This is a genomic window from Pseudomonas sp. IT-P218 (assembly GCF_949767605.1).
GTDB classification, from domain to species: domain Bacteria; phylum Pseudomonadota; class Gammaproteobacteria; order Pseudomonadales; family Pseudomonadaceae; genus Aquipseudomonas; species Aquipseudomonas putida_AE.
On the sequence record NZ_CATKQQ010000003.1, the window covers coordinates 1 to 112,725 of the forward strand.

Annotated in this window: 101 protein-coding genes and 3 pseudogenes (1 of these 104 only partly in view); 43 read left to right on the top strand and 61 right to left on the bottom strand. The window is 62.3% G+C overall.

Going from position 1 to position 112,725, the window contains the following annotated elements:
* Positions 1-16: 16 nt before the first annotated feature.
* The 4 genes from ACM6I6_RS01945 to ACM6I6_RS01960 all read left to right on the top strand — a co-directional run bounded on the left by ACM6I6_RS01945 (position 17) and on the right by ACM6I6_RS01960 (position 3,062).
* Entirely contained in the window at positions 17-418 is a 402-nt protein-coding gene (locus ACM6I6_RS01945) for a hypothetical protein (protein WP_414919283.1), read from the top strand.
* 177 nt (positions 419-595) lie between these two features.
* Entirely contained in the window at positions 596-874 is a 279-nt protein-coding gene (locus ACM6I6_RS01950; RefSeq protein ID WP_274076923.1) for a DUF3303 domain-containing protein, read from the top strand.
* A gap of 198 nt (positions 875-1,072) precedes the next feature.
* Positions 1,073-2,341 (top strand): OmpP1/FadL family transporter, encoded by a 1,269-nt coding sequence (locus ACM6I6_RS01955; protein WP_274076922.1) that lies wholly within the window; start codon positions 1,073-1,075, stop codon positions 2,339-2,341.
* Between the two features lie 43 nt (positions 2,342-2,384).
* Entirely contained in the window at positions 2,385-3,062 is a 678-nt protein-coding gene (locus ACM6I6_RS01960; protein WP_274076921.1) for a DUF3313 domain-containing protein, read from the top strand.
* A 118-nt stretch (positions 3,063-3,180) separates the two neighbouring features.
* Here the strand turns inward: ACM6I6_RS01960 and ligD are convergent, their stop codons facing one another.
* Positions 3,181-5,796 carry a DNA ligase D gene (gene ligD / locus ACM6I6_RS01965; protein WP_414919284.1) on the bottom strand — a complete coding sequence of 872 codons (2,616 nt, stop codon included), beginning with the start codon at positions 5,794-5,796 and terminating at the stop codon, positions 3,181-3,183.
* Positions 5,797-5,895: 99 nt separating this feature from the next.
* On the opposite strand from ligD, the gene ACM6I6_RS01970 reads away from it, so the two are divergent.
* A complete protein-coding gene (locus tag ACM6I6_RS01970; protein WP_274076918.1) occupies positions 5,896-6,321 on the top strand; it encodes a potassium channel family protein in 426 nt (141 codons plus the stop codon).
* Positions 6,322-6,363: 42 nt separating this feature from the next.
* Positions 6,364-6,807, top strand: a complete 444-nt coding sequence (locus ACM6I6_RS01975; protein WP_414919285.1) for a cupin domain-containing protein — start codon at positions 6,364-6,366, stop codon at positions 6,805-6,807.
* A 99-nt stretch (positions 6,808-6,906) separates the two neighbouring features.
* Here the strand turns inward: ACM6I6_RS01975 and ACM6I6_RS01980 are convergent, their stop codons facing one another.
* Positions 6,907-7,650, bottom strand: coding sequence for a tellurite resistance TerB family protein (locus tag ACM6I6_RS01980; RefSeq protein WP_323607971.1), 744 nt, complete (start codon positions 7,648-7,650; stop codon positions 6,907-6,909).
* Between the two features lie 248 nt (positions 7,651-7,898).
* Between ACM6I6_RS01980 and pcsA the strand changes: the two genes are divergently transcribed.
* Entirely contained in the window at positions 7,899-8,621 is a 723-nt protein-coding gene (gene pcsA, locus ACM6I6_RS01985) for a phosphatidylcholine synthase (protein ID WP_274076913.1), read from the top strand.
* Between the two features lie 324 nt (positions 8,622-8,945).
* Here the strand turns inward: pcsA and ACM6I6_RS01990 are convergent, their stop codons facing one another.
* Both ACM6I6_RS01990 and ACM6I6_RS01995 read right to left on the bottom strand, forming a co-directional pair.
* On the bottom strand, positions 8,946-9,758 hold the full coding sequence (locus ACM6I6_RS01990; protein ID WP_414919286.1) for a class I SAM-dependent methyltransferase: 813 nt from the start codon (positions 9,756-9,758) through the stop codon (positions 8,946-8,948).
* Between the two features lie 39 nt (positions 9,759-9,797).
* Positions 9,798-10,067 (bottom strand): DUF4242 domain-containing protein, encoded by a 270-nt coding sequence (locus ACM6I6_RS01995; protein ID WP_008063076.1) that lies wholly within the window; start codon positions 10,065-10,067, stop codon positions 9,798-9,800.
* Positions 10,068-10,245: 178 nt separating this feature from the next.
* On the opposite strand from ACM6I6_RS01995, the gene ACM6I6_RS02000 reads away from it, so the two are divergent.
* Complete coding sequence (locus ACM6I6_RS02000; RefSeq protein ID WP_274076911.1) at positions 10,246-11,232, top strand: AraC family transcriptional regulator; 987 nt, start codon at positions 10,246-10,248, stop codon at positions 11,230-11,232.
* Between the two features lie 15 nt (positions 11,233-11,247).
* Here the strand turns inward: ACM6I6_RS02000 and ACM6I6_RS02005 are convergent, their stop codons facing one another.
* The 3 genes from ACM6I6_RS02005 to ACM6I6_RS02015 all read right to left on the bottom strand — a co-directional run bounded on the left by ACM6I6_RS02005 (position 11,248) and on the right by ACM6I6_RS02015 (position 13,143).
* The gene (locus tag ACM6I6_RS02005) at positions 11,248-12,462 is read right to left on the bottom strand and encodes a cytochrome c biogenesis protein DipZ (protein WP_274076910.1); all 1,215 of its coding nucleotides are present in this window, start codon (positions 12,460-12,462) and stop codon (positions 11,248-11,250) included.
* Between the two features lie 156 nt (positions 12,463-12,618).
* Complete coding sequence (locus tag ACM6I6_RS02010) at positions 12,619-12,831, bottom strand: hypothetical protein (RefSeq protein WP_406592304.1); 213 nt, start codon at positions 12,829-12,831, stop codon at positions 12,619-12,621.
* A gap of 48 nt (positions 12,832-12,879) precedes the next feature.
* Entirely contained in the window at positions 12,880-13,143 is a 264-nt protein-coding gene (locus tag ACM6I6_RS02015; RefSeq protein WP_180206203.1) for a DUF2790 domain-containing protein, read from the bottom strand.
* Positions 13,144-13,445: 302 nt separating this feature from the next.
* Between ACM6I6_RS02015 and ACM6I6_RS02020 the strand changes: the two genes are divergently transcribed.
* Positions 13,446-14,186, top strand: coding sequence for a response regulator (locus tag ACM6I6_RS02020; RefSeq protein ID WP_046816306.1), 741 nt, complete (start codon positions 13,446-13,448; stop codon positions 14,184-14,186).
* Entirely contained in the window at positions 14,183-15,493 is a 1,311-nt protein-coding gene (locus ACM6I6_RS02025) for an ATP-binding protein (RefSeq protein WP_274076907.1), read from the top strand. The genes ACM6I6_RS02020 and ACM6I6_RS02025 overlap by 4 nt, the downstream gene beginning before the upstream one ends.
* Before the next feature lie 44 nt (positions 15,494-15,537).
* Here the strand turns inward: ACM6I6_RS02025 and ACM6I6_RS02030 are convergent, their stop codons facing one another.
* From ACM6I6_RS02030 to ACM6I6_RS02040, 3 genes are all read right to left on the bottom strand, one after another.
* Positions 15,538-16,287 carry a DUF2063 domain-containing protein gene (locus ACM6I6_RS02030; protein ID WP_414919287.1) on the bottom strand — a complete coding sequence of 250 codons (750 nt, stop codon included), beginning with the start codon at positions 16,285-16,287 and terminating at the stop codon, positions 15,538-15,540.
* Positions 16,280-17,119, bottom strand: a complete 840-nt coding sequence (locus ACM6I6_RS02035) for a DUF692 domain-containing protein (protein ID WP_274076905.1) — start codon at positions 17,117-17,119, stop codon at positions 16,280-16,282. The genes ACM6I6_RS02030 and ACM6I6_RS02035 overlap by 8 nt, the downstream gene beginning before the upstream one ends.
* Positions 17,120-17,262: 143 nt before the next feature.
* The gene (locus ACM6I6_RS02040; RefSeq protein ID WP_323607978.1) at positions 17,263-18,597 is read right to left on the bottom strand and encodes an acetamidase/formamidase family protein; all 1,335 of its coding nucleotides are present in this window, start codon (positions 18,595-18,597) and stop codon (positions 17,263-17,265) included.
* A gap of 415 nt (positions 18,598-19,012) precedes the next feature.
* On the opposite strand from ACM6I6_RS02040, the gene ACM6I6_RS02045 reads away from it, so the two are divergent.
* Both ACM6I6_RS02045 and ACM6I6_RS02050 read left to right on the top strand, forming a co-directional pair.
* Positions 19,013-20,059, top strand: a complete 1,047-nt coding sequence (locus ACM6I6_RS02045) for a class I SAM-dependent methyltransferase (RefSeq protein ID WP_274076903.1) — start codon at positions 19,013-19,015, stop codon at positions 20,057-20,059.
* A gap of 130 nt (positions 20,060-20,189) precedes the next feature.
* Positions 20,190-21,032, top strand: a complete 843-nt coding sequence (locus tag ACM6I6_RS02050; RefSeq protein ID WP_414919288.1) for an NAD-dependent protein deacetylase — start codon at positions 20,190-20,192, stop codon at positions 21,030-21,032.
* A 120-nt stretch (positions 21,033-21,152) separates the two neighbouring features.
* Here the strand turns inward: ACM6I6_RS02050 and ACM6I6_RS02055 are convergent, their stop codons facing one another.
* Entirely contained in the window at positions 21,153-22,055 is a 903-nt protein-coding gene (locus ACM6I6_RS02055) for a LysR family transcriptional regulator (RefSeq protein ID WP_274076902.1), read from the bottom strand.
* A gap of 175 nt (positions 22,056-22,230) precedes the next feature.
* Between ACM6I6_RS02055 and ACM6I6_RS02060 the strand changes: the two genes are divergently transcribed.
* The 7 genes and pseudogenes from ACM6I6_RS02060 to ACM6I6_RS02090 all read left to right on the top strand — a co-directional run bounded on the left by ACM6I6_RS02060 (position 22,231) and on the right by ACM6I6_RS02090 (position 27,130).
* Positions 22,231-22,929 (top strand): CoA transferase subunit A, encoded by a 699-nt coding sequence (locus ACM6I6_RS02060; RefSeq protein ID WP_274076901.1) that lies wholly within the window; start codon positions 22,231-22,233, stop codon positions 22,927-22,929.
* A 36-nt stretch (positions 22,930-22,965) separates the two neighbouring features.
* Positions 22,966-23,631, top strand: coding sequence for a CoA transferase subunit B (locus ACM6I6_RS02065; RefSeq protein WP_406592307.1), 666 nt, complete (start codon positions 22,966-22,968; stop codon positions 23,629-23,631).
* Between the two features lie 11 nt (positions 23,632-23,642).
* Positions 23,643-24,824 (top strand): acetyl-CoA C-acetyltransferase, encoded by a 1,182-nt coding sequence (locus ACM6I6_RS02070; protein ID WP_414919289.1) that lies wholly within the window; start codon positions 23,643-23,645, stop codon positions 24,822-24,824.
* A 336-nt stretch (positions 24,825-25,160) separates the two neighbouring features.
* Positions 25,161-25,949, top strand: a complete 789-nt coding sequence (locus ACM6I6_RS02075) for a hypothetical protein (protein WP_323607980.1) — start codon at positions 25,161-25,163, stop codon at positions 25,947-25,949.
* A gap of 73 nt (positions 25,950-26,022) precedes the next feature.
* Positions 26,023-26,199, top strand: a complete 177-nt coding sequence (locus ACM6I6_RS02080; protein WP_406592310.1) for a hypothetical protein — start codon at positions 26,023-26,025, stop codon at positions 26,197-26,199.
* Positions 26,189-26,457: pseudogene (locus tag ACM6I6_RS02085) on the top strand (type II toxin-antitoxin system RelE/ParE family toxin). The gene ACM6I6_RS02080 and the pseudogene ACM6I6_RS02085 overlap by 11 nt, the downstream one beginning before the upstream one ends.
* A 100-nt stretch (positions 26,458-26,557) precedes the next feature.
* On the top strand, positions 26,558-27,130 hold the full coding sequence (locus ACM6I6_RS02090; protein ID WP_274076898.1) for a hypothetical protein: 573 nt from the start codon (positions 26,558-26,560) through the stop codon (positions 27,128-27,130).
* A 3-nt stretch (positions 27,131-27,133) separates the two neighbouring features.
* Here ACM6I6_RS02090 and ACM6I6_RS02095 read toward each other — a convergent pair whose 3' ends face one another.
* Positions 27,134-27,850: an alpha/beta hydrolase gene (locus ACM6I6_RS02095; RefSeq protein ID WP_274076897.1), complete on the bottom strand. Its 717-nt coding sequence runs from the start codon at positions 27,848-27,850 to the stop codon at positions 27,134-27,136.
* A 195-nt stretch (positions 27,851-28,045) separates the two neighbouring features.
* Between ACM6I6_RS02095 and ACM6I6_RS02100 the strand changes: the two are divergent.
* A pseudogene (locus tag ACM6I6_RS02100) lies at positions 28,046-28,228 on the top strand (PAAR domain-containing protein); the annotation flags it as partial.
* Complete coding sequence (locus tag ACM6I6_RS02105; protein ID WP_323607982.1) at positions 28,225-28,842, top strand: hypothetical protein; 618 nt, start codon at positions 28,225-28,227, stop codon at positions 28,840-28,842. The pseudogene ACM6I6_RS02100 and the gene ACM6I6_RS02105, both read left to right, overlap by 4 nt.
* 12 nt (positions 28,843-28,854) lie before the next feature.
* On the opposite strand, the gene ACM6I6_RS02110 is transcribed toward ACM6I6_RS02105, so the two are convergent.
* From ACM6I6_RS02110 to ACM6I6_RS02120, 3 genes are all read right to left on the bottom strand, one after another.
* Positions 28,855-29,967, bottom strand: coding sequence for a M14 family metallopeptidase (locus ACM6I6_RS02110; RefSeq protein WP_414919290.1), 1,113 nt, complete (start codon positions 29,965-29,967; stop codon positions 28,855-28,857).
* Positions 29,968-30,156: 189 nt separating this feature from the next.
* Complete coding sequence (locus tag ACM6I6_RS02115; protein ID WP_414919291.1) at positions 30,157-30,936, bottom strand: ABC transporter substrate-binding protein; 780 nt, start codon at positions 30,934-30,936, stop codon at positions 30,157-30,159.
* Positions 30,937-31,295: 359 nt separating this feature from the next.
* Positions 31,296-31,715 (bottom strand): rhodanese-like domain-containing protein, encoded by a 420-nt coding sequence (locus ACM6I6_RS02120; RefSeq protein ID WP_274076892.1) that lies wholly within the window; start codon positions 31,713-31,715, stop codon positions 31,296-31,298.
* Positions 31,716-31,816: 101 nt separating this feature from the next.
* On the opposite strand from ACM6I6_RS02120, the gene ftrA reads away from it, so the two are divergent.
* Positions 31,817-32,797, top strand: a complete 981-nt coding sequence (gene ftrA, locus ACM6I6_RS02125) for a transcriptional regulator FtrA (protein WP_414919292.1) — start codon at positions 31,817-31,819, stop codon at positions 32,795-32,797.
* Here ftrA and cobF read toward each other — a convergent pair.
* A complete protein-coding gene (cobF, locus tag ACM6I6_RS02130; protein WP_414919293.1) occupies positions 32,780-33,535 on the bottom strand; it encodes a precorrin-6A synthase (deacetylating) in 756 nt (251 codons plus the stop codon). The two genes, ftrA and cobF, sit on opposite strands and share 18 nt — an antisense overlap.
* Positions 33,535-34,107, bottom strand: coding sequence for a histidine phosphatase family protein (locus ACM6I6_RS02135; RefSeq protein ID WP_323607991.1), 573 nt, complete (start codon positions 34,105-34,107; stop codon positions 33,535-33,537). The genes cobF and ACM6I6_RS02135 overlap by 1 nt, the downstream gene beginning before the upstream one ends.
* Positions 34,108-34,451: 344 nt before the next feature.
* Here ACM6I6_RS02135 and ACM6I6_RS02140 point away from each other — a divergent pair, with 344 nt between their 5' ends.
* The 3 genes from ACM6I6_RS02140 to ACM6I6_RS02150 all read left to right on the top strand — a co-directional run bounded on the left by ACM6I6_RS02140 (position 34,452) and on the right by ACM6I6_RS02150 (position 37,580).
* Positions 34,452-35,468: an arginine N-succinyltransferase gene (locus ACM6I6_RS02140; RefSeq protein WP_414919294.1), complete on the top strand. Its 1,017-nt coding sequence runs from the start codon at positions 34,452-34,454 to the stop codon at positions 35,466-35,468.
* A 61-nt stretch (positions 35,469-35,529) separates the two neighbouring features.
* The gene (astA, locus tag ACM6I6_RS02145; protein ID WP_274076887.1) at positions 35,530-36,561 is read left to right on the top strand and encodes an arginine N-succinyltransferase; all 1,032 of its coding nucleotides are present in this window, start codon (positions 35,530-35,532) and stop codon (positions 36,559-36,561) included.
* A 149-nt stretch (positions 36,562-36,710) separates the two neighbouring features.
* Entirely contained in the window at positions 36,711-37,580 is an 870-nt protein-coding gene (locus ACM6I6_RS02150) for an isocitrate lyase/PEP mutase family protein (RefSeq protein WP_274076886.1), read from the top strand.
* 388 nt (positions 37,581-37,968) lie between these two features.
* On the opposite strand, the gene ACM6I6_RS02155 is transcribed toward ACM6I6_RS02150, so the two are convergent.
* Both ACM6I6_RS02155 and ACM6I6_RS02160 read right to left on the bottom strand, forming a co-directional pair.
* Positions 37,969-39,204 (bottom strand): M20/M25/M40 family metallo-hydrolase, encoded by a 1,236-nt coding sequence (locus tag ACM6I6_RS02155; protein WP_323609250.1) that lies wholly within the window; start codon positions 39,202-39,204, stop codon positions 37,969-37,971.
* A 153-nt stretch (positions 39,205-39,357) separates the two neighbouring features.
* The gene (locus ACM6I6_RS02160) at positions 39,358-40,431 is read right to left on the bottom strand and encodes a diguanylate cyclase (protein WP_274076883.1); all 1,074 of its coding nucleotides are present in this window, start codon (positions 40,429-40,431) and stop codon (positions 39,358-39,360) included.
* A gap of 192 nt (positions 40,432-40,623) precedes the next feature.
* Between ACM6I6_RS02160 and ACM6I6_RS02165 the strand changes: the two genes are divergently transcribed.
* The 3 genes from ACM6I6_RS02165 (at position 40,624) to ACM6I6_RS02175 (ending at position 44,545) form a co-directional block, all read left to right on the top strand.
* Entirely contained in the window at positions 40,624-42,075 is a 1,452-nt protein-coding gene (locus ACM6I6_RS02165) for an NAD(P)/FAD-dependent oxidoreductase (protein WP_323609249.1), read from the top strand.
* A 22-nt stretch (positions 42,076-42,097) separates the two neighbouring features.
* Positions 42,098-43,054 (top strand): alpha/beta fold hydrolase, encoded by a 957-nt coding sequence (locus ACM6I6_RS02170; protein WP_274076880.1) that lies wholly within the window; start codon positions 42,098-42,100, stop codon positions 43,052-43,054.
* Positions 43,055-43,165: 111 nt separating this feature from the next.
* Positions 43,166-44,545: a VOC family protein gene (locus ACM6I6_RS02175; RefSeq protein ID WP_414919295.1), complete on the top strand. Its 1,380-nt coding sequence runs from the start codon at positions 43,166-43,168 to the stop codon at positions 44,543-44,545.
* A gap of 103 nt (positions 44,546-44,648) precedes the next feature.
* On the opposite strand, the gene ACM6I6_RS02180 is transcribed toward ACM6I6_RS02175, so the two are convergent.
* The 7 genes from ACM6I6_RS02180 to ACM6I6_RS02210 all read right to left on the bottom strand — a co-directional run bounded on the left by ACM6I6_RS02180 (position 44,649) and on the right by ACM6I6_RS02210 (position 51,121).
* Complete coding sequence (locus tag ACM6I6_RS02180; RefSeq protein ID WP_274076878.1) at positions 44,649-45,326, bottom strand: type 1 glutamine amidotransferase domain-containing protein; 678 nt, start codon at positions 45,324-45,326, stop codon at positions 44,649-44,651.
* A 386-nt stretch (positions 45,327-45,712) separates the two neighbouring features.
* Positions 45,713-46,294: a hypothetical protein gene (locus ACM6I6_RS02185; RefSeq protein WP_274076877.1), complete on the bottom strand. Its 582-nt coding sequence runs from the start codon at positions 46,292-46,294 to the stop codon at positions 45,713-45,715.
* Positions 46,295-46,380: 86 nt separating this feature from the next.
* Positions 46,381-46,548, bottom strand: coding sequence for a hypothetical protein (locus ACM6I6_RS02190; RefSeq protein WP_274076876.1), 168 nt, complete (start codon positions 46,546-46,548; stop codon positions 46,381-46,383).
* 10 nt (positions 46,549-46,558) lie between these two features.
* The gene (locus tag ACM6I6_RS02195; protein WP_274076875.1) at positions 46,559-46,801 is read right to left on the bottom strand and encodes a hypothetical protein; all 243 of its coding nucleotides are present in this window, start codon (positions 46,799-46,801) and stop codon (positions 46,559-46,561) included.
* Positions 46,802-46,916: 115 nt separating this feature from the next.
* Positions 46,917-47,990, bottom strand: a complete 1,074-nt coding sequence (locus tag ACM6I6_RS02200) for a lipocalin-like domain-containing protein (RefSeq protein ID WP_414919296.1) — start codon at positions 47,988-47,990, stop codon at positions 46,917-46,919.
* Complete coding sequence (locus ACM6I6_RS02205; protein WP_414919297.1) at positions 47,980-50,451, bottom strand: ABC transporter permease; 2,472 nt, start codon at positions 50,449-50,451, stop codon at positions 47,980-47,982. The genes ACM6I6_RS02200 and ACM6I6_RS02205 overlap by 11 nt, the downstream gene beginning before the upstream one ends.
* A 1-nt stretch (position 50,452) precedes the next feature.
* Positions 50,453-51,121: an ABC transporter ATP-binding protein gene (locus ACM6I6_RS02210; RefSeq protein WP_414919298.1), complete on the bottom strand. Its 669-nt coding sequence runs from the start codon at positions 51,119-51,121 to the stop codon at positions 50,453-50,455.
* A gap of 137 nt (positions 51,122-51,258) precedes the next feature.
* Between ACM6I6_RS02210 and ACM6I6_RS02215 the strand changes: the two genes are divergently transcribed.
* Positions 51,259-53,232, top strand: coding sequence for an alkyl/aryl-sulfatase (locus ACM6I6_RS02215; protein WP_274076871.1), 1,974 nt, complete (start codon positions 51,259-51,261; stop codon positions 53,230-53,232).
* 104 nt (positions 53,233-53,336) lie between these two features.
* Here ACM6I6_RS02215 and ACM6I6_RS02220 read toward each other — a convergent pair whose 3' ends face one another.
* The 5 genes from ACM6I6_RS02220 to ACM6I6_RS02240 form a co-directional block, all read right to left on the bottom strand.
* Positions 53,337-54,722, bottom strand: coding sequence for a DUF1254 domain-containing protein (locus tag ACM6I6_RS02220; protein ID WP_414919299.1), 1,386 nt, complete (start codon positions 54,720-54,722; stop codon positions 53,337-53,339).
* Positions 54,719-56,068, bottom strand: coding sequence for a DUF1254 domain-containing protein (locus tag ACM6I6_RS02225; RefSeq protein ID WP_414919300.1), 1,350 nt, complete (start codon positions 56,066-56,068; stop codon positions 54,719-54,721). Before ACM6I6_RS02225 ends, ACM6I6_RS02220 begins: the two co-directional genes overlap by 4 nt.
* A gap of 155 nt (positions 56,069-56,223) precedes the next feature.
* Positions 56,224-57,561 (bottom strand): DUF1329 domain-containing protein, encoded by a 1,338-nt coding sequence (locus ACM6I6_RS02230; RefSeq protein ID WP_414919301.1) that lies wholly within the window; start codon positions 57,559-57,561, stop codon positions 56,224-56,226.
* An 11-nt stretch (positions 57,562-57,572) separates the two neighbouring features.
* Positions 57,573-59,399 (bottom strand): DUF1302 domain-containing protein, encoded by a 1,827-nt coding sequence (locus tag ACM6I6_RS02235; protein ID WP_414919302.1) that lies wholly within the window; start codon positions 59,397-59,399, stop codon positions 57,573-57,575.
* 253 nt (positions 59,400-59,652) lie between these two features.
* Positions 59,653-60,492, bottom strand: a complete 840-nt coding sequence (locus tag ACM6I6_RS02240) for a helix-turn-helix domain-containing protein (RefSeq protein WP_414919303.1) — start codon at positions 60,490-60,492, stop codon at positions 59,653-59,655.
* A gap of 97 nt (positions 60,493-60,589) precedes the next feature.
* Between ACM6I6_RS02240 and ACM6I6_RS02245 the strand changes: the two genes are divergently transcribed.
* On the top strand, positions 60,590-61,513 hold the full coding sequence (locus ACM6I6_RS02245) for a LysR family transcriptional regulator (protein ID WP_414919304.1): 924 nt from the start codon (positions 60,590-60,592) through the stop codon (positions 61,511-61,513).
* A 6-nt stretch (positions 61,514-61,519) separates the two neighbouring features.
* On the opposite strand, the gene ACM6I6_RS02250 is transcribed toward ACM6I6_RS02245, so the two are convergent.
* Positions 61,520-62,443 (bottom strand): LysR family transcriptional regulator, encoded by a 924-nt coding sequence (locus ACM6I6_RS02250; protein ID WP_274076862.1) that lies wholly within the window; start codon positions 62,441-62,443, stop codon positions 61,520-61,522.
* Between the two features lie 71 nt (positions 62,444-62,514).
* Between ACM6I6_RS02250 and ACM6I6_RS02255 the strand changes: the two genes are divergently transcribed.
* The 4 genes from ACM6I6_RS02255 (at position 62,515) to ACM6I6_RS02270 (ending at position 65,352) form a co-directional block, all read left to right on the top strand.
* The gene (locus ACM6I6_RS02255) at positions 62,515-63,567 is read left to right on the top strand and encodes an AraC family transcriptional regulator ligand-binding domain-containing protein (protein ID WP_323609234.1); all 1,053 of its coding nucleotides are present in this window, start codon (positions 62,515-62,517) and stop codon (positions 63,565-63,567) included.
* An 83-nt stretch (positions 63,568-63,650) separates the two neighbouring features.
* Complete coding sequence (locus tag ACM6I6_RS02260) at positions 63,651-64,055, top strand: hypothetical protein (RefSeq protein ID WP_414919305.1); 405 nt, start codon at positions 63,651-63,653, stop codon at positions 64,053-64,055.
* A 114-nt stretch (positions 64,056-64,169) separates the two neighbouring features.
* Positions 64,170-64,751, top strand: a complete 582-nt coding sequence (locus ACM6I6_RS02265; RefSeq protein WP_414919306.1) for a hypothetical protein — start codon at positions 64,170-64,172, stop codon at positions 64,749-64,751.
* Positions 64,752-64,971: 220 nt separating this feature from the next.
* A complete protein-coding gene (locus ACM6I6_RS02270) occupies positions 64,972-65,352 on the top strand; it encodes a hypothetical protein (protein ID WP_323609233.1) in 381 nt (126 codons plus the stop codon).
* 39 nt (positions 65,353-65,391) lie between these two features.
* On the opposite strand, the gene ACM6I6_RS02275 is transcribed toward ACM6I6_RS02270, so the two are convergent.
* From ACM6I6_RS02275 to ACM6I6_RS02290, 4 genes are all read right to left on the bottom strand, one after another.
* Positions 65,392-66,822, bottom strand: coding sequence for a sigma-54-dependent transcriptional regulator (locus ACM6I6_RS02275; RefSeq protein ID WP_274076857.1), 1,431 nt, complete (start codon positions 66,820-66,822; stop codon positions 65,392-65,394).
* On the bottom strand, positions 66,791-68,272 hold the full coding sequence (locus ACM6I6_RS02280; RefSeq protein WP_414919307.1) for a sensor histidine kinase: 1,482 nt from the start codon (positions 68,270-68,272) through the stop codon (positions 66,791-66,793). Before ACM6I6_RS02280 ends, ACM6I6_RS02275 begins: the two co-directional genes overlap by 32 nt.
* Positions 68,273-68,372: 100 nt before the next feature.
* On the bottom strand, positions 68,373-69,449 hold the full coding sequence (locus tag ACM6I6_RS02285; protein WP_414919308.1) for an SCO family protein: 1,077 nt from the start codon (positions 69,447-69,449) through the stop codon (positions 68,373-68,375).
* Between the two features lie 185 nt (positions 69,450-69,634).
* Positions 69,635-71,083: a HAMP domain-containing sensor histidine kinase gene (locus tag ACM6I6_RS02290; RefSeq protein WP_323628037.1), complete on the bottom strand. Its 1,449-nt coding sequence runs from the start codon at positions 71,081-71,083 to the stop codon at positions 69,635-69,637.
* Positions 71,084-71,373: 290 nt separating this feature from the next.
* Between ACM6I6_RS02290 and ACM6I6_RS02295 the strand changes: the two genes are divergently transcribed.
* From ACM6I6_RS02295 to ACM6I6_RS02310, 4 genes are read left to right on the top strand one after another with little or no spacing between them, the layout of a single operon-like run.
* Positions 71,374-72,720 carry a hypothetical protein gene (locus tag ACM6I6_RS02295; protein WP_414919309.1) on the top strand — a complete coding sequence of 449 codons (1,347 nt, stop codon included), beginning with the start codon at positions 71,374-71,376 and terminating at the stop codon, positions 72,718-72,720.
* Between the two features lie 35 nt (positions 72,721-72,755).
* The gene (locus ACM6I6_RS02300) at positions 72,756-75,005 is read left to right on the top strand and encodes an Ig-like domain-containing protein (protein WP_414919310.1); all 2,250 of its coding nucleotides are present in this window, start codon (positions 72,756-72,758) and stop codon (positions 75,003-75,005) included.
* Positions 75,006-75,065: 60 nt separating this feature from the next.
* Entirely contained in the window at positions 75,066-75,527 is a 462-nt protein-coding gene (locus tag ACM6I6_RS02305) for a curlin (protein WP_323609469.1), read from the top strand.
* Positions 75,528-75,554: 27 nt separating this feature from the next.
* Positions 75,555-77,009, top strand: coding sequence for a curlin (locus ACM6I6_RS02310; RefSeq protein WP_414919311.1), 1,455 nt, complete (start codon positions 75,555-75,557; stop codon positions 77,007-77,009).
* Positions 77,010-79,332: 2,323 nt separating this feature from the next.
* Here ACM6I6_RS02310 and ACM6I6_RS02315 read toward each other — a convergent pair.
* The 20 genes from ACM6I6_RS02315 to ACM6I6_RS02410 form a co-directional block, all read right to left on the bottom strand.
* Positions 79,333-80,205, bottom strand: a complete 873-nt coding sequence (locus ACM6I6_RS02315; protein ID WP_414919312.1) for a CsgG/HfaB family protein — start codon at positions 80,203-80,205, stop codon at positions 79,333-79,335.
* 30 nt (positions 80,206-80,235) lie between these two features.
* Positions 80,236-80,655: a curli assembly protein CsgF gene (locus tag ACM6I6_RS02320; RefSeq protein WP_274076679.1), complete on the bottom strand. Its 420-nt coding sequence runs from the start codon at positions 80,653-80,655 to the stop codon at positions 80,236-80,238.
* Positions 80,652-81,041, bottom strand: a complete 390-nt coding sequence (gene csgE / locus ACM6I6_RS02325; protein WP_274076678.1) for a curli production assembly/transport protein CsgE — start codon at positions 81,039-81,041, stop codon at positions 80,652-80,654. The genes ACM6I6_RS02320 and csgE overlap by 4 nt, the downstream gene beginning before the upstream one ends.
* Positions 81,038-81,577: a type II secretion system protein gene (locus ACM6I6_RS02330; RefSeq protein WP_323608251.1), complete on the bottom strand. Its 540-nt coding sequence runs from the start codon at positions 81,575-81,577 to the stop codon at positions 81,038-81,040. Before ACM6I6_RS02330 ends, csgE begins: the two co-directional genes overlap by 4 nt.
* Positions 81,552-81,926: a type II secretion system protein gene (locus ACM6I6_RS02335; protein ID WP_323608250.1), complete on the bottom strand. Its 375-nt coding sequence runs from the start codon at positions 81,924-81,926 to the stop codon at positions 81,552-81,554. Before ACM6I6_RS02335 ends, ACM6I6_RS02330 begins: the two co-directional genes overlap by 26 nt.
* Before the next feature lie 4 nt (positions 81,927-81,930).
* A complete protein-coding gene (locus ACM6I6_RS02340; RefSeq protein WP_046815448.1) occupies positions 81,931-82,404 on the bottom strand; it encodes a type II secretion system protein in 474 nt (157 codons plus the stop codon).
* 2 nt (positions 82,405-82,406) lie between these two features.
* Positions 82,407-84,239, bottom strand: coding sequence for a secretin N-terminal domain-containing protein (locus tag ACM6I6_RS02345; RefSeq protein WP_274076674.1), 1,833 nt, complete (start codon positions 84,237-84,239; stop codon positions 82,407-82,409).
* Complete coding sequence (locus tag ACM6I6_RS02350) at positions 84,236-84,754, bottom strand: hypothetical protein (RefSeq protein WP_414919313.1); 519 nt, start codon at positions 84,752-84,754, stop codon at positions 84,236-84,238. Before ACM6I6_RS02350 ends, ACM6I6_RS02345 begins: the two co-directional genes overlap by 4 nt.
* A complete protein-coding gene (locus ACM6I6_RS02355) occupies positions 84,754-85,302 on the bottom strand; it encodes a GspMb/PilO family protein (RefSeq protein ID WP_414919314.1) in 549 nt (182 codons plus the stop codon). The genes ACM6I6_RS02350 and ACM6I6_RS02355 overlap by 1 nt, the downstream gene beginning before the upstream one ends.
* Positions 85,289-85,834 carry a PilN domain-containing protein gene (locus ACM6I6_RS02360; protein WP_274076671.1) on the bottom strand — a complete coding sequence of 182 codons (546 nt, stop codon included), beginning with the start codon at positions 85,832-85,834 and terminating at the stop codon, positions 85,289-85,291. The genes ACM6I6_RS02355 and ACM6I6_RS02360 overlap by 14 nt, the downstream gene beginning before the upstream one ends.
* Before the next feature lies 1 nt (position 85,835).
* Positions 85,836-86,639: a hypothetical protein gene (locus ACM6I6_RS02365; protein WP_414919315.1), complete on the bottom strand. Its 804-nt coding sequence runs from the start codon at positions 86,637-86,639 to the stop codon at positions 85,836-85,838.
* Positions 86,620-88,326, bottom strand: coding sequence for a GspE/PulE family protein (locus ACM6I6_RS02370; protein WP_274076669.1), 1,707 nt, complete (start codon positions 88,324-88,326; stop codon positions 86,620-86,622). Before ACM6I6_RS02370 ends, ACM6I6_RS02365 begins: the two co-directional genes overlap by 20 nt.
* A gap of 84 nt (positions 88,327-88,410) precedes the next feature.
* Positions 88,411-88,944 carry a response regulator gene (locus ACM6I6_RS02375; protein ID WP_274076668.1) on the bottom strand — a complete coding sequence of 178 codons (534 nt, stop codon included), beginning with the start codon at positions 88,942-88,944 and terminating at the stop codon, positions 88,411-88,413.
* Between the two features lie 220 nt (positions 88,945-89,164).
* A complete protein-coding gene (locus ACM6I6_RS02380) occupies positions 89,165-90,118 on the bottom strand; it encodes a peptidylprolyl isomerase (RefSeq protein WP_274076667.1) in 954 nt (317 codons plus the stop codon).
* 14 nt (positions 90,119-90,132) lie between these two features.
* Positions 90,133-91,683, bottom strand: a complete 1,551-nt coding sequence (locus tag ACM6I6_RS02385; protein ID WP_323608240.1) for an ABC transporter substrate-binding protein — start codon at positions 91,681-91,683, stop codon at positions 90,133-90,135.
* A 9-nt stretch (positions 91,684-91,692) separates the two neighbouring features.
* Positions 91,693-92,325 (bottom strand): SCO family protein, encoded by a 633-nt coding sequence (locus tag ACM6I6_RS02390; protein ID WP_414919316.1) that lies wholly within the window; start codon positions 92,323-92,325, stop codon positions 91,693-91,695.
* Positions 92,322-92,990 (bottom strand): SCO family protein, encoded by a 669-nt coding sequence (locus ACM6I6_RS02395; RefSeq protein WP_274076664.1) that lies wholly within the window; start codon positions 92,988-92,990, stop codon positions 92,322-92,324. The genes ACM6I6_RS02390 and ACM6I6_RS02395 overlap by 4 nt, the downstream gene beginning before the upstream one ends.
* Positions 92,991-93,003: 13 nt before the next feature.
* Complete coding sequence (locus ACM6I6_RS02400; protein ID WP_414919317.1) at positions 93,004-94,956, bottom strand: cytochrome D1 domain-containing protein; 1,953 nt, start codon at positions 94,954-94,956, stop codon at positions 93,004-93,006.
* 151 nt (positions 94,957-95,107) lie between these two features.
* Positions 95,108-100,948, bottom strand: coding sequence for a manganese-oxidizing multicopper oxidase MnxG (mnxG, locus tag ACM6I6_RS02405; protein ID WP_414919318.1), 5,841 nt, complete (start codon positions 100,946-100,948; stop codon positions 95,108-95,110).
* 205 nt (positions 100,949-101,153) lie between these two features.
* Positions 101,154-101,762, bottom strand: a complete 609-nt coding sequence (locus ACM6I6_RS02410; RefSeq protein ID WP_414919319.1) for a lytic transglycosylase domain-containing protein — start codon at positions 101,760-101,762, stop codon at positions 101,154-101,156.
* Positions 101,763-101,968: 206 nt separating this feature from the next.
* Between ACM6I6_RS02410 and gspG the strand changes: the two genes are divergently transcribed.
* The 3 genes from gspG to ACM6I6_RS02425 all read left to right on the top strand — a co-directional run bounded on the left by gspG (position 101,969) and on the right by ACM6I6_RS02425 (position 104,352).
* Positions 101,969-102,418 (top strand): type II secretion system major pseudopilin GspG, encoded by a 450-nt coding sequence (gene gspG / locus ACM6I6_RS02415; protein ID WP_046815462.1) that lies wholly within the window; start codon positions 101,969-101,971, stop codon positions 102,416-102,418.
* A gap of 14 nt (positions 102,419-102,432) precedes the next feature.
* Positions 102,433-103,620 (top strand): type II secretion system F family protein, encoded by a 1,188-nt coding sequence (locus ACM6I6_RS02420; protein WP_274076659.1) that lies wholly within the window; start codon positions 102,433-102,435, stop codon positions 103,618-103,620.
* A gap of 150 nt (positions 103,621-103,770) precedes the next feature.
* A complete protein-coding gene (locus tag ACM6I6_RS02425) occupies positions 103,771-104,352 on the top strand; it encodes a hypothetical protein (protein ID WP_414919320.1) in 582 nt (193 codons plus the stop codon).
* A 126-nt stretch (positions 104,353-104,478) separates the two neighbouring features.
* On the opposite strand, the gene ACM6I6_RS02430 is transcribed toward ACM6I6_RS02425, so the two are convergent.
* The 5 genes from ACM6I6_RS02430 to ACM6I6_RS02450 all read right to left on the bottom strand — a co-directional run bounded on the left by ACM6I6_RS02430 (position 104,479) and on the right by ACM6I6_RS02450 (position 109,786).
* Entirely contained in the window at positions 104,479-105,375 is an 897-nt protein-coding gene (locus ACM6I6_RS02430; RefSeq protein ID WP_414919321.1) for a LysR family transcriptional regulator, read from the bottom strand.
* 135 nt (positions 105,376-105,510) lie between these two features.
* A complete protein-coding gene (ycaC, locus tag ACM6I6_RS02435) occupies positions 105,511-106,137 on the bottom strand; it encodes an isochorismate family cysteine hydrolase YcaC (RefSeq protein WP_414919322.1) in 627 nt (208 codons plus the stop codon).
* A 37-nt stretch (positions 106,138-106,174) separates the two neighbouring features.
* Entirely contained in the window at positions 106,175-108,013 is a 1,839-nt protein-coding gene (locus tag ACM6I6_RS02440; protein WP_274076655.1) for an amidohydrolase, read from the bottom strand.
* Positions 108,010-108,612, bottom strand: coding sequence for an antibiotic biosynthesis monooxygenase (locus ACM6I6_RS02445; protein WP_274076654.1), 603 nt, complete (start codon positions 108,610-108,612; stop codon positions 108,010-108,012). The genes ACM6I6_RS02440 and ACM6I6_RS02445 overlap by 4 nt, the downstream gene beginning before the upstream one ends.
* 253 nt (positions 108,613-108,865) lie before the next feature.
* A complete protein-coding gene (locus ACM6I6_RS02450) occupies positions 108,866-109,786 on the bottom strand; it encodes a LysR family transcriptional regulator (RefSeq protein ID WP_274076653.1) in 921 nt (306 codons plus the stop codon).
* 157 nt (positions 109,787-109,943) lie between these two features.
* On the opposite strand from ACM6I6_RS02450, the pseudogene ACM6I6_RS02455 reads away from it, so the two are divergent.
* Positions 109,944-110,357, top strand: a pseudogene (locus ACM6I6_RS02455) (helix-turn-helix domain-containing protein); the annotation flags it as partial.
* Between the two features lie 130 nt (positions 110,358-110,487).
* Positions 110,488-112,725 carry the 5' portion of an ATP-binding protein gene (locus tag ACM6I6_RS02460; protein WP_414919323.1) on the top strand. The gene runs 567 nt beyond the window's last position, so only the first 2,238 of its 2,805 coding nucleotides appear in the window; it begins with the start codon at positions 110,488-110,490; its stop codon lies beyond the right edge, outside the window.

Consider the following 112,725-nt stretch of genomic DNA (forward strand, 5'->3'; position numbering starts at 1 on the left):
TCTATGATTGAACCCCATGACCACCTCCGCTCCGATCCGCCAACCCTGCCCGCCCGGTGCCTGCGACTGCGGGCGTGACCCGCTGCTGGAAACACCCGGCGCGGACCTGCGCATCCTGTTTTTGACCCGCACCGAAGAAAAACGCCTGGTCGACCGCCTGGAAAACCTGCAAAGCCTCCAGGACCTCGAGCACCTGCAACGGCGGATGTTCGAGCAGTTGGGCATCCGCGTGGACATCGTGCCCAGCTTCAACGAAGTGCGGACCATGCGTGGCATCGGCATCCAGGTCGGCGAACTGCCGGGGCTGTGCCGCAAGACCCGCGCCTCGATCCCGGCCGCGATTCGTCGCGCCATGGAAAAACGCCCGGAAATCGCCTACGACCTGCTCAACGCCAACGACCTGTTGCGCGATAGCTGACACCCCGAACAAGATCGACGGTCGTACGTGAAGTGCGCGGCGCTGCTATGCCTTCTCAAGGGAGCAAGCGTTTCAGGCCAGGCAGGATGACCCTGGCAAGGCAAACGTGACCGTGGTCCCGGCGCCAACCCGGTGCGCGCAGACACACAGGTGCCAATCCCTGGAAGGAGGTGGCAGATGTTATTCATCGTCAGCTGGAAAATCAGTACGGCCAATCGCAACAGTACGATCGAACGCTTTCTCAAGACCGGCGGCGCGCCACCGGACGGCGTCAAGATGCTCGGGCGCTGGCACGCCGTCGGCGGCGCGGCCGGTTTTGGCATTGCAGAGGCCAACGACGCGGTACCGATCCAGCAGTGGGTACTGCAATGGAGCGACCTGATGACCATGAAGGTCCAGGCGGCACTGACCGACGAACAGGTGGCGCCTCTACTGGCAGCCACTGCCGGCAGGTAAGGGCATCTAGGCGGCGAGGCAATCTCGCCGCCTTGACTCGGGGAGGCTGGAGCTGGCGGTTTAACTTACCCAATGACTGGATTTTTCAGCATAAATACCTACGCTCTTTCGCGAGTGATCCAAAATCCTGGGGCCGTCACGGGACTTCTTCCAGGGGATTAACGCCAGTACATCATGGTCATTTGCGCAGGTGATCCCATGCAGGTAAAAACATCCGCCCTGCCCGCCGTCACCCTGTTAGCACTGTGCTGCCAGCAGGCCCACGCCGGCGGCATCATGCTTTACGAAATCGGCACCGATAACGCAGGCCTGGCCAACGCCGGTGCCGCTGCCCGAGCCCAGGGTCCCTCGACGATCGCCAGCAATCCGGCGGGCATGAGCTATCTGCCGGGCACGCAAATCACCGGTGGCTTGCAGGTGCTCTACGGTAACCTGGAGTTCAATCGCGACGGCGACACCAATGTCCCGGGCAGTGGCAGTGGCAACGCCCTCGATCCGATTCCCGGCGGCAGCTTCTTCATCACCCATGAACTGGACGACCACTGGAGCATCGGCTTTGGCCAGTACGCCGACTTTGGCCTGGCGGTCAATTACGACAACGATTGGTCCGGGCGCTACTTCTCGCAGAACGCCAGCCTCGGCGGTCTGTCTCTGGTGCCGAGCGTGGCTTACCGGTTCAACGAGCAATGGTCGGTAGGCGTCGGCGTCAAGGCCATGTACGGCATGCTGCAGGCCCAGACCGCCATCGACCGCTCGCCATTCGGCTTCACCGATCGCGGCGACGGCCAGTTCAAGTACAAGGACGAGGATTGGGGTTTTGGCGCGAACGTGGGGGTGATCTACGCCCCGCAAACCGGCACGCGAATTGGCCTGACCTACACCAGCAAGGTCGATCTGGACTTCGAAGACGGGCTGGACATCAAAGGCAATGGCCCGGCATTGGACAGGCTCAATGGCCTGAACACCCAGCTCGATCTGACGGTGCCACAAACCGTGACCCTGAGCCTTTTCCAGCAACTGGATCGGCAGTGGGCCCTGCTCGCCTCGGTCAACTGGCAGGACTGGTCGGAGTTCGGCGAGGTCGGCGTGCAGGTCGACACCACGTCCATCGATGCGCGCTCGACTACAATCGATGCCAACTACAAGGACACCTGGCAACTGGCGCTCGGCGCGCAGTACCAGGCCACGCCGCAACTGCTGTGGAACGTCGGCGTGGCATACGACAGCAGTCCCGTTTCGGACAGCGACCGCACGTTGACCGTGCCAATGGCCGAATCCTGGCGCATTGCCACAGGAGCCACCTATGCTGTGAACAAGGACACCGACGTCAACGTCAGTTGGGCCATGGTCTATCTTGGGGATATGCCGGTAGACCAGACCAAATCCACGTCGGGCAATCGAGTTTCCGGTCAGTTCGACACTGCCTGGATTTCGGCCCTGACCGGCAACATGACCTGGCGTTTCTGATAGTTAAAAAAAAAACGATTTTAACCAAGGAGTAAACAGCACTATGAACCTGACCCGCAAATTGCTTGTCGGCACTGCCCTGGCCGGGCTCATGCTCGGCGGTTGTACGTCGAAAGTCACCGAGAAGGAGCAGTACTCCGGCTACCTGTCCACCTACAACAACCTGCAGGAAGTCGAGACGCCCAGCGGCGGTACAGCGATGCGTTGGGTGAGTCCGTCATTCAACCCGAATGCCTATGACACCGTGGCCTTCACCCGTCTGGAAATGTACCCGGCGCCCAAGCCCAATGAGCGGGTCAACCAGCAGACGCTGAGCGAAATCCAGAACTACATGACCAACAAGGCCAAGACCACGCTGGGGCAGAAGTACCGGGTCGTTTCCAGCCCGGCCGCCGCGCCGGCCGGTTCGAAGACCCTGGTCATGCGTGCAGCGATCACCGGGGTCAGTGCCTCTCCCGAAGGCATGCACTGGTATGAAGTGGTGCCTATCGCAGCGGTCGTGGGCGGTGTGTCCGCAGCGACCGGTATCCGTGATGAAAACACCGAATTGTATATAGAGGCCGAGTTCATCGACGCCAAGAACAATCAGTCCGTAGGCCGGGTCGTGCGCAAGGTCTTTGGCACCACGCTGGAAAATGACAAACAGAAAATCACCGCCCAGGATTTCAAGACGGCGATCGACAAGTTGGGTAGCGACTTCCAGGCGTTCATCAACAAATAACCCGCGGCCTTTGTAGGAGCTGCCGCAGGCTGCGATCTTTTGATTTTGATTTTGATTTTTAAGATCAAGATCAAAAGATCGCAGCCTGCGGCAGCTCCTACAGGGGTGTACAGGGGTATCAGTTTTTTTTCATCCCCACCCGCCGGCGCATCTCCGCAGTAATCGTCTGCCGGGTTTTCTTCAGGTCCGCCCAAGGCTCATCGCCCACTTCGGCCAGGCGTTCATGCGCGTTGTGAATGTTCCACTGGTTGCCGCCCTTGAGCTCTTCCACCTCTTCACGAAAGATCGGCATCGACACCGGCAACCCTTCGCGGGTACGCACGGCGTAGGCGCAGATGGTGGTCGCGCCCAACCCGTTGCGCAGGTAATCGATGAAGATCCGCCCCACCCGGTTCTTCGGCCCCGACACCGCGGAAAAACGCTCCGGCAGCATTTTGGCCATGTGGCTGACAATCGCATGGCTGAAGTCCTTGACCTCATCCCAGCCGAGCTTGCGGGTCAGTGGCACCACCAGGTGAATGCCCTTGCCGCCGCTGGTCTTGAGGAACGCCTTGAGCCCCAGTTCATCGAGCACCGTCAGGGTCAACTGGGTGGCCTCGACCATGCGTTTCCACGGCAGCGCCGGGTCCGGGTCGAGGTCGAGGACGAAGCGGTCTGGTTTGTCGAGGTGGTCCGAGGTGGCGTTCCAGGTGTGGAGCTCGACGGTGCTCATCTGCACCGCGCCGATCAAGGCTTCGGCGTTGTTGATGACCATCATCGGCTGGCCTGTGAGTTTCTGGTCGAGGGTGGTGATGCCGGGGATGGCCAGGCGCTCGGCGTTTTTCTGGAAAAACAGTTCGCCGCCGATGCCATCCGGCGCCCGCACCAACGCCACGGGGCGATCCTTGAGCTGCGGCAGAATCCACTCGGCGACGCTGGCGTAATACTCCGCCAGTTGCACTTTGGTCGCGCCACTGCTGGCGTCGATGACCCGGTCCGGGTGGGTGATGCGCACCTTGCCCTGGTCAAGGCCGATCTGCGACGGCGCGGGTTCGGCTTTCTTCTTCGCGGCGGATGCCTTGTCGGGGGAAGGCTTGGCGGCGGCAGTTTTTTTCCCAGGGGCAGTTTTCACGGCAGTTGGACGCTCCTCGGTGATGTCTTTGGCAGGTTTGTCGTTACGCAGGCCATGGAACACCGCATGGCGCACCGAACCGTCCTTGGTCATTTCGGCAAAGGCCACTTCCGCCAGCAGGCTGGGTTTGAGCCAGTGCACGGCCTTGAACTCGGCACCGCTGGACGGGTTGACCACAGCGGGTTTCTTTGTCTTCAGGGGTTTGAGTTGTTCATGGATGCTGTTGAGGGTCGCCTCGGTAAACCCGGTGCCGACCTTGCCGGCGTAGCGCAACTCACCGCTGTCCTTGTCATGCAACCCCAGGAGCAGTGCACCGAAGGCACTGCGTGAACCTTTGGGGTCGGTGAAGCCGACGATGACGAATTCCTGCCGATGCTTGCACTTGAGCTTGACCCAGTCACTGCTGCGCCTTGAGACATAGGGTGAACCCAGGCGTTTGCCGATCAGGCCTTCCATTTGCATCTGGCAGGCGCTGTTGAGCAAGGCCTCCGGGTCTTCACCGAAGGACTCGGAGAAGCGCAACAACGGGTCCTTGCTGGTCTTGAGCACCGTCGAAAGCGCAGCCCGGCGTTCCTCGACGGGCACCTCGCGCAGGTCCACGCCATTGAGATAGGGCATATCGAACAGGTAGTAGAGAATGTTGCCACTGCGCCCGGCCTCAAAGGCGTTTTGCAAGGCCTGGAAGTCCGGCACGCCCTGCTCGTCGGCCACCACCATTTCGCCGTCGAGCCAGGCCGATTCCAGGCCCAGGCCGGCCAGCGCCTTGGCCTGGCCGGGCAGTTTGTGGGTCCAGTCGTGGCCGTTGCGGGTTAAGAGCTTGACCTCGTCGTGGTCGATGCGCGCCATGATCCGGTAGCCGTCGAACTTGACCTCATAACTCCACTGGCCACCCGGGGCCTTTTCCACCAGCGTCGCCAGTTCCGGTTTGATCTGGTCCGGCAGCTTGGCCTTGTGTGCGCCGGTCAGGGGTGCGGATTTTTCCTTGCGCGGCTCTTTATGCTTTGGCGCAGCGGGCTGCTTGACGGCCTTGGGTTTGGCCGCCTTGGGTGTTTTGGCAATGAGGGTCCGTTCGCTGAGCACGCTGTCGGGCTCGGCGGCCACCACGTCGTAATCGCTTTGCGGCCGGGCGGCACCGTCCTGATGCTTGATCAGGAACCACTGCTCCTGCTTGCCCGGCATGTGCGTGCGCACCAGGTTCCACAATCCGGCGAGCTTCTCGCCTTGCAGTTCGAACTTGAGCCGGCCCTTGGCGTAGGCCTTGGCCGGATCCTCCTGGGGAATCCACACGCCTCGGTCCCAGACGATGACATCACCGGCACCGTAGTGGCCTTCGGGGATGCTACCTTCAAAGGTAGCGTAATCCAGCGGATGGTCTTCGACATGCACCGCCAGGCGCTTGACCTTGGGGTCCAGCGACGGTCCCTTGGGCACCGCCCAGCTTTTGAGCGTACCGTCGAGCTCCAGCCTGAAGTCGTAATGCAGCCGGGTTGCATCGTGCTTCTGGATGCAGAAAAGCAGCGCATGGGCCTTGCCCTTTCGACCGCGAGACCTGGAAACACCGGAAGGCTCGGGGCTTTTGTCGAAGTCCCGCATGTCGTTGTATTTTTCGAGCGGCTTGTCCATGGCGCCTCCGCCGGGTTCATGACTTGAGTCAAACCGTTATTGTCATAAGACCCCGGATGAGTGCGCGAAGGTTCAGTCCTTTTTCGCTGGAGATTTGCCATGTTGGCAGTCACGCTGATCAATACGCTGGTGGTCATCATCACCGTGGTGATCCATTACGAATGTTTGCTGCGCATGAATGACTGGCTGCCACGGCTCAAGTTGTGGAGCCGCTTCAGAATTGTCGTCGGGGTATTCGGCGCCCTCCTGGCCCACGCGATAGAGGTCTGGTGCTTTGCCCTGGTCTATTACCTGATGGTGCATTCCGGCAAATGGGGCAGCCTGACAGGCAACTTCGACGGCTCGCTGATGGACTGCGTCTACTTCTCCTTCACCACGTACACGACGATCGGCTTCGGCGATATTTCGCCTGTCGGCGACCTCAAGTACTTGACCGGTCTGCAAGCCCTTACCGGGCTGGTGCTCATCTCATGGACCGCGTCCTTTCTGTTCCTGGAAATGCAGAAGTACTGGAAGGGCAAATAAGCCTACAATCGGCAGGTGCCGTCTCATCTGCGGAGAGTAATCATGCGCACGGTCCATGTCCTCCAGGCCCCACCGGCATCGGTCAATGTCGTGGGCGAAACGATCACTGTCCTGGCCGGCGGCGATCTGAGCAAACCCTTTGAAATGCATATCCAGGAAGGCGTGCAAGGTGGCGGCCCGCCCCCGCACTTTCACCCGTGGGACGAGGCGTTCTATGTGGTGGAGGGGCAGGTCGAAGTGACCGTCGAAGGCACATCCAGCATCGTCTCGGCCGGGGGCTATGTGCACATTCCTGCGGGGTCGATCCATGCCTACAAGAACGTCAGCCCCACCGCGAAGATGATCGGCGTGGTATCCGATCCCCGGGGCGGGCAGTTTTTCACGGCGATGGATCAGTTCAAGGTACCCGAGGACCTGCCGCGGATATTCGAGGTGGCCGAGCGCTTTGGCGTGACGTTCCTGGTGCCAAACCCCCCGAATTCGTGATCGTCGCCCCTGTAGGAGCTGCCGAAGGCTGCGATCTTTTGATTTTAAAGAATCAAGATCAAAAGATCGCAGCCTTCGGCAGCTCCTACAGGGTTCTCGTCAGGCGGTACCGTGGGCCTGCTGTTCCAGATGCACTTGCAGATCCGGCTCGATGCCCAGTGCCGCTGCCAGTTCATCCAGGTAACTACGTTCGGCATCCTGCTGATCATCCACCAGCATCACGCTGGCCAGGTACATCTCCGCAGCCATGCCGGAATCCGTTGCCGACTGTGCCACTTCGCAAGGGTCAAGCGGTTTGGCGACTTCGTCATCCAGCCATTGCTGAAGCTCTGGGTCGTCGGTGTGACGGCCGATTTCCTTGCTGATCATCAGCGTTTCGGCCTCGTCGATCCGGCCATCGGCCTTGGCCGCCGCTATCAATGCCCGCAGGATCGCATGGCTGTGTTCCTCGACTTCCGGCCCGGCCAGCATGTCCACCGTGCGCATCGCCTGTTGCGGCGCCTGCTGTTGCTGCGTGGCCTGGCTGCGTTGCCAGGCCTGGTAAGCCTGGAAGGCCATCATCCCCAGTGAGGCCAGCGCTGCATAATTGGCACCACCCCCGGAGCGCGATTGCGGCGCACCGCCCATTCGCGAGCCTCCAGCCAGCAAGCCGCCGAGCAACCCGCCCAGGCCGCCCATGCCGCCTGCCCCGGCGCTGCTGGCGCCACCACCGCCCAACAGGCCGCCGAGCAGTCCGCCCAGGTCACCCAGGCCACCTTGAGCCGACGCCCCACCGCCGCCCTGTTGCGCCCTCGAGCCCTGGCCGGCCCGCAGTAATTGTTCGAGCAGATCGCTGGTGTTCATGACGACGTCCTCATCGAAGGGAGTGATCCAGTCAGACAACGATAGCCTTCGCGGGTGAATGTGCTACCACCGTCTGGCTGACACAGCGCCGTTTTATCCGCAGTGTTTTCTTGTGGCGCAGCTAAGATTCATAGGGGGTGAACCTTATTCCCGGATACCCGGTCGATACCTGCAACCCCACCCGGTTTGCCGCCGCCCGCCAGAAGAGGGCGATGACTGGCTTGCTGCACTTTCTGGAGAGCGCCCCCGTGATATCAACCCTACACATCGCCAGGCTCAAAGCCTGGGGTGCCCATGGTTTTACCGCTACCGGCGTGGTCACCGCCTTCCTCGCCACCCTCGCCCTGCTCGAAAACCAGCCGACCCGTTGCCTGCTATGGCTGGGCGTGGCCCTGATCGTCGATGGCCTGGACGGCGCACTGGCGCGCAAGGTCAATGTGCAGACGGTACTGCCGAGTTTCGACGGCTCGATTCTCGACCTGGTGATCGATTACCTGACCTACGTGTTCATCCCGGCACTGTTCATCTATCGCTATATCCCGCTGCCGGACTACACGCTGCTGCTGACCGTGTCGCTGATCCTGGTGTCGTCGCTGTTCTGCTTCTGCAACGTCAATATGAAAAGCAAGGATAACTACTTCCAGGGCTTCCCCGCGGCGTGGAACGTGGTTGCCCTGTGCCTGTACATCATTGCGCCGTCGCCCTGGATCACCTTCCTCACCGTGATCGGCCTGGCGCTGTTGACGCTGACCCGCATGAAATTCCTGCATCCGTTCCGGGTGCGCCGCTTCATGCCGATCAACATTGCCGTGACCGCGATCTGGCTGCTGTGCAGCCTGTCCCTGGTGATCAACCACCCGGTGATCAATCCCCTGGTCATGGGGCTTTGGCTGCTGATGTCGGCGTATTTTCTGGGGATCTGTTTCTGGCGCACGGCGCTTGAGTGGTTCGGCGAGTCGCGGCTCAAATAACGCCATGCCTATCCATATCGTACGACTCGGCTCCCCGCGCAAACCGGGGCGGAGGTTGTCCACGTAGCTCACGACCGTACCCGATTTACTGTAGGAGCTGGCTTGTCGGGTCGCCGCATCGCAGCGAAGGCGTCCTGCCAGACGACCCATCTACCGCGGCCGTACCCGATCTACTGTGTGCGAGCCTGCTCGCGATGGAGATCAACGATGACGCGGGCCCCCTGATACACCGCGGTGCTCTCAGGTTTTTCGCGAGCAACCGAGCGTCGACCGGCTGCTCCTACAGGGGGCCCGTCGCCATCGGCCATCCATGGCCGAGAGGGCTCAACGTATCGTAATCACCACCTCAAGGTATTCACTGGGCACCACCATCGACTTGTCCCCCGCCCGATTCAATCGGTTGAGCAGCTCGGTCAGGTCGTCTTCCAGGGCCTTGGCGCCATCGGGGGGCAGTGCCGCGAAGGCCTTGTGGATCGGACCGTACCAGCTGCGGAAGGTGTCGATGAAATGCTCGGCCGAGCGATAGCGGAAGTTGAAGGTCCGGCGAGTGACCTGCAGCAGGAAGTCGTGCTCGTCGAAGTGCTTGCGCAGCCAGGCTTCGGTACCCCACAGCGACGGCGGTTGCGCGCCGGGTGGTGGCGGCATGTGCTGCCCCAGGGTCTTGAAAATCTGGCCGACGAAACCTTCCGGCGTCCAGTTGGCCAGGCCGATCCGCCCTCCCGGGCGACACACCCGCGCCAGCTCCGCGGCGGCCTTGGCCTGGTCGGGGGCAAACATCACGCCGAAGGTTGAAAGCACGGCGTCGAAACTGCCATCGGCGAAAGGCAGCGCCTCGGCGTCAGCCACCTGGAAGGTCACGTTCAGGCGTTCCGCACGGGCGCGGTCTTCGCCGCGTTCGAGCAGTGCGGCGACATAGTCGGTGGACGTAACCCGGCAACCGCGACGCGCAGCGGCCAGGGTCGCATTGCCGTTGCCGGCGGCGACGTCCAGCACCTGCTCATCGCACAGCAGGTCGCAGGCCTCGGCCAGTTGCTCGCCGACGATCTGCAGGGTGGTGCCGATCACGGCGTAGTCGCCACTGGCCCACGCGGCCATTTGACGGGTTTTCAAGGCAGCAAGATCAATAGGTGTACTCATGGAGACAATCTCTGGTTTGGAACAGGATCGGGCGCACGCTCACTCAGCCGTGGTCGGATCGATGATGTTCATGACCTGGGAAATGCGATTGGCCGGGAAGCCGCCCTGCCTGGCGTGCTCCCTGATGAGCTCTTCGTTAGGCGCGATGTACACGCAATAGAGCTTGTCGCCCGTGACATAACTCTGCAGCCATTGCACCTCTGGCAACTCGCGCAACACCCTGCAGGATTTTTGCGAGACGGCTTTCAAATCCCTTTCTGACAGTGCTCCGGCGCCTGGAATCTCGCGTTCAATGACGAACTTGGGCATGGCAACCTCACTTTATTGTTATTGATGACAGGACCCGGTGGCCCTGTGTGCGAACTATCTCTCTGCCGCTGACTGGCGTCCTGTCCGATCGTCGGCCAACACTGCCCGATCGTCCGGAGAATTCACGTTAAGCCGTGACGCGTTCACAATCGGAAACCCCCACACGGGAAAAACGCCCATGGACGCCCTGTCACAGACCCTGCGTGTCGTCCGCCTGGTCGGCGCGATCTTCATCAACGCCAGGTTCACCGCGCCCTGGTGCTATCAGTCGCCCAGCGCAGACACGGCGGCGCCGTTCCTGGAGCCTGGCGCCGAACGGGTGGTGATCTTTCACCTCATCACCGAGGGCGAGTGCTACGTCGAACTGGGGGATGATCCACCGCTGCTGCTCAACCCCGGCGACGTGGTGATATTCCCCCAGGGGCACGCCCATCGCATGAGTTCGCGCCCCGGGTTGACGCCCGCCAGCGGTGCGCGGCTCGACGAGGTACTGGCGCGGCGCCCGCGGCAGTTGAGTTATGGCGGTGGCGGCGCGGTGACGCGCCTGGTGTGCGGCTACCTGGCCTGCGACACGCGTCTGGCCGGCATGTTGCTGGCAGGGCTGCCGCCCGTGGTCAGGGTCAATGTGCGTGGCTCGAACGCCGGCATCTGGCTGGAATCTTCGGTGCGTTATGCCTTGGCCGAAGCGCGCTCGCCAAGGCCTGGCGGCGAAGGCGTGCTGGCGAAACTGGCCGAGGTACTGTTCATCGAAGTGCTGCGCCTGTACATGCACGAACACGGCGAGGGTCGTACCGGTTGGCTGGCCGGCGTGAGCGACCGGATCGTCGGTGCGGCCCTCAACGCCCTGCACAAGAAACCCTGCCACGCCTGGACCCTGGATGAACTGGCGCGCACGGCCGGCACCTCGAGATCGGTCCTGGCAGAACGCTTTGCGCAACTGGTGGGGGTTTCGCCGATGCAGTACCTGACGCAATGGCGCATGTTGCTGGCCGCCAACCTGTTACGCAGCAGTAACAGTTCGTTGATACGCATCGCCGAAGAGGTGGGTTACCAGACCGACACGGCGTTCAGTCGGGCCTTCCGTCGTGAGTATGGTGCGCCGCCAGCCGCGTGGCGGCGCAGTCAGGAGAAACGCACAATGGCCCACGGTGAGGTGAGCCATTGATGCGGTCCTTTGATCTCAAGCCGCTGGAGCAGCGGCCTTCGCCTCTTCCAGCAACTGCTGGATCACCTTCTCCTGAGTCTCATAGCTGCCCTCGCCAAAGTGGGTATAACGCACCTGCCCCTTGGCATCGATCAGGTAGTGAGCCGGCCAGTACTGGTTGTCGAAGTTGCGCCAGATCGCATAGTTGTTGTCGATCGCGACCGGGTAGGTGATGCCGTATTCCTTCACCTTGTCCTTGACGTTGTCGATGATGCGCTCGAACCCGTACTCGGGGGTGTGTACGCCGATCACCACCAGGCCGTCCTTCTCGTACTTCTTCGCCCAGTCCTTGACGTACGGCAGGGTGTGCTTGCAGTTGATGCAGTCGAAGGTCCAGAAGTCCACCAGCACCACTTTGCCCTTGAGCGATTCGTTGGTCAGCGCTGGCGAGTTGATCCACTCCACCGCACCGGTCAGGGACGGCATGGCGCCCTGGGCGTTGTCCATGGACTCGGCCTTGACCTTGCTGACGAAGTAATCGACGACCTTCGGCACGTTTTCCAGCAAGCCTTTCTCGACACTGCTGACCCCTTGCGACGAGGTATTGGCCAGCAGTACATCGTTGGTGCCGGTGGCAATCACCGCCGCCCCGGCCAACACCGCCACACCGGCCCCCCGACGCAACCAGCCAGTGACCGGGATCGACGGCTTCAGGCGATTGACCAGGCCACGACCGGCGAAGATCAAGGTGCCCAGGGACAATGCGCTACCCAGGCCGTAGGCCACCAGCAACAGACTGGTCCCGGCGTTGGCGCCTTGCAGCATGGCGCTGGTCAGAATCACCCCGAGGATCGGCCCGGCGCACGGCGCCCAGAGCAGCCCGGTCGCCACGCCGATCATCACCGAACTCAGCGGGCCGGACATCTTGCGGCTGTTGGGGTCGATGCGATTACCCAGGGCAACGAACGGACGCGCCAACCAGTCGCCGACCCGTGCGGAAATCAGCGACAGGGCGAACAGCACCATCACGATCAGGGCCACATGGCGCCCGGTGTTGCTGGCTTGGATCACCCATTCACTGCTGACCACGGCCAGGCTGGAGATCAGGGCAAACGTCAGGACCATGCCGCCGAGGGTCAGCATGATCGACGAGCGCGTACGGTCGGCACCGGCGAACAGGAAGGGTACGACCGGGAGGATACAGGGGCTGAGGACGGTCAATATGCCGCCCAGGAAAGCGATGAGTAACATGGGGGTCACCATTGAAAATTTTGGGTGGCATGGACCGCCCCCTGTAGGAGCTGGCTTGCCAGCGAAAGCGGTCTAACGGCCACAACCCGGGTTGTATGGGCTACCGCCTTCGCTGGCAAGCCAGCTCCTACAGGGGATCGGCGTGGTATTCGGAAATCAGGCCGTCTGGCCATCCAGCAACTTGCCTTGCGGTGTACGGCTGGAACCGTTCTCGGCGAGTAAGGCATCACCGCCCTTCTCGGCCACCGGCTTCAGCTGAAAGCAGGTGCTGCTGCCACAAGCGTTCTGTTCTACAGCGGCGTTGGCATGGGCCGCGGCGCCGGCAACGGAGAAAGCAAAAGCGGTCAAAAAGCGGGTAACGTTGTTCATGATGTTCTTCCTGGCGTGAGTGGAATGCGCTAAGCGTGATCGCTGGACTCAGTTGTCCGAGCTGCAGTTGTCAGCCAATTTGCGGTAGTCCAGGACCTGGGTCTTGCTCTGGGAATCCAGGTAGGTCAGCTGTGCATTCACCACGCCGCAGGAGGGCGAGGCATCCTGTTTCAACGACACCACTTTCTTGATGTCCAGGTGCGTGCCGTAGCTGTAGCTCATCGGGGTCACATCCGCTTCGGCGCGGGCCGACAAGGTGCAGATGTTCAGGGCGGCAAACAGGCAAGCGGCGTAGATGGCTTTGGTGTTCATGGTGGTTTCCTCAAGGTTCGACAGGTAGATCGTTGGTTGGGTAGAGGCGCTGTGGTCTGCCTCGATGGAACCTATTAGAAGCCCGCGAGGTATCCCGCATGTGTCGGGAACCGGCGCGGGTAAATCGGAAAGTATCTGGACCGGGCCGGGATACAGAGGGATACAAAACCCCGGGAAATGCCTGTTTTTGCGTCGGTGTGTATCCACCCACAGGCCAGATACACTGCAATACAAAGGGCGACGGGCGAGCGGGCCAAGGCTCGATAGACTGTGCGACATCCCCCACTGACAGAGGCAAATCCATGGAGCACGTCGATCACATTCTCATCGTTGACGATGACCGCGAGATACGAGAGTTGGTGGGCAACTACCTGAAGAAAAATGGCCTGCGCACCACAGTCGTGGCCGATGGCCGGCAGATGCGCAGCTTCCTCGAATCCACGCCGGTGGACCTGATCGTGCTGGACATCATGATGCCCGGCGACGATGGCCTGATGCTCTGCCGCGAGCTGCGCACGGGCAAACACAAGGCCACCCCGGTATTGATGCTCACCGCGCGCAACGATGAAACCGACCGCATCATCGGCCTGGAAATGGGTGCCGACGACTACCTGGTCAAGCCCTTCGCCGCCCGCGAACTGTTGGCCCGGATTAACGCCGTGCTGCGCCGCACACGCATGCTGCCACCGAACCTGGTGGTGACCGAATCCAGCCGCCTGCTGGCCTTCGGTCGTTGGCGCCTGGACACTTCCGCCCGACACCTGCTCGATGGCGACGGCACCATGGTCGCCCTCAGCGGCGCCGAGTACCGGTTGCTGCGGGTGTTCCTCGATCACCCGCAACGAGTGCTCAATCGCGACCAGTTGCTCAACCTGACCCAGGGCCGCGACGCCGACCTGTTCGATCGCTCCATCGACCTGCTGGTCAGTCGCCTGCGCCAGCGCCTGCTGGACGATGCCCGCGAACCGGCCTACATCAAGACCGTGCGCAGCGAGGGCTATGTGTTTTCCCTGCCGGTGGAAATCGTCGGTGCGCCAGCATGAACCGCACGCTTCGCTGGCCCCGCACCCTGGCGTCAAGGCTGTCGCTGATCTTCCTGGTCGGCCTGATCCTCGCCCAGGCGCTGTCCTTCGGTGCGCAGTACTACGAGCGCTATGAAATCTCGAAAAACACCATGCTCGGCAACCTGGAAACCGACGTCTCGACCTCCATCGCCATCCTCGATCGCCTGCCGGCCGAAGAACGCGCCAGTTGGCTGCAACAACTGGACCGGCGCAATTATCGCTATCTGTTGAGTGAAGGCTCGCCCGGTACCTCCATGGACACGGACATGCCCGAAGCACCGATTGCCATGACCTCGATCAAGAATTCCATCGGCAAGGACTACCCGATGACCTTCACCGATATTCCCGGGCCGGTGAAACATTTCCAGGTGCACCTGAAACTGGCGGACGGTAGCCCGCTGACCATCGACGTGCGGCCTTCGATGGTGCCGCTGTCGCCCTGGCTGCCCTTCATGCTGCTCGGGCAACTGGCGCTGATGATTGCCTGCACCTGGCTGGCCGTGCGAATCGCCATCCGCCCCCTGACCCGCCTCGCCGAAGCCGTGGACAGCCTCGACCCCAACACCCACCCGGTGCTGCTGGACGAAAAAGGCCCGACCGAAGTGGCCCACGCCGCCAAGGCCTTCAACGCCATGCAGGCGCGCATCGCCGCCTACCTGAAGGAACGCATGCAACTGCTGGCGGCGATCTCCCATGACCTGCAAACGCCGATCACGCGGATGAAACTGCGCGCCGAATTCATGGACGACTCGGTGGAGAAAGACAAGCTGTGGAACGACCTCGGCGAGATGGAACACCTGGTGCGCGAAGGCGTGGCGTATGCCCGCAGCGTCCATGGCGCCACTGAAGAAAGCCGGCGCACCGACCTGGACTCGTTCCTCGACAGCCTGGTGTTCGATTATCAGGACATGGGCAAGCAAGTGCAGCTGAGCGGCAAAAGCACCACCGTCATCGACACCCGCCCCCACGCCTTGCGGCGAGTGCTGGTGAACCTGACGGACAACGCCCTCAAGTTCGCCGGAGCAGCGGAACTGCTGGTGGAAAAGCAAACCGATGGCAGCGTGTCGGTGAAGGTCATGGACCGCGGCCCGGGGATTGCCGAAGCGGAACTGAGCCAGGTCATGCAACCGTTCTACCGCGTGGAAAATTCGCGTAACCGCAGCACGGGTGGCACCGGGTTGGGACTGGCGATTGCGCAGCAGCTGGCGTTGGCGATCGGGGGATCGTTGACATTGAGCAATCGTGAGGGTGGTGGGTTGTGTGCGGAGCTGAAATTGCGCGGGTGATACTGTTGATCGTTCCCACGCATGTGGGAACGATCCATGTTCGTTCAAGCAATGACGCCCTCCCCCTGCATCTGCCGCAACAACCCCAGACCGCTTTCAATAAACTCCACAGACTCCGTCATCCCCGCCTCCGCCGCCAACCCCTGCAGATGTGCACGTCCGGTCTGCCCGGGAAATTCCTCGATGCGCTGCAACAAACGAAACGCCAACGGGCTCAACTCGGAAAACTTCACGCTAAAATCCAGGTCCCGGCGCACCAGCAACAGCGTCGGCTGATCCGGCGGTGTATCAGGCTGATAATCCGGCCCGACCAGGTGCACTGGCCAGGCATACGCCAAGGGCCAGGCCAATGGCGAAACCTGTAAAGGTCGATCCAGCAAGCCATCGGCATCGCCGCCGGACAAAGGTTCGGCCTCGGATTGTTGCAGGGCCATTTCCACCCATTCGTAATGCGCCAGCTCGACCATGAACGGCGGCCAGGGTCCATCGATCAACGCCTCAGGCCCGGAAGCCAGAAACTCGAGAAACTCCTCGGCGATTTCACCGAATTTCGGAGTATGGGCGCGGTAGTCGCGCAGGAAGATTCGCACCAATGTCCGCCAGTGCTCATCACCGAGAATCTTCACCAGTACCGGAAAGGTGCCGCTGATCAACGACGACAGGTTGGCGAACACCAGGTCGCGATACACCCCGGCCCGCGCCGGGTCCATTTCCGCCGGCGGCGCGTAGCGCTCGGGATCGCGCAAGTACAGGCCCATGCTGTTTTGCTGGTCGTGCAGCGTGCGCTTAGCCACGGTTCACCTCCTCGGTCTGCAAGCGGCGAATGGTCTGCAACTCGACAACCAGCTCGGAAAACGCCGGAAAGTTGAAATCCCTTTCCAGCAAGGTCGGTTGCGCGCCGAATCGGCCGTAGGCGTCGGCCAGCAGCGACCAAACCGCGGGTTTGACCGAGGCGCCATGGGTGTCGATTTTCAGGGTATCGGACTCATCGAAGTGCCCGGCGATGTGCATGGCCACCACCCGGTTCGCGTCGATCCCGGCCAGGAAGGTACGCGGATCGAACCCGTGGTTGATCGAGTTGACGTACACGTTGTTGACGTCCAGCAACAGGTCGCAATCGGCTTCGCGCAGCACGGCGTTGGTGAACGTCACCTCGTCCATGTCCTGCTGCGGGGCGGCGTAGTAAGAGACGTTTTCCACCGCCAGGCGACGGCCGAGAATGTCCTGGGCCTGGCGGATGCGCGCGGCGACGTGATGCACCGCTTCTTCGGTGAAGGGCAATGGCAACAGGTCATACAGGTGGCCGTCATCGCTGCAGTAACTGAGGTGCTCGCTGTACAGGGGCACCTGGTGGTGATCGAGGAAGACCCGCACCTCCCGCAGGAATTCGACGTCCAGTGGCGAGGGGCCGCCCAGGGACAGGGACAAGCCATGACAGGACAACGGATAGCGCTCGGCCAGGGTCCGCAGCGCCGCGCCGTGGGCGCCGCCGATGCCGATCCAGTTCTCCGGTGCGACTTCGAGAAAGTCGAAATGGCCGGCCGGGGCGGCCAGCAGGTCCTTGATCAAGCCGCGACGCAGGCCGAGCCCGGCGCTGGCCCTGGTTGATGTGATGGAGGTATGCATGATGTCGATTCCAAGGTTGTCAGAACGTCATCACAGTTAATCGAAGGGATGTATCGGGTCTGTGTGGCGTGCTGACAGAAAACCGCAAAGCGTGTATCGGCAGCGGGTCTGTATACACTCTGATACAGACCCGCTGCCCGGCTTTACGCCAGGTCGTATTTCTCGCGCACCAGATCACCGATGCCCATGGAGTCGAGCACGTCCATCGGGCACAGGAAGGTCACGCGCACGGTACCGGGCAGGCGACTGATGTCGATGGAGCCGGTGATGGTGGCGCGATTGAGCACTTCGTCATAGGGCAGGCCGGTGACCGCGGCGGCGCGGGTCAAGCCGTTCTCCACCGCCAGGTTGAGGTTCTCGCCGCTGCCGATGAAGGTGATCGGGCCGCTCTGTTCGATCTCGTGCTGCCCCCAACGCTCGCCCAGCTCACGGACTTTCGCGCGCTGTCCGGCATTCATCGGCCGCGCCATCGGTGGCAGGTCATCGAGGTTTTGCAGGAGGATCGGCCCTTCCAGCGTCAGGTTTTTCACCACTTGCACCACCACCTCGGTTTCCCCGGAGCAATCGGTGGCGTGGCCAGCGATCTCGCCGTTGCCTTGCTGCGCATGCATGTCACCCATGTACACCCCGGCCCCCGGCACTTTCACCGGGCAGATCAGCACACAGCCTTCGCGGATCGAATTGGTGTCCATGTGGCCGTCGGTCTTGGCCGCGTGCAACTCCTCGCGGCTCATGCCGAAACGGTGCGGGGCGTTGATCAGGTACTGGCCGAAGTCGGCGCAGTTGTGCGAGTCGGGAATATCCCGGGACGGCAGGGTGCCGATGTTGCCGAGGAACGGGCGCATGTGCGCGGCGACGCCGGGGATGTCGGCGCGGGCCAGGGACAGGATCGAATGCTGCGCGGCGAACTCCGGCAGCGCCGACATCTCGGAGGCCTTGCCGGCCAGTTGATTGGCGATGTCCTGGTTGACCGTCAGGCTGACCTGATTCTGCGCGTCGAACACAATCACATAGCCGTGGCTGAAGCGAAAGGCGCTGACCTCGGCGCCGCAGTGGTTACAGCGGATCGCGTCCTCGCCAATGCCTTCGACATGGCTGGCCGGATGCTCGGTGCCGCACTTGGAGCAGAATTTGGCGACGAACGGATCGCCGTTGTAGCGCCCCTCGACGAAGCTCATGACCCCGGACGAAGTGGCCAGCGACGTGACGCGCATGCTTTTGATGGTGATCGCCACGGCATCGCCGATCTGCGCCCCGGCGATGGCCACCGGCTGCGTCACTTCATGGCCGCCCTCGAAAGCTGGCGTGATCATCGGCCCCCAGCAACCTGGCGGCGTCCCGGTGATCAGCGTGCCGCCGTCGGCCAGCGGGCCGAGCATCGGCTGGCTCGGGCCGATGATACCGTTGGTGTAGCGATCGACCCGCAGGCGATTGACCGGCGTGGCGTTGAGAGTGGGTTGAGGCACAAGCGTTGTCATGGTGATCCTCTACGGTGTCAGGCGCGAATAGTCCTCACAGTTCAGCGCAGGTTTGTATCTGGTCTGTGTTCGGCAATAAGCAGCAATAGAGCGGGACTGTATCGAGGGGCCAGTTAGATACAGTGGGATACACACACAGGCACTGCTGACCAATACCCTGTAGGAGCTGGCTTGCCAGCGAAGAGGCCGGCAGATCCAGCCTATTTGTAGACTGACACACCGCTATCGCGAGCAAGCCCGCTCCCACAGGGGGTCGGTATCGGTCAGGGGACTTTCGTCGCTCCAGGCCACTCTGCACGGTATGCAAACTAAACTTAATGCACACAGGAGCTGCTCAGCGTCCTGTTCATTCCCACGACCACCGCCCGGACAGACAAAGCCTCCGGACCGTGATCCTTGCAAAGGAGCACACGTGATGGACGAGGCCAGACTCAACGATTTCATGGGCAAACTGGTGGGCGACATGGGCGGCGCGGCGATGCTGGCCAACGTCATCCTCGGCGAAGAACTCGGCCTGTACCGGGCCATGGCCGACAGCCAGCCGATCAGCCCCCAAGCGCTCGCCGACAAGACCGGCTGCAACCCCCGCCTGGTGCGCGAATGGCTGAGCGCCCACGCCGCCTCCGGCTACATGGAACACCGCGACGGCCAGTTCCGCCTGCCCGAAGAGCAAGCCCTGGCGCTGGCCATCGAAGACTCTCCGGTCTACATCGCCGGTGGCATCGGTGTGGTTGCATCGTTTTTCCATGACAAGGACAAACTGGTCAAGGCCATGCGCGGCGACGGCGCCCTGGCGTGGGGCGATCACCATCCGTGCATGTTCAGCGGCACCGAACGCTTCTTCCGGCCCGGCTACAAGGCGCACCTGATCGCCGAATGGTTGCCGGCCCTGGACGGCGTGGTGGCCAAGCTGGAGGAAGGCGCCAAGGTCGCCGACATCGGCTGCGGCCATGGCGCGTCGACGGTGATCATGGCCCAGGCGTACCCGAACTCGCGGTTCGTCGGCTTCGACTACCACGCGCCGTCCGTCACGGTCGCCACCCAGCGCGCCGAAGAAGGTGGCGTGTCCAGCCGCGCGCAGTTCTTCCAGGGCACGGCCAAGAACTACCCCGGCGACGACTATGACCTGGTCTGCTATTTCGACTGCCTGCACGACATGGGCGACCCGGTGGGCGCGGCCAAACACGCCTACGAGTCGTTGAAGCCGGACGGCACGGTATTGCTGGTGGAACCTTTCGCCAACGACTCGCTGGACGACAACATCACCCCGGTCGGCCGGCTGTTCTACGCCGCCTCGACCTTCATCTGCACGCCCAACTCGCTGTCCCAGGAAGTCGGCCTCGGCCTCGGCGCCCAGGCAGGCGAGGCGCGGTTGCGCAAGGTGTTCAGCGAGGCGGGGTTCTCGAGTTTCCGCCGGGCCACGGAAACGCCGTTCAACCTGATCCTTGAAGCACGCAAGTAACCCGCCCGCACCCTGTAGGAGCTGCCGCAGGCTGCGATCTTTTGATTTTGATGTTAAAAAGCAAGATCAAAAGATCGCAGCCTGCGGCAGCTCCTACATTCGTTCGTCCCTGGCCCCCGGAGTGTTGAAGATGCTCGACCACCAGATCCACGAACAACTCGATCGCCTCCAGCACCTGATGGCCGACGAGCCGTTCGCGGTCCTGACCGGCGCCGGCATCAGCACGCCGTCGGGCATTCCCGACTATCGCGACAACCAGGGCGTGCGGCGCGGCCGCCAGCCGATGATGTACCAGGAATTTCTCTCGGCGCCCGAATCCCGGCGGCGTTACTGGGCGCGAGCGATGCTGGGCTGGCCGCGGGTGCGTCAGGCACAACCGAACGTGGCCCACGACACCCTCGCCCGCTTGCAGAGCACCCGGTGGATCAGCGGCTTGATCACCCAGAACGTCGATACCCTGCACGACCAGGCCGGCAGCCATGACGTGATCGAACTGCATGGCAGCCTGCACCGGGTGCTGTGCCTGGACTGCGGAAAACGCAGTGAGCGCGATTCGATCCAGCACCTGATGGAAACGCAAAATCCTTATCTGGCCGGCGTTGACGCGGTGCAGGCCCCGGACGGCGATACCCTGCTGGATGCAGCCTTCGAAGCACGCTTCCAGGTCCCGCATTGCCCGCATTGCGCGGGAGAGAGGATGAAACCGGACGTGGTGTTCTTTGGCGAGAACGTCGCACAGGCAACTGCGGCAAAAGCGATGGCCACGGTGGAAAAGGCGGCCGGGTTGCTCGTGGTTGGCTCGTCGCTGATGGCGTACTCGGCGTTTCGCCTGTGCCGGGCGGTGGTGGACCAGGGCAAGCCGCTGCTGGCGATCAACCTGGGCAAGACCCGGGCGGACGGGATTCTGGATATGAAAATAGAAATGTCCTGCGAACAGCTTTTACCGTTACTGGCACAACGCCTAAACACCTGACACAACCCAATCCCTCTGTGGGAGCCAGCCTGCTGGCGATGAGGCCGACACATTCAACATCTCCCGCGCCTGATACACCGCCATCGCCAGCAGGCTGGCTCCCACAGGGGGGACTTGTGATCAGCTCATGAAAACTCGCTCGCCGAGGTTTTCTTCTTTGAGCACATCAAACAACGCCTGCGCCGCCGCCGACAACTCCCCGCCCGGCAACGTCAGTACCCCAAGCGCCCGTTCCACCACCGGATCACGCAAGGTGATGCAGCGCGCCCCCAGTTCACGCATCTGCCCGGCGCACAGTGCCGGAACGGCGCTCACGCCCAGCCCGCTGGCAACCATCCGCCCCACCGTAGCCAGTTGATGGCTTTCGAACTCCACCGGCAACTTCATGCCCCGGGCTTGCAAGTGTTCCTCCAGCATCACTCGCACCGTCGACGGTCGCTGCAAGGTGATGAACGGTTCCTTGAGCAAGGTCGGCCAGTCGACTACCTCCAGTTCGACCAACGGCGAATCAGCGGGCACCACCGCCACGAAGCGATCGATGTACAACGGCGTGAATTGCAGCGACGAGCTCTGGGTCGGCTCGAACGCCACGCCCAGTTCCACCTGGCGGTCACGGACCATTTCCAGCACTTGCTCGTTGATCACGTCGTTGACCGTGACGTTGACTTTTGGATACCGCGCGCGGAAGGTCTTGAGGATCGGCGGCAGCAGGTTGCCGGCGAACGATGGCATGGCCGCCAGGGTCACGCGCCCGCGCTGCAGGGTGAAACGCTGGCGCAGATCATCCTCGGCATTGTCCCAATCGGCGATCAGGCGGCGCGCCAGCGGCACCAGGGCTTCGCCTTCGGCAGTCAACGCCACATTGCGTGTGTTGCGAGTGAACAGGCGCCCGCCCAGGCTTTCTTCCAGGGCCTTGATGGTCAGGCTCAGGGCCGATTGCGACAGGTGCAGGCGCTCGCAGGCCACCGCGAAACTCAGGCTCTGGGCCACGGCCAGGAAGGCGCGGATCTGCTTGATGGTCATGGTCGCTTTGCTCCAGTTGTAAGCTGCAAGCTTCAAGCGGCAAGATTGAAGCAGCGGTTTAATGAGCTTTATCAATCAATCAAGCCAAAAAAACAACTTAACAAATGAATCTCGTGCGGCGACACTCAATCCCATTCGGCTAGCCAGCCGCCCACAAAGAATAAAAGAGGTGCATATGGCAGGTTTCGACAAGCGCGTGAGTTCCTACGAGGAAGCCCTGGCCGGTCTTGAAGACGGCATGACCGTGATCGCTGGCGGCTTCGGCCTGTGCGGTATCCCGGAAAACCTGATCAACGAGATCAAGCGCAAGGGCACCCGCGACCTCACCGTGGTTTCCAACAACTGCGGCGTCGACGGTTTCGGCCTCGGCGTTCTGCTGACCGACCGCCAGATCAGCAAAGTGGTGGCCTCCTACGTCGGCGAAAACAAGCTGTTCGAAGAGCAACTGCTCAAGGGCGAAATCGAAGTCGTGCTGACTCCGCAAGGCACCCTCGCCGAAAAAATGCGCGCAGGCGGCGCCGGCATCCCGGCCTTCTTCACCGCCACCGGCGTTGGCACCCCGGTTGCCGATGGCAAGGAAGTGCGCGAATTCCATGGCCGCAAGTACCTGATGGAAGAATCCATCACCGGCGACTTCGCCATCGTCAAAGGCTGGAAAGCCGACCATTTCGGTAACGTGATCTATCGCCACACCGCCCAGAACTTCAACCCGCTGGCCGCCACCGCCGGCAAGATCACCGTGGTCGAAGTCGAAGAAATCGTCGAACCCGGCGAGCTGGACCCGGCGCAGATCCACACCCCTGGCATCTACGTCGACCGGATCATCTGCGGCACGTTCGAGAAGCGCATCGAACAGCGCACCGTACGCAAGTGATCCCCTGCCCCCGGACCGAATGAAGGAATAACAACAATGGCACTTTCCCGCGAACAAATGGCTCAACGCGTCGCCCGCGAAATGCAGGACGGCTTCTACGTGAACCTGGGCATCGGCATTCCGACCCTGGTCGCCAACTACATCCCCGAAGGCATGGAAGTCATGCTGCAGTCGGAAAACGGCCTGCTGGGCATGGGTCCGTTCCCGACCGAAGAAACCATCGATGCCGACATGATCAACGCCGGCAAACAGACCGTGACCGCCCGTACCGGCGCGTCGATCTTTTCCTCGGCCGAGTCCTTCGCGATGATCCGCGGTGGCCATGTCGACCTCACCGTGCTGGGCGCCTTTGAAGTCGACGTGCAAGGCAACATCGCCTCGTGGATGATCCCCGGCAAACTGGTCAAGGGCATGGGCGGCGCCATGGACCTGGTGGCCGGTGCAGACAACATCATCGTCATCATGACTCACGCCTCCAAGGACGGTGAGTCCAAGCTGCTGGACCACTGCAGCCTGCCGCTGACCGGTGCCGGTTGCATCAAGCGCGTACTGACCGACCTGGCTTACCTGGAAATCGAAAACGGTGCGTTCATTTTGAAAGAGCGTGCACCGGGTGTCAGCGTCGAGGAAATCGTCGCCAAAACCGCTGGTAAACTGATCGTGCCGGAACACGTTCCAGAAATGCAGTTCGCCGACCAGTGAGGAATCATTCCATGCAAGAAGTCGTCATTGTTGCCGCCACGCGCACCGCGATCGGCAGTTTCCAGGGTTCCCTGGCAAACGTCTCCGCCGTTGACCTGGGCGCGGCGGTGATCCGTCAGTTGCTGGCGCAAACCGGCCTGGACCCGGCCGAAGTCGATGAAGTGATCATGGGCCAGGTGCTGACCGCCGGCGCCGGGCAAAACCCTGCGCGCCAGGCGTCGATCAAGGCCGGCTTGCCGTTCGCCGTGCCGGCCATGACCCTGAACAAGGTCTGCGGTTCGGGCCTCAAGGCCCTGCACTTGGGCGCCCAGGCGATCCGTTGCGGCGACGCCGAGGTGATCATCGCCGGCGGCCAGGAAAACATGAGCCTGTCCAACTACGTCATGCCGGGTGCCCGCACCGGCCTGCGCATGGGTAATGCGCAAATCGTCGACACCATGATCAGCGACGGCCTGTGGGACGCGTTCAACGATTACCACATGGGCATCACCGCCGAGAACCTGGTCGAGAAGTACAACCTGACCCGTGAGCAACAGGACGCTTTCGCCGCCGCCTCGCAGCAGAAAGCCGTGGCGGCCATCGAAGGTGGACGCTTTGTCGATGAAATCACGCCGATCCTGATCCCCCAGCGCAAGGGCGATCCACTGTCCTTCGCCACCGACGAGCAGCCACGGGCCGGCACCACCGCCGAATCCCTGGGCAAGCTCAAGCCGGCCTTCAAGAAGGACGGTTCGGTGACCGCGGGTAACGCTTCGTCGCTCAACGACGGCGCCGCTGCCGTGATCCTGATGAGCGCCGAAAAAGCCAAGGCCCTGGGCCTGCCGGTACTGGCAAAAATCGCTGCCTACGCCAACGCCGGTGTCGACCCGGCGATCATGGGCATCGGCCCGGTGTCGGCTACTCGCCGCTGCCTGGACAAGGCCGGCTGGTCCATCGACCAGCTTGACCTGATCGAAGCCAACGAAGCTTTCGCCGCACAATCGCTGGCCGTGGCCAAGGACCTGGAATGGGACCTGGACAAGGTCAACGTCAACGGCGGCGCCATCGCCCTCGGCCACCCGATCGGTGCCTCGGGTTGCCGCGTGCTGGTGACCCTGCTGCATGAAATGATCAAGCGTGACGCCAAAAAAGGCCTCGCCACCCTGTGCATCGGTGGCGGTCAGGGCGTGGCATTGGCGCTCGAACGCGCTTAAGCCAACAGCGTTTAACAGACGGCGCGGGGACCCACGAAGATCCGTGCACGCCTGGCAAAACACCCGGTACGATTCACGTCGTACCGGGTTCTTTTTTTTGGTCCCTGTAGGAGCGAGCTTGCTCGCGAAAAAATCTGAAAACGCTGCGGGGTGTCAGAACTTCCACGTAATCGTTGACGACCTTCGCGAGCAAGCTCGCTCCTACAAGGTATATGTCGCCCTCATTGGCGCCTCGCATCGAATGCCGGGTTTTGTATACAAAACCCGCCCATCTATAGAGCAAATCATCCCGCAAAATGCTACCGTTGCTGCCACTCACAGGACGGAGAAGTGCGCGTGTTGATGCTTAAACTGCTGGTGATTCCAGGCTTTCTGCTGCTGATTTCCCTGGCCGGCAAACGCTGGGGGCCAAGCGTGGCGGGATGGTTGTCGGGGTTGCCGGTGGTGGTCGGGCCGATTCTGTTTTTCCTCGCCATCGAACAGGGCCAGGCATTCGCCGCCCAATCGGCCATGGCCGCGCTGTCGGCGATGTTCGCCATGATTGCCTTCTGCGTGACCTATGCCCAGGTCGCGCAACGGGCAAAATGGCCACTGGCACTGACGATCTCGTTGCTGGTCTGGGCCCTGCTCGCCGTGATCCTGTCCTTGCTCCCGCCGTCGCTGCCGATCTCGGTGATCGCCGCCGCCATCGCACTGCTGGCCGCGCCGTACCTGTTCCCGGCTGTGCAGCCGATCGTTTCCGGCCCGGCGCCAAAGTCCGACAAACTGCTGCTGCGTATGGTCGCCGGCGCCTTGCTGACCCTCGCCGTCACTTGGCTCGCCAGCACCGTCGGCGATCGCTGGAGCGGCCTGCTCGCCGTGTTCCCGGTCCTCGGTAGCGTGATGGCGGTGTTCTCCCAGCAAACCCGGGGCCCGGCGTTTACCGCGGCGTTGCTGCGGGCGACGGCCACCGGGATGTATTCATTTTCGGCCTTTTGCCTGGTCGTGACCCTGACCGTACCCAGCCTGGGCCTGATGGGGTTCGGTATTGGCGTCGCCGTTTCGGTGGCCATGCTCGGCGTCACCCGGCGCTTGCTGGCAAAACCCGCGCCCCTGGCAACACGTTCAACTATTTCGAACGAGTAGCGCAAGAAATCGAGCCTATTTCCTACATGTTTTTCCGGTTGGCCGTCAGACGTCAAGTGGTTACGATTTATCGATGAAGTCAACACCCGGCGCCATTGGAAGGGATGTACTTCATCCAGACAACCGCTGGTTCCGAGCCAAGGTACAGGCAGCCCTGGATGATCCGCGCCCAAACATCCCGCATGATCAAGTGATGGCCGAAATGCGCGCCCTCCTGCAGTCAAAGCGCAACCAGCGCGATGCGGGTTGAGTGGCATCCGGAGGACGGTCCGATCTATCGAAAATCCTGAATTATCTTGGCGACCATAACCTCGTAGCGGCTCTGGAGCTCCATCAGGCTATAGAAACGGTTACATCAGCCCTCCCTGAATATCCCTACCTCTATCGATGTGGCCGACTTCCCGGTACACGGGAAAATGTTGTGCATCCCAATTACCTGGTGGTCTATCAAGTGACGGATCAAATCCAGATCCTGAGTGTGTTACATGCCCGGCAGGAATACCCCTGATTCCGAAGCATCAACGACCGTCCGTTAGCCCATGCTGGAACATCTCGCAGCCCCCATGGGATGATCACGCCCCACCGCGCGACCATCCCTGGAGATTTTGATGTCACTGTTGAGTAAAAAAGCCGTTGTCCTGTTGCTGGCGGCGGCTGCCAGCCTGGGGGCTTTGAATGTGCAGGCGGCCAAGGCCCCTGCAAAGGAGACGGTGCAGGGCCAGAAAGTCTCGATGCTCGACGGCAAGTTCACCTTCACCCTGCCCAAGGGTTTCGTGGCCAACCCGTTGCCCGCCAGCCCCACCGGTGCGAGCGGCACCATGTATTCCAACGAAACCACCAAGACCGTGGTGATCGCCGCGCAGAACAACCTGCCCGAAGGGGTCAAGGTCAAGGACAACGACGGCGAGTTCCTCGACGGCACGGCGGCCGACTTCGACGCGGCGCAACACAAGGCCCTGGCGGACTACAACAAGCTCAGCGAAAAAAGCCTGACCCTGAAGAAAACAGGCCTGGGCGTGCGCCAGGTCGACAGCACCGCCACCCAGGGCGGTGGCATGACCCTCAACACCACGTTGATGGCGGCTTCGGGCAACCACATGACGGTGATTCAGGTCATTTCCCGCCCCGGCGACATGGCTGCCCACGAAACCCTGATCAAGCAGATAGTCAGCGGCAAATGAGCCTCAGGGGTTACGACGCTGCAACCAGGCGCTCAAATCCTGCAATTCTTCGGCACTGATGCTGTGGCCGACACCCTGGTAAGCGTGGAACTCGGGTTCCAGTGACACGCTCTGCAACAGGCTGTTGGCCTCGGTGCCATCGCTGAAGGGAAGACGCTGGTCCGCCGTGCCATGGCCGATGAAAATCGCCAGCGACTGGCGTTTTTCATCCGGTTTCAACTCAGACTTGAGCACCGGCAGAATCCGCCCGCTCAACGCGGCTATCCCGCCCACCGCCTCGGGATGGCGCAGGGCGACTTCGTAGGACATGATCGCCCCCTGGCTGAAACCCACCAGGAACACCTTCTCCGGTTGTGTGTGATATTTCTTCGTCGCCTGTACGACGAAATCCAGCAACAACTGGCCGCTGGACTTCAGGTCATCGGTTTCGCCGTTGTAGGCACCCTCGCCTTTTTTGCGAAACCACTGGTAACTCCCCTCTTGCATCACCATCGGCGCCCGCACAGACAGGTAGTTGTACGCGCTGGGTAACTCATCCTTGATGCCGAACAGATCCTGCTCGTTACTGCCGTAGCCGTGGAGAAAAATCACCAGCGGCTGCTCGCGGGAATCGGCGTTGGCCTGCTCCAGGTACTTGAGCGGCAGATCGGTTTGCAGGGGGGATTGAGCGTGGACAGTGGCGGATGCCAGCAACGTGAACAGAGCGAGAAACTTCAGCATAAACCTTCCTTCACCGTGCGCAGGATTCGGATAGAGCCTAACACCTTCGTCCCAGCGACTCCCACCACCGGCCCGATTACGGAATCAGCCTACAGCGCGGATTGCAGAATATTTCGCTGCTCGTGTTTGGCCAGATGCTCAACACTTTCGGCGATGCTACCCGCCTCAATCGCCTCATAGGCCAGCAGGAGCTCCGTCGATGACGGACGCACTATTGGTTTTGGCAACAACCCCGTTGCCAACCTGGCCGATATCAACCAACGCATGCCCTTCGTGCTCAGGGCGGCGCAGCAGTTTGATGATCTGCTGCACGGCGACCAGCGCGAGCAGATTGAGCGATCCATTCGGGATATCGCCTGGGGTGGAGGCGTGCGATGAGGCTGATGCATCGCATCGGGCGGCGACGCGGCGTGTTGGCACTGACGGTCGCTGCCTGCCTTACGTGGACAGCGATTGAGGCGCTATCGGATGAACCGGAAATTTCGCTGGTAATTGGCGAGCCGTACGAAGCCATGCGCCAGCGCTCCAGCGCAAGAATCGATCCCGTGATACCAGGGCACTCCTGGTTCAATATTCCCAAGTCTGATGCCCGACTGCGTTTTGCAGATCCTGAGTATGGTTTTGTGACTCCACTGGCCCGCTTCTTCACAGTGGGTTTTGGACGTAATGAACGGATCGACGGTGTCCGAATGTCCCCACAAGTCGAGCCACTATTGCTCGACGACACCCTCAAGGTCGTACTCGATCTGCAGGAGCAATGGCGCAACGCTGGCTGGGTACCCATCCGGGTCCAAGACTTCCCATCGTTCGCCGACACCCCGCAATGGCGTGCCCAATTGCGAGATGTAAACAACGTTGGAAAAGCTTACTGGCGTGCAGGTGACAAGTACCAACTGATGCTGGTAGTTAGCCGTTTCAAGGATGTAAAACGCCCCACGGAAGAGCGCTACCTCATCACATTAGGCATCCACCGATCACGCGGGGTGCAATGACCCTCCCCCTCCTCAATCGTTAATCAACTTCCCAACCCGAATCGGCTCGCGCCCGGCCACTTTCGCCTGCCAGGTGCCCGGTTGCGTGTAGCGCCCGCGATCAAGCGCGAACAGCACGCCACTGGTGCCCGCGCGCACGGTGGTGACCTTGTCGTTCAACGGGTCGACCACTTCGAACAGCGCATCGCCCTGCTCCACCCATTCACCGGCCTCGCGCAGGAAGCTGACCACGCCGTGATGCGGTGCGAACAGGTATTGGGTGCCTTCGAACGGCATACCCTCGCAGCACTCACTCGGTGCCGCCGGCCAGGTGCCCTTGATGAAACCCTGTTCGGCGAGAAAGCCCAGGATCGCCTCGCAATTGGCCCGGGCCTGATCGACCCGGGTGTCGCCCATGCTGCCAAGCTCAAGTGTGGTCGCCAGGTTGGCCGGTGGAATGGCGGCTTCGGGGAAAGCCCGGGCAAGGCGTAACCATGGCGAAGAGCAGGACTCGTCAAAGGAACTGCCACCGGAATCCTCGCACAGCAACGCCACCCCGGCTTTCAAGCGCGCCGCCAGCGATTGCCACTGCGGCCAGTGCTGCGGCAAGGCGTAGAGGTGAATCGCCGCGTCGAAGTCGCAATGCAGGTCGAGGGTGATGTCGGCGTCGCAGGCGTGACGCAGCAACAGGCGATGCATCGCTTCCAGCTGCGACGCCGGGGCCGGCAGGTCGTCGAGCACCTGGCCCATGGCCTGGCGAATCAGGGCGATGTTGGCCTCGGCATCGCTGCCCAGACGATCACCCACCCGCTGGGCGACCGGAGCGCTCAGTTCGACGAACGCGCGGTTGAAGTTCTTGCCGCTGCCCAGTTCGAAACGGCCCATGTGGCTGCCTTGCAGATGCTGATCGAGGCCGATCGGGTTGGCCACCGGCACCAGTTCGATCAGGCCTTGCAATTGACCCTGGCTTTCGAGTTCAGCCAGGCGCTGCTTGAGCTCCCAGGCGGTGCGCATGCCCGGCAGCTCGTCGGCGTGCAGGCTGGCCTGGATGTAGACCTTGCGAGTGCCCGCGCCATAACTGAATACGCTGAGGGTGCGCTCGGTTCCCAGGTGGCTCCAGGGCAGCAAATGGTCGATGCGTTGCATGGCAGAACTCCGATTTCTCTGTAGGAGCTGCCGCAGGCTGCGATCTTTTGATTTTGATTTTTTAAAAGCAAGATCAAAAGATCGCAGCCTGCGGCAGCTCCTACAGGGGGGAAATGTGATTGCAGGATAAATCATGAGCGAAAAAAAATGGCCACCGCGTCAACGGGGCCACTTTTTTGAACGGCTCGATTACTCGCCGTAGACGTCAAACTTGAAGTACTTGTCCTGCACCTGCTTGTACTTGCCGTTGGCGCGGATTTCGGTAATGGCTTTGTTGAACTGCTCGGCCAGGGCGGTATCGCCCTTGCGCACGGCAATCCCGGCACCACCGCCGAAGTATTTCGGATCGTTGTATTCAGGCCCCACGAACGCGAAACCCTTACCGGCGTCGGTCTTCAGGAAACCGTCGTCCAGGTTGACCGAGTCGGCCAGCAGCGCGTCAACGCGACCGGACACCATGTCCAGGTTGGCTTCCTGCTGGGAGCCGTAGCGCACCAGGACAATTCCCGCCGGTTGCAGCACTTCGGTGGCAAAACGGTCATGGGTGCTGGCGCGCAGTACACCGACTTTCTTGCCCTTGAGCTCGGTCAGCGGGTCCTTGACGTCGGAACCTTCCTTCATCACGAAACGTGCCGGGGTGTGGTAGTACTTGATGGTGAAATCGACGTTTTTCTTGCGATCGTCGGTGATGGTCATGGACGACAGGATGGCGTCGATCTTCTTGACCTTCAGTGCCGGAATCAGGCCGTCGAACTCTTGCTCGACCCAGGTGCACTTGACCTGCATCTGCTCGCACAGCGCGTCGCCGATGTCCACGTCAAAACCGGTGAGCTTGCCGTCAGCGGTTTTCATCGAGAATGGCGGGTAACCGGCTTCGATACCGATGCGGATCGGCTTGGAATCCGCGGCCAAGGCGGTCAGGGACAACATCGACAGTGCCAGGGCACCGAACATCACTAGCTTCTTCATTTATAACTCCTGTGTGCGGAGACTTTTATTGGCAGCTTTCGGTCGTTGGCTTGTGGCCGGGGGACCGAAGTGGCCGGCAGTCTAGAGCGGCTATCACAGGGTAAATTATTTCGAGGCGACAAATAGTTATAGAAAGTGGCCGGCAAGCGGCAGACATGCCGGCGAAGGCGGACTTGAACATTGCGTTGGACTTTCGGGCCTCATCGCCAGCAAGCCGGCTCCTACAGGATTGTGGGCTTATGTTGAATCTGAGGCGTTACGCGAATCTGTAGGAGCCGGCTTGCTGGCGATGCGATGGTGGCCGTTTCGCCGCCAGCGCTGCGATGCGCCGACCCGACAGGCCAGCGTTTACAGGGGGGTCAGCAGGCGCAGCCAATAGCGGCATTCGCCGCACTCAACTCGAACCCTTCATCCAGCCACCCGGTCACGCCGCCAATCATTTCCTTCACCGGGTAACCCAGCGCCGCCAGCTTCACCGCCGCCTTGTTCGCGCCATTACAGTGGGGACCTGCGCAATAGACCACAAACAGACTGGTTTTCGGGTAACCGCGCAAGCCTTCGGCAGTCAGCAGTCGCCCCGGAATGTTGATCGCACCCGGCACATGCCCCCGATCAAAGGCCAACGGCCCCCGCACATCCACCAGAATGAAATCGACTTCCCCAGCCTGTTGGCTGGCGTAAACATCGGAACAATCGGTCTCGAATGTCAGGCGGTTGCTGAAATGCATCAAGGCAATGGCCGAAGGGGCGGCGGGAATTTCGCGAACGAGGCTGGTCATGGGCAAGGCTCCGGGATGTCGGTGGGTGTGAACAGACTTTATCTGCCCACCATCAACGGCTAAAGTGGCGCACAAGACACTCACCGGGAACTTTCCGCCAAATGCATTTTTCTCCAGGACTGGTCGCGATCCTCGCCTACGATGGCTTGTGTACCTTCGAATTCGGCATCGCCGTGGAGATCTTTGGCCTGGCCCGGCCGGAGTTCGACTTCCCTTGGTACAGCCATCAGATCGCGGCCGTCGATCAAGGCCCGATGCGCGCCATGGGTGGCATCCAGGTACTGGCCGATGGCGGCCTGGAACTGCTGCAAGAGGCGCGGACCATCATCATTCCCGGCTGGCGCGATCGCCAGGCTGCAGTACCCGAGGAGCTGCTGACCGCCCTGCGCCAGGCCCATGCCCGGGGCGCGCGGTTGCTGTCGATCTGCTCGGGGGTGTTCGTGCTGGCCGCCACCGGTTTGCTCGACGGTCGCGGCGCCACCACGCACTGGCGCTACACAACGGAACTGGCCGAACGCTTCCCGAACATCCTGGTGGACCCGGACGTGCTCTATGTCGATTCGGGTCAATTGATCACCTCGGCCGGCAGCGCAGCCGGCATCGACGCCTGCCTGCATCTGGTGGCGCGGGACTTCGGCACCCAGGTCGCCAACTCGGTGGCGCGGCGCCTGGTGATGTCACCGCAACGCACCGGGGGCCAGGCGCAGTTCATTCCGACGCCGGTCAGTGCGACGCCGCGCAGTGATCTTTCGCGTGTCATGCAGTGGGCACGGGAGCGATTGCACGAACCGCTGGAGGTTCGCGACCTGGCCAGCGAAGCCGCCATGAGCGAGCGCACCTTCCTGCGCCGTTTCACCGAAGCCAGCGGGCTGTCGCCCAAGACCTGGTTGCAACATGAACGCCTGGGCCGCGCCCGGGAATTGCTGGAAAGCACCGACCAGCACACCGAGCAGATCGCCCATCACTGCGGTTATCGGTCGGTGGAAAGCTTCCGCGTGGCCTTTCGCAACGTGGTCGGCGTGCCGCCGTCGGTGTACCGGGAACGGTTTGGGCGCACCCGTGCTTCAGGGCTTGCGCAATAGATAAGTGTCCATGATCCAGCCATTGGCCTGCCGGGCCGCCTTGCGCACCCGCTCGATCTGCTGCGCCACCTCCCCGAGCTTGCCGCTGATGAGGATTTCATCCGGCGTGCCCAGATAGGCGCCCCAGTAGATCTGCGTCTGCTGGTCCGCCACATGCTGGTAGGCATCCTGGGCATCGAGCATCACCACCAGGCTGTCGGCATCGCTCACCTGCCCCGCTGCCAAGCGCCGGCCGGTGGTGATCTCGACCGAACGGCCGATCTGATTGAGGGGCACCTTGTGCTGCGCGGCCAGGGCCTGGACGCTGGTGATGCCGGGGATCACCTCGAACTCGAAAGTACAGGTGCCTGAAGCCAGGATCGCCTGCAGGATACGAATGGTGCTGTCGTACAGCGCCGGGTCGCCCCACACCAGGAAACCGCCGCACTGGTCATCCGCCAGCTCCTCATTGATCAGGCGCTCGAAGGTCTGCTGCTTGGCCAGGTTCAACTCATCGACGCTGGTCTTGTAGTCCACTTCGCCACGCTCGCGCTCCGGGCTCCGTGCCTCGACAAAGCGGTAGTGCGGATCGCTGATATGGCGCTCGCATAGCTCGCGGCGCAGGTCGATCAACTTGTCCTTGTCCTGGCCCTTGTCCATGATGAAAAACACATCGACCCGATTCAGCGCCTTCACGGCCTGCAGGGTGATGTAGTCGGGGTTGCCGGCACCGATGCCGATGACCAATAGTGTTTTCATCAGGACATGCCCTCGTTATCGCTGCACGGCAGCCGCAGCCGCCAGCAACCATGAAACTGCAGATCTATCGTCGACAGCGGCTCGACATCGATCAGGTTGAAGGCCGCCCCCTGCAGCACATGCATCAACGCGGCACGCAGGATGAATGGATGGGTCACGGCAAGCACATGGCCGGGCAACGCTTCCAGGGTTTTCAACCAGGCGGCGACGCGCTCGCCGACTTGCACCACCGACTCGCCGCCGTGGGGCGCTGAGCGCGGGTCGGCGAGCCAGTCCTTTAGTGATTCGGCCTGGTTTTTCTGCAGGTCGTTGATGCGTTTACCGCGCCAATCGCCGAAGTCACAATCGCGCAGGTCTGCGACGACTTCCACTGGTTTGCCGAACAGCTCGGCAGTCTGTCGGGTGCGCAACTCCGGCCCGCACAACAAGCGCGAGGCCTCCTTGAAGCGTGCCCCTCGGGAACCCCGCGCCGCTTGCCAATCCATCTCCAGGGGTTCGTCCACGGGAAAGCGTGCCTGTTTCTGTGCAAGGGTTCGAGCGTGGCAGATCAGGGTCAATCGGGTCGCCTGCACGAAAAAAAATCACTCTGTTGGATAGAAAGGAAAATCGGCACCTGGCCGTAAGTCATTGCCCAATTGTGCCGTAAGAAAGTTCGTCAGGGGTTGTCATTTCAACGATTCGAACACGCTTCAAGGGCGACGCCCTACACGATTCTTCAACATCCCCTTCATCCGCCGCTGACAGCTATTTCCCGCCTGTTCGACCTTGGAAAAGTCCCGTCAAAATTAACTAGACATGTAGTGCGCTCTATACAAATACTGTTTTCAACGGATTAACGAAACACCTCATCCAGCAGGAGCCGGGATGCCCTCATGCGAAGGCCGGTCGCCGAGCTCTTTGATACAGGAGTGCACCCATGCTGGTCTTGCGCACCGTGCAACCCACCGACCTGCCCCAATTGCAGCGCTTGGCCCGCGAAAGCCTGGTGGGCGTCACGTCCTTGCCCGATGACAGCGCCCGATTGCGTGACAGGATTGTCGACGCCTGCACATCGCTGGATCAAAACGCCGAGTGTCCCGGCCCGCAAAATTACTTTTTTGTCCTGGAAGACCAGGCGGACGGGCGCCTCGTGGGCTGCTCGGAAATCGTCGCCACGGCCGGTTTCAGCGAACCCTTCTACAGCCTGCGCAACCGCCCTTTCACCAGCGCCTCGCGCGAGCTGAACATCGAGCACGGCGTGCCTGCCCTGTCGCTGTGCCACGACCTCAACGGCCACACCTTGCTGCGCGGCTTCCATATCGATTCGGCGCTGGTGCGCACGCCCCACTCCGAACTGTTGTCGCGGGCACGCCTGCTGTTCATTGCGGCCCATGCACAACGCTTTGCCGACGCGGTGATCAGCGAAATCGTCGGCTTCAGCAGCGATGACGGCCAGTCACCCTTCTGGGATGCCGTGGGCAAGCACTTCTTCGACCTGCCCTACGTCGAGGCCGAGCGGCTCTGCGGCCTGGAAAGCCGGTCGTTCCTCGCCCATCTGATGCCGCAATACCCGATCTACGTGCCGATGCTGCCCCAGGCCGCGCAAGACTGCATCGGGCGCATCCATGCCGATGGCCAGGAAGCCTTCGATATCCTTGAACGCGAGGGGTTCGAGACCACCAGCTACGTCGACCTGTTCGATGGCGGCCCGACCCTGCAGGCACGCACCGGCGACATTCGCTCGATTGCGCAGAGCCAGACCGCGCTGGTCTCGCCCGTTTCATCCATCGATGCCCGCGGCCGGTATCTGGTCAGCAACGATGCGCTTTGGCACTATCGCGCCATCGTCGCCGATCTCGACTACCGCGCCGGTCAACCCGTGGGGCTGGACTGCGAGATGTGCCAGGCGCTGCAGGTGACTGAAGGCAGCAACGTTCGGCTGATCGCGCTGTGAGTAGCAAACGCCAGGATCCCCGTCGACAACACCCGAACGGGCTTGCACAAGGCACGTCCGCATGATCCTGCGCCCGGTCCAGGTGACCGACCTGCCCGCCTTGCTGGCGCTGAGCCGCCTGGCCGGTCGCGACTTGACGCCCCTGGTCAATGAAGAGCGCCTGACCCACCGCTTGCGCTGGGTCCAAAGAACCTTCGCCGAGCAGGTCGAACGCGCCGACGCCGATTACCTGTTTGTCCTTGAAGACGACGACCAGCAGGTGCTCGGCGTCAGCGCCATGACCGGCGCGGTTGGCCTGCGCGAGCCTTGGTACAACTATCGGCTCGGGCTGACGGTCAGTTCTTCACCCGCGTTGGGTATTTCGCGGCAAATCCCGACCCTGTTCCTCAATAATGAAATGACCGGTCAATCGGTACTTTGCTCGCTGTTCCTGCGCCCCGACCAGCGCCGGGGCAGCAACGGCCGCCTGCTCACGCTGGGACGCCTGTTGCTGGCGGCGGAGTTCCCGCACCTGTTCGGCGAGAAAATGATCGCCGAGCTGCGCGGCAGTGCCGACGAAAAAGGGTGTTCACCGTTCTGGGACAGTGTGGGCCGGCACTTTTTCAAGATGGATTTCAGTCATGCCGAGCATTTGTCGGGGCTGGGCAACAAATCGTTCATCGCCGAGCTGATGCCACGGCAACCGCTCTACACCTGCCTGCTCACCGAACGGGCCCAAGCCGTGATCGGCAAGCCGCATCACGATGCCGAGCCGGCACTGAGAATCCTCACGGCCGAAGGATTCTCCCACCAGGGCTTCATCGACATCTTCGACGCGGGCCCGGTCATCGAAGCGCCGGTTTCGGCCATTCGCACCGTGCGCGACAGCCGACTCCTGGCATTGGCGATCGGCACCCCGGACGACCAGGCACCGACCTGGCTGATACACAATCGTCGCCTGGAAAACTGCCGCATCACCGCCGCCCCGGCGCAATTGAGGGGCGACATCCTGCTGGTCGACCGCCTCACCGCCAAACGCCTGCAGCTGCAACCCGGCGACTCGGTGCGAGCAGTGGCGCTGCCCAACCGACAGCAGCAGGCCGTGGCGGCGTAAATGCGCCCTGCCTCGCCACAAGATTGACGCCTGTGGCCGGAAAACCGCTAAATTCGTCATCATTCCTGACCTGCCCCCGTGATAGCCTTTCACATCTTCGGCGTTGACACTTTTGCTCAAGCCCTTCCATTTCCATTGGTGGAACTCATATGTCCAGGCTTTCTCATCAAGATTTGCGCCGCAATTTTCGTCAACTGTTCGCGTCCAACACCTGCTATCACACCGCATCGGTCTTCGACCCGATGTCGGCACGCATCGCCGCAGACCTCGGGTTCGAGGTGGGGATCCTCGGTGGCTCGGTCGCGTCATTGCAGGTACTGGGCGCCCCGGATTTTGCCCTGATCACCCTCAGCGAGTTCGCCGAACAGGCCACCCGTATCGGCCGCGTCGCCCAATTGCCGGTGATCGCCGACGCCGACCACGGCTACGGCAACGCACTCAACGTCATGCGCACCATCGTCGAGCTGGAGCGGGCCGGCGTGGCCGCCCTGACCATCGAAGACACCCTGTTGCCAGCCCAATTTGGCCGCAAGTCCACGGACCTGATCACGGTCGCCGAAGGTGTCGGCAAGATTCGTGCGGCACTGGAAGCCCGGTGTGACCGGGAAATGGCCATCATCGCCCGCACCCACGCGGGCATTCTGCCGGTCCAGGAGATCATCAGCCGCACCAAGCAGTACCAGGCCGCCGGTGCGGATGGCATCTGCATGGTGGGGGTGAAGGATTTCGACCATCTGGAACAAATCGCCGAGCACCTGAGCGTGCCGCTGATGCTGGTGACCTACGGCAATCCATTGCTGCGTGACGACAAACGCCTGGCCGAACTGGGCGTGCGCGTCGTCATCGACGGCCACGGTGCCTACTTCGCCGCCATCAAGGCGACGTACGACAGCCTGCGCGAACAGCGTCAGATCTTTACCCAGGCATCGGACCTGAGCGCGACTGAACTGACGCATACCTACACCCAGCCGGAGGAATACATCCGTTGGGCGGAAGAGTTCATGCACGTCAAAGAGTAATCGCACCCAAAAAACCTGTAGGAGCTGGCTTGCCAGCGATGACGCCAGCACAGCCAACACCTCCGTCGCCTGACTCACCGCCTTCGCTGGCAAGCCAGCTCCTACAAGGGATCACCGCCAGGCACAAATTCCGGCAACATCCAAAAAACCTGTAGGAGCTGGCTTGCCAGCGATGACGCCAGCACAGCCAACACCTCCGTCGTCTGACTCACCGCCTTCGCTGGCAAGCCAGCTCCTACAGGGGATCACCGCCAGGCACAAATCCCGGCAACACCCAAAAAACCTGTAGGAGCTGGCTTGCCAGCGAGACGCCAGCACAGCCTACACCTCCGTCGCCTGACACACCGCCTTCGCTGGCAAGCCAGCACGACAACTGTCGCGAAGACGCCTATTTGCTGGCCAACTCCATAATCATCCGCGACAGCAAATAGATCCGTGGCGCGACGCTGTCGATTTCGGCGTATTCCTCTGGCGTATGAATATTGCCGCCGACAATTCCAAAGCCATCCAGCGTCGGCGTGCCGACGCTGGCCGAGAGACTGGCATCAGCCGCGCCTCCGCTGCCCTCCTCCGTCAACTTGCGGCCGATTTCACCGTAGATGCCTTGGGCCATGGCCATCAGTCGATCGGATTCGGCGGTTTGTGGCATCGGTGGCAATCCACGCTTTAGCGTCGTGGTGACCTCGGTATCGGCAATCAGCTTGTCCTGGGAAACCCGTGCCAGATCTTTCTCGATCCGGTCGAATTCCTCCGGCACTGCTGCGCGCACGTCCGCCGCGGCCGTTGCCTGATCAGGAATCACGTTCTTGCGGTCGCCGGCATTGAGCACGGTGAAGTTGATGGTGGTTTTCTTCGCTTCATCGCCCAGTTTGCCCAGCTGCAGGATCTGGTGCGCCACTTCCATGGCCGCGTTGCGCCCCAGTTCCGGCGCAACACCGGCATGAGAGGCCTTGCCTTTGACTTCGACCAACGCCGTGGCACTGCCTTTGCGCCACACCACAAGACCGTCCGCCGGGCGACCGGGTTCGAGGTTGAGGGTTACGTCGTGGGCCTTGGCCGTTTTCTTGATCAGATCAGTGGCGATGTCCGAGCCGGTTTCTTCGCTGGCGTCGAGCAGGAATGTGATCTGCGCATAGTCCTTGAAATCGATATTTTTCAGCACTTTCAGGGCATAGATGCCGGCTACGATGCCGCCCTTGTCATCCATCACGCCCGGCCCGTAGGCGCGACCGTCCTTGATATGAAACGGACGTTCGGCAGCGGAGCCTTGCTTGAACACGGTGTCCATGTGCGCCATCAGCAGGATTTTCGCCTTGCCGGTACCTTTGAGGGTCGCGATGACATGGCTGCTTTTGTCCGGGGTATTGGGTACTCGCTCAATGGTCGCGCCGAGCTTTTTCAACTCTTCGATGGCGATGTCGCCGACCTGGGTCAAGCCGGGTTCATAGCCGGAACCGGAGTCGATATTCACCAACCGTTCCAGCAGCTTCAAGGCTTCCCCCTTGTATTGCTCGGCGTGGGCCAGGACTTGTGCATGAGGCTCGGCGAATACGCCGGGGGCGAAGGTACCGAGGGCCAGGGCCAGGCTGGCGGCCAGCAGCGAACGAGACAGTTTTAGCGTCATGATCGGATCCTTGATGCGTGTCGGGACAGGAACCCTACCTGACCAGGCGGCACAGCTCCATCCCGAAAGGAACACACATGTGCCTGGGTATCGATACTGAATGCTACGGCCCCTTCGCGAGCAGGCTCGCTCCCACAGGGATTGCGGTGAGGGTCAGACCGAATCGAGCAATTCGTGCTGAGGCCGGTCATTGCTGCAGCAGATAACCCGATTTCGCCCCGTGGTCTTGGCCTCGTACAGCGCCTGGTCAGCGTCGTTGAGCCACAGGGTCGCGTCGCTGTGGCGGGTGTTGAAGGCCGCCAGGCCGATGCTCAGGCTGACTTTCAGGGCCGGGTTCTGCTCGTAGCCCAGGGTTGCGAAGCGGTCACGCAGGGCGTCCATGGCCGCGGCAGCGCTGTTCAGGGGCAGGTCGGGAAGGATCACGCAGAACTCGTCGCCGCCATAACGCCCGGCCACATCGGTGGCCCGCAGGTTCTGCTTGAGCATCTTGCTCAGCTGGCGCAGCACGAGGTCACCGGCCACGTGGCCGTAGGTGTCATTGATGCTCTTGAAGTGGTCGATGTCGATCAGCGCGATAGCGCCGCCCTGATGCTGACGTTGGCAGCGCTGGAACTCGATTTCCAGCTGATCCTTCCAGGCGCCGTGATTGAGCAGGCCGGTCAGGCTGTCGGTACGGCTCAGGGCCAGCAGTTCACGCTTTTGCTGGCCGAGGGTATGCGCCTGGCGAAAGCAGATCAGGCCCAGCGCCAGCGGGTAAAAACACATCAGGGGCAAGCAGGCGTAGAGCTGCAGCTGGGATGTTTCAGGGATGAACAGCGGCGTGAAGATCAACCAGCCGACACCAATCCCGAGCACCTGCGCGACCGTGCCCGCCAGAAGAAAACGCAGTCCGCCGATGGCCACGTTGTTCATCGCCATCATGGAAATGGTCGTTGCACTGGGCAGCGGATTGAACTGCATCGCGGCGACCCAGAAGCCGCCCATGAACGCGTCGACCAGCAGGTTGCGGTGTTCGGCGTGGTAGGGTCTCTCGCGCCGACGCGCCCATTGATAGGCCAGGTGCGGCCAGAGCAGGCCGTTGAACAACATGAGCCCCCATACCCAGGTTGCCGGGTTCAGCGGGTACATCGCCACAGCCACGCATATCAGCCCCAATACCAGGCCGAGGACGCGCGATGTGTAGAGCCTCCTGGCCAGTGAAAGTCCTTTTCCTCCCTTCTTTCCCATTGGGACCTCTGCACCACAGAACGAAACCTGTTCACACCGGGATAGCAGGTGTGCCCGAAGTCTAACAGGGCAACGTCAAATAGCCATCACCGGCTGGCGGGGCGAACTCCCCTCGCCTGCAAATTCGTTACGCCTGCAGAAACGGCTATACATGAAGATAAGGATTGATTCACGACGCTGAACAGGAGGCCCATGCAGACCTTTCAAGTACTGATCATCGGCAGCGGTTTTGGCGGCCAGTGCGCGGCGGTCAATTTGCTCAAGGCCGGCATCACCGACTTTCGCCTGCTGGAACGAAGGGATTTCTTCGGCGGCACCTGGTGCCAGAACACCTACCCGGGCGCCGCGGTCGACGTGCCCTCGCCGCTCTATTCGCTGTCGTTCGCTCCTTACCGCTGGTCGCAGATGTTCGCCGAACAGGCTGAACTGCACCGCTACACCCGCTACGTGATGGAGCACTTCGACCTGCGGGACCGGGTGGAACTGCAAACCAATGTCGAGCGCGTCGAATGGGACGACGTGCATAAACAATGGGCGGTGCACAGCGCCAAGGGCACCTTTCATGCGCAGTTCCTGATCAATGCCACCGGGCCCTTGAGCCAACCGGTGGTGCCGCATTTCGAAGGCCGGGAACGCTTTCAGGGCAAGAGCTTTCACACCAACAACTGGGATCATTCATACGATTACCGACAAAAGCGCGTGGCCATCGTCGGCAGTGGCGCCAGTGCTGCCCAGGTGATACCGGCGATAGCTCCGCACGTCGAGCAGCTGCATGTGTTCCAGCGCACGCCGCATTGGGTGCTGCCACGGGCCGACCGCACCTTCGGCCGCTTCCAGCGCTGGCTGCTCGGGCTCAAACCGGCCTACAAGCTGCTGCGCTGGCTGATCTACTGGCAATTTGAAACCCGGGTAATTGCCTTCAAATACTCGAAACCGGCCATCCGCGTGGTACAACATCAGGCCCTGCGCTTCCTCAAGCGCCAGGTGCCGGACGCCGAACTGCGGCGAAAACTGACACCGGACTACACCATTGGCTGTAAGCGAGTGATTCTGTCGAGTACGCTTTATCCTGCGCTGGGCCGCCCTAACGTGACATTGCACAGCCGCGAACAGGGCATCAAAGCCATCGATGAAAGCGGCATCGTCATGCAGGACGGCCAGCACATCGACCTGGACCTGATCGTGTGGTCCACCGGTTACGACGCCACCGACGGGGTGATTTCCTACCCCGTCAGCGGAAAAAACGGCATCCGCCTCAGAGACGTCTGGGCGCAGTACCCCAGGGCTTACCTCGGCACCAGCCTGCCGGCCTTTCCCAACCTGTTTATCGTCACCGGCCCGAACACCGGTATCGGCCATACATCGGCGCTGTTCATCATCGAATCGCAGATGAATTACATCCTCGATTGCATTCGCACGTTAAAAGCACGCGGTTTGCGCAGCATAGAAGTACGCCCCGAGGCAGAACGTACCTACACTGAAATGATCCATAGAGAAATGCAGCGCACGGTGTGGAAGTCCGGAGGCTGCCACAGTTGGTATCAAAGCAAGAGCGGTCATGTGATTGCCATGTTTCCAGGGTTCAGTTTCAGCTTTCACCGTTTGACCCGAACCCTGAAACCGGCCGATCACATCGTGTCCTGATCAGATAGAAGGAAGGCGCCTGATGCTTTTACTGGTTGTCGCTATCGCGGTGTTCGCCGCCTGGAGCTGGCTGAGCTACCCGGCCATCGGGTACTGGCTGTATGACTTGAGCGTGGCCGTCGAGGCCAAGTTGTACAAACTGCACAAGATCGTCGTGCCCATCCCCGAGATGACTGTCTCGACCTGGCAAGGCGGGCCGTATGAGGCGTCCAGCAATGTGTTGATGCTGCACGGCTTCAGTGCCGACAAGAACCTGTGGCTGCGTTTTGCCCGGCACTTTGTCGGCAACTACCGGGTGATCATTCCCGACATCGCCGGGCATGGCGAAACCGGCTTCAAGGCCGGTGGCGGCTATGACATCCCGCTGCAGGCCAAGCGGATGATCCAGTTGCTCGACGTCTGCGGGGTGGACAAGGTGCATGTCATCGGCAACTCGATGGGCGGCTACATCGCCGCCTGGCTGGCGGCCAACTATCCGGAACGCATTGCCTCGCTCGCCCTGTTCGACCCTGCCGGGGTGACCTCGCCGGAACCCAGTGACCTGGAGCGGCATCTGGCCAAGGGCCACAACCCGTTCCTGATTCACTCGCGGGAAGAGTTCAAATATTTCTATGGCATGACCATGGCCGAACCACCGTGGGTGCCGCGCGTGGTACTCGACGCCATCGCCCATCGCTATCAACAGTCGCGCGACGAACTGGAAGAAATCTTTCGCGATTTTCGCGCCAGCCCGCCCATGGAACCGAAACTGCCGGCGATCAAGGCGCCAGCGCTGTTGCTGTGGGGGCGCAAGGATCGCTTGATCGATGTCAGCAGCGTGGCCATCTGGAGCAAAGGTCTGGCGGATCTGCGGGTGGAAATATGGGAAGGCATCGGGCACATGCCGATGGTCGAAGCGCCTGCCGGTTCGGCCCACCTGTATCGGGAGTTTTTGGCATCGCTGCGCTCGGAAAGCCCGCAGGATCAACGACTGCACTGAGCTGGCAGTCCTTTGCAGAATGAAGTTCGTCAGAAACTTCGTTTGCCGGCGTCGCTGAAGGCTGCGATCTTTTCTCACATCCTTCACGTCCACGCGCCAGGAATTGTATTCATGAGCCACCCGAGCTTCGTCAGCCCCGACCTGATCCGCCAACGCTTTTCCAAAGCGATGTCCGACATGTACCGCGAAGAAGTGCCGCTGTACGGCGCGCTGATGGAACTGGTGGAACAGACCAACCGCCACGTGCTGGACAACGACCCGCAAGTGGCCCGACAGCTGAACAGCACCGGGGAAATCGAGCGCCTCGACCTTGAGCGCCACGGGGCCATCCGGGTCGGCACCGCCGCTGAACTGGCCACCCTCGCTCGCCTGTTCGCGGTCATGGGCATGCAGCCGGTGGGTTATTACGACCTGACCCCGGCCGGGGTGCCGGTGCATTCCACCGCTTTCCGTGCGGTGCATGAGGCGTCGCTGCAGGTCAGCCCGTTCCGGGTGTTCACCTCGCTGTTGCGCCTGGAGCTGATCGAAGACCTCGAGCTGCGGGCCTTTGCCCAGTCGGTGCTGGACAAGCGTTCGATCTTCACCCCCACTGCCCTCGCCCTCATCGACCGCGCCGAAACCCAGGGAGGCCTGAGCGAAAAAGAGGCCGACGAGTTCGTCGAACAGGCCCTGGAAACCTTCCGCTGGCACCACAGCGCCACTGTCACCGCCGGGCAATACCAGCAACTCAGCGCCCAGCATCGGCTGATTGCCGATGTGGTGGCGTTCAAGGGACCGCACATCAATCACCTGACGCCGCGCACCCTGGACATCGACATCGTCCAGGCGCAAATGCCGGCGCACGGCATCACCCCCAAAGCGGTGATCGAAGGTCCGCCCCGCCGTCAGTGCCCTATCCTGCTGCGCCAGACCAGTTTCAAGGCACTGGACGAGCCGATCGCGTTCACCGATCAATCCGACACGCGCGGCAGCCACAGCGCCCGGTTCGGGGAAATCGAACAACGCGGCGCGGCCCTGACACCCAAGGGCCGGGCGCTGTACGACCGTTTGCTCAATGCCGCCCGGGACGAACTCAAGGACTTCCCCAACGAAGCCAACGCCACCCGCTACAACGAATTGATGGCCCAGCACTTCAGCGAATTTCCTGACACCCATGAGGGCATGCTCCAACAGGAACTGGCGTTCTTTCGCTACTTTGTGACGGAAAAAGGGCTGGCTGCGGCTGACCTGAAAACCTTGAGCCTCGAAGACCTGGTCAGCGGCGGGTATCTGCGAGTTGAGCCGTTGGTGTACGAGGACTTCCTGCCGGTCAGTGCGGCGGGGATTTTCCAGTCAAACCTGGGGGATGCCGCGCAAAGCCACTATGGCGAGCACTCCAACCAGCAGGCGTTCGAAAAAGCCCTGGGGCGTTCGACCATTGACGAACTGCAGTTGTACGCACAAACCCAACAGCGCTCGATCGAGCAGTGTCTTGCCACATTGGTTAATTGAACAACACCCCCCCTGTAGGAGCCGGCTTGCCGGCGAATGCGTCCGCGAGACTTACGCAATGTTCGAAGACGCCTTCGCCGGCAAGCCGGCTCCTACAAAGTGATCATTTCAATTTTGCCAACAGCGCTTCAGCCGTGGCCTGTGAAGACGCCGGATTCTGCCCCGTCAGCAGCAGCCCATCGGTTCGCACGTAGCTCGCCCAATCAGGCCCCTTGGAAAAAATCCCGCCCTTGGCCTGGAGCTCGTCCTCCACCAGGAACGGCACGACCTTGGTCAGTTGCACCGCTTCTTCTTCGCTGTTGGTGAACCCCGTCACCTGCTTGCCCTTGACCAATGGCTGGCCGTCGGCGCCCTTGGCATGACGCAATACACCCGGCGCATGGCAGACGGCGGCGACCGGTTTGCCGGCGTTGTAGAAGGCTTCGATAAGCGCAATCGAATGACGGTCTTCAGCCAGGTCCCAGAGCGGTCCATGGCCGCCTGGATAGAAGATCGCATCAAAGTCCCCGGCCTTCACCGTACCCAGCACGACGGTCGAAGCCAATGCGGATTGCGCCGCAGGGTCCTGGCGAAAGCGTTCGGTGGCCTCGGTTTGCGCGTCCGGCTCGTCGCTTTTCGGGTCCAGCGGTGGCTGGCCGCCCTTGGGCGAGGCCAGGGTCAGTTGTGCGCCGGCATCCTTGAAGGCGTAATAGGGTGCAGCGAATTCTTCCAGCCAGAAGCCGGTTTTCTTGCCGGTGTTACCCAATTGATCGTGGGACGTTAAAACCATCAGGATTTTCATGTCGTCGTCACTCCATCTCGGGGCTGCAGGCAAACAGATAACTATCAGTTACAAGTTTAAACCCGGGGGAAATATTGCAGAGCAACAACTGCGCCTTTCATTCGATTGAAAATGCAGTCGTCTGTCGAGAAAAGAGTTCGCCCAGTGCTATGGCCTCGGCAATCCATGCACTGGTAAAGAACCCTGACACTGGGCGAACGGGGTGTATTTTAATTGATGTTTATGGATATGTCCGTGCTTGAAACATGAAATTTGTTGATACGAACTTTTATAATATTTCACCTGAAATACAATTCGGAACCAACAACTTAAACCCACCAGTTCGACCAAAGTAGTTGATTGTTCCTATACAAAAGTTGTACAGGAACAATCAATGGATAGAACACTCAACTTTTGGCTTTGGTCGTCACTTGCAGAACGTCGGTGTATGTCACGAAGACACTTTGCCCCACTTTCAGGTCCTTGAGCTTGGCTTGAACTTTCGGATCTTCGACCGTGATGGTCTTGGTCTGCCCCTGCGGGTTTTTGAAGGACACCTGGTTTTTCTTCAGGTCGATGTCGGTGATTTGCAGTTGGACTTGCACTTGGCGATAAGCTTCGCCGCCAGGGACGTTCCCGGGTGCGTTGCGGGCTTCACCGGCTCGCTCCGAGCTGCCCGGCAAACCTTTGTCGACGTCGGTATCGAGGTAGGCCGCGACTGAGCGGGTGACCTTGATGTCGACCTGGTCGCCGGCCTTGAGGTTGTCGAGGTTTTTCGCCTTGTCGGTCAGTTGCACATGGACCTGACGACCTTCCGGCCCTTCAAGCACCACTTGATGTTTGGCGGCATCGACCGAAACGACTTTGGTGCTGATCTGATCAGCTTCCACAACGGCGGACAACGGAATGTCTTCTGCAACAGCGCTAAAGCTGGCGGCAGACAGCAAGGTGGCGAGGGTGATGGCTTTGGTCAGTGCGTTGAGTTTCATAGGCAGAACATTCCCTGTGATGGAGGATGACAAACGGCGTTGAAGCGAAGGATCAACGCCGTTTGAGGGATGAGCATAGACGCTGATCAGGGATTCTTCGCAGTTTCTTGCGCGGTGGATTCGCCGCTGGTCGTCCCTTTGCCGCTTTCCTTGCGCCGGGTCGGATCGGTGGGGCGCAGGGCGTCATTGTCGCGCTCGGTTTCTCCGGGTGGCCGTGGCTCGTCGGGGTTTTCGCTATCAGGGGTGGGTTTCATGGGGTGCTCCTCAGGCTTCGGGATCGTCGAGCTCCCGGGCAACGTTGATCGCCGGGGAGTCTTTGTGGGATTGCTCCGCCCGGGCTTTGAGCGCCTGCCATTGTTCGAGATCGATCGCGCCCTGCCCCAACAGATCGTCGGCCAGACGCTGCAAATCCATGTAATAGGAGTCGGGGGACTGCTGCCAGTACGCCTCGTCTTCGAACAGGCGCTGCCACGCGTCAAGGTCGGGCGGTGTGAGGTCTTCGCGCATGGCGGGCTCCAGCAGAGGCATTCGTACGGTAGAGGGGTGGACGCCGCGTGGAGTTCCGGTTGATTGGGAGGAGACGAAAGATGTAGGAGCTGCCGCAAGCTGCGATCTTTTGATTCTAATAACCGGTCATTTCCAGATACCCCTGCCCGCCATGGCTGCCGCTCAAACGCACCGGCCCTTCCCAGTAGGGAATACGCAAATCCATCCAGGCATTGGGATTCAGCGCACTGATGACGATGTCGAGGTGTTTGCCGGGGATCTGGATCGACCAGCGCACGGGCATCGAACGCCCGGCCACCTGGGCGGTGTCCTGTGGGGTGAGGCGGATCTCGTCGGCATTGAGCATTTCGGTCTGGCCCCGAGCGTCGATCCAGGTGCCGGTCAGGTACGGTTCGCCGTGCTTTTGCCGCATGCGATAGAGCATCACCTGCTCTCCGCTGTCCAGGTGCAGGGAAAACCAGTCCCAACCGCTCTGCTCGGCGGTCAGGGGCTGGCTGCTCCATTCCCGGTCGAGCCATGCGGGGCCGCTGACCTGAAAGCGCTGGCCGTCGATCTCGAGGGTGCCGCTGGCCTGGAAAAACGGCTGGCTGTAGTAATAGGACGCCTGGCCCTGTTCGGATTTCTGACTGAAACCCTTGTCGCCCTGGAGCACCAGCGGTCGGTTCGCGGTCAGGTGCAGTTGATAGCTGAACGCCTTGTCGCGGGCGCTGAGTTGCAGATCCGCCAGGGGATCGGCGCCCGTTGCCTGACTGCTGAAACGCCAGTCGTCGATCCACGCGTTGAACGGCGTCAGGCTCACCCCGGCCTGTCCCACGCCGCCACGGGCATAACGCTCGGCGGCGTGATGCACCGAGGCCGAGGTCACCGCCGCGTGGCCCAGCCATAACGTCTGGTTGCTCCAGCCGGACGCCTCGGGCGTGGCTTTCAAGGCACTGCGAAACAGCGTCCACTGCGCGCCGAACTCGCGGCCCTGCTCATCCTTGAGGTTGGCGGTGACGTACCACCATTCGATGCGAAAACCGTCGTGCGGGCCATGATCCGCCGGGAAGCTGAACACCCGACCAGGCATGACGGGCGTAAACGCGGCCGCTTGATTGCCGAGGCCGGCGAAGCCCTTTTCATCTGGCGCCGGCTGATCGCAACCGGCGAGCAGCGCTGCGGCCAGGCAGAGCCCGAGCTTAATCCTCATGGGCAAAGGTCCTCAGCAGGTCCGCCGGTTGCGTGCGATACAGCGAATACAGCGGCCACGCCGACGCCAGCAAGGTCGCCAGCAACGCCAGCGCCATCAACTGGAGCAATTGCAGGGGAAACACCTGCAGCGGCAGGCGCCAACCGAATGCCTGGACGTTGATCACCGCGTCCAGGCACCAGGCCAGCGCGATGCCCAAGGGCAACGCCAGCACCAGGGTCAGCAGCGCCAGCAGCCAGGTTTGCCCGAGGTTGAGCAGCATCAGTTGCCGGCGCGTCACGCCCAGCGCCCACAGCGGCGCCAGTTGCGCGAGACGGCTCTGGCTTTGCGTCAGCAGGCTGATGAACAGCGCCACGCCGGCCACGCAAAGGGTCAGGCTATTGAGCGCGGCGGTGGCGGCGAAGGTGCGCTCGAACACTTGCGTCGACCAGCCCTTGAGCCGGGCCTGATCGACGATGCGGCTGTCTTCCAGGGCGAAGCGTGCCTGCAGCGCGGTCACGAACGGCGTTATCAATGCCGGCTCGATGCGCAGGTTGAAGCGGTTCGGCGTCAGTTGCGGCCAGCCGCGCAACAAGTGCTCGACGTTGACCAGCAGGTGGCCCTTGGGGTTGCCGTAGTCGGCGTAGACCCCGACGATGCGCGGCGACCAGGGACCGTTGGGCGTGGCGATCGTCAGGTGATCGCCGAGCTTGACCTTCAAGCGCCGCGCCAGTTGCTCGCTGAGCATCAGCGTATCGTCCGCTGCCAGGCGATCCCAGGGCTTGTCGTCCAGGGCTTCAAGCAACGGCCAGTGCTGGCGATAGGTCGGGTGATCGATCACGCCAAAGACATCCGCCGGCCAGCCTTGCAGTTGAATCGAGACCTGCCAGTTGGGCAACACCGCCGTCGGCTGCGGTTGTTGCTTGAGCCAGTCGTGCATCTCCCGAGCCTGGGCCGGGTTTTGGGGATTGAGGTAGAGCTCGGCGGTCAGCCGTTGTTCGAGCCAGTTGCTGAAGGTCTGGCGGAAACCGGCGGTCATGCTGCCGGCGCCGATGTTGGCCGCCAGGGCCAGCAGCAGCGCCATCAGCGCCAGGCTCAAGGCCGGCAGTTGCTGCCGGCAATCGGCGACGAACCACTGGCCGAGCACCGAAGAACTGCGGTGGGTCAGCCCATTGAGCACGGCATTGAGGACCACCGGCAACGCCAGCGCAGCCCCCAGCAATAACGCGGCCATGAGCACAAAACCGCTGGCCAGGCTATCTCCGCGCAGCAAGGCCAGCAACGCAATGGCCAAGGCCAGCGCCGCCACCCAACCCTGACGACGCAACCAGCGCGCATGGGCCTGATGCCAGGCCTGCGGATCGGCCAGGGCGAGCAACGGCAAGCGCGCTGCACGCCACAGACTGTTGGCACCGGCGAGTGCCGCGCCGAACAGGCTGAGGCCGACGCCGCTGAGCCACCACAACGGGCTCAGGCTCAACTGCCCCGCCACTTCGGCGCCGTACAAGCCGCGCAGGCTGGCGGCGACATCCGGCAGCAGCACGCTGGCCAGCAGATAACCGCTGACGACCCCGGCCACGCCGCCGATCAAGGCCAGGCCGCCCAGTTCGACGGCGAGACAGGTGATCAGCATCCGCGCGCTGACCCCGCAGGCGCGCAGGGTCCGCAGCAAACCGCGACGCTGTTCCAGCGCCAGCCCTATCGCGGCATGCACGATAAACAGACCGACCACGAATGAGAGAAACCCCAGGGCGTCCAGGTTCAGGTGAAAGCTCTCGGTGAGGCGCGCCAGATTGTTCTCTTCGCCGCTGCTCTTGAGCTGAAGTTGCCCCTTGAACGGATCGGGCAGCGTCGCGGTGAAATCCTTGGGCAACAGTAGACGCGACAACTGATCCGGCAAACCGAGAATCTGCTGGGCAAACCCGATGTCCACCAGCAACACCCCCGGCGCCATATCCGCTTGAGCGTGCAGCGGCGGCAGGGCCTGGCCGTTCAAGGCCAACGGCCGCTCCCCTTCCGTCAGCCCCAGGCTCTGCAAGGTCTGCGGTGAAATCCAGGCGCTGCCCGGCGCCGTGAAAAACTCGACAACCTGCTCGATGGCCAATGCCCGCCCCGCCACCTCGGCCCCGGCCGGCAGCGACACGGGCTCGATGCCCATCAGTTGCAGGCGCTGGTCCTCATGGCCCTTGAGCGTGACTCGCCCCTGCAACACCGGCGACACCGGCCAACCGGCGCGGCGCAGGTCGACAAACCACTGCTGCGGGAAAGTCCCGCCAGCGGGCGCACTCAGGCTGGCCTGGGGTTCGCCGCCGATCAGCTGACTGGCCCGGGCATAGCTGTCCCGCGCCTGGCTGTTCAACGCTTGCACCCCGGTGAGCAGGCTGGTGGCCAGCCACAGCCCGGTCAGCACGCTGAAAAACTGCACCGGGTGCTGTCGCCAATGACTGAGCAGCGCGCGCAGGGTTTCGCGAAAAATGCGCATCTCAGCGTTCGTCCACAGTCGCCAGCCGACCGCCGTGCAGCACCACCTTTTCGGCCATTCGCGCCGCCACGCTGGGGCTGTGGGTGACCATCAGCAGGGTCGTCGGACTGTCGTCGAGCAGCTCCAGCAGCAACTTCAGCACTTCGTCGCTGGTGCCTTCATCGAGGCTGCCGGTGGGCTCGTCGGCCAACAGCAACTTCGGTTGCGAGGCCAGGGCCCGGCCCAAGGCGACCCGTTGTTGCTGGCCGCCGGAGAGCTGTTCGGGATAGCGCCGCAGCAAATCGCCCAAGCCCAGGCGCTGCACCAGATGCGCCTGCCAGCGCGGATCATGGCGGCCGGCAAGGCGCGCCTGAAACGCCAGGTTGTCCTCCACCCGCAAGCTGCCGATCAGGTTGAACTGCTGGAACACCAGGCCGATTTCACTGCGCCGCCAGCTCGCCAGTTGCCCTTCGTTCATCTGCTCCAGCCGGTATTCACCGCTGCGGATGCTGCCGCGATCGACCTTGTCCAGCCCGGCGATCAGGTGCAGCAAGGTGCTCTTGCCACTGCCCGACTCGCCCATCAACGCCAGGCTGCTGCCGGGTTTGAGGGTCAGGTCGACACCTTGCAACACCGGCAAGGGGCCTTGCGGGGTGGCGTAGCTTTTGAAGACACCCTGGACTTCAAGCATGGGAGAACCCGTTCGATGAGCGTGGGCCAAGGATAGCGGCCCGGAATGGTTTTTGTCCGTCGCCGATTGTGGCACTGCCCGGCCACCGCCCTACCCTCGAAGCTGGTCTAACCATAACGATAAAAAACGGAGACGCCATGCCTCGTTTCACTTTGAGCCCCCGCGGCCTGTTGGCCTGCCTGATCACTGCGTGCCTCGCGCAATCGGTTTATGCCGCCGATGCACCTGTGGCGGCCAGCGCGCAGACTGCCGCCAGCAACAGCGCCGTGCTGCAACAACTGCCCTTCAGCGATCGCACTGATTTCGAGTCGGCCGGCAAGGGCTTGATCGCGCCGTTCAAGGGCCAGGTCAAGGACGCGGCCGGCAAGGTCATCTGGGACGTCCAGGCCTATGACTTCCTGCTCAAGGACCAGGCCCCCGACTCGGTAAACCCGAGCCTCTGGCGCCTGGCCCAGCTCAGTGCCCATGCCGGGTTGTTCGAAGTCAGCCCACGGCTGTATCAGGTGCGCGGCCTGGATCTGGCCAACATGACCATCATCGAAGGTGACGACGGGCTGATCATCATCGACCCGCTGACCATGGCCGAAACCGCCAAGGCGGCACTCGACCTGTATTACCGGAATCGCCCGCGCAAACCCGTGGTGGCGGTGATCTACAGCCACACCCACGTCGACCACTTCGGCGGCGTGCGCGGGGTGATCGACGAGGCCGACGTCAAGGCCGGCAAGGTCAAGGTGTTCGCGCCGACCGGGTTCATGGAACACGTGATGAGCGAGAACGTGTTCGCCGGCAACGCCATGAGCCGCCGGGCGCAATACCAGTTCGGCAGCCTGCTGCCCCGTGGCGAACGAGGCCAGGTGGACGCTGGTCTGGGCAAGAGCACGCCAAGCGGTGGCACCATCACCCTGATCCCGCCCACCGACCTGATCGAAAAAGAACTGGAAACCCGCACCATTGCCGGTCTGGACGTGGAGTTCCAATTGACCCCGGGCACCGAAGCCCCGGCGGAAATGAACCTCTACCTGCCACAGTTGCGTGCCCTGTGCATGGCGGAAAATGCCACGCAAATGATGCACAACATCCTCACCCCGCGCGGTGCGCAAGTGCGTGACGCCAAGGCCTGGGCGCAGTACCTGGACAGCAGCCTGGCACGTTACGGCGACAAGAGCGACGTGCTGTTCGCCCAGCATAACTGGCCGACCTGGGGCGGCGAGCGGATTCGCACCTTCCTGGCCGACCAGCGCGACATGTACGCCTTCCTCAACGACCGCACCCTGCACCTGCTGAACCAGGGCCTGACGCCGCTGGAAGTCGCCGACGCCATCAAGAAATTGCCGGGGACGCTGGACCAGAAGTGGTACACCCGTGGTTACTACGGCTCCCTGAGTTTCAACGTACGGGCGGTGTACCAGCGCTACCTGGGGTTCTACGACGGCAACCCGGCCAACCTCAATCCGCTACCGCCGGTGGAGACAGCCAAGCGCAGCGTCGAGGCCATGGGTGGCGGCGCGGCCGTGCTGGAGAAGATGCGCGCCGCCATGGCAAAGGGTGACTACCGCTGGGCCGCGCAATTGGGCAATCAGTTGCTGTTCAGCGAGCCGGACAACGGCGACGCGCGCAAGGCGCAGGCCGAGTCCCTGGAGCAACTGGGTTATCAGAGCGAGAACGCCACCTGGCGCAACATGTACCTGACCGGGGCGATGGAGCTGCGCAATGGCGTGCCGCAACATGCCGGCACCTCGGTGTCGGTGGACATGGTGCGCGCGATGACCCCGGAAATGTTCTTCGACTTCCTGGCGATTCGCCTGGACAGCGACAAGGCCGTCGGCCATGACATGACGGTGAACTGGAGCTTCGAAGAACCGAACAGGGACTTCAACCTGACCCTGCGCAATGGCGTACTCACCCACCGCACTGGGCTCAACCCTGAGGCCGATGCCGGGGTCAGCATGAGCAAGGCGACGCTTGAACAGATCAGCCTCAAGCAGCTGGATTTCCCGACAGCGATACAGAAGGGCCTGGTCAAGCTGCAAGGGAATGGCAAGAAGCTTGGGGAGTTGATGGGCAGCCTCGACACCTTTGGGCCGCAGTTCAATATCGTTACGCCGTAAACCGCGTCGCGCCCTTCGCGAGCAAGCCCGCTCCCACACTCGATCCGGTGTATGACACAGGTCCAATGTGGGAGCGGGCTTGCTCGCGAAAGCGGTCTATCGGATTACACAGAAACCGCTGCAACCACAGGCATCTGCCACTGCTGCTCGATCACCTGCCGCTCAGGCCCGTACAACCGCAGGACCAGGGTAAACGCCCCACTCGCCGGCGTCGGCAACCAGTTGCTCTGTTCCTGCGGGGCTGAGGTCTGCATCAACAACGTCAACCCACCATCGCCATCCACCTGCAAGCGATCCCGACTGCTCAAGCAATAACGATCGATCGGATTGGCCACCAACTGCCGGTCCGGCAAGTCGTACAACGTCAATGACCAGAACTCGCTGGCCGGTGGCAGTTGCCCCGGCGCGAAACGCAGTCGATAACGCCGCCCCCCCTGCAATGGCTGCCCCTGACTGTCCTGGCGGGTGCCGGTATAGAACGCCTCTTCGACACTGTTGCCGTAGATGCCGACATGGGCCGCGACGGCGCGGTTGAGGTAATTGCCCCGCATCGCCTCGCGGTTGCCAAACAGGCCGACAGTGCTACGCACCCGCGCCACTGCCGCTTGCAGTTGAGCCTGGGCATCCTGGATGCCGGCGATCAGTGCCTGACGCTCATCCGCGGCTAAGACCGAGAGATCAAAACCCTGACCGGGCACGATGCCGATCTGCGCGAAACGTGCGCGCAAAGCCTGTTCGGACGGTTGCGTCGGGCACAGCGTAAGGAGGTGATTGAGCACCGCGATAAAGTCCGGTCCCAACCCGGTTTTACTGTCCCACTCCGGCCAGACAATCGCCGGCGCCACAGCGGGCGAGGGTCCGCCGGTGTATTCGTGCAAGGCGCGCAATCGATACTGCTTTTGCAACGCGCGCACCTCGGGCAAGTCGTCGGCGCTTCGCAGCCCGGTGCGCCCGAGCACCATGACGATCGCGGTTTCGCTGCGCAGCACCGCCTTGATCCCGGCCGGTGTCGGCCCCTGCCAATCCGGCCCGGCGATCAGGTAGTCCCCTGCCCCGCGACCGGTGCTGAGCACGCCGACATAGGCAAAATTGTGGGTGTACTGGTCAACCAGTTGATGCACGTAGTAGCGGTCGTCGGCGACCGCCGGCACGCTCAACACCTGCGGTTCGCTACGCAGGTCGAGCCAGGCCCAGGAATAAGGCGTGTCGTTGTTCGGCGTGACGATTTCGCGGTTGTTCGGCGTGTACAACTCACTGTAGTGACGGAAGCGATTGAAGCCGCCGACGTACTCCGGCGCCGCGGGGTTTAGCAGCTGTTTTTCCAGCGTCTGGTAGTGCATGAGCATCGGGTAGGCGTAGATCCACGCCTCCCGGGCAATGCCCCGCAGGTCCTCGGAATCGGCGGCGAACAGTCCCCGTGGCAACATCAGGCTGCCGCCCAGTACGCCCATGCAGCCCAACAAACGGCGACGGGTGAAGATCCCGTTCATGGCTCGACCCTCACGATGGTGGGTAAGTGATAACTGCCATCGAGCGCTCCGGCCTTGGGCAGGTACAGGCGCAACAGCAAATTGAACGGACCTTCCGGCGTCGGTAGCCAGTTGCCCTGTTGCGCCGCCTCAGGTGCGTGGGTTTGCAGGAGCAGGGTCAATCCGCCATCGGCGTCATGGCGCAGGTCGGGGCTGCGATCGCCCAGGGCGTAACGCTGGATCGCATTGGCTGCGAGCAACTGGGTCTTGCCGTCATACAAGGTCAGCGACCAGAAGGCATTCACCGGCGGCAATTGCCCGGCCGGGAAATGCAGGCGATAGACATGGCGGCCGTCCAGTACCTGGCCTTGCACATCGTGCAGCGCCATCGGGTACACCGCTTCCACGGCATCGTTGGCGTAGATGTAGCGCCAGGCCACCGCCGCCCGGGTCAGGTCGTCGTCACCGAATTTGCCGACGTTGGTCGGTGAGCGAAACCAGCCTTGTTGCTCTACCGAGAGCTGGCTGGACGCGGCGCGCACCTGTTCGCGGCCGGCTTCCGCGCCTTGGGCGATCGCTGCGCCGAGTCCTGCCGGCGCCTCGAACGCCGCACCGGGCACGATGCCGATGGCGGCAAAGCGCGCGAGTTTTTCCTGTTCGCGGGCGGTCCATCGGTGCAATGGCGCCAGGGCGTTGAAGGTGTTGAACAGTGCCTCGGCCGCACCCTGTTTACTGTCCTGATAAGCCGGCAGTTGCAGTGAGGGCAGCACCTCGGGAGAGGTCCCGCCCAGCACCTTGGACAGTGGCTGCAAGGTATAACCGGTCAGTACTCTTGCCGCCTCTTGCTGGTCGGCCTCGCCCTTGACTTCGGTGCGCCCGAGCAAAAACACCAGTCGACTCGGCGAGCGAATCACGCCGCTGAAACCGGCGGGCACATCGCCCTGCCAGTCCGGCCCGGCGATCAGGTAGCGCCCGGCCTGATTGCCTGTGGCACGGGTGCCAATGTAGTCGAGGTTGTCGGTGCGCATGTCGATCAACTGAAAACTGTAGTAGCGCCCCTGCACCGCCGGCACTTGCAGCACCTGCGGTTCGCCGCGCAGGTCGAGCAAGGCGCGGGAATAGAAGGTGTCGTTGTTGGGCGACACCACTTTGTTGTCCTGCGGGCCGAGCAGGCGCGGCTCGCTGTAGAGCCGGTTGAACGGCAGTTTGGCGGCGATGGCGCTGAGCACCTTGTCGTGCTCGACGGTGGCGAAGGCAAACACATAAGCCTCCTGCGCCAGCGCCTTGGCCTGCGGTTGATCGAGGGTCGCAGCGTGAACGGTGCCCAGGCTTGCGCCCAGGGCGAGTGCGGATATCCAGTGGCGCACGGTAGGTCTCCTTGCAGATAAACGACAGCAAACACCATTCCCTTGTGGGAGCGGGCTTGCTCGCGAAATCGGTGTGTCAGACAACATCGCAGTCGACTGACACCCCCTCTTCGCGAGCAAGCCCGCTCCCACATTGGGTTTGCGGTGACTTCGGGTTATTTGGCCCAGCGCCGCAGATCCGACGGGGTGTAGTCGTCGGTCTTGGCGGCGAAGCCGACGCGCATCGGTTCGGTTTCTTCGTTGGCCAGGCCACCGGCGTAATAGCGCCCGGAGATCAGGTCATAGGAAGTTTCCAGCACGTTGTAGGTGAAGCCGTGGTCGTACTGCTGGATCGCATGCAGCTCACCGCTGCGCCACAGCTCGCCGCGACTGTCGTACTGGTCCGACTGGGCGATCTGCCAACTGTCCTCGTCCACGTAGAACCGGCGCTTGGCGTAGATGTGCCGGGCGCCCGGCTTGAGCGTGGCCTCCACCACCCACACCCGATGCTTCTCGTAGCGGGCCAGGTCCTGGTTGACGTGGTTGGGCTTGATCACATCGTCGTACTTGAGGTCACGGCTGCCGATCTTGTAGCTGTTGTAAGGGATGAACAGCTCCTGCTTGCCCACCAGCTTCCAGTCGAAACGATCCGGCGCGCCGTTGTAGCCGTCGATGTTGTCTGCGGTGATCAGGCCGTTGCTGTAGCGGGCACTGTTGTCGTAGGCGATCATCGGCGCGCGACGCACACGGCGCTGGCCCGGCAGGTATTGCCACGCCGAACGCGGCTCGGCCACCTGGTCGATCGGTTCATGCACCAGCACCGCTTCACCGGACAGGCGCGCCGGTTCCAGCACCCGGCTCTTGAACATGAACAGAATGTTCGAGCCCGATTCCAGACCCCCCACGGTGTCGGCGAAGTTGATCAGCGACTGGTTGCGCACGTAGCTGGTGGCGCCGTTTTCACGCACCAGTGCGGCGCTGCTGATGCGCTCGTAGCTGCCGCCGCGATAACGGGTCATGTGGTTCCACATCACCTCCAGGCCTTCGGTGGGCAGCGGAAACGGAATGCCCCGCGCATAGTCGTGCAAGCCATTGCCGCCGTCGGCCATGCTGGTCCTGGCGACGTTGTCGCGGCTGGCCGCCAGCACTTCCTTGGGCAGGTTGGCGCTGCGATGGCTGGGGTAGATGTTCATCTTGTAGCTGTCGGGAAAGCGCTTGAACAAGGCGATTTGCCCGGGGCTGAGAAACTTCTGGTACTGCGCCAGGTTCTGCGCGGTGATGGTGAACAACGGCTTGTCGGCGGCGTAGGGATCGCTGTAGCCGCCCTTGCTGTCGACCGTCCCGGCGTTGCTCGCCAGGCCACCGCTCCAGGCCGGAATACTGCCGTCGGCATTGGCCGCCATTTCCGAGCCCATGGGCGTCAGGTTTTTGCCCAGGGCAGCCGAATCGGTGCCTTTGGCCTGAGCCAGGCCGACGCTGCAGGCCAGGGCCAGCACGCACAATTGCATACGCATAACGGTTCTCCTTAGAAGTCTGCCTTGAAGCTGACGGATGCGAAGTCGCGGTCGTCGAGGGTGCTGTAGTCGTTGGAACCGAAGAAGGCGTTGTAGGCCAGTTCCACGCTGTAATCGTTCATGTAGACGCCGGTCAGGCTCACGCCCAGGGCTTGCTGGCCTTCCTGGAACGGCCCTTGCGGATCGTAGGAATACCCCTCGACGTCATGCCGCCAGTTGAGTGCCGGGATCAGGTTGATGCCGGGCAGCACGTCGCTGTATTCCAGGCTCGCGCGCAGGCGATAGCCCCACGACCAGTCGGTGGCAAAGCCCTTGTCGGTGCAGTACTGGTTGGTCACACCCGAGGCCACGGTGTTGCACGGTGTGCCGTTGCGCGTCGAGCTGCGACCGAACGCGGCGCTGCGACCCAGGCGCTCATCACCGAGGTCGTCGATGTGCACCACGCCGGCCTCGCCGAACAGGTTCAGGCGCGTGGCACCCAGCACGTTATCGATGGCCTGGGTCGCCGAAGCGGTCATCTGCCACACGCCTTTGCGCTCCCACGCGTCAAAACGATCGCCTCGGTTGACGTTGAACCCGGCTGGCAACTCCACCCAGGAACTGCCTGCCGCACCGGAAATCACCGCGACATTGACGTCCGGCGCGTTGATCGACAGCGGCATGTTCGGCCGATAGCTCACCTCGCCGGCCAGGGAAATCCCGCTGATCGGTTCGACGCCGTTGAGGCTGATGCCGTACAGGCGAATGTCCTCCGGAAACGCCGCCGCATAACTCGGCGCCTGGATGCCGCCGGGGAATGTCCCCCGCGCACCGATGTTCTTCGCGTCGAGGGTGAAGTACGGCAGCCGCGAGTGATAATTGATGAAGTAGATCGCCGCTTCGGCATCGTTCAGCGCCGGGATCATCTGGCGCAGGGCGAAACCGAACTGGCCGTTGTCCGACGGTGATTCATTGCCCCGGGAGGTGGCGTACAAACCGGCGGCCTGCATCTGCTGGTCGGTCAGGGTCTGGCTCAGGTACAACGGCCCGCAGCCCTTCTGGATCACGTCGCTGGCAGCGAAAAACGTGCCGCAACCATCGAGCACGCTGGGCCTCCAGTGGTACTGGTAGAAGCCTTCGAGGTTGGTGGTATCGGTCAGGCCGAAACTGAAGGAGACCATTTCCACCGGCAGCTGGCCTTCCTTGATTTCCACGCCGGGGCGGTTGAAGGCCGAGATGTCCAGCGGGTTGATCACATTGATGCCGTTCTGGATCAGCAGCGACTCGCCCCAGGACAACACCTGGTTGCCGACCTTCACGCTCAGGGGGTGCTCGGCCACCTGGAAGTCCTTCCAGACATAGGCGTCGAGCATCTCGAAGCCCTTGAACTTCGACAGGTCGTCCCAACCTGAATCGTCAAAATCCTTGAACCGCGCCTGGCGGGTTTCGTAGGCGTGGTCGTACCAGTATTTGAAGCGCAGGAAGGCGCCCTGGCCCTGACCATCGAGACTGAAATCGGTCAGGCCCTTGAAGACCTGCGAGATGGGGTCGCCCTTCTCGAAGTTCAGCCGGTTATCGTCGGCGCTGACGCTGGTGCCGTTGGCCTGCACCCCCTGGGCCTGCAAGGCGTTGGCGCGGGTCATGAGGCTCTTGTCGGGGTTTTGCGTCGACCAGCTGCTGCCCAGGCTCAGGGCAGTCTTGGTCGACAGGCTCCAGTCTTCGTTGATCTCGAAGGTGGTCGCGGATGCAGGCCCCGCCAGTACGGCAAGGATAGCCAGCGCAAGAGGTTGCGGGCGGGGGTGGCCAGGCCGGTTCAGTCGTTGGCGGACTGTGGCTGTGGCCGAGCGTTTTCTTATCATTATTAGGCTCCGGTCAGGATTACTCAGCCTGGTCACGGTGCCTGAGCCTTATCGTCCACACGCAAGCGAGGACTGACAAAAAGCAATCATCGGCTGTATCCGATCTACTGTGGGAGCCGGCCTGCCGGCGATGACGGCCTCACAACCGCCGCATGCCCCAAGGCCGCATCCGATCCACTGTAGGAGCTGGCTTGCCAGCGAAGGCGGCCGAAAGCAGAGCCCTCGCCAGGTCGGATCGCCTCACCGCGAGCCCCTACAACCCCAACCGAAACTGCTTCGGCGTAATCCCGAACTGCTTGCGAAATGCCCTTATGAAATTACTTGGCTGCCGATAGCCAAGGCGTTCGGCAATCCGCTCTATGGGCTGATCCCCCGCCGTCAGCCAATGCCGCGCCAGCTCCAGACTGTCGCTGCGGACATGTTGCGCGGCTTCAGTCTGCCAGTGTCGCAACATGCTCTGGTGCAGGAACGGATTGGCGCCCAGCAGGGGTTCGTCGAGAATGGCCAGCGGAACATCAAGGCGCGGATGCGATCCCTGTGAGACTTCGATGCCGACACTGCGCAACCACTCACCGGCCGCCTGCTGCGGGGTCAAGGTCACACCCAGGAACACCTCTCCCGGTGCCCGCCCGAGTCGGCGGGCGATGTTGCGCACGAGGGTCAAGGTGGCCGCATCCAGTCCGAAAAAATGCGGCAATTGCTGAGCAGCGCGCAGGTGCAAGCGAGCCTGTCCGTCAACCTCCTCCAGTTGCGCCTGCACGTGGTTGGTCACACGGGGCAGGAACTCGGTGAAGCAGGCGAGGCTGGCGCGCAGGGTCGTGGCGGAATCGAGCAGTATGTTCAAGCCTTGCAGGCTGGTGGTGGCCATGCCGTTGACCAGTTCACAGCCAAAAGTGGCCCTGGCGCCCTGGCGCTCGCATTCGTGCCACAGCTGTTCGACCAGGTGCGCGGGAACGCGCAAGCCTTGCCCCTCCAGCAGAGACAGACAGATCCCGGCCCGTTGCAGCAGCTGTTCCTGGCACAGGCCGGAACGCTGGGCATGGCTGAGAATGGTGCGGGTGAATGCACTGGAGGCGAAGGTTTCAGTGGTCATGGCGCACGGAATCTGAAAGGCAGGCGTGTACTTATGCCAGTCTCTGTGATATCGATCCAATGCATTAAAAGTATCCGCTGAATGCAGGAGACGCATGATGGACCTTCGACAACTTCGCCACCTCGTCGCACTGGCCGACTACCGAAGTTTTGGTCGCGCCGCCGAAGCGATCAACCTCAGCCAGCCGGCCTTCAGCCGCAGCATCCAGACCCTGGAACGGGACCTCGATTGCGCACTGGTGGAGCGCAGCAGTCGCGAATTTCGCCTGACCGGCCAGGGCCAACTGGTGCTGCAGCACGCACGGCGTCTACTTGCCGGTAGCCAGGCGTTGCACAACGAACTGACCCAATACAACGGTCTGACCGGCGGCGAACTGCACTTCGGCAGTGGCCCTTACCCGGCGCAACTGCTGGTGCCCGAAGCCCTGGCTCAATTCATCCAGGCGCACCCGGCGATCCGCACCCGTTTTCATCTCGGCGACTGGGAGCAATTGGCGGTGTGGTTGCGCGAGCAGCAGATCGAGTTCCTGGTCGCCGATTCGCGCTACTTCACCGGTGATCCGCAATACCAGGTCCAACTGCTGCGGCCACGACGCGGACGCTTCTTTTGTCGCATCGATCACCCCCTGGCCAACCGCCAGGACCTGTCGCTGCGTGCCCTGCTCGACTATGCCGTGGTCGGTACGCGCATCCCGCCGATGATCCGCAAGATCCTCGCCGACGTGCAGGGCGAACCCGACTTCAACCCCAGCGTCGAATGCGCGCAATTCGACGCCATCTGCCGCGTGGTCAGGCGCTCCGACGCGGTGGGCATCGCCACCATGGAAGCCCTCGCCGAACAGGTCGACCAGGGGCTGATTCGGCTGCTGGACTTTGTCGACGTGCCCAGCGACGACCCCGGGTTGCTCCTGCATTACGGCATCGTCAGTCGCGTCGGCTATTCCCTGACGCCGGCGGCGCTGGCGATGGTCGAGGCGATCATTCAGGTCGACGAGCGTTTGCTGGCGGCGGTTTCGGGGTAAATCGCATCAGGCACGGCGCGACAACGCCAGCTGCGCCTGCACCGCCCGCGGCTCACCCAAGGCCCGCAGCAGGCAATGCACCGCCTCCTCGCGACTGCGTTCGAAGCGATAGCGCGATTCGATGTACAACGCCAGTTTCAGCTCCACCGGTTCCTCCAGCGGCAACGGCACTTGCTGCAAGCCCAGTGCACTGGCAACGCGGCTCGGCAGACTCATGCCGAACGGCTGGCGATCGGTTATCAGGCGCGCGGCCAGGGTACTTTGCGTACTCATCGCCAGGGTCCGGCGCATACCTTTCAAGCCCAGCCGCAGGTCCACCGGGCTGAGGCCGTCGCGGCGGCTGGACACCTGGATCTGCGGTTGTTGGAGATAGGCCTCGAGGGTGCGGGGCGGGTCCTTGAGGGCGGCGCCAAAGGCGAACACATAATGATCGGCGGGCAGCACTTGCTTGTGCAGGCCGGCCAGCCCGGCCAGCGGTTGGTCGAGGTCGATCAGGATGTCGAGTTTGCCGCTCGCCAGCTCCTGCAAGGCATCGCGCCGCCGCGGCTGGAAGTACCGCACTTGCCAATCGGCATGGGGCGACTCGAGCAGTGCATCGAGCAGCACCGGTTGCAGGCAATCGAGGCAGCTGATGCGCAGCAGCGGATTGTTTTGCCGCGCCGCGGGGATCATGCGCAAGCCCTCTCGCAAGGACTCCAGGGCGGCGCGCACGAAGTCGGCCAGGCGGTGCGCGACCAGCGTCGGGGTCACGCCCAGGCGGCTCTTGATGAACAGCGGATCGCCACACAACTCACGCAGGCGGCGCAATGCGTTGCTCATGGCCGGTTGCGACAGGCACATCACCTCGGCGGCACGGGTGACACTGCGCTGCTGGTAGATCGCATCGAAGGCGAGCAGCAGGTTCAGGTCGAGCTGGCGTAAATCAAGCATGGTCTTGCTCCGGCAAATCGCTTAACGTCAGGCAGCCTAACCAGTGTCCGGACACAAGCTGTGAGCCCTACATGACAAAAAGCGATCAGCTATTGCAGCCTCAAATATTGCCCAATGCGTTCTACGCCCCGACCCTGCTGCCGGCCATCGAAGAACTGCTGGCGCGTGGCGTTGCCCGGGAGGCTATCGAAGGCCTGTTCCGGCGCAGCCTGTTCGAGTTGCGCACGCCGTTCATGCGAGTGCCGCTGTTCCTGTCGCGGCGCTTCTGGGCGTTTGCACTGGAGCAGACCGGCGACCCGCTGATCGGCCTGGCGGCGGGTCGACGCTTCGTGTCCACCGCCACCAACGGCCTGACTTACCTGTTCGACGTCGCGGCGTCCCTGGACAGCGCCTGCCAATATTTCGTGCGGTTCTTTCCGTTTTTCAACGGGCATTTCCAGGCACAGGTGGTACGCGACAAGGACGGCGTCGAGCTGCGCCTGCTCGATGCCGGCAGCGTCAAGGCCAGTGCGGCGACCGCCGACTACATCCTCATCAGCTTGTGCAGCATGCTGCGTCGAAAATTCCTCGCCAGCGGCCTGGCGCGTGACCCGATCCTCGCGGTCAGCCTGGTCGGCGCCTGTCCGGCCAACGCCCAGGACCACGAGCAAGCGTTCCGGGTAGCGGTACGCTGGGGGATGGCACAGTATGCGATTCACCTCGATCCACAGCTGTTCGTCACCGCGCTCACCCCCGGTAACCATGAGCTGGAACAGACCCTCGTGGAATTGCTGGAGCAAACCCGGCGCAACAGTGAGCCGACCCTGCTCGAGCAGGTCAGCGACTACGTGATCGCTGAACTCGCCGTCGCCCACTGGCAGCAGTTCTGCACCCGCCAGCACATGCTCGAACGCACCGCGGCCCGGCGCTTGAAGTCCCTGGGCTGGAGTTTTTCCGAGTTGCTGGACGAGTACCGCCGCTGCCGCGCCGAAGATTTCCTACAGGAGGCGGACCTGGAACTGGTCGAGATTTCCGACCGGTTGGGCTACAGCGACGTGCAGAGCTTCAACCGGGCGTGCTTGCGGTGGCTGGGGTGTGCGCCTGGGGTCTATCGCGGGCGGCTGGGGTTGTGTCGCAATGACTGAGCGTAACTAGCAAAAGATCAGAAACCCGCTATTACGTTAGTAGCCACTTCATTCATTGCAAATCGTCACAGGTGCGCCCCACGATGCGAAATCCACTGCTGCATTCGAGCGTTCGTTATGGCTTTTTACTGTGCGTTATCACAATGGGGCTGACCGCTTGTACCAGCGACGAGAAGTACAATGCACCTAAAGAAATTACTCGCCCCCCTATCGATGACAGCGAGACTTCGTCTGTGCGAGTCACGACCAGTTGGCTACAACATTCACTGACTCAAGCTGGCTGTCTGCAGCACGCCAGGGCGGCGCTTGCAAAAGCGAGATATTTTGTTGAAGCAGGAGAAAGATCAGTCTACGGGTTGCGTGAAGGCATGACTTTTTCGATTCGCTGCGACTACGAAGGCGTTGCTTTTTTTGCAGTGGCTTACCGCCAAAGGCCAAGTACTCAAACCCAGGATCGGATCTTGAATGAGATCACCCGGCTATTTTAAGGACTGCAAGCAAACCAGACGACATTTCTCCTGTTTCTCCCTTGCGGGCCCCTGAGAGGGCCACTTTCCGCTGCTATGCTGACAAGACCTGTTTCTGCACTTGAGACGAGCAGCATGGCAGCACAAGGGAAGCCTTCCCCGTTCACGTTCAAGGTCATGGCCGGCTCGGCCGGAATTTCCCTTGTCGCCTGGGCCGCCATGAAGCTGCTCGACACTCACTTCGACCTGACGTTGTTGGCCGATACCACGGGCTGGCTGCCAGTTTTTTGGGAATGGCTATGGCTGGAAACGCCAATACCGAACTGGTCGCTGCTGATGATTATCGCGATTTTGATCAGCACTCTGTCTGTTGCGATTTACTACGCCCGCATCACTGATGGAGCTTACGGTGAGTTACACGAGTTAGAGCGAAGAATTTACAAAAAGAACAACCCTCAGTTCCCACAGTTGACAGATGATCAAACGATTCTGATGGAAGCTTTGGCCTATCACGCGAGCTTCAGAAAAATTGCGAACCTGAGCTCGGTTTGCAAACTTGTCTCACTCAGTACGTCGGAAGTTGAAACCGGTCTAAAGCAACTCCAGGTCAAAGGTCTTGTGAGGCAAAAAGTGACACGGGGTACGTTCGGCACCACCACTTTTGAACTGACCCTGGCCGGGAAGGATTATGCGTTGGACCGGCTGGAGCTGACGTAGGAGCTGCCGCAGGCTGCGATCTTTTGACTTTGCTTTTTAACAGCAAGATCAAAAGATCGCAGCCTGCGGCAGCTCCTACAGGTGGATGGGGCGGCTGTCAGGCCCTCACCGCCGCCGTGTTGCGTTTTTGTAAAGCGCGCACCACCGACGTTCGCCCACGGGAACGCTATAGTTAATGACCTTGGGGAAACGCGCGAAAACCGATGCCGCAGGTGCTGCCATGAACACAACCGTACCCACGCTGTTACTTGCCCTGTGCCTGGCTGCCAGCAGCGCCCAGGCGGATGACAGTGCGATGCAAACCGAAGAATCCAGCAGTGAATTCAACTATTACGGCGCCGACCAGCCCTTTGCCCATCCGGCGCCTCCGACCCTGAGCACGGTGCCGCCGGGATCGTACATCCCGACATCGCCCCAGACCTTCACCCCGGTGTCGAGCGAGCACGTATTCTCCGATTCCCGATTGCCAACGGTGGCCGATACCACCGTGCGCGTGTTCATTCGCACCTACGACGCCGAACACGGCGTCTACGTGAACCAGGAGGTCCTCGACCCGACCTGCATGCTCGCCTGCCTCAGCAACCCGAGCCCGGCCTTGTAACAACTTGCAGCTTGAGGCTGCAAACTGACAGCTGCTCCTCTACCACTGGCGCTTGTCCGGCCGCGCCAGGCCAAGCTTCTCGATCCGGTAGCGCAGCATGTCGCGGCTCAGGCCCAAAAGCCGCGCGGACTTGGTGACGTTCCAGTCGGTCTTGTCGAGCATCTTGCGCACCATGTCGCGCTCCACTTCCGGCAGGTTCATCGATTCGTTGCCGTTATAGGCCGCGCGCGGTTCGCTCGGTGGCAGCTCATGGGTAAACATCGCCGGCTCGTCCACCAGGCTCAGGCAGACGTTCAACTGGTGGGCGGCAATGGTGTCGTGTTGCGCCAGCAAGACGGTCTGCTCGAGCATGTTGCGCAGTTCGCGCACGTTGCCCGGCCAGGTGTAGTTGAGCAGCAGTTCCTCGGCCTGCTCGCTGAACCGCAGGTGCGGCTTGCCGTAGCGTTTGCCATGGGTCGCCAGGAAGTGCCGGGCCAGCAGCAGGATGTCTTCGCCACGGGCATACAGGCGCGGCACCTTGATCGAAATGATGCGCAGGCGGAAGAACAGGTCGCGGCGGAACTTGCCCTGCTGGACCATTTGCTCGAGGTTGCAGTTGGTGGCGCTGATCACCCGCAGGTCGACCTTGCGCTCTTTCACCGAACCGACCCGGCGGATGGTCCGGTCTTCCAGCAGCTTCAGCAGCTTGGCTTGGAGAATCAGGTCCATTTCGCCGATTTCATCGAGAAACAGGGTGCCGCCGTCGGCCGCTTCCACCAGCCCCAGGCGACGGTCCTTGGCATCGGTGAAGGCGCCCTTCTCGTGGCCGAAAAGCTCCGACTCCACCAGGTTGGAAGGAATCGAGGCGCAGTTGAACTCGATGAACGGGCCTTTGCTGCGCGGACCGTCGAAATGCAGCGCCCGCGCCACCAGTTCCTTGCCGGTACCGGTCTCGCCTTCCACCAGCACCGGCGGCAAATCGGTGTTGGCCATGCGCCGCTCAGCGTCGAGCAACTGGGCGATGGTGCCCTTGAGGTAGACCATCGGTGCCGATTCGCCGATCAATGCCTGCACCCCTGATTTCTGCGCCTCGCGCTCCTGGTAGAACGACAGTGTGCGCTCCATCCGGTCGGTGGCCAGGGCCTTGTCCAGCAGCAGCTTGAGCTCCGGCAGCGCCACCGGTTTGGTCACGTAGTGAAACGCGCCCTCTTTCATCGCCACCACGGCGTCTTCGACGTTGCCGTAGCCGGTCATCATGATCACTTTCAGATCCGGCGCGCTGATGCGCAGCTTCTGGATCAGGTCGTGACCACTCATGCCCGGCAACGAGTTGTCGGTCAGCACCACATCCGGAAGAAAGGTGCTCAACTGCGACAGCGCGTCTTCGGCCGAGTGGCAGACGGTCACTTCGAAGTCCTTGCGCTCCAGGTAAGTCTGGATATTCTCCGCGAGCAGCTCATCATCCTCGACCAGCAGTATGCTGTGCTCCATATTCCCCTCCCGTTGCCACTTTGAAATTGAGACAGACGCGGGTTCCTTCCTGCTCTTGGCTGGTCAGTTCGACCGAGCCTTCGAAGCGCTCCATTATTCTTTTGACCAGGGCCAGGCCCACGCCCAACCCTCCCTGTTTGGTGGTGAAGAACGGCTTGAAGACCATTTTCTGTTGCTGCCTGGTCATGCCCTTGCCGGTGTCGTTGAGGACCATGCACACCTGATCGGGGGCCGGTGTTTCGATGTCGATACTCAGTACGCCGCCCTTGGGCATGGCTTCCAGCGCGTTGGCGAACAGACTATTGAGAATCTGTGTGAGCAACACCTGTTGGCTGACGACCGGTGGCACCGTCCTGGGCGTGAAGCGCACTTCGACGTTCGAGCGCTGGATCTGTGGGGCGAAGGCGCTCAAGGTGTCGTCGATGGCCAGCACCAGGTCGACGCTTTCCTGATCGTCGTTGACCGGGCGCAAGGACACCAGCAACTCACGGACCCAGCGTGACATGCGATCGACCTGGCCGATGATGTCGCCGATGTTCTTCTGCGCGGGCTGGCTGGCGATTTCCTGGGCCATTTCGGCGCTGGAACGAATATTGGCCAGCGGATTGCGCAGGCTGTGGGCGACCGCCGAGGACATTTCCCCCAGGGCGACGAAGGTTTCGTTGGCGACCAGCTGTTTCTGCTGGCTTTGCAACAGCAGGGCCGCACGGCGCACGATCCAGAACAACCCCAGGTAGATCACCGCGCCGCCGAGCAATGTGGTCAGCCAGATCGCCTTGAACCCGCGCTGGATGCGCGCTATCAGGTCCACCGGTTCCTTGTAGATCTCGACCATGGCGACCACTTTGCTTTTGTCGGCGTTGAACATTGGAATGTAGTTCTCGACGAACAGGTACTGGGGGTCATGCAGCAGGCGTTGCTCAGGACGCTCCTCGTCGATCTCGTGGTAGCTGGTGGACACCGCTTCCTTCATTTCGAAGGACTCGTCCAGTTCCTCGTCATTGTCGATGCGCACACCGACCAGCTCGGGGTTGGTCGACCAGACCACGGTACGGTCCATGGCGTACACCGTGGCCAGCAGAAGGTCTGGCAGGTGTTCGACATGATCAAGAAACTCGATGCGCGAAGCGGTACGGGCGCCCGAGTCGACGTCCGGATAGGCGGCGTCAGCGCGCGGGTCGAGCATTTCGCCCATGGTGCGGTTCGGCGAAATCGCGGCATGGCGAATTTCGGCGGCGCCCATGGCTTGCACGAATTGCGCGGTCAGCATGGAGTCGCGCTCGATACTCTCCTCGACCACGAAACGCGTGGAAATGTAGCCCAGGCCCAATGCCACGCCGGCAATGATGAAAAAACTCGCCACGGAAAACCAGCGCACCAGATTGAACGGCGGCCGCCAATCCTTGGCCTCTGCTGCCGGCGTATCCGGCGTTGATTGCAGTATCTGCATGGGATGTCCTGGTAGCTTGAGACAAGCGTTTTCAGCCGCATTCCCGATCAGTGTAGGTGGCATTGACCGTCACAGACTGCCCGAAAAAGCTATTTCGCCACTATTGCACTCGCGCCATGTCGGGCGCGGCGACGGCGTGCTGGTGCTGCGGTTCCTCGGCGTCGATGACCAGAGGTGTGAGCAACGGCTGCTGGCGCTCGGTTTCTTCCTGAAGGAACTCGATGATCCACTGCGCCGAGTGCTCATCCATGCGCAGGTTGGGCATCGGGATCTTGTCGAAGCGCTCGAACAGCTCCATGGCAATCGGGTCTTTTTCGGCCAGCATGCGGTCGGGCTCGCGGATCCAGCGGCTCAGCCAGGCCGGATCGCGCTGGCGGGTCACGCCGACCAGATCCGGACCGATGCTGCGCATGCCGATGCCCTGCCCGTCCAACGGGCCGAGGCTGTGGCACGACGCGCAACGGGTGCGGAACAATTCTTCGCCGTTGCTCGGCGGGCGAATCTCGGGCGCATTGGCGTAGCTTTCGCCCATGCTCGGTTGTTTCCAGTTATGCAAGGTATTGGCCAATTGGTCGGCCAGGATCCACGGGTTCTCGAAGGGCGAGGCTTTCATCCACCTACCGGTTTGCTGGTTGCCGACGATCAGGCTCAGGTTGTGGTCCTTGCTGCGGCCGTTGTCGACGCCTTCGATGAACAGCCCGAGTTTTTGCCGCAACTCGGTGACGTCGCCGAACTCGCCGGTGAGGAACTGCCAGCCCGGCCCGACCTGGAAGCGTTGCGCATAGGCCTTGAGTACCCCGGGGGTGTCGCTCAAGGGATCGATGCTGATGGAGTAGAAGAAGATGTCCTTGCCGACCCGGTCGCCGAGCAGTTTCTGCACCTGGCGCAGCCGCGCGGTTTCCAGCGGGCAGGAGTCGCTGCACGAGGTGAAGATAAAATTGATCACCACCACCTTGCCCTTGATCAGGTCATCGAAAAAATGCACCTGCCGACCGTCCTGGTCGGTCAGCAGGGTGTTGGGGAAATAGTCGCCACCCCACGGCGTGGTGGATTCGCCGGCTACCGGAACGGGTGTCGACGGTGTCTGGCTGGCGACCAGCAGCTGGCTGGCCAGCAGGCCCGTCACCAATATCAGCACCAGGTGCATGCCCAGGGCTTGCGTACGTGCGGTATCCATCACCAGCCGCCTCTAACGTATGAAGGGGGTGATGGGGCTAGTGCAAAGAGCCGGCCAAACTTGTAACTGTTTTATACAAAGGCATTAACATTCTATAAAACAATGGCTTATCGACATCACTTTGCCACGATGGGAATGGCGACTGGGGAATGGCACCCGCTAGCGGGGAAATTTCACACCCATTTTCAGGGGACGCGTTTGAACGTCAGGCTGACGCGGGTGCCCTCGCCCTCGCGGCTGTCCAGGGCCACCGTCCCGCCAAATCGTTCCATGATGCGCTTGACCAGCACCAGCCCGACACCGAGCCCGCCTTGCTTGGTAGTGAAAAACGGGCGGAACGCCATGCGCCGCTGCTCCTCGGTCATGCCTTTGCCGGTATCGCTCACCACCACGCGAACATTCTGGGCATCGATGGGCGCCATGGCGATGGTCAGGGTTCCGCCTTCGTCCATGGCCTCCAGGGCATTGGCCAGCAAACTGTTGAGGATCTGCGTCAGCTGCACCTGCTGGCTCAGCACCATCGGCGTGCCTATGGGTTCGAACAGCACATTGACCCGGGCCTTGACGATCTGTTGCTCGAACGCAGCGAGGCTGTCGTATAGCGCCGACACCAGGTTGACCGGCTCGACGTCGTCATTGAGTGGCCGCAGGGACTGCAGCAACTCCCGCACCCACTTCGACATGCGATCGACCTGGCCGATGATGTCGTTGATGTTCTTGTGCGCAGGGCCACTGTCGAACTCCAGTGCCAGCTCGGCGCTCGAGCGAATGGTCGCCAGGGGATTGCGCAGGCTGTGGGCAACGGCCGACGACATCTCGCCCAGGGCGACGAAGGTTTCGTTGGTGATCAGCTGCTTCTGTTGCGTCGCCAGCAGGTTCGCCGCCCGCCGCACGATCCAGTACAGCCCCAGGTAGATCAGGCCGCCGCCCAGGGCCGTGGCCAGCCATATCAGCACCAGGCCGCGTTCCATGCGGTTGATCAGGTCCTTGGGTTCCTTGTAGATCTCGACCATCGCCGTGACGTTCTTGCCTTCGGCATCGAACAGCGGAATGTAGTTTTCGATGAAGATGTATTCCGGCGGCGTGATGAACTTCTGTTCCATGCGAGCCTGGTCGACATCGTGATAGCTGGCCGACACGGGGGTCTTCGAGGCGAAGGCCTGGTCGAGGTCTTCGTCGGCGTGAATCGTGGTGCCCATCAGGGCCGGGTTGGTCGACCAGATGATCATGCGGTCGGGGGCGTAGATGTTGGCCAGGATCACATCCGGCAAATGTTCGATGTGATCGAGGAACTCGCCCCGGGCGTTGGCCCGGGCCAGCGGGTCGACGTCGGGAAATTCCCGGTCCTTGCGCGGGTCGAGCAGCTCGCCCATGGTCCGCACATTGGGAATCGACACATGGCGCACCTCGGCGGAGGCAATCGCCTGGATGAATTGCGAAGTCAGCAGGGCATCGCGCTGCACGCTTTCGGTTATCACGAATTTGGTCGACACCGAGCCCAGCGCCACCGCCACCGTGCCGATCACCGCCATGCTGATGAGCGAAAACCAGCGCAGCAGATTGAACGGCTGTTTGCGTGAGCTCAAGCGAATCTCGCCCTGGTCGGACGCCAGTGTCTTTGCAAGCATGGTCATGGACAGTGTTCCCGCAAAACCCCTATAGGTTTATAGCGCACTACTCGCCGTTTGCCCGTTCCCGGGTCCTGCCCCTCCCCCTATTCCCCACCACCCCCGCTGCCCCGATCTACCCCCAATGCTGGGGAAAGAGGCCCGCCCGGGCATTTGCCGTTCCATCCGCGAGCGCGTCGCAAACGCCTGTGTACCGGGCCTCGCACCGACATTTTCGACGGTTGGCATGGGAGTTGCCGAAGACCTCCCAACTGACCCATATCCAAGGGGCAGGTACTCTGATAGAGGGAATACTCATGCACCCTTTACTGTCCAAAAGCGCGATCGCCCTGATCGTGAGTGCGCTGGCCCAAGGTTCTGCCCAGGCCGCGTTGTTTGCTGTAGATCCTGGCCCTTACCTGCCAGCCACCGGTGGCTTCGCGTCCTGGTATCAGGACACGCATGGCCGAACCCTCGACTTATGCCTGTCAAAAGCTGTCAGTTCCAGGGTTCCAAGTGCACCCGGCGCGCCGACCTACATGTGCGTTTTGAATCCGGCTCCCGGCGTTTTCGACGACACGCAGCCCATCGTTTTCCCAAGCAACTTTCCCGATGAAACGTTCTGGTTTACCGGCGAGGGCTCAATCGTGGATGCAGCCCGGGGCATCGACCTGACTTTTGTCAGTGCCATCGAAGCCGCCTTCGCCGCGGAAGAGGTGAAAGAAGGCGACCAGGTCAGTTTTGGCCGAATCCGCATTCGGGTCGATGTGCCCACTGCCGGTGTCTACACCATCACCCACCCCTACGGCGTCGACATATTTGACGTTCCCGCAGGTGGAGACCGCGCGATCAACATGACTCGCGACATCGGCATCGGCTCGCCGAAAACCTACGACGGCGCGCTCAGAAGTGACATTGGTCCGTTCCTGCGCAGCGTCAACGGTCCCTACACCGAGATCAACCCGGTCACGGGTGCGCCCGATCAATTCATCGGCGATCCAAACCTGGCGGAGGCCTTCACCGGCAGCCCTTTCAATACCAACTACATCCGCATTGAAGGCCCTAATGGACTGGATTTGCGCACGACGGTGATGACCATTTCCGGCAAGTTGTCGACGGTGGTCCGCCCCACTCCGATCATTGCCGAGCGCAGCACGTACTCCCGTAAAGCCGGTGAAAGCGCACCGGTGGCGCAACAGGATGTGTTCGTGATGGCGCCACCGCCACCGGCCACCGTGACCCTGGACAGCAACAGCCCGGTGCTGAACCTGACCGAAGCCGACACCACCGGCCACTGGTACGCCCAGTCCGCCACCAACCCGACGTTACCGAGCACCCTTGTGGTAACCGCCGACAATCACCTGGCCATTCCCACCAGCACGCCGACCACGCTGTCCATGCCGCTGACCGACCTGGTGGTGATCTCACAGGCCCAGTACAGCCTGAGCAGCGGGCAGATCACTATCGTGGCCTCGACCAGCGATGAAACATCGCCACCGGTCCTTACCGCCACCTCCGGCACCGGGGTCGCCATCGGCTCTCTCAGTGGCGATGGTGCAGTGAAATCCCTGTCGACCGGCATCACGCCGATTCCACCGGCCAAGGTTCGAGTGACGTCATCCAATGGCGGCAGCGATACCGAAGAAGTGGTCGTCGTGCAATGAACGCACATATGCCCAGATCCTCATCAGGAGGCATCATGAACAAATTGCCACGCCTGGCGCTCAACGCCCTGGGACTGACTCTATCGTTGTCCGGCAGTGCATTCGCGCAACTCGCTGCCGTCGACCCCGGCCCCTACACCTTTGCCACGGGGAAATTCCCCATGTGGTATCAGGACAACAATCTGCTGTCGCTGGAACTGTGCCAGTCGCGGGCGACGAGTTCGCGGTCACCTGGCGCTCCCGGCGCGCCTGCCTACATGTGCATCCTGAATCCGGAACCCGGAGTTTATGACGACACCCTGCCGATGGTGTTCCCGGATAACTGGCCACCGGAAACCTTCTGGTACCTTGCCGAGACCAGCATCAACGATGTCGGCGGCTACGGCGTGGATGCCTACGTCGCCGGGATCGAAGCGGCATTCGCGTCCGAGAACCCTATCGACGGCGACCAGGCAAGTTTCGCGCGGATTCGTCTGCGGGTGAACGTGCCAGTGGCCGGTGTCTACACCATCACCCACCCGTACGGCGTGGAAACGGTCAACGTCACCGCACCGGGCCGTCGGGCAATCAACATCACCCGTGACATCGGCATCGGCGCACCGGGCAACTTCTCCGGTGCCCTCAACGGGGAGGTCGGGCCATTCCTGCGCAGCGTCAACGGACCGTACACCGAAGTGAACCCGGACACCGGCGCCATCGAGACTTTTGTCGGCGATCCGAACCTTACAGAGGCCGTCACCGGCAGCCCCAACAACACCAACTTCCTGCGTATCCAGGGTCCGGCCGGGACTATCCAGACCAACCTCTTCACCGTATCCGGCAAGGTCCTCGACAGCCGTGCGCAAACCCCGGCGGAAATTAGCCGCGCCACTTACCGCCGCACGTCTACAGGTCCGGGCACCAGCAGTACCCGGGTAGAAGTGTTCGGCAAATCGGTCAACGGATCGAGCCTGTGCTTCCGTGAAACCGTGGCCCTGGTTCCCGGCCCACCACAGACGCCGTGCCTGACCAGCATGCTCGGCGACAACACCGGTCTGTTCTTCGGCCATCGCCTGACGGGTACCACCGTGCCTCCGGTGGTGGTGCTCACTGCTACCGATCCGAGTGGCACCACCCGGCCGACGGCAGTATCGAGCAAAGTCTCCGACGTGGTGAAAGTCCAGACCGCGCGCTACAGCTGGGACAATCGCAGCCTGCTGATCGAAGCCACCTCGTCTGACGAAGTGGTGGTGCCGGACATGGTTGCCCAGGGCTACGGACGGCTGACCAAGTCCGGTACCCTGCAACGCCTGACCGTCGCCGACCTGTCCCAGCCACCGGCCACCGTGACCATCAAATCGGCTTCGGGCGGTAACGATACCGAGCCCGTGGTGGTCGTCGGTACGGCACCGGATACCGGTGAGAACCAGGCACCGGTGGGCGTTGCCGACAGCGGTAGCACCACCTTCGGCGTACCGATCACCCTCAACGTGCTGACCAACGACGACGACCCGGACGGCGACACCCCACTCACCATCACGGCATTGACTCAACCGGCCGCCGAGCAGGGCACCGTGGCGTTGAGCGGCACCACAGCTATCGTCTACACCCCGCCAGCGGTGGTCAATGCTCCACTGACCACGACCTTCACCTACAAGGCGCAAGACGCCAAAGGCCTGGCCGCGACCGCTGCGACGACCGTGACCATCACCGTGGCGCCTAACCAGCCTCCGGTGGCTGTCGCCGACGCCATTGCGACCCTGGGTGTGTCGATCCCGATCAACGTGCTGGCCAACGACACCGATCCGGAAGGCAACGTGCCGCTCGCCATCGCCAGCTTCACCCAACCACCGGCCACTCGCGGCTCGGTGACCAGCAACGGCACCGTCCTGACCTACAACCCTCCGGCCACGGTCACCACGGCGTTCACCACGACCTTCACCTACTTCGCCCGGGACAGCTTCGGCGCCCAGTCGACGACACCGGCCACGGTCACGGTGCAAGTCTCGCCACGGCCAGCCGCGGAAAACTTCGCGGTCACGGCAGCCACGGTGACGGCCCGTTCCAACAACCGCTTCAACTGGGACTTCTCGGGGACTTCATCGGTGACCACCGGCAACACCATCACCGTCCAGGTGACCACGCCGACCGGGCTGGTGACCCTGGGTAGCACCACGGTGCCACTGACCGGTCGCTGGAGGTTGACCGTCAGCAACTCGACCACGGTGATTCCGTCGGCGAACCCGACAGCCACCATCACCTCGTCCCAAGGCACTGTGCGCACGGTGCAGGTGATCTCGAACTGAGCCCTCGCCCCATCGGCCAGAGTGGTTGATGGGGCAAGCCTCTAACCAAAGGACAACGCCATGAAAACGCCGACCGCCGCCCTGCTCTGCCTGCTTCTGCTCTGCAGCGGCGCGGGCGTGCGTGCCGACGACTTGATGGAGAACGACGACCTGGCGCCCGGCGCCGACCTCGGCGAGCTGCCACCCCCGGTCGGCCAGCAAGCCCTGATCGACCAGAACGGCCAGGCCAACGTCGCGCTGTTGCAACAGAACGGCCAGTCGCTGCTCGGCCAGATCGTGCAGTCGGGCAGCAATCAGGAAGCCTACATCCTGCAGCAAGGCAGCGACCTGATGGCATTGATCAACCAGCAAGGCTCCGGCAACGCCGCGTCCATTACCCAAACCGGCAGCCACAACCGCGCGCAGATATCCCAGAACGGCAACAACAACGACGCGAGCATTGTCCAGGCCGGCACGGGTCAGCAAAGCGCTGTGACCCAGGCAGGAAATGGAATGAGCGTATCGGTCACCCAGTATCGCTAAAGCACTGCACCACCTGGAGGTTTCATCATGTTCAAATTGACGCCCCTCACCGCCGCCATCCTGGTCATCGTCAGTGCTCAAGCATTGGCCGACGACAGCGTGTCGACCCAAAACCAGTTCGGTGACACCAACATCGCCGATGTGAAGCAGATTTCGGCACCGTTCAGCACCGCCACCCAGAACCAGTCGGGTGCGGGCAACGATGCGGCCGCCGTGCAGGACACCGCCACCAGCACCATCGAGCAGAACCAGAGCGGCAACTACAACGCCGGCTACGCCGAGCAACTGTTCGAGAACAACAGCACCATCATCCAGAACCAGGCCGGTGCCACCAACACCAGCCATGCCAGCCAGTCGATCGGGTTCGGCGGTGGCCAGATCCTGCAGCAACAGGAAGGCACCGGTAACTTCTCGTTCATCTACCAGGACAGCCAGGAAAACTCTTCCGGCACAACCTACCAGTATGGGGGCAGCAACGAAGCCAACATCGAACAGATCCAGCTGGGCACAGCCAACAACGCGGTGATCATCCAGTACGGCACCGCCAACTACGCCACCGCCGAACAGATCAACCACATGAATGGCCAGATCGACATCAATCAGTCCGGCGGCACCAACTATGCCTACGGTGACCAGCGCTACGGCGAAGGCGGCAACCTGACCATCAACCAGTATGGCGACGGTAACGGCAGTGAAGTCTGGCAGGACACCCAGGTCGCCAGCAGAACCACCATCGACCAGAACGGCCAGACCAACGAAACCATCGTCGACCAGAGCTTCGGCGACAACAACGTGGCCCAGGTGATCCAGGTTGGCGACCTCAACGCGATCTATGCCGACCAGTTCGAGTCCTTGGGCTCGACCGTGACGCTCAATCAACAGGGCGTCGGCAACATCCACTTCACCTACCAGACCGGCACCGGCCAAGTGCTCAATGCCACTTCCACAGGCAACGACAACAAGGTCTACGCCAGCAACTGGAAAGGGCCGGTCACGCAAATGGGCGGCCAGTTCGGCAGCAACCAGCGCGCCACCGTCAACCAGAACGGCAACGGCAACGTCGCCAACTTCACCCAGAAAAACACCGGCCACATCATGACCACCAACCAGGCCGGTACCGGCAACAAGACCACGGTCAGCCAGGCCGATACCTACAACGAGCTGTACTTCGACCAGAACGGCACCGACAACATCCTCATCGCCGACCAGCGCGGCACCAACAACCTGACCCAGGGCAGCAGCACCGGCACCAACAACACCACCAACATCGACCAGGAAGGCACCGGCAACCAGGCGTTCACCACACAGCTGTATGGCGAAGACAACATGATCACCATCAAGCAGGCGGACACCATGAACGTGGCGTATGTGACCCAGGGGGGGACTGGCAACATTACCAGCGTGAACCAGAGCGGGATGACACAGACGGCGAATGTGCAGCAGTTTGGTACGGCTAACAGTGCGACTGTGATGCAGAAGTAATTGCATGGGGTGAAAGAGCCGCGGCCCTTGAGGGAGGGTCGCGGTTTTTTTACGCCTGCAGATATGCGCTCAAACCTTCAATTTTGGGACGACACAACCCTGTATCTACCGTGGTTTCGTGCGCGACATATACCTTGTAGGAGCCGGCTTGTCGGCGAAGGCGGCCTTGAGTCTGGTGCTGCTCTATCGGGCCTCTTCGCTGGCAAGCCAGCTCCTACAAAAACGTGCCTCTACCATGGTTTCGTGCGCGACATATACCGTGTAGGAGCCGGCTTGCCGGCGAAGGCGGCCTTGAGTCTGGTGCTGCTCTATCGGGCCGCTTCGCTGGCAAGCCAGCTCCTACAAAAATGTGCATCTGCCGTGGTTTCGTGCGCGACATATACCTTGCCGGCGAAGGCGGCCTTGAGTCTGGTGCTGCTCTATCGGGCCGCTTCGCTGGCAAGCCAGCTCCTACAAAAATGTGTGTCTACCGTGGTTTCGTGCGCGACATATACCTTGTAGGAGCCGGCTTGCCGGCGAAGGCGGCCTTGAGTCTGGTGCGAGTCTATCGGGCCTCTTCGCTGGCAAGCCAGCTCCTACAAAAATGTGCCTCTGCCGTGGTTTCGAGCGCGACATACACCTTGTAGGAGCCGGCTTGCCGGCGAAGGCGGCCTTGAGTCTGGTGCCAGTCTTTCGGGCCTCTTCGCTGGCAAGCCAGCTCCTACAAAAATGTGCCTCTGCCGTGGTTTCGTGCGCGACATATACCTTGTAGGAGCCGGCTTGCCGGCGAAGGCGGCCTTGAGTCTGGTGCGAGTCTTTCGGGCCTCTTCGCTGGCAAGCCAGCTCCTACAAAAACGTGCCTCAGCCGTGGTTTCGTGCACGACATATACCTTGTAGGAGCCGGCTTGCCGGCGAAGGCGGCCTTGAGTCTGGTGCGAGTCTTTCGGGCCTCTTCGCTGGCAAGCCAGCTCCTACAAAAACGTGCCTCTACCATGGTTTCGTGCGCGATATATACCTTGCCGGCGAAGGCGGCCTTGAGTCTGGTGCGAGTCTTTCGGGCCTCTTCGCTGGCAAGCCAGCTCCTACAAAAATGTGCATCTGCCGTGGTTTCGTGCGCGACATATACCTTGTAGGAGCCGGCTTGCCGGCGAAGGCGGCCTTGAGTCTGGTGCTGCTCTATCGGGCCGCTTCGCTGGCAAGCCAGCTCCTACAAAAACGTGCCTCTACCATGGTTTCGTGCGCGATATATACCTTGTAGGAGCCGGCTTGCCGGCGAAGGCGGCCTTGAGGCTGGTGCAAGTCTTTCGGGCCTCTTCGCTGGCAAGCCAGCTCCTACAAAAATGTGCATCTGCCGTGGTTTCGTGCGCGATATATACCTTGCCGGCAAAGGCGGCCTTGAGTCTGGTGCTGCTCTATGGGGCCTCTTCGCTGGCAAGCCAGCTCCTACAAAAACGTGCCTCTACCATGGTTTCGTGCGCGACATATACCTTGTAGGAGCCGGCTTGCTGGCGAAGGCGGCCTTGAGTCTGGTGCGAGTCTATCGGGCCGCTTCGCTGGCAAGCCAGCTCCTGCAAAAAATGTGCATCTGCCGTGGTTTCGTGCGCGACATATACCTTGTGGGAGCCGGCTTGCCGGCGAAGGCGGCCTTGAGTCTGGTGCGAGTCTTTCGGGCCTCTTCGCTGGCAAGCCAGCTCCTACAAAAATGTGCCTCTACCATGGTTTCGTGCGCGACATATACCTTGTGGGAGCCGGCTTGCCGGCGAAGGCAGCCTTGAGTCTGGTGCTGCTCTATCGGGCCGCTTCGCTGGCAAGCCAGCTCCTACAAAAATGTGCATCTGCCGTGGTTTCGTGCGCGACATATACCTTGCCGGCGAAGGCGGCCTTGAGCCTGGTGCTGCTCTATCGGGCCTCTTCGCTGGCAAGCCAGCTCCTACAAAAACGTGCCTCTACCATGGTTTCGTGCGCGACATATACCTTGTAGGAGCCGGCTTGCCGGCGAAGGCGGCCTTGAGTCTGGTGCGAGTCTTTCGGGCCGCTTCGCTGGCAAGCCAGCTCCTACAGGGGAATGCGTTCGCTTGGGATCAGGAATGGATATGTACTCGGTCAATAAATAATAGGTCGGCGGTCAGGACGCCATCGTCGGAACGCCGCCCGCAGCAAGCCGGCTCCTTCAGTAGATCGGGGACAGCCGCGGACGATTGGTCGGCTATAAGGCCGCCTTCGCGAGCAAGCCCGCTCCCACAGTTGGGATCGGGTACCGCCGCGAGAGACGGGTCGGCTGTAACGCCGTCATCGCTGCGATGCGGCGACCGGACAAGCCAGCTCCTACAAGGCCGCCCTCGGTTCACTCGTCCTCTCCCTCACCTTCAGGTACAACACGATTCTGCGTCAGGTAGCGATCCAGCGTCTCGTTCTGCGCAGGTTGGGAGTTATCCCCCGCCACCTGCCACAAATGCCGCTCGATCCCCTGCGCCAGCATATGCCCCACCGCCGCCTCGATCGCCGACAACACGCACAACTGCGCCGGTTCGTTGGTGGTGTAGCCCACCTCGGCCTCGAGCAGTTTCTTGAATTCGATGAACTTGAATACCCCGGCACTGCGGGCCACGGAGTAGATGGTCTTGCTGGTCATGACGTTGGACAGCACCTGGCCGCTGCGCACGTCCACCGCCCGCAGGTTCACCGTGACCTGGTCGACACGATACTCACGGGCAATGTCGATGCCCAGGTAGCGCGCCCCTTCCCCGCCGCTGCGTACGTTGGTGTCGTAGGCGATGATCCCGCCTTCGAGCATCATGTTCGCCGCTTGCAGCGGTGGCAGTTCCGCCTGGATGTTCACCGGGGTGTTGGGTTTCTTTTGCGAGGCGCGGATGATCTTGCGTTCGGTCAACAGGTTCTGCAGCCCTTCACGCTCGAGCACCACGAACCAGCCGCTGGCCTGCAAGGCGTCCATCAGCATGCTCGCCGCGCCCTGGGTGACGCTGGTGGAGAACGAGCTGGCCGGGGTTGGCTTGTATTGCCCGGTCTGGTCGCGGAAGCCGTAGACCACCGCCATCAAGCGGCCCTTGGGTCGTGGCATGTTGATCAAGTCATAATAAGTCGAGGCCCTTGGGGTCAGGGTCGGGGTTTGCGAGTCCTGTTCGGCCGACATCGGCTCGCGCAGACTGCACCCCTGTAATGCCGCCAACATCAGCCCCAGCGCAATTATTTTTTTCATGTCCTTAACTCCCCATAAACCCGCATCCCCTCAAGGGGCTAGGCCATTCACCTGGATTTCCGAAACTTCGCCCGTGGCCCGGTCGGTGACGTTGATCGTCAGCGCACCGGAGTCGTCGACCACGTCGACGATGAAAGCGTCCGTGGACAGGCTCCCCGTGTTGCCGGTGGAGATGTTGTCCAGCAGTTGCCCGAGCAAACGCGATTGCAACTGGGCGCTGAAGCGCTCCAGGGCCGAGGTCCCGGCCACCGAGGTGCGATCCTTCAAGTCGGGATCGTCGTAGTCGTTCTGCGCCTGGGCATTGTTGAGCAGCCAGGTGCCGTTCAACGGGTTGCCGCCGAACGATGGGTTGACGGGCGTGTAGACCAGTTCCGTGCCCTGGGCCAGGGCGCAGGCGCCCAGGCCGAGCAAGCATCCACCGGCGCGCTGCAAAAACGTTTTCGCTTTCATAGTTCGTCCCTCTCAAGGTCCGTGGTGTCCTGCAACAAGGCTTCCAGCTTGCGCTGGACAATCTGCCCGCGTACCCAGTCGGCGGCGGCATAGGCCTCGTCCTTGAGCTCCACGGTGTTCGGCGGCAGGAAGCGCCGGTAAACCAGTCGTTGTTGAAATTCCACGGTCACCAGGCTGCCCCAGCGAGCCGAAGGTCGTTCGCGTACCACCAGGTTGAAATCCATCGGGCTGGTGGCGCGCAGGCGTTCACTGAACGAGTAGTAAAATTCGTGGCCGATGTGCGAGATCGTGTCGTCGACGATAAAGCCGAGCATTTCGTCCTCTTCACCGGCCCAGGTCACAGAGGTGCTCAACACCAGGATCAAGGCCAGGCAGAAGCGCTTCATGGCTGCACCGCCTGGGACGCTGCGGACTGGCCTTTGGCCGGGCCCGAGGCGCCGTCGAGGAAGGCTTTCTCGGCCACGAACTGCCAGTCCTTGTAGCTGGCCATGCCGTTGAAGTCCGACCACTGGCTGGGAAAATCCGCCTGCTTCAGGGGCTTGTCCGTGGACGGGCTGCTGATGCCGGTAATGCGTCCGTCGAAGCCGCGCATCAGGAACCATTCGCCGCCGCCAATCGGGTCCGGGTACAGCTGGCGGATATGGTGCTTGGCGCCGGGAAAACGCTCGTCCTGCACCAGGTCGGCGAGTTCCCTGGGGTACTGGGCCAGGCCTGGCGAACTGCGGTAATAGCTGCGCAGTGCCTGGGCGTACTGGGTGCCAACCCACAGCAACTGGCGTTCACGGTCGCGGCGCGAGGCGGTGGACCACAGCTCGCCGGCACTGGCCAGGCCCATGCCCATCACCATGATCAGGAACAGCACACCCAGGTAGGTGAAGCCGTCTTGCCCTGCAGGCTTACCACTCGGAATAAAGGCTGCCATCACGGGCCCTCCCTGTGGCACCACTCTTGATATCGGCGACACCGCCGGCCACGCCATCAGGCGGTGCAACCATGACCCAGGCGTCCTTGCGTTCGGTGATCGGGTCCATCGGCGGATTGCGCAGGTAACGCTGTTCAACCAGCTGTTCGAGGGAGTCGGGATAACGTCCGGTGTCACCGTAGTAGTGATCCAGGGCTTCGCGCATCGCCGACAGGCTCTGGCGCAGGGTGGTCTCCCTGGAGGCCTCCAGGCTGTTGAAATAGCGTGGCAAGGCGATGGTCATCAGGGTCGCGATGATTGCCATGACCACCATCAGTTCCAGCAGGGTAAAACCTTTTTCCCGACGCATATGCTCACCACTCCCGGTAGGCGATGCCGTTGAGCCCTTTGCCGCGGGCCTTGGAGTAAACGTCAAAGACGTCCTCGCCCTCCCGCGGGTTCTGAGCCGTACTGTCGTAGGAGCGCACGCCCCAGCCACCTTCGTCGTCGCGCTTGACCGGTGCCAGCGGGTCATGGGGCACGCGCCGCAGGAAGTAGAACTTGGCGCCCTTGGCGCTGCGCACATCGCGCACGCCTTCCACCAGCACCTGCAGGTTCGGCGGGTAGCCGCTGCTGTTGAGCGACTTCTCGATGTAACCGGCGTCGAACGCGCGCTTGTAGGCGTCGATGGCATCGCGGATCTGGTACAGCGCGGTGCGCAGTTCCTGCTCTTTGCCCCGGCGCACCACGGTCTCCGTCAGCGGCGCGGCCATGCCGGCCAGCAGGCCGATCAACGACAGCGTCACCACGACTTCGATCAGGGTAAAACCGCGTTGCGAGGCGTTCATGATCAAGGCTTCCCGACGGTAACGGTGGTCGCGATCGGTGCGCTCATGCCATTGGTCTTGACCTCTTCGACTTCGACCTTCGAACGATCCGGCGCCTGGATGTGCATGCTGGTTTCGGTGCCGGTGGTGAACTCCATGTCCGACGGGCTCTGGTACGGCAGGTTGCGCACGATCCGCGGGGTGATCGACAGCACCAGCTCGGATTTGCTGACGTCGTCCTTGTTGCTGCCGAACAACCGCCCCAGGCCAGGAATGTCGCCAAGGCCGGGAATCTTGTTGCCGGTGCTGCCATGGTCGTTGCGCATCAGGCCGGCGAGGATCTGGGTTTCGCCGTCATGCAGGCGCAGGGTGGTCTGCGCGTTGCGGGTATCGACCTGGACCGGAATCGTGCCCTGGCGGGTCGGCTCCAGGGGCGTGGCGTTACTCACTTCCAGGGCCACCTTGATCGCCACTTCGTTGTTCAGGTGCACGGTGGGCTGCACTTCCAGTTTCAGACCGACATCGAGGTAAGTCACGCTTTCGGTGATCACCGGTCCCTGGGTCGACGGCACCGACGTGGCGCTGATGATCGGCACGCGCTGGCCGATGTGGATGCGCGCCTGCTCGCGGTTGCTGACGCGGATGACCGGGCTGGCCAGGGTGTTGATGTCCTTGTCCTGGGCGTTGATCTTGGCCTGTGGCGACGGCTGGATGGTGATCCGGCTGGAGTTGATGCCCTTGAGCTGATCGAGCAGGGTCACCGCCGAACCATCGCTGTTGACCACGCCGAAGGTGTTCGGCCATTGCAGGCCAAGGTCGAGGATGCGCTGGGTGGCGACTTCCATCACTTCCACTTCCAGCACCACTTCGGGGTTGGACTGATCCTGGGATTGCAGGAGTTTTTCCGCCATGCGCACGGCGTCGCCGGTGTCGCGCATGGTCAGGGTATTGAGGCGTTCGTCGACGAACACGTCGCGGGTCTTGAGCATGGTCTTGACCATGTTCAGCGCGGTGTTGGCATCGATGCTGGTCAGGTAGAAGGTGCGCATCACCAGTTCCTGGTAATCCTTGAGCTTCTGCGGCGAATCCGGGTAGATCAGCAGGGTGTTTTCGTTCACCACTTTCTGGTGCAGCTGGTTCTGTTGCAGCAGCAGTTCCACGGCGTCTTCGATGCGCACGTCACGCACGAAGATGGTGGCTTTCATGTCCGGGCGCAGGTCCTTGTCGAAGATGAAGTTCAAGCCGGCGACCTGGGACAGCACTTCGAAGATGGTCTTGAGGTTGGCGTCGCGAAATTCCAGGGTCACCGGTTTGTCCAGGCGGGTGCGCAATTGCGGATAGGCCACCACGTTGCGGCTCTGCACCAGGCGGATATTGCTCTGCAGTTCCAGGGCGCCTTCGTTGTTCGGGTCCAGTTCGAGAATCTGTTTGACCTGACGCTCGGCGCCGTAGATGTCGCCGCGGCGCAGGTCGCCGCGGGCCAGTTCGAGTTTCTCGTCGAGGCTGCGCATGTGTTCGAGTTGGCGCATGGCGTCCTGGGCGCGGCGGTTGTTCGGTTCGATGGTCAACACCCGGCCGTAGGCCATGCGGGCCGACGCGAAATCACGCTGGGTGCGGTCCATGTCGGCCTGGGTCAGCAGTGCCGTGATCGCCCGGGCACGGGAGCTGTTGAGGGCGATGTGCAGTTCGGTGTCGCGAGGGTTTTCCCGCAAGCCCTCCTCGATCCTGGCCAGGCCGGCTTCGTACTGCCCCTGCTCCATCAACTCGGAGGCTTCTTCCTTGGCGACCTGCGCCGAGCTGCACGCAGCCAGCCCGGCACAGAGACAGAGGCTCATCAGCAAACGGGATTTGTTCATTGCGCGCTCCCCACAGACAACGTCTGGGACAAATGCAGAGGCAAATAGACCAGGCTCAGTTCCAGATCGGAAATCCCCTCGATCTTCCATGTTTCGTCGATCACATCCCCTTTACGCACGACGTAGATCTTCTCGCCGTTTTGCAAAAACACTTGCAGGTCGGTGCGGTCATCGATTCGCCCGATGAACTGGAAAGGCATCGGCGGTGCAGTGGGGACCTGCACCACCGGCGCGACGTTGACCGGTTTTTCGGTGACGCTGGCCAGGGTTGGCGCGGCCTTCCAGCTGCGCGCGGCGAACAGGTCGCCCGCCGGGCTCAGGTCCTTGATCGCCACGGGCGCAGCGGAGGCTTGCGCCGCTGGCAACGCGCTACGGTTCTTGCCTTTGGCCGGCGTGGCCACGGCGGCCACGGCAAGGTCGCTGTCGTCGGCCGGCTTGAAGTAGTCGGGCAACCAGGTCAGCGCCGCGGCCACGCCGAGGAACGCCACCCAACCCATAGTGCGTTTGCTGTTCATCATGACCTCGACAGGTAAAGGGTCATGCGGATCCGCCCATTGAGGTCGGTGTCGGCGATCTTCTTGCGTTGCAACTCCAGGTCTTCCACCACCACCGCCGGCAACTGGCCGAGCAAGGCGTGCATGAAGCGCCGCAGTTGCGGGTAGCTGCCCCGCACCGGCAACAGGATCTGGTAACGGGCCAGGTGGGTCTTGGGATCGATGCCCAGGGAGTACTCGCCCCGGGACAGGGTGATGCGTTCCTGGGCGGCCAGCGCATAGATCTTGTCGATGGCGACGGTAGCCTGGGGCTGGGTCGGCAACTTGCTGCGGAAATCATCGAGCTGACGTTGCGGTACCACCGGTGCGGCGACCGAACCCTCTTCGACTTTGGCCAGGTATTCGCGGGCTTCGCGGGTCTGCTGGCTCAGCTGCTGCAATGACTGCCAGTCCGGCCACAGGCCGAACAGCCCATAGGTCAACGCCACTACCAGCATGGCCAGCCCCGCCAGGCCAGGCACGCCCAGGCTTTGCAGGTATTCGTGGACGATCAATCTAGGGATTTGCATCGCCAATCTCCCAGGTAGCCGACAAGTTGAATTGCACCGGGTGTTCCGGCACGTTGGCGACGATTTCGTGGCTGAGCAACGACACGTCGGAGAGCTCGTCGCTGGCTTCGAGGCGGCGGTGGAAGTCGAGCATGGCGTCCAGGTCGCGCGCCTCGGCGCTGATCCGCACCTGGCCCTTGCGGGCATCCGGGGTCAGGGTGAGCAAGGCAACGTTGTCCCGGGGCATGGCTTCCAGGGTGGCGAACAGACGCTCCCAAGGGCGGCGCAACTGCTGCGAGACCTTGCGCATCTCGGCCAGGTTCTGCGCCTGCTCGCGGGTTTCGGCCGGGGTCAGGCTGACCTTGCCGCCGGTGTCGCCGGTGAGCACCCGTTGGGTGGTTTGCAGGTGACCTTGCTGTTGTTCGGCCTCACCGCTGAGGTGTTGCGCAAACACGATGCAGGTCAGCGCCAGCACCACGCCACCGGCCAGCAGGCTCCAGCCCAGGGGGCTCGAGCGGCGGCGTGGCTGAAAGTCGAGCATCAGCGGGCGCATGTCAGGCCACCGTCCGGGACATGACGTACAGGCAATCGCGTACGCAGGTCCGGCCTTCTTCGAGGGTGCGCAGGTGCACACCGGGCACTTCAGGATGGGAGTCGATGCGTGCCGGTGCGTGCAGGTAGACGTTCAGCGGCCGTTCGCTGGCAGAGGCCTGCAATTGGCATTCGCGTCCGACCAGTGCGCTCAGTGCGGCATCGCTGTCGCTGCTGCCGACCGAACGCACCGCTGTCCAGCGGCCTTCGCGGGCCAGCAGCAAGACGCTGCGCACCGGCTCGGCGACCACGAACAGGAAGTCGCCGGCGTCGAAGCTTTTGTCGAAGTGATTGAACGCCGCCATCAGGTACGGTTGCACCGAGCGCAGGCGCAGGCCACGGCCGCTGACCAGGGTACGCAGGCGTTCGAGCAGGTCTTGCGGCAGCGCGGTGGCGATCCGGTCGTAACCGGCAGGCTCGGCCGACAGCACCAGGTCCCAGGGTTGGTTCGCGGCGCCGTAGAGGTCTTCCAGGCACAGCTGGGCAAACCCCTGCAGCTCGGCGGGGCTGCTGATCTGCTCGCTCCAGGGCACCAGGCAGAACCGGCTGAAGTGGCCGGAGACCACCACGGTCAACTCGGCACCGGCGCGGGCATGTTCGCCCAGCAGGCGGTCGAGGGTTTCCAGGGCGACCGCCCAGGCCATGAACCCTTCATCGATGAAGCCGACGCTGCCCAGCCACAGGGTGTCGTCACCTTGACGCTGACCGAGGCCGACACCGCTGGCGCCGAGCACGGCGACATAACGCTCACGAGATAAAAGTGACACGATTGATCTCCTCGAGAGTGGTCCGGCCTTGTTGCACCAGTTCCAGCGCCGACTCGCGCAGCAGGCGCAAGCCACGTTTGCAGGCGTGTGCCTTGATTTTCGAAATCGGTTGGCGCTCGACGATCATCTGCCGCAGCTCGTCGTCCAGGTGCAGCAGCTCGGCAATCGCGCTGCGGCCGCGGTAGCCGGTGCCACGACAATGACCGCAGCCCTTGCCGTGGACGAACTGGTAGTGGCCGACCTGTTGCGGGTCCAGGCCCGAGCTTGAAAGCTCTTCTTCGCTCGGCGTGTACGGCGTGCTGCAAGCGCTGCACACCAGGCGGATCAGGCGCTGGGCCAATACCGCATTGAGCGCGGAAACCAGGCTGTAGGGGTCGATCTCCATCTGGGTGAAGCGTCCGATCACGTCGAACACGTTGTTGGCGTGGATGGTGGTGAACACCAGGTGCCCCGTGAGCGCCGACTGCACCGCGATCTGCGCGGTGTCGGGGTCGCGGATCTCGCCGACCATGATCTTGTCCGGGTCGTGGCGCAGGATCGAGCGCAGGCCGCGGGCAAAAGTCAGGCCTTTCTTTTCGTTGACCGGGATTTGCAGCACGCCCGGCAGCTGGTATTCGACCGGGTCTTCGATGGTGATGATCTTGTCCACGCCGTGGTTGATCTCGGTGATCATCGCGTACAGCGTGGTGGTCTTGCCGCTGCCGGTGGGGCCGGTGACCAGCACCATGCCGTAGGGTTCGGCGGCCAGGCGGCGCAGTTGGCGCAGGGTTTCCTCTTCAAAGCCCAGGGCCTGCAACTGCACGCCGCAGACCTTGTCGGCCAGGTCCTGCTTGTCGAGCACCCGCAGCACCGCGTCCTCGCCGAAAATGCTCGGCATGATCGACACCCGGAAGTCGATCTGGCGGCCGCTGATGCCGATCTTGAAACGCCCGTCCTGGGGCACGCGTTTTTCGCCGATGTCCAGTTCGGCCATGACCTTGACCCGGGAAATCACCTGCTCGGCGAACTCGTTGCCCTGGATCTTGCTGATGTTGTTGAGCACGCCATCGATGCGGTACTTGATCACCAGGCCGCTGCCGGTGGTGCCCAGGTGGATATCGCTGGCGTGCATCTTCAGCGCGTCGTAGAGGGTCGAGTTGACCAGCTTGACCACCACGCTGGAGTCTTCGCTGATGCTGGTCAGGGACAGGCTTTGCAGGGTGTCGATCTCGGTATTGCCGTCGGCCTGGGCGTTGAGCGACTCCACCGCGTGGAAGCTCTCTTCGTGGCGCGCCAGGTAGGCTTTCAGGTCGTCGGCATGCACCAGGTACAGCGGCGCGCCGTGCAGGCAGTCGTCGATCCAGGCAAGGCGTGCAGTGTCGAAGGGGTCGGCAAACACGCCAATGACCGCGTCGGCGTGACGCAGCAGGATGAATTCGCGCTTGAGGCATTGGGCCAGGGTGACCCGGTCGAATACCGGGGTCGATTGAAACAGGCTGTCGGTGTCGAGCACCGGGTAGTGAAGGGTTGCGCCCAGGCACTGGATAAAGGGCATGGGGGCCAGTTCGCAGAGCACCCCGAGGGCTTCGAGCATCCGCTCGCCGGTACTGCCGGCCCGGGAACGGGCCTGGGCCAGTTGCTCACTGGAAAAACGAGTCGGTACAGAGTCCAGCGGTGGCACATCGACGACAAGGGATAGACGGTCCATGGCTTGCTCTCCAACACCCGGGGCTTAGAGCCCTGTCGGCGCGGCGAGCAATTGCGGCATGTGCCGGAACCTCTTGTCGCGCCATTACTCCCCGGTGAGCAATTGTTCGTCGTCTGGCGCTGTGGAGGCCGAGGTACTTCGTCGGCGATCTGCTAGCACCCAACTACCGTCGTACAACTGCAGCGGGAAACTCTCGGTCCTGCTCTGGCGTCGTTCGACAAAGCCTTCGGAACTGCTCACCGCCGCGTTGGGTTCGCGCTGTCGCCCCAGAAGATCAAGCACTGCACGCGCCAGTTCCGCCATCGGAAAGGGTTTGAACAGGATATGGCTGACTTCCAGTTGCCGGGCCCTTTCGCAAACCTCTGCGGTGGGGTGCCCCGTGATCAGCACAAAATGACACTTCCTGTTCTGGCGGACGGCATCGAGCACCTCAAAGCCTTCCATATCGGGCAAGCGGTAATCGAACACCATCACATCGGGTGCGAAGTCGCCGGCTTCAGCGATTCCTTGCGCACCGTCGTGAGCAATCCGGACTTCCAACCCTTGCGCCTGCAGGTAACCCTGGAGGTTTTCTGCAAGAAGTTGTTCGTCTTCAACAACCAGTACTTTGTTTAACAAGGTGGACTCCTTGAACCCCAGGTCCGAGTACCGAACCTGGCGGAGTGCGCGCCTTGATAGGTCTAACGCACACTTCATGCCAGGCTGAGTGCCGGTAATTTTATGTATTCATGTCCTTGAATTTAAAAGCAATGCCGTTTCGTCCACATGCCCCACCCCCCAAAAGCGGGGGAAAGCGAACGGACGTGCAGCGAAGCTTTCCCCCACTGTTGGGGAAAGCTCATTGATCGTCAATTCTTTCGATGCTGTTGCTTGCGCGCAGCTGCGCCAGCGCCTGCAGACGCGCCTGGACCTGTTTCTGTCGGGCAAGGTAGGCCCGAACCATTTCAAGTCCCTGCTCTTGTGTGACATCGGCGGCCTCCATTCGGTTCTCCAACAGGATCAAATGCCAGCCCACCGCCGTGCGCACCGGCTCGCTGACGGACCCGGGTTTGAGGGCAAAGGCTGCGGCTTCGAACTCCGGCATCATGCGCCCCCGGGCAAAGTAACCCAGGTCGCCGCCGGCGCTGGCCGAAGCGTCTTCGGAACCGCTGCGGGCGACGCTGGCAAAATCGGCGCCTTCACGGATGCTCGTGTGCAGTGCCTGCAAGCGTAGTCTCGCGGCTTCGACTGTGGAAGCGTCCGCCCCCTGAGGCACTTTTATCAGGATATGCCTGACCTGGATTTCCTCGGGACGGTTCATCTCGGCGCGGTGCTCCTGATAGAACGCCCGCACCTCTTTTTCGTCCGGCTCGACGACCCTCGTGAGTTCAGTAAACATCTGCTGCGCCGCCAGGTCGCGGCGGGTGTACTCGATGTAAGAAGCCTCATCGAAACCGGCGTCTTCCAGGCGCCGGGCGAACACCTGTGGGCCACCCATGGCCTGGCGGGTCTGGTCCACCTGGGCTTGCACCGTGGCATCGCTGATCACCACCCCGCGCTTGAGCGCCTCCTGCCACAGCAGTTCCTTGTCGATCAGTGCATCCAGCGCCGCCGTGCGCAGCTGTTTGTAGGCGCTGGGGCTGCGGATGCTGGCGACCGCCCGGCCCTGATCCTCCAGGTATTCGGCGAAATAGCGCTCCAGGCGCAGCTGGGAAATTTCCTCGCCATTGACCCGTGCCACGGCCGGGCCATTGCTGCAAAACGCGGCGGGCACCCACAGGGTCAACAGCACCATTACAGTCGTGAGTTTCATCTTCGGCCTCCGGATCAGGGCGTGGCGGCAATGGGTTTGTAGGGGGCGACCAGATAGAAGCGCTGGTCGGGCAGGTCCACGGTGACCACATGGGCGCCGCTCAGGCCCAGGCGTCGGCCCGGACCGAAACTGATCAACGGGGTCAGGCCGGTATCGAAGTCGTGCAGGCCTTCCAGGGCACTGATGAGTTTTTCCCGGCTGGCATCGCGCCCCGCCTGCTTCATGCCCTCGCTGAGCAGCAGCATCGAACTGTAGGCCCCGACCTGCAGCACCGCGTGTTCGCCGCCGAGCTTCTGGCGTTCGCGCAATTGGGTCAGGGCGGTGCGCCCGGTGCGCGTCCAGTCGCTGGGCACGAACGGATACGCCAGGAACACCCGCCGGGAAAACCCGCTGGGCACCTGCATCAGATCCCCCGCCACCTGGTTCGAGGCGGCGAACAGATAAGGCACCTGGCCCGCGGTCTGCAAGCGCGCGGCCAAACGACTGAAGCCGCCACTGCTGCCCATGTAGAACACCGAGCGCGAGCCCAGTGGCAACTCGTCCTGCGCCGTCTCGTAGGGTTGCAGGCGCACTTTCTGCCAGGCGTTGTCCTGCAGGTATTGGGCAAGTTTCTCCGCCGCCAGGCGCTGGCCCGGCTCGTTCGGGTAGGCGATCAGCGTCGGGCCCTGCAACACGCGCAGGCTGGTGGCGGCGTAGTTGGCCAGGGCAATCATCTGTTCGCGCAACCCCGGCAGCGGCTCGAAAATCTGCCGACTGGCCTGGGCCGTGCCCTGCAACGACAGCGGCCCGATCAGGGGCACGCCGGCCTGCTCCAGGCGCGGGGCCAGTTCGTTATCCAGCGCCGGCACCAGCGGTGCGACCAGGGCGAACACCTGTTCCTGTTCGATCAACTGGTCGAGCGCATGCTCGGCGCTGACACGATCGGGACCGGGATCGAGGATGGTCAGGCGCAACTGCCGGCCATGAATCCCGCCCGCTTCGTTGATCCGCGCCACGCTGCCCCGCAGCACCGCCGCCACCGTGGTGCCCTCCTCGCCCAACACGCCAGTGCTCGGCAGCAAGGTGCCCAGGTGCAGGCTGTCGGGGCTCAGGCCCGGATCGCGCTCATCAGCCAGGCGCTTGAGGTAGGCCGTCAGGTTGCGTTGATCGCTCATCGACAGGACGAACCGCGGCATCGCCGAATCCAGCCGGTTGTTGCCCGGGTCACGCCCCTCCTGGATCGCACGGGCCACAGTGCCCTCGGTGTAGGCTGGGTAGGCACGTCCGTTGATCTGCTGCTGGCCGTAGGTACTGGTCAGCCGCGACCAGCTCAGGTCCGGCGGGCGCACTCCGCCTTCCGGGCGCCCCAGGCCATCGCTGCCGTGGCAGTTGGCGCAGGGCACGCTGGTGGCCGGCAGCAGCATGCCCGCCGCGCCGATCCGGGCCATGATCGGCTCGCCGTTGGCGGAGACACCTTCGCGGTACAGCCGCTTGCCCGCACTTTCGCTGGGCGTCAGCGTTAATGCCTGGGCGCTCAGGCTGATGCCGCCGAGGAGAAGCAGGCCGAGGATCAGGGCGTTTTTCATGGCCCTGGCTCAGCGACCGGCCACGGGCATTGCCAGCAACTGCAAGCGCTGGGCAATGGCGGCGGCCGGGGCATCGGGACGGATCTTGCTCCAGCGCTTGTTCGCCACGTCACCGACGATCAGCTGGGTGGAGTGCTGCTCGGGGGACGGTATGACCTGGCCGATACGGCCCAGGACCAGGTCCATCTGCGCTTTGTCGCCGGTAAGAAAAAGCCAGTGGGGCTCATCGACGCCCTGCTTCAAGGTGTAAGCCTTGAGTACCGCCGGGGTGTCCCGCAGCGGATCACTGGTAAGGGAGATAAAGGTGATGCCGTCCGCCTTGTCGCCCAGCACTTCGCGCACTTGCTTGAGCTTCTGGGTGATCAACGGGCAGGCATCGGTGCAACTGGTGAAAATCACATTGAGCAGCACCACGCGGTTTTCCAGCGCGTCGCTGTAGAAACGCAGGGTATTGCCGTTCTGGTCCTGCAACGGCGTATCGGTGAACCAGGTCTTGGCATCGCGGGTGCCAGCGGTCGGCTGGGCGGCGGCCGCCACCGTATCGGCGGCAGGCGCCGCGGGTGCATGCCCTTCGTGGGCCATGGCCAGGGCGCTGGCGAGGCAGGCGCAGAGGCTCAGGGTGAACCCGTGGAGAAGTCTCATGGCTGATGCTCCATGGCGATGGCCGTGTGTTTGGCATGGGTGTTGCGTTCACCGCTGAGCTTCTCCACCTGCCGGGTCAATATGTTCGGGTCGGTGAAGCCGTAGTAGCGGGTCCAGTGGCGACTGTTGCCGTCCCCCACCAGGATCAGCGGCGCATGGTTCTTGAAGTCGCCACTGAAGCTGCCCAAACCCTTGAGGGTTTCGTTGACCGACTGCGTGGAACCGGTCAGCCAGCTCCAGCCCGGGCCGTTCTGGAAGGCGCGGGCGTAGTCGTTGAGGCGCTTGGCGTCGTCGCGCTGTGGGTCGATGCTGATCGACACCAACTGCACCTCGGTGCCGACCCGCGCACCCAGCTGTTTCTGCACCTTGCCCATGATCGAGGACACCACCGGGCAGACCGTGGTGCAACTGGTGTAGATGAAGCTCATGACCACGATCTTGTTGGCCACAAGGTCTTTTTCCAGGCGCACGGTCTTGCCGCTCTGGTCCACCAGCGCGACGTCGGCAAACTTGACCTGGGCGGTCTCGGAACTGGTGCTCTTGGCCGCCTGGGTGTGGCCGGCATGTTCGTCTACCGAGTGGGCCAGGGCCTGGCCGATGGCTAATTCCAACGAGCAGGCCAACAGGCAGATCGTCAGCAGTCCATGATGTGCGAATCGGTTCATGTCGATGTCCTCTTCAATGAGCAATGCCTGGGGTTACCCGAACGCTGGCAAAAGTCTGGTCGTCGAAATTCGCGCCCAGGGACGCCGCACGCACGTGCAGGTACCAGGCGCCTTTTTGGTCAAGGGTGACCGGGGCTTCATAAATGCCATTGCCGACGTCCCGTGCTGCGACGTGCTGGGGCCGTGAACTCGGCGCGAGGAAGTAACGCACCTGCACGTCCTTGACCCCGCTGCGCTGGACCTTCTGCTTGCCCTGGACGATACGAAAACGCACGACATAAGGGCTGCCCAAGGCAGCCGTGGTCTTGTCGAGCATGAACTCCACTTTCGGCACGCCGGCGACGGGCGGGAGTTTGTCGTTGGTCTCCACCACGGCGCTGAAGCAATGGATGATGTTGGGCTGGTTGAGCAGGAACGCCACGTCGAAGCGCCCCGCCGCCGGCAGCTTGATCCGCGAGCTGTACAGCCCCGGTTCGACCTCGCGCAGGCTGCGGTCGATGACCAGTGCCGCCCGCGCCACCTGCCCGCGATTGGGGTAGCCGGACATCGGCGCGTTCATGCCTTCGGCATAGAAGTAGGTGGTGTTGTCCACCGGGTTGACCACAAACACCGCATTGTCGTCCCGCGACACCGCCAGGCTCGACGCCAGGGGCAGGTCACCGGCCAGCCGTGGTGGCTGCGGCCCGGCTTCGAAACCCTGGCTGATCGGCTTGCGGCCTTCGCCGAGGGACGCCAGGTTGATCATCGTCACCTTGGCCGAGGCCAGGCCGCGCACGTAGGCATAGGCCTTGGTGAACACCACCTGGTAGGGTTCGGCGGACACGTCCAGTTCATGGATCAGCGCATCGTTAGCCGCATCGATCACCGCGGCCTGGTTCTCCAGGGTATTGAGCACGATGCCGAAACGCCCGTCGGCGCTGAAGCCCATGGGGCCAAGGCCCTGCTTGACCTTGATCACCCGCCGCACCGACTGGCTCGCGGCATCGACCACGGTCACCGTGCCGTCCTTGCCATCGGCCACATAGGCCGCGCCGGACAGTGGCGAGTACGCTACCGACAGCGGGTGCGAACCGGTCTTGAGCTGCTTGGCGATGGTCAGGCTGGCGATATCGATGAGGCTGACTGTGCCGTCGTCGCGGTTGGTGACAAAGGCAAAACGGCTGTCCTTGCTGAAGGCGATCTCGTGGTGGCCGCTGCCGGTGGCCAGGTGCTTGAGGGTCTTGAGCGTGGCGGTGTCGATCACCGTGACCCCGGATTGCTCGGCCGACGGAGCATTGTTGCCCACCCACAGCAGGCGCTCGTCCGGTTGCAAGGCCACGCGCACCGGGTTACTCCCGGCGGCCACCGAGTCGATCAGCTTGAATTGCTCACTGTCGATCACCGCGACTTCGCCCGCCGTCGGCATCGACACGAATACCCGCTTGTTGTCCCTGGGGGTGACCCAATCCATCGGCGGTTGCTTGATGTCGATGCGGGTCAGGGTGCTGGTGATACCGCCCACCGAGACTGACGGGTCGACCACCGAGACGCTGGCATCACGGTTCATCACCATCAGGAAATAGCTGTTGAGATCGAGCAGCGGCCGTGCGCCGATACTCGACTTGAGGAACACCCCGACCCGGGCCTTGCAGCTCTGTTCGCGGCCCTGGGCCTGGTCGGCAGCAACGGTTTCCGGGTCAATCCAGGCGCTGGGGGCGATGCCCGCCAGCGGTTGGCCGGACGCCTTGTCGGTGACCTTGAAACGCACGTCGGCAAACTCACCCTCGCGCAACACGCCGCCTTCGGCCAGCGGCCGTACTTCCAGGGCCACCGACACGCCGTCGCGTTCAAGGGTCTGGTCGCTCCAGGTGTCGGGTAGCGCAATGTCGCTGAGCAGGGTCGGTGGCGATGTGCGCCACACCCCGAACCAGATCAGCGCGACCCCGACGATCAGCGCCACGCTGGCGATTTTGATGGTCCTGTTCATGTCACTCTCCCCTTCAGATCTATCCCTGCCTCACCGCGCCCCCTGTAGGAGCTGGCTTGCCAGCGAAGGCGTCAGCACATTCAACATTGATGTGTCTGACACTCCGTCTTCGCTGGCAAGCCAGCTCCTACAGGTGTTGCGTTTGCCTGCCCTACGGCGCTGGCGCCGGTTCCGCTTCGTTGGTCACCCGCAACAGCCCCCACAACCCGGAGGTGTTGCCGTAGGCGGCGTAATCGCGGAACAGGTAGTCACCCGGTATCGCGTTGACCCCCCCGGCGCTCGGCAGCATGAAGCTGAAGTGGGCTGCCGGCAGGACGCTCTCGCGGGCGCCGATGTACATCGACATCGGGTTGTAGCCGAACTTCACCGAGCCCACGCCAGGGGTGCCCATTGGATAGCCGCCGGTATCGCTCTTCTCCGACAGGAACGGGTTGGTCGACCAGACGTGCCCGTCCAGCTGGAAGGTCGTGCCGCGACTGCCGCCGGTAGGCATCAGGATGTGCGTACGGAATGGTTGCCCAGGCCTCGCGTAAAGCACCGGCGTTTGCGGATCACCACCCACCAGCGCATTGCTGTAGGCCATGTGCGCGTTCACCATGTCGCCGTAGCCCGCGCCATCGGCATGGCCGAACGGTGCATCCGGGGCCAGGCCGAAGCGGTACCACATCGGCTCGGTCCTGTAGTTGATGGCCATGCTCGAGTTGTCCTGCGGATCGTTCGGCACGCCGAACCCTTCCGCGGCAATCCCTTCCACCGGCCGACCATTGGCCCAGCGAATGTTCAAGGCCTTCTGCCAGACCATCGCAAAGTCGCGGTAGCTGGTTTGCCCTGGTGCGGTGACCGTGGCATTCACTTTGCGCGTGTCGTCAACCCAGGTGGCGCCCACCGGCAGGATGCTCGCCGCAGCGGCCAGGCCTTTTTGCGACTGCTTGATCACGTCCGCCGGAGTGAAATTCAACCCGCCGAACTCGATCGCCGTGGCGTTGATGTTGTCGACATTACGTCCCAACTGAGTGATCGGTTTGCCTTCACGCTCCAGGTGCCCGGCGTAGTACTGGTAGGTACGGGTCGGGTAGGCTCCGCTGCTGCCGACACGCGGCGGCACGGTCTGGGTCGGGTTGGCGCCGACGTTGGTGCCGTCGGATTTGGTGATGTCGTACGCCAGCAATTGCGCGTGCAGACCCACGTGGCTCGACGGCCGCATCAGGTTGTTGCTGAAGGTGGTCGAACCGGTGCCACTGTTGCGATCACGCTTGACCATGCCTTGCATCACCGCGGTCTGGGCCAGGTCCGGCATCACGCTCGGCAGACGGTTTTCCAGGGTGACATTGATGCAGTCACCGGCCGCTGCGCGCAGCACCAGGGGTTCGACTGGCACACCGGGTTTGAGCTTGCCGGTGGCAGGGTCGAGGTCGGCCTTGCGCACATACAGGATCGCGGTCGGGTCATGCAGCGGCCCGCTTTGCCCGCCGATGGTGATGGTTTCACCGTCTTCAGGGTCGAACACAGTGACCTGCGGAATGCTCACGGTCCGCGAGTTGAACACCAGGGTGCCGCCGGCCGGATTCAACGGCCCGCCGACATGCTGGCCGAGACCCGCCGGATCACCGATGGTCAGGCCCAGCGGGTTGCCGAGGATGTCGTTGGCCAATGCCGCCACCACTTCATAGTTGCGTTGTGGGGTCGGCCTAGTGCCGATACCGTTCGGGTTGGCGCCGTACCGTGGGCAGATGCCGTCGAAAGCCACGGTGTTGCGCATGCCGGTAGGCTTGGCGTTGTTGGGCAGCGCGAACAGATCGCTGCGTTGCGCCGTGTAGTTGCGCATCACGCCCCAGATTCCGCTCCAGTAGCCTTCGATCGAAGCATCCATCGAGTACAGGTAGTCACCAGTGGTGGTCGCTGAACTGGACAGCATCGACACCGGCGCAATGAAGCCCATCTGCTCGGAGATGCCGATCATCTGCGACGCGCGCCAGCCGGAGTTGGAGCTGTTGCCGAAACCGGAACCGCTTTGCAGCCACTTCACGCCGTGCAGGGTGACGTTGTGCTCCTCCTCGTGACCACCGGCATGCACCCGCAGCCGCACGTTGTCGCCGGTGTAGGTCCGCAGCATCGGGGTGAACGGATCGCCAGGCTCGGCGCCGCCCTTGTTGATGTGCGGCGGGAACAGCGTGGTGCCGCCGGTTGGGCCGGTTGCCGCGGTGATCAGGTTCGGCGCCAGGTTCATCGCCGGGATCGCACGGTCGGTACGGCTTTGCATGGCGTACGCCAGGTCGCCGCCCAGGCCATCGGCCTGCATGCCGCGCTTGCCGTCCGGGCCGACCTTGTTCGGGTCGTACACCCGCAGGGCCAGCGGTTCGTTGCGGTAATTGACCACGAACATGCCCGGGTCATCCACCGAAATGGCTTGAGGGCATGGCCGGGTTGGGCAGCCGGGCAGCATGCCGCCCTGCATTTCGACAATGCCGTCCAGCAGGGTACTGGCGTTGTTACGCACAGGCGGGTTGATGGCGTAGCGGAAGCTGTCCGCCGTAGCCGGGAAGGCTTGTGCATTCGGCTTGCCGTCCGGGCCTGCGCCGACGTACACACCGGCTTCATACGCGTGCTGGAAGTCGCTGTACTCGAGGAAGAACTCACGGAAGCTGTCGTTCTTGCCATCGCCGTCGATGTCACCGGTATTAATCACCGCTTGCCACGAAGTCGGTCCGCCATCCTGACGCGCGCCGCTGTACAACGGCTCGCCGGTCTCGGCGTGGAACCAGGTGGAACCGGCCGGTTCTGCCAGTACGGTGGCGTACAGGCCAATCTGTTGGTGCGTCGATGGGCCGAGGTGGTCGTGGGTGAAGATGGTGCCCAGGCCACGGTCGACGCCTTTGGCGTTCACCACCGGATCGACGAACCAGCGCTGCATCGCGGTACGCGCGCCGACCCAGTCAGCCCGGCCATATTGACCGAAGTACGGGTGGTTCTTGGCTTTCGGACAGGCAGGTGTGCCGTCGCGTGGATCAGTGCCTTCGCACTGGTTGAACTCGCGGATGGCGTGGATGCGTTCTTGCACCGCACCTGGGGAAAGTACGCCGTCTTCGTAGTTCCAGCCGTTGGACGAACCATCGGCAGACACCAGGTCCCACTTCGGCAGGTGAATGTGCTGGCCGATCACGTCGGTCGGCGTGCGCACCTGATAGTCGTCCATCTCATAGGTGGCCGGCACCAGGTTGGTTTGCTGGTATTGCACGCAGTCGAAGGTGTTCATGCGCATCACCAGAGGTTCTGGCGGACGCTGCTTGGTGATCACCGGCCAGGCGTCTTCCCAGAGCGCGAGGATGCGCGCTTGCGGGAAGTGGTAGCCGACCTTGTTGTACACCGCGTCGAACTGGATGTTGGCCGCCTTGTAGATGCGCGGACGGTCGGCGGTGAAACTCGAGGAGCCAATGAAGGACATGCCGTCGAGCCGCTCACCACTGTTGAATTCACCGATGCCGGCGCTGCTGCTCAGGCGTTTCTGCCGGTCGTCCATGCACGGTTCATAGAATGGCGCACCGGCCATCGGCAAGGCGCCGTTGGTGCGGAAAGGCCGTGCGACGATCTGGTTGCCCGGCAGCAGGGCGAAACTTGGATGGTCTTTCTTGGCGTGGAAGGCCATTGCCGCTTGCTCGACTTCGGTGCCCTCTTCCGGCAGGTAGATCGGCTTGGCACGCGTGACCGTCTTGGAGAAATCCAGCGAGGTGGTAATGGTCTCGGCCTCGCCACCGGCAGACATGCCGTCCAGCACATGGCGGCCCAGGCCACCGTCCCAGCCACCGGACTGAGCCGGGTCAAGGTTGGCCCACAAGGCTTTGCCCGTGGCTTTCAAGGCCTGCGCCGTGGCAGCGTCGAGCATGTCCAGCGGCGGAGTCGGTGGGCGTTGGCCGACCGAGCTTTCCATGCCGCCGATCCAGAATGGATAACCAGGGTTTTTCAAAGTGCCATCGGCGTTGCGGTTGGCTTCACTGCGATCGACCAGGGCCAGGGAACCGATGGCCTGGGCACCGCCGCTGCCGCCATGATGCTCGCCGTCATCGTCGTCCTCTTCTTCATCATCGTCATCGTCGTTGGCGGCCACCAGGGCCTCGCCGATTTTCGGTACCACGGCGACTTTGCCTGGCATTGGCGCCATGGCTTTGCCGGGCAGCGGCACTACCGCAGGGATGGGTGTGCCAGCGACGATTTCACCATCGGGCAAGGCCCGTGCGCCCGCCGCGGGTTTACCGCTGCGCAGGGCATAGGGCTCGCTGTGGTAACCGTCGTTGCCTTGTTGCGAGACTTCGAGCTTGGTGCCTTCTTCGAACACGTCGTGCACCCGCCACATGGCCCACATGCCCTGGGCAAAGTGCGGGTAGAAGTGGCAGTGATAGATCGCATCGCCGGCGACCCGGTTGCGGTTGCCCGAACCGCCGTTGGCGATTTCATAGGTGTAGCCGGCGCCCGCACCGATGCCCTGGGCGTCTACGTAGTCCGAGTTGTCATCGTTGGGGTTGAACAGCCACTGATGCCCGTGCAGGTGGAAAATGTGCTGTTCATGGCCGTTGTGGGTGTTGCGGAATTTGACGAAGTCGCCGATGTAGCTGTGGTTGACGTTGGACGGCTCGGACGGGTACAGCGCCATGGTCGCCTTGACGCCCACCTGGTCGGCGTTCGGAGTCTGGCCCGGGGTGATGCCTTCCAGGCCAGCGTTGGCCGGCACGTCCACCAGCATCGCTACGTCGCCGACGGTGTGGGAGCTGAGGAAGAATTCTTCGTAGGCGCAGGACAGGCAATCGTGCATCGGACCTACGCCGAGACGGTTGGCGACCACTTCGGCGCCCATGCCACCGGAGCCATAGTTGATCATGAAGGAATCGCGGGTCGGCTCCAGCACGTGGGCCATCACCGGGTCGGCCCAATAGGCCGGGAACGCCTGGGTCGCTGCGGTTTCATCCTGGAACTGCGAGGCGAAGTCGCGGAACGGTTCCAGCCGATTGGGAAGCGCCGGGTTGCGTTTGCCCACCGATTCCAATGGATAGGTGGAGGGCGGGAAACTGCCGTCGGCATTGCTGCCCATGACGATCGCGTCGCTCTCGCTGGAAATGATCTCATTGCCGTCGACCATGTTGATGATCGGCGTGCCGGCCTTGCCTTCACGGACCCACGGCTCGCGTTGCGGGTAGCGGGCCTGGTAGTCGACGATCGGCTGACCGGCCGGGGTGCGCCCTGTGGTCGCCAGGCGCATTTCTTCTTCGGTCACCGTGTTGCGGTAGGTGCGACCGCCCTTGGGCACCACCACGACCTGGCCGAACAGACCGTTGGCGACGTTGCCGGCCGCACCTTCACCACCGAAAGTTGCGCCACGGCTGCTGGCGGCGAACACCCCTTCGCGCTCGGCGTACAGGGTGTATGAGCGGCTGGCGCCCGGAGCGATCAGGCTATTGGCATTGCGCCCGGTGAACGAAGCGATGTCGTCGATGCTGTTGACCGCTTGCATGCCGTTGACCTGGAAACCGACATGCCGGTCGGCCACTTGCTCGTCGACCTTGAAGTTTTCGTTACCGCCCACTTCGATGCCTTCTTCTTCCTCACCCTCCTCTTCCTCGCCACCGTCGTGGGAACCGGGGTTGGCCTGATAGGCCAGCAGGTTCTGCAGGTTGATGGTCAGGCAGTCACCGGCGGCCACCCGCAGCACCAGCGGACGTGGACGCTTGTCGGGACGCAGCGAAACCTTGCCCGGCACCGCCGCACCACCCTGGGCCAGTGAGACGTCATGGTCATCGACCACATCGCGACGCAGGGCGAACATCATGCCGTTGACGTTCTGCGCACCGAGGCGGTTGAACATCAGCGGCTGGTCCAGCGCCACGACGTTGGCCACCAGGTTGCGCTCACATCGCGCTGCCGCTTCGGCGACTTCGATGCCGAGCATCGATGCGGCCAACAGCAGCCAGGGAAGGACGGATGGAGCGTGGAATGTGCCGGTCATGATCACGGGCCTCGCTGTGGGTGCTCACAGGGAATAATTCTCGACAAAACCCTTTGAGCAATCTGTATGCCATAAAAAATTTATCGTTATTTCAAACAGTTACAGTCGCCATTTAATTCATCGGGGGATATTCCCCACCCATTCCCCACTTTTGCGTCGGGGCCACCATGCCCCAATGTTGGGGAAACTCGCCCCAAGCTGTTCGTCATAGCGGGGCATCCGCCGCCAGCCCCTGCAGGCGCCGGTATTGGCGCAGCACACTGGGCACATAACGCTGGGTTTCGGCGAACGGCGGGATCACCCCGCCACGGCTGAGCACCGCTTGCGGCCCGGCGTTGTAGGCGGCCACGGCGAGGGCGATATCGTTGTCGAACATCGTCATCAGGCGCTTGAGATAACGGGCTCCGCCCTGGATGTTGGACTTGGGGTCGTAGACGTTTTTCACCCCCAGCTCGCGGGCGGTGTCGGGCATCAACTGCATCAACCCGCCCGCGCCCCTGGGCGATACGGCGCGGGCGTTGTAGCTCGATTCGGTCTGGATCACCGCGTGCAGCAGCGCGGCCGGCAACTCGTTGTCCGTGGCGGCCTTGGAGACCAGCTCGGCATAGGGGCGCGAAGCGATCATTTGCGGCTGCTGATCGAGGCTGACCGCCGCCACTTCGACCTCTTGCACCACCCGTTCGTAGTGGCGGCCGGGGCGATGGACGTTGGACAAAACGAAGTCGCCCTTGGCGTCTCTGGAAACAAACACATCGGCCTGAACAGCACCGGCCAGCAGCATCATGCCAAGCAATCCTGTGGTGAGAGTTTTCATGGTTCTACCTCCCCTGACCGGCCCCGAAAAATGGGGGTAATGCCCCAATGGCCAGTCGCGTATCAGCCATACGCAAGCACTGTGCCGAAAGCGCGAGTGGCCGGAATACGGGGGCTGCACGAGGATGTCCGAAGCTTGAGCGGGGCTTTGCATGGCAATTGCATAAGCCGTTGACGCGACCCTTCTGCCGACTGTGTGAGGTCAACATGAAACAGCGTCTGCGTTTCGCCCCGCGTGCTTTTCCCCCTCGAGCCGAGCGCGGGTTCACATTGCTTGAACTGTTGGTGGTGCTGGTGGTGCTGGGGCTGTTGGCCGGCATCGTCGCGCCGAAATATTTCGCGCAACTGGGCCGTTCCGAAGTGAAGGTGGCCAAGGCGCAAATAGAAGGCCTGGGCAAGGCCCTGGACCTGTACCGCCTGGAAGTCGGCCATTACCCGTCGACCGAGCAGGGACTGCAGGCGCTGGTCACCGCCCCCAGTGACGAAACCCGCTGGACCGGTCCGTACCTGCAGAAAAAACTGCCGCAGGACCCCTGGGGCCGTAACTACAACTATCGCTACCCTGGCGAAAACGGCGAGTACGACCTGCTGTCCATGGGCAAGGACGGCCAACCCGGCGGCGAAGGCGAAAACGCCGAAGTCACCAGTTGGCAATGACGGGAATGGCGACCATGCGTTTTCACCTCAAAGCGGTCGGCAAGGCCGGTGTGGTTTCAATGACTGTCGAGGCGCCAGGTGACAGCGAAGCCCGGCGCATCGCCGAGGACCAGGGCCTGCGGGTGGTCAGCCTGCACGCCGAACGTCACTGGCGGGCGCTGCGCCCCAGGCAGCGTGAGACCTTCAACCTGGTGTTGTTCAGCCAGGAACTGACCACCCTGCTCAATGCCGGCCTGCCGTTGATCGATGCGCTGGAAAGCCTGGCGGAAAAAGAGAACGCGCCACAGGCCCGCAAGACCTTGAGCGAACTGGTGCGCCTGCTTTACGAAGGCAAATCGTTTTCCCAGGCGTTGGGCCAACTGTCGGCGGTGTTCCCGCCGCTCTACGTCGCATTGGTCCAGTCCAGCGAGAAGACCGGCGCCGTGGGCGAAGCCCTGGGCCGCTACGTCAGCTATCGCCAGCGCATGGACGAGGTTCGCCAGAAGATCGTCAGCGCCTCGATCTACCCCATGCTGTTGCTGGTGGTGGGCGGTGGCGTGGTGTTGTTCCTGATGGGGTATGTGGTGCCGCGCTTCAGCCTGGTGTTCGAAGGGCTGGGCTCGAACCTGCCGTGGCTGTCGCAGATCCTTATGAGCAGCGGCATGTTCCTGCACGCTCACCAGGGCGAATTCTTTGGCGCACTGGCGACGATCGTCATCGCCCTCGCCTTCCTCCAGCGCCAGCCGGCCTTTCGTCGGGGCCTGGACCGCTTGATCGAGAAACTGCCGGCGGTGCATCAACGCATCTTCATGTACGAACTGGCGCGGTTCTACCGTTCGCTGGGCATCCTGCTGCAAGGCGGCATCCCCCTCGTCACCGCCATGGGCATGGTCCGCAACCTGCTCACCCCGGCCTCCCGCCTGCGCCTGGACCAGGCCTGCGAAAGGGTGCGCGAGGGGCAATCGCTGTCGACGGCGCTGGAACTCAATCACCTGGTGACCCCGGTGTCCCTGCGCCTGCTGCGCGCTGGCGAACAGTCCGGCAACCTCGGGCAGATGATGGAGCGTAGTGCGGACTTCTACGACGAAGAAATCAGCCGCTGGATCGAATGGTTCGTGCGTTTGTTCGAACCCTTGCTCATGACTTTCATCGGCCTGCTGATCGGGGTGATCGTGATTTTGATGTACATCCCGATTTTCGAGCTGGCCTCAAGCATTCACTGACGCCTCTGGGACGGGCCTGCCCGGGAAATCTCAGTCTTTTTCCCCGTGACAACGAATAAAGCCGGACCCAGGCGTGTTTACCCACTGAATATGGCAGCACGTTGCATTGTTCATCAACGTTCCAACTTGAATTAAAAGACGGAGAACGACATGCACATCAACAAGCTATTACTGGCGGTAGCGATTGGCGCGGTCTTATCGGCGTCTACCGTCCTGATTCCGGACAGCCTGTCCGGGGTATCGAGTGCCCAGGCGAAAGAAGGCGGAAGTGGTGGGGGCGGTGGTGGCGGTGGCCACGGTGGTGGTGGCGGCAGTGGTGGCGGTGGCGGCGGTCACGGTGGTGGCGGCGGCAGTGGTGGCGGCGGTCACGGTGGTGGCAGCGGTGGCGGTGGCGGTGGCGGCGGTAATGGTGGTGGCCATAGCGGAGGCAGTGGTGGCAGCGGCGGTGGCAATGGCGGTGGTCACGGCGGCAATAGCGCCGGCAGCGGTCATGGCGGCAGCGACCATGCTTCGGGACACGCCGGCAATACCGCCTCGAACTCCGGACGTAGCAGCACCCACTCTGAACCGGGCGACGATCATGGCGTACATCAGGCCGGACATGACGACAATGGGGTTCACCGCTCCGGCGAGGTCGGCGACGACCACGGCGTTCACCGTGCTGGCGAAGTCGGTGACGATCGCGGCCTGCATGCTGCTGGCGAACCCGGCGACGACAAACGCGTCAACTGACCTGGTCTAAACCCTGTGGGAGCCAGCCTGCTGGCGATGGCGGTGGGTCAGACGACATCAATGTCGAATGTCCTGACGCCATCGCCAGCAGGCTGGCTCCCACAGTGGATTGTGTGAACCGTAGATCTACAATACACCCTGCGTCTGATCCAGCCGCTCGCGCAAAAACCCGATCAACGCCTGCACCGGTCGCGACGCCTGGCGATGTTGCGGATACACCGCCGACAGCGTCAGCGGCTCGGGACAAAATTCATCCAGCACCGCCACCAATCGCCCATCCTTCAACGCCGCCCCGACGATAAACGTCGGCAAATAAGTAATCCCCATCCCGGCAGTCGCCGCGTCCTTGAGCAGCTCGCCATTGTTGACCCGCATCCGCCCGGTGACGTTGACCATCAGCGGCTTGCCCTGCCCTTCGAAGCGCCATTGCACCTGACGCCCATGACCGTAAGGCAGGCAGTCATGCTGGTGCAGGTCTTCGGGTTTGACCGGCGTACCGCGCTCAGCCAGGTAAGCCGGGCTGGCGCAGTAGACGCGCTGGATGGAAGCGATGCGCCGCGCGATCAACGTCGAGTCTTCCAGCGTGCCGATGCGCAGTGCCAGGTCGTAGCCCTCGCCGAGCAAATCCACCGGGCGATCGCTCAGGTCCACCTCCACCGTGACGTCACGATAACGCTGCAGAAACTGCGGCAGCAGGCACCCCAGATGCGCCAGCGCAAACGACAGCGGCGCACTCACGCGAATGGTGCCGCGCGGCTCGGTGGTCTGCCCGGCGATGCCCTGCTCCACCTGCTCGACTTCACCCAGCAAGCGCAAGGCCGATTCGTAGTAACTTTGCCCCAGGGGCGTGACATCCAACCGCCTTGTCGAGCGATTGAGCAGCCGCACACCCAGACGCGCTTCGAGCTGCATCAGGCGCCGGCTGACAAACTGCTTGGACAATCCCAACTGATCGGCGGCGGCCGTGAAGCTGCCGGAATCCATCACCTGGCAAAAAATACGCATATCTTCGAACGGGTTCATTGTCGCGCCTTGATTGACAGTCCGACACTTTACAACGTTTACAAAGCAAAAGATCGCAGCCTCCGGCAGCTCCTACAGTTGTACGCGTTCCCCTGTAGGAGCTGCCGAAGGCTGCGATCTTTTCAGCCTGTCGACTTACTTCGAAGTAAAGGTCGTGTAGCTGTTGATCAGGTTACGGTAGTTCGGAATGCGTTCCGACAGCAGGTTGGCCAGGCCTTCCATGTCGTTGCGCCAGTCGCCTTGCAGCTCGCAGGCAACCGAGAACCAGTTCAACAGCTGTGCACCGGCGGCCGACATGCGGGCCCAGGCGGCTTGTTGAACGGTGGTGTTGAAGGTGCCGGAAGCATCAGTCACCACGAACACGTCAAAACCTTCGGCCAGGGCCGACAGGGTCGGGAACGCCACGCAGACGTCGGTGACCACGCCGGCGATGATCAGTTGCTTGCGACCGGTGGCCTTCACCGCCCTGACGAAGTCTTCGTTGTCCCAGGCGTTGATCTGGCCAGGGCGCGCAATGAACGGCGCATCCGGGAACTGCGCCTTGAGCTCCGGCACGATCGGACCGTTGGGGCCGCTGTCGAAACTGGTGGTGAGGATGGTCGGCAGTTCGAAGAACTTGGCGATGTCGCCCAGGGCCAGCACGTTGTTCTTGAACTCGTTGGGCGAGAAGTCCTGGACCAGCGAGATCAGGCCAGTCTGGTGATCGACCAGCAGCACCACTGCATCGTCTTTGTTCAGGCGTTTGTACGGAACGTTGCTCATGAAAAACTCCTTGGTGGATGGTTGTCGCTTAAGTTGATTAGAAAGCAAAACACGAGCAGCCGAAGGCACCCCAGAACCCGGCGAAATCACTCACCGGCGCATTCGACAGACGCGCCCGCTCATGGCTGTGGGAGTGCACCGCGCAGGGTCCGCTGCACTGGTGAACCTGCGCCTGCAACGGCGAATTCGGCCGCCAGTGGCCCGGTACCTTCACCACCGGCGACCAGTCCGGCAGCACCGGCACGCTGGCGGGCCCAAGTTTTTCGAAATCATCGGCGGCATACACCACCTTGCCGCCGACCACGGTCAGCACCGACTCGATCCATTTGATCGCTTCGTCCTCGACGCTGAAATAGTCCGCGCTCAAGGCTGCCACGTCCGCCAGTTGCCCGACCTTGATCTGGCCTTTCTTGCCCTGCTCGGAGGAGAACCAGGCGCTGCCGTGGGTGAACAGTTCCAGGGCGGTCTGGCGCGACAGGCCCTCGGCGTGCAATGCCAGGCCACCGACGGTGCGGCCGCTGACCATCCAGTACAACGAGGTCCATGGGTTGTAGCTGGACACCCGCGTGGCATCGGTGCCGGCGCCGACCGGTACACCTTCGGCCAGCATGCGCTTGATCGGTGGCGTCGCCTCCGCTGCCTTGGCGCCGTAGCGCTCGACGAAGTATTCGCCCTGGAACGCCATGCGATCCTGGATGGCGATGCCGCCACCCAGCGCCCTCACCCGCTCGATGTTGCGGGGGGTGATGGTTTCGGCGTGGTCGAAAAACCACGGCAAGCCGTTGAACGGGATGTCGCGATTGACCTTCTCGAACACGTCGAGCATGCGGCTGATGGATTCGTCGTAGGTGGCGTGCAAACGGAACGGCCAGCGCTGCTCGACCAGATGGCGCACCACCGGTTCCAGTTCGTCTTCCATGGTTTGCGGCAGGTCCGGGCGCGGTTCGAGGAAGTCCTCGAAATCCGCCGCGGAGAACACCAGCATCTCCCCGGCGCCGTTGTGCCGCAGGTAGTCGTCGCCCTGGTGCAGGGTCACGCTGCTGGTCCAGTTCTTGAAATCGGTCAGTTCTTCCTTGGGTTTCTGGGTGAACAGGTTGTAGGCGATGCGCACGGTCAGTTGCTGGTCCCTGGCCAACTGCTCGATCACCTGATAGTCGTCCGGGTAATTCTGGAAACCGCCGCCAGCGTCGATGGCACTGGTCAGGCCGAGGCGATTGAGTTCGCGCATGAACTGGCGCGTCGAGTTGACCTGGTACTCCAGCGGCAACTTCGGCCCCTTGGCCAGCGTCGAGTACAGAATCATCGCGTTGGGCCGCGCCACCAGCATGCCGGTGGGTTCACCGTTCGAGTCCCGCACGATCTCGCCACCCGGCGGGTTCGGCGTATTGCGGGTGTAACCGGCGACCCGCAACGCGGCGCGGTTGAGCAAGGCGCGGTCATACAGATGCAGGACGAACACCGGGGTATCGGGCGCGGCCTGGTTCAACTCTTCGAGGGTCGGCATGCGCTTTTCGGCGAACTGGAATTCGTTCCAGCCACCGACCACCCGCACCCATTGCGGCGTGGGTGTGCGGTCGGCCTGATCCTTGAGCATGCGCAGCGCATCGGCCAGTGACGGCACGCCTTCCCAGCGCAGTTCGAGGTTGTAGTTCAGACCGCCACGGATCAGGTGCAAGTGCGAGTCGTTGAGGCCGGGGATCACGCAACGGCCCTTGAGGTCGATCACCTGCGTGCCAGAACCGCGCAAGGCCATGGCCTCGGCATCGCTGCCGACCGCGACGAAGCGGCCCTCGCTGATGGCGACCGCAGTGGCGCGTGGGTTTTCACGGTCGACGGTATGAAATTGGCCATTGAACAGAATCAGATCGGCGTTCATCGCGTTTCCTTGGGCGCAGTGGAAGAAGACAGCCAGGGCGCGAACAGGCGCGTCGCCATCGGCATGAACAGGTACACCACCGACAGCACGATGGTCAGGGTGATCAGGAAGGTCGCGACCACGTAGTTGGAGAGCACGGCGTTGAGCCGCAACAACGGCCCCCAGAGCAGCGGCACCAGCAAGGTGTGCGGCAGGATCACCAGCAGCGTCACCACGGCCTGCTTCCAGCGCGGCGGTGGCGAGCCCGACTCGACCTGGGGGGCGAACCAGAATTCGTTGACCGGGTTGACCTCGGTCTGGTCGCCGTCGGCCAGCATCGGCGTGGCTTCGTTGACCAGCGCCTGGCGTTGGGGCGAATCGAGCCAGCGCTGCATCGCCGAGGTGGAGCAAAAGCGCAGGACGCAGGTGTACATATCGAGGCCCGCGTTCTTGCCGCGCATCACATCCACGCCCAGGTGCCCCTCCTGCTGTCCGGCGACACTGACGATGTTGCGCAGCCAGGCCTCGTAGGGCACTTCATAACCGGCCCTGACCCGGTGTTTGATGACCAGGGTCACGACCTCCTCGAAAGGCGAGTCGAGCACGTTGGAATCAGGCATGGCGGAGGGCTCCGGCGAGACAATATTGAATTGAATAATGCCGGGGCGAGAAAGGAAAAAATTGAATGTACGTGCTCTTATTGCGAGGGACCCCGAGCCCCCTGTAGGAGCTGGCTTGCTCGCGAAGGACGTGAAGCTGACGCGTTTCGTCAGAAAGCTAGCGTCATCGTTAGCGACCATCGCGAGCAAGCTCGCTCCTACAGGGGGGTTGGGTACATCCGCGAAAATACAGGTTGGCGGCAGGCCGCCGCTGTCACGCCGGGATCGACAGCGGCTCCGACATGAACTGACTGATCCGCGACCGCAACCAGCGCTCCGCCGGATCATTGTCATGCACCCCGCTCCAGGCCATCGACAACTGCGCCGCCGCAATCTCGAACGGCGGATCCTCGGCACGCAAGCCACACCCCTCCACCAGCGCACACGCCGCATAATCCGGCACCGTCGCAATCATCTCGGTGCCGGCGAGCAACGCGCGCAAGCCGCTGAACTGCGGAACGCCCAGCACCACCCGACGGGTGCGACCAACCTTCGCCAGGTCCAGGTCGATATTGCCGCTCAGGTCCCCGGAAAACGACACCATCGCATGGGGACGCGCGCAATACTCATCCAGGGTCAGCGTCCCCGGTCGCTTGTCACCGCGCAGCACTTTGCAGGGAATATCCCGCAGCTTCTTGCGCTTGGCATTGGCCGGCAGGTCGGTGGTGTAGCTGACGCCCACGGAGATTTCCCCCGACGCCAGCAACGCCGGCATCAGCAGGTAATTGGCCCGGCGCACCACCACGACAATGCCCGGTGCCTCTTCCTGCAGCTTGCTCAGCAGAGGCGGAAACAGACCGAACTCGGCATCGTCCGACAGGCCAATGCGAAAGACGTCGCAACTGGTCGCCGGATCAAATTCCTTGGCGCGACTGACCGCGCCGGAAATGGTGTCCATGGCCGGTTGCAGTTCCTTGAGAATCGCCAGCGCCCGTGCCGTCGGCTCCATGCTTCTACCGTTGCGCAACAGCAAAGGGTCGTCGAACAGATCGCGTAACCGCCCCAGCGCCGCACTCACGGCCGGTTGGCCCATGAACAGTTTTTCCGCCACGCGGGTCAGATTCTTCTCGAACATCAGCGCTTCGAAAATCACCAGCAGGTTCATGTCGACGCGACGCAGATCGTTACGGTTCATAGGCACGGTTCCCTTGTGTGTCAAGCCAGGCGCGAGGTGGCGATTGTGTCTGACTTTACCCAGGACTGCCCACCCTGCATGAGGAATTAACAACGTTTAACTCGCGCGCCAGAGCCTTGGGGTTCAAGAATGAATCCTACCCATTCGGACATTCGCCATGGCTCAGTTCCAGCAAAGCGCCGCTCGCGCGACAGTCGCGCAGCCCCAGGAAAAAAGCGCCAGCGGCCTCAGTCCGCAGCGCGAACAGTTGGTGAAACAACTGATCCTCGATCGCCTCGGCGAATCCCTGCAAGTGACCGAACTGGCCCAGGCTTGTTCGCTGTCGCGCAGTCATTTCTCCCGCGCGTTCAAGTGCAGCACCGGCTGTTCGCCACAGGAATGGATTCGCCAGCAACGTATCGCCCGGGCCAAGCAGCTGATCCAGCACACCGACCTGAGTCTCACGCAAATCAGCCTCGAATGCGGCTTCTGCGACCAGGCTCACTTCTGCCACATGTTCACCCGCAGCGAGGGCATCAATCCGTTTGCGTGGCGTTGCCGGGCCGTACGCGCCCTCCCCACATCACCTGCCTGCGGGCAGCACCCGGATCATCGAGCGCCGAGTTCAACCGCTGTGATAAACGACGCATTGCGCGCCGGCAAAAATATGAGGAATATGCTCCAGAAGTGCGTTCCAGACGCATTCACACAGGAGCAACCCGTTGACCCTCGCCCTCGAACAGGCTGTGCATTTCGGCCCCTACCGGATCTACCCCGGACAACGTCTGGTGCTGGAATCCGACCGGCCCCTGCGCCTGGGCCGACGCGCCATGGACATCCTGTTGATCCTGCTGGAACACGCCGGCAAGGTGGTCAGCAAGCAACAGCTGATCGCTGAAGTCTGGCCCGACAGCGTGGTGGAAGAGATCAACCTGCGGGTGCACATGGCCGCCCTGCGCAAAGCCCTCGGCGACGGCCAGGCTGGCCAGCGCTACATCGTCACCGTGGCCCAGCGCGGCTACAGCTTTGTCGCGCCGTGGTCGCTTGCGCCCATCGAACACCGTCCGCAAAATGGCCTGGTTGAATCCAGCGGCCATAACCTGCCCCTGCGCCGCGCCCGCCTGATCGGCCGCCAGGTGCTGGTCGACAGGCTGGTGGCGCAACTGCCGCTCCAGCGCTTCATCACCCTGGTCGGCCCCGGCGGCATCGGCAAGACCAGCGTCGCCCTGCGCGTCGCCGAGCAACTGATCGGCCACTACCGCGACGGCATCCGCCTGCTGGACCTGACGCCGATCAACGACCCCTCGTTGATCACCGGCCACCTGGCGACAATGCTGGGGTTGTCCCTGCACGACAGCGAACCGCTGAGCACGCTTGCCACGTTCCTGCGCGAGCGGCATATGCTGCTGGTCATCGACAACTGCGAACACCTGATCGACAGCGTGGCACTGCTCTGTGAAAGCCTGCTGGGTGGCGCGCCACACGTGCATATCCTCGCCACCAGCCGCGAGAGCCTGCGTGCCGAAGGCGAATTCGTCCAGCGCCTGGAACCGCTGGAATGCCCCCCACCCATCACCGTGCAGGACCGCACCCAGGCCCTGGGTTTTTCCGCCGTGCAGCTGTTTATCGAGCGGGCCATGGCCAACCACGACAGCTTTGAACTGACCGATACCGAGTTGCCGCTGGTCATCGAGATCTGCCAGCGCCTGGACGGCATTCCGCTGGCCCTGGAACTGGCGGCCGCGCAAGTCGCCAACCTTGGCCTCAGCGGTTTGCTGGCGCAGTTGCAGGAAAGTTTTCGCCTGCTCGCCCACAGCGGCCAGACGACCCAGGGCCGGCATCAAACCCTGCGCACGACGCTGGACTGGAGCTTCAACCTGCTCACTGCTTGCGAACAGACCTGCCTGCGGCGACTGGGCATCTTGCGCAGTGGTTTTACCCTGGAATCGGCAGCGGCGGTGATCGTGGGCGAACACATCGAACCGCGCGAGGTGTTTGGCTCGATCATGCAACTGGTGGCCAAGTCGCTGCTGATCGTGGACGTCGGTGACGAAGAGGTGTTCTACCGCCTGCTCGACTCCACCCGCCGTTATGCCCTGGAAAAACTCGAACAAAGCACTGAACTGCCCGACACCCGCAAGCGCCACGCCGAACGATGCCTGGCCCTGATGCAACAGGCGCAGGACGACTGGGAACAGATCCCCACCGGTCTGTGGATCGAGCGTTATGCCCGCAGCCTGGAGGACATCCGCGCAGCGCTCGACTGGGGCCTGTCTGCATCAGGGCCGCAGGCGCTGGCGATCCGCCTGACCGCGACGTCCACGCCGCTGTGGCAGGAACTGTCGCTGCTCAACGAGTACGGCGGTTATGTGCGCAAGGCCCTGGCCCTGCTCGATGCCGCGCCCGAAGTCTGCCCACGGCTGCAAATGCTGCTGAAACTGGCCTTGGGCAGCACCTGTTACCACGCCCAGGGCGGCACCGCCGAAACCGTCGAGGCCTTCGTCAGCGCCCGGGCTTTGGCCGAACACTGCAAGGACGTAGCCGGACAACTGCGCGCCATCTCCGGGCACCTGGCGGTCAACCTCAGTTGCGGCCACTATCAAATGGCCCTGGAACAGAGCGAGCAATTCGATCGCCTGGGGTTGCATGGTGACCCGATGCTGTCCCTGAGCACCCACCGCCTGCGGGTCCTGGCCCTGCACTTTGCCGGCGATCAGCAGCGGGCCCGAATGAACGCCGAAGAGGTGATCCAGCGCATGGCCCACAGTGGCCATCTCAATCGCTTCACCCATGGATTTGGCGTGCAATACGACCAGAGCGTCGCCGCGCTGACCATCCTCGCCCGTATCCTCTGGATCCAGGGCCAACCGGAGCAAGCCTGGCGTACGGCCCGGCAGGCACTGGACATCGCACTGCAGATCAACCATGGCACGTCCATCTGTTACACCCTGGCCCTGGCG

Excerpts from the sequence above, each read along its gene's own strand:
- ACM6I6_RS01960 (WP_274076921.1), top strand. The coding sequence starts at position 2,385 with ATGAACCTGACCCGCAAATTGCTTGTCGGCACTGCCCTGGCCGGGCTC.
- ACM6I6_RS02120 (WP_274076892.1), bottom strand. The coding sequence starts at position 31,715 with ATGACCAGCCTCGTTCGCGAAATTCCCGCCGCCCCTTCGGCCATTGCC.
- ACM6I6_RS02445 (WP_274076654.1), bottom strand. The coding sequence starts at position 108,612 with ATGCCTGATTCCAACGTGCTCGACTCGCCTTTCGAGGAGGTCGTGACC.
- ACM6I6_RS02140 (WP_414919294.1), top strand. The coding sequence starts at position 34,452 with ATGCTGGTCTTGCGCACCGTGCAACCCACCGACCTGCCCCAATTGCAG.
- ACM6I6_RS02005 (WP_274076910.1), bottom strand. The coding sequence starts at position 12,462 with ATGTTACTCATCGCTTTCCTGGGCGGCATATTGACCGTCCTCAGCCCC.
- ACM6I6_RS02035 (WP_274076905.1), bottom strand. The coding sequence starts at position 17,119 with ATGCATACCTCCATCACATCAACCAGGGCCAGCGCCGGGCTCGGCCTG.
- ACM6I6_RS02345 (WP_274076674.1), bottom strand. The coding sequence starts at position 84,239 with ATGAACAAATCCCGTTTGCTGATGAGCCTCTGTCTCTGTGCCGGGCTG.
- ACM6I6_RS01990 (WP_414919286.1), bottom strand. The coding sequence starts at position 9,758 with ATGAGTACACCTATTGATCTTGCTGCCTTGAAAACCCGTCAAATGGCC.
- ACM6I6_RS02315 (WP_414919312.1), bottom strand. The coding sequence starts at position 80,205 with ATGAAAAAAATAATTGCGCTGGGGCTGATGTTGGCGGCATTACAGGGG.
- ACM6I6_RS02285 (WP_414919308.1), bottom strand. The coding sequence starts at position 69,449 with ATGGATACCGCACGTACGCAAGCCCTGGGCATGCACCTGGTGCTGATA.
- ACM6I6_RS02300 (WP_414919310.1), top strand. The coding sequence starts at position 72,756 with ATGAACAAATTGCCACGCCTGGCGCTCAACGCCCTGGGACTGACTCTA.
- astA (WP_274076887.1), top strand. The coding sequence starts at position 35,530 with ATGATCCTGCGCCCGGTCCAGGTGACCGACCTGCCCGCCTTGCTGGCG.
- ACM6I6_RS02155 (WP_323609250.1), bottom strand. The coding sequence starts at position 39,204 with ATGACGCTAAAACTGTCTCGTTCGCTGCTGGCCGCCAGCCTGGCCCTG.
- ACM6I6_RS02280 (WP_414919307.1), bottom strand. The coding sequence starts at position 68,272 with ATGCAGATACTGCAATCAACGCCGGATACGCCGGCAGCAGAGGCCAAG.
- ACM6I6_RS02195 (WP_274076875.1), bottom strand. The coding sequence starts at position 46,801 with ATGCGCGAAGACCTCACACCGCCCGACCTTGACGCGTGGCAGCGCCTG.
- ACM6I6_RS02095 (WP_274076897.1), bottom strand. The coding sequence starts at position 27,850 with ATGCTGAAGTTTCTCGCTCTGTTCACGTTGCTGGCATCCGCCACTGTC.
- ACM6I6_RS02275 (WP_274076857.1), bottom strand. The coding sequence starts at position 66,822 with ATGGAGCACAGCATACTGCTGGTCGAGGATGATGAGCTGCTCGCGGAG.
- ACM6I6_RS02230 (WP_414919301.1), bottom strand. The coding sequence starts at position 57,561 with ATGCGTATGCAATTGTGCGTGCTGGCCCTGGCCTGCAGCGTCGGCCTG.
- ACM6I6_RS01980 (WP_323607971.1), bottom strand. The coding sequence starts at position 7,650 with ATGAACACCAGCGATCTGCTCGAACAATTACTGCGGGCCGGCCAGGGC.
- ycaC (WP_414919322.1), bottom strand. The coding sequence starts at position 106,137 with ATGAGCAACGTTCCGTACAAACGCCTGAACAAAGACGATGCAGTGGTG.
- ACM6I6_RS02070 (WP_414919289.1), top strand. The coding sequence starts at position 23,643 with ATGCAAGAAGTCGTCATTGTTGCCGCCACGCGCACCGCGATCGGCAGT.
- ACM6I6_RS02340 (WP_046815448.1), bottom strand. The coding sequence starts at position 82,404 with ATGAACGCCTCGCAACGCGGTTTTACCCTGATCGAAGTCGTGGTGACG.
- ACM6I6_RS02200 (WP_414919296.1), bottom strand. The coding sequence starts at position 47,990 with ATGAGGATTAAGCTCGGGCTCTGCCTGGCCGCAGCGCTGCTCGCCGGT.
- ACM6I6_RS02350 (WP_414919313.1), bottom strand. The coding sequence starts at position 84,754 with ATGAACAGCAAACGCACTATGGGTTGGGTGGCGTTCCTCGGCGTGGCC.
- ACM6I6_RS02390 (WP_414919316.1), bottom strand. The coding sequence starts at position 92,325 with ATGAGACTTCTCCACGGGTTCACCCTGAGCCTCTGCGCCTGCCTCGCC.
- ACM6I6_RS02055 (WP_274076902.1), bottom strand. The coding sequence starts at position 22,055 with ATGACCATCAAGCAGATCCGCGCCTTCCTGGCCGTGGCCCAGAGCCTG.
- ACM6I6_RS01970 (WP_274076918.1), top strand. The coding sequence starts at position 5,896 with ATGTTGGCAGTCACGCTGATCAATACGCTGGTGGTCATCATCACCGTG.
- ACM6I6_RS02255 (WP_323609234.1), top strand. The coding sequence starts at position 62,515 with ATGACAAAAAGCGATCAGCTATTGCAGCCTCAAATATTGCCCAATGCG.
- cobF (WP_414919293.1), bottom strand. The coding sequence starts at position 33,535 with ATGAAAACACTATTGGTCATCGGCATCGGTGCCGGCAACCCCGACTAC.
- ftrA (WP_414919292.1), top strand. The coding sequence starts at position 31,817 with ATGCATTTTTCTCCAGGACTGGTCGCGATCCTCGCCTACGATGGCTTG.
- ACM6I6_RS02150 (WP_274076886.1), top strand. The coding sequence starts at position 36,711 with ATGTCCAGGCTTTCTCATCAAGATTTGCGCCGCAATTTTCGTCAACTG.
- ACM6I6_RS02380 (WP_274076667.1), bottom strand. The coding sequence starts at position 90,118 with ATGAAACTCACGACTGTAATGGTGCTGTTGACCCTGTGGGTGCCCGCC.
- ACM6I6_RS02235 (WP_414919302.1), bottom strand. The coding sequence starts at position 59,399 with ATGATAAGAAAACGCTCGGCCACAGCCACAGTCCGCCAACGACTGAAC.
- ACM6I6_RS02050 (WP_414919288.1), top strand. The coding sequence starts at position 20,190 with ATGCTCGACCACCAGATCCACGAACAACTCGATCGCCTCCAGCACCTG.
- ACM6I6_RS02215 (WP_274076871.1), top strand. The coding sequence starts at position 51,259 with ATGCCTCGTTTCACTTTGAGCCCCCGCGGCCTGTTGGCCTGCCTGATC.
- ACM6I6_RS02290 (WP_323628037.1), bottom strand. The coding sequence starts at position 71,083 with ATGACCATGCTTGCAAAGACACTGGCGTCCGACCAGGGCGAGATTCGC.
- ACM6I6_RS02045 (WP_274076903.1), top strand. The coding sequence starts at position 19,013 with ATGGACGAGGCCAGACTCAACGATTTCATGGGCAAACTGGTGGGCGAC.
- ACM6I6_RS02335 (WP_323608250.1), bottom strand. The coding sequence starts at position 81,926 with ATGCGTCGGGAAAAAGGTTTTACCCTGCTGGAACTGATGGTGGTCATG.
- ACM6I6_RS02385 (WP_323608240.1), bottom strand. The coding sequence starts at position 91,683 with ATGAAAAACGCCCTGATCCTCGGCCTGCTTCTCCTCGGCGGCATCAGC.
- ACM6I6_RS02395 (WP_274076664.1), bottom strand. The coding sequence starts at position 92,990 with ATGAACCGATTCGCACATCATGGACTGCTGACGATCTGCCTGTTGGCC.
- ACM6I6_RS02250 (WP_274076862.1), bottom strand. The coding sequence starts at position 62,443 with ATGCTTGATTTACGCCAGCTCGACCTGAACCTGCTGCTCGCCTTCGAT.
- ACM6I6_RS02205 (WP_414919297.1), bottom strand. The coding sequence starts at position 50,451 with ATGCGCATTTTTCGCGAAACCCTGCGCGCGCTGCTCAGTCATTGGCGA.
- ACM6I6_RS02160 (WP_274076883.1), bottom strand. The coding sequence starts at position 40,431 with ATGGGAAAGAAGGGAGGAAAAGGACTTTCACTGGCCAGGAGGCTCTAC.
- ACM6I6_RS02245 (WP_414919304.1), top strand. The coding sequence starts at position 60,590 with ATGGACCTTCGACAACTTCGCCACCTCGTCGCACTGGCCGACTACCGA.
- ACM6I6_RS02185 (WP_274076877.1), bottom strand. The coding sequence starts at position 46,294 with ATGAAACTCAACGCACTGACCAAAGCCATCACCCTCGCCACCTTGCTG.
- ACM6I6_RS02105 (WP_323607982.1), top strand. The coding sequence starts at position 28,225 with ATGAGGCTGATGCATCGCATCGGGCGGCGACGCGGCGTGTTGGCACTG.
- ACM6I6_RS02190 (WP_274076876.1), bottom strand. The coding sequence starts at position 46,548 with ATGAAACCCACCCCTGATAGCGAAAACCCCGACGAGCCACGGCCACCC.
- ACM6I6_RS02260 (WP_414919305.1), top strand. The coding sequence starts at position 63,651 with ATGCGAAATCCACTGCTGCATTCGAGCGTTCGTTATGGCTTTTTACTG.
- ACM6I6_RS02040 (WP_323607978.1), bottom strand. The coding sequence starts at position 18,597 with ATGACAACGCTTGTGCCTCAACCCACTCTCAACGCCACGCCGGTCAAT.
- ACM6I6_RS02440 (WP_274076655.1), bottom strand. The coding sequence starts at position 108,013 with ATGAACGCCGATCTGATTCTGTTCAATGGCCAATTTCATACCGTCGAC.
- ACM6I6_RS02410 (WP_414919319.1), bottom strand. The coding sequence starts at position 101,762 with ATGAAAACTCTCACCACAGGATTGCTTGGCATGATGCTGCTGGCCGGT.
- ACM6I6_RS02020 (WP_046816306.1), top strand. The coding sequence starts at position 13,446 with ATGGAGCACGTCGATCACATTCTCATCGTTGACGATGACCGCGAGATA.
- ACM6I6_RS01945 (WP_414919283.1), top strand. The coding sequence starts at position 17 with ATGACCACCTCCGCTCCGATCCGCCAACCCTGCCCGCCCGGTGCCTGC.
- ACM6I6_RS02425 (WP_414919320.1), top strand. The coding sequence starts at position 103,771 with ATGCACATCAACAAGCTATTACTGGCGGTAGCGATTGGCGCGGTCTTA.
- ACM6I6_RS02320 (WP_274076679.1), bottom strand. The coding sequence starts at position 80,655 with ATGAAAGCGAAAACGTTTTTGCAGCGCGCCGGTGGATGCTTGCTCGGC.
- ACM6I6_RS01995 (WP_008063076.1), bottom strand. The coding sequence starts at position 10,067 with ATGCCCAAGTTCGTCATTGAACGCGAGATTCCAGGCGCCGGAGCACTG.
- ACM6I6_RS02015 (WP_180206203.1), bottom strand. The coding sequence starts at position 13,143 with ATGAACACCAAAGCCATCTACGCCGCTTGCCTGTTTGCCGCCCTGAAC.
- ACM6I6_RS02210 (WP_414919298.1), bottom strand. The coding sequence starts at position 51,121 with ATGCTTGAAGTCCAGGGTGTCTTCAAAAGCTACGCCACCCCGCAAGGC.
- ACM6I6_RS02360 (WP_274076671.1), bottom strand. The coding sequence starts at position 85,834 with ATGCGCCCGCTGATGCTCGACTTTCAGCCACGCCGCCGCTCGAGCCCC.
- ACM6I6_RS02110 (WP_414919290.1), bottom strand. The coding sequence starts at position 29,967 with ATGCAACGCATCGACCATTTGCTGCCCTGGAGCCACCTGGGAACCGAG.
- ACM6I6_RS02370 (WP_274076669.1), bottom strand. The coding sequence starts at position 88,326 with ATGGACCGTCTATCCCTTGTCGTCGATGTGCCACCGCTGGACTCTGTA.
- gspG (WP_046815462.1), top strand. The coding sequence starts at position 101,969 with ATGAAACAGCGTCTGCGTTTCGCCCCGCGTGCTTTTCCCCCTCGAGCC.
- ACM6I6_RS01975 (WP_414919285.1), top strand. The coding sequence starts at position 6,364 with ATGCGCACGGTCCATGTCCTCCAGGCCCCACCGGCATCGGTCAATGTC.
- ACM6I6_RS02115 (WP_414919291.1), bottom strand. The coding sequence starts at position 30,936 with ATGAAGAAGCTAGTGATGTTCGGTGCCCTGGCACTGTCGATGTTGTCC.
- ACM6I6_RS02430 (WP_414919321.1), bottom strand. The coding sequence starts at position 105,375 with ATGAACCCGTTCGAAGATATGCGTATTTTTTGCCAGGTGATGGATTCC.
- ACM6I6_RS02010 (WP_406592304.1), bottom strand. The coding sequence starts at position 12,831 with ATGAACAACGTTACCCGCTTTTTGACCGCTTTTGCTTTCTCCGTTGCC.
- ACM6I6_RS02065 (WP_406592307.1), top strand. The coding sequence starts at position 22,966 with ATGGCACTTTCCCGCGAACAAATGGCTCAACGCGTCGCCCGCGAAATG.
- ACM6I6_RS02400 (WP_414919317.1), bottom strand. The coding sequence starts at position 94,956 with ATGAACAGGACCATCAAAATCGCCAGCGTGGCGCTGATCGTCGGGGTC.
- ACM6I6_RS02090 (WP_274076898.1), top strand. The coding sequence starts at position 26,558 with ATGTCACTGTTGAGTAAAAAAGCCGTTGTCCTGTTGCTGGCGGCGGCT.
- ACM6I6_RS02420 (WP_274076659.1), top strand. The coding sequence starts at position 102,433 with ATGCGTTTTCACCTCAAAGCGGTCGGCAAGGCCGGTGTGGTTTCAATG.
- ACM6I6_RS02330 (WP_323608251.1), bottom strand. The coding sequence starts at position 81,577 with ATGGCAGCCTTTATTCCGAGTGGTAAGCCTGCAGGGCAAGACGGCTTC.
- ACM6I6_RS02060 (WP_274076901.1), top strand. The coding sequence starts at position 22,231 with ATGGCAGGTTTCGACAAGCGCGTGAGTTCCTACGAGGAAGCCCTGGCC.
- ACM6I6_RS02310 (WP_414919311.1), top strand. The coding sequence starts at position 75,555 with ATGTTCAAATTGACGCCCCTCACCGCCGCCATCCTGGTCATCGTCAGT.
- ACM6I6_RS01950 (WP_274076923.1), top strand. The coding sequence starts at position 596 with ATGTTATTCATCGTCAGCTGGAAAATCAGTACGGCCAATCGCAACAGT.
- csgE (WP_274076678.1), bottom strand. The coding sequence starts at position 81,041 with ATGAAGCGCTTCTGCCTGGCCTTGATCCTGGTGTTGAGCACCTCTGTG.
- ACM6I6_RS02240 (WP_414919303.1), bottom strand. The coding sequence starts at position 60,492 with ATGACCACTGAAACCTTCGCCTCCAGTGCATTCACCCGCACCATTCTC.
- ACM6I6_RS02170 (WP_274076880.1), top strand. The coding sequence starts at position 42,098 with ATGCTTTTACTGGTTGTCGCTATCGCGGTGTTCGCCGCCTGGAGCTGG.
- ACM6I6_RS02000 (WP_274076911.1), top strand. The coding sequence starts at position 10,246 with ATGGACGCCCTGTCACAGACCCTGCGTGTCGTCCGCCTGGTCGGCGCG.
- ACM6I6_RS02180 (WP_274076878.1), bottom strand. The coding sequence starts at position 45,326 with ATGAAAATCCTGATGGTTTTAACGTCCCACGATCAATTGGGTAACACC.
- ACM6I6_RS02270 (WP_323609233.1), top strand. The coding sequence starts at position 64,972 with ATGAACACAACCGTACCCACGCTGTTACTTGCCCTGTGCCTGGCTGCC.
- ACM6I6_RS02265 (WP_414919306.1), top strand. The coding sequence starts at position 64,170 with ATGGCAGCACAAGGGAAGCCTTCCCCGTTCACGTTCAAGGTCATGGCC.
- ACM6I6_RS02220 (WP_414919299.1), bottom strand. The coding sequence starts at position 54,722 with ATGAACGGGATCTTCACCCGTCGCCGTTTGTTGGGCTGCATGGGCGTA.
- ACM6I6_RS02165 (WP_323609249.1), top strand. The coding sequence starts at position 40,624 with ATGCAGACCTTTCAAGTACTGATCATCGGCAGCGGTTTTGGCGGCCAG.
- ACM6I6_RS02295 (WP_414919309.1), top strand. The coding sequence starts at position 71,374 with ATGCACCCTTTACTGTCCAAAAGCGCGATCGCCCTGATCGTGAGTGCG.
- ACM6I6_RS02080 (WP_406592310.1), top strand. The coding sequence starts at position 26,023 with ATGAAGTCAACACCCGGCGCCATTGGAAGGGATGTACTTCATCCAGAC.
- ligD (WP_414919284.1), bottom strand. The coding sequence starts at position 5,796 with ATGGACAAGCCGCTCGAAAAATACAACGACATGCGGGACTTCGACAAA.
- ACM6I6_RS01955 (WP_274076922.1), top strand. The coding sequence starts at position 1,073 with ATGCAGGTAAAAACATCCGCCCTGCCCGCCGTCACCCTGTTAGCACTG.
- ACM6I6_RS02175 (WP_414919295.1), top strand. The coding sequence starts at position 43,166 with ATGAGCCACCCGAGCTTCGTCAGCCCCGACCTGATCCGCCAACGCTTT.
- ACM6I6_RS02355 (WP_414919314.1), bottom strand. The coding sequence starts at position 85,302 with ATGCAAATCCCTAGATTGATCGTCCACGAATACCTGCAAAGCCTGGGC.
- ACM6I6_RS02450 (WP_274076653.1), bottom strand. The coding sequence starts at position 109,786 with ATGAACCGTAACGATCTGCGTCGCGTCGACATGAACCTGCTGGTGATT.
- ACM6I6_RS02305 (WP_323609469.1), top strand. The coding sequence starts at position 75,066 with ATGAAAACGCCGACCGCCGCCCTGCTCTGCCTGCTTCTGCTCTGCAGC.
- mnxG (WP_414919318.1), bottom strand. The coding sequence starts at position 100,948 with ATGACCGGCACATTCCACGCTCCATCCGTCCTTCCCTGGCTGCTGTTG.
- ACM6I6_RS02025 (WP_274076907.1), top strand. The coding sequence starts at position 14,183 with ATGAACCGCACGCTTCGCTGGCCCCGCACCCTGGCGTCAAGGCTGTCG.